Origin of the sequence: Streptomyces sp. NPDC048415 (genome assembly GCF_040651675.1) — a bacterium.
Lineage (GTDB): Bacteria > Actinomycetota > Actinomycetes > Streptomycetales > Streptomycetaceae > Streptomyces.
On the sequence record NZ_JBEZKJ010000023.1, the window covers coordinates 1 to 109,778 of the forward strand.

Annotated in this window: 110 protein-coding genes and 9 pseudogenes; 58 read left to right on the top strand and 61 right to left on the bottom strand. The window is 70.1% G+C overall.

Annotation, left to right across the window (positions count from 1 at the left end; translation table 11 throughout):
* The 3 genes and pseudogenes from AB0D27_RS17420 to AB0D27_RS17430 form a co-directional block, all read right to left on the bottom strand.
* On the bottom strand, positions 1-266 hold a 266-nt coding region (locus AB0D27_RS17420), incomplete at its 3' end, for an alpha-amylase family glycosyl hydrolase (protein WP_362508775.1).
* Positions 263-2,242, bottom strand: coding sequence for an alpha-1,4-glucan--maltose-1-phosphate maltosyltransferase (locus tag AB0D27_RS17425; protein WP_362508778.1), 1,980 nt, complete (start codon positions 2,240-2,242; stop codon positions 263-265). The genes AB0D27_RS17420 and AB0D27_RS17425, both read right to left, overlap by 4 nt.
* An 83-nt stretch (positions 2,243-2,325) precedes the next feature.
* Positions 2,326-2,517, bottom strand: a pseudogene (locus AB0D27_RS17430) (DUF5133 domain-containing protein); the annotation flags it as partial.
* Positions 2,518-2,812: 295 nt separating this feature from the next.
* Between AB0D27_RS17430 and AB0D27_RS17435 the strand changes: the two are divergent.
* From AB0D27_RS17435 to AB0D27_RS17450, 4 genes are all read left to right on the top strand, one after another.
* Positions 2,813-3,328 (top strand): pep a2, encoded by a 516-nt coding sequence (locus AB0D27_RS17435; RefSeq protein WP_362508781.1) that lies wholly within the window; start codon positions 2,813-2,815, stop codon positions 3,326-3,328.
* 43 nt (positions 3,329-3,371) lie between these two features.
* Entirely contained in the window at positions 3,372-5,498 is a 2,127-nt protein-coding gene (glgX, locus tag AB0D27_RS17440) for a glycogen debranching protein GlgX (RefSeq protein WP_362508784.1), read from the top strand.
* A gap of 67 nt (positions 5,499-5,565) precedes the next feature.
* Complete coding sequence (locus AB0D27_RS17445; RefSeq protein ID WP_362508787.1) at positions 5,566-5,868, top strand: helix-turn-helix transcriptional regulator; 303 nt, start codon at positions 5,566-5,568, stop codon at positions 5,866-5,868.
* A 97-nt stretch (positions 5,869-5,965) separates the two neighbouring features.
* Positions 5,966-7,363 carry an FAD-binding oxidoreductase gene (locus AB0D27_RS17450; protein WP_362508790.1) on the top strand — a complete coding sequence of 466 codons (1,398 nt, stop codon included), beginning with the start codon at positions 5,966-5,968 and terminating at the stop codon, positions 7,361-7,363.
* Here AB0D27_RS17450 and AB0D27_RS17455 read toward each other — a convergent pair whose 3' ends face one another.
* The 4 genes from AB0D27_RS17455 to AB0D27_RS17470 all read right to left on the bottom strand — a co-directional run bounded on the left by AB0D27_RS17455 (position 7,364) and on the right by AB0D27_RS17470 (position 9,949).
* The gene (locus AB0D27_RS17455) at positions 7,364-8,173 is read right to left on the bottom strand and encodes an SAM-dependent methyltransferase (RefSeq protein WP_362508793.1); all 810 of its coding nucleotides are present in this window, start codon (positions 8,171-8,173) and stop codon (positions 7,364-7,366) included.
* Between the two features lie 34 nt (positions 8,174-8,207).
* Positions 8,208-8,705: a hypothetical protein gene (locus AB0D27_RS17460; protein WP_362508796.1), complete on the bottom strand. Its 498-nt coding sequence runs from the start codon at positions 8,703-8,705 to the stop codon at positions 8,208-8,210.
* Positions 8,706-8,842: 137 nt separating this feature from the next.
* Entirely contained in the window at positions 8,843-9,079 is a 237-nt protein-coding gene (locus AB0D27_RS17465) for a DUF397 domain-containing protein (protein ID WP_362508799.1), read from the bottom strand.
* A gap of 3 nt (positions 9,080-9,082) precedes the next feature.
* The gene (locus AB0D27_RS17470; protein WP_362508802.1) at positions 9,083-9,949 is read right to left on the bottom strand and encodes a helix-turn-helix transcriptional regulator; all 867 of its coding nucleotides are present in this window, start codon (positions 9,947-9,949) and stop codon (positions 9,083-9,085) included.
* Between the two features lie 253 nt (positions 9,950-10,202).
* Between AB0D27_RS17470 and AB0D27_RS17475 the strand changes: the two genes are divergently transcribed.
* Positions 10,203-11,615, top strand: coding sequence for a hypothetical protein (locus AB0D27_RS17475; RefSeq protein WP_362508805.1), 1,413 nt, complete (start codon positions 10,203-10,205; stop codon positions 11,613-11,615).
* A 22-nt stretch (positions 11,616-11,637) separates the two neighbouring features.
* Here AB0D27_RS17475 and AB0D27_RS17480 read toward each other — a convergent pair whose 3' ends face one another.
* Complete coding sequence (locus AB0D27_RS17480; protein WP_362509068.1) at positions 11,638-12,450, bottom strand: SDR family oxidoreductase; 813 nt, start codon at positions 12,448-12,450, stop codon at positions 11,638-11,640.
* Between the two features lie 370 nt (positions 12,451-12,820).
* Here AB0D27_RS17480 and AB0D27_RS17485 point away from each other — a divergent pair, with 370 nt between their 5' ends.
* The 3 genes from AB0D27_RS17485 (at position 12,821) to AB0D27_RS17495 (ending at position 14,511) form a co-directional block, all read left to right on the top strand.
* Positions 12,821-13,234 (top strand): ATP-binding protein, encoded by a 414-nt coding sequence (locus AB0D27_RS17485; RefSeq protein WP_362508808.1) that lies wholly within the window; start codon positions 12,821-12,823, stop codon positions 13,232-13,234.
* Positions 13,231-13,803, top strand: a complete 573-nt coding sequence (locus tag AB0D27_RS17490; protein ID WP_362508811.1) for a DUF6624 domain-containing protein — start codon at positions 13,231-13,233, stop codon at positions 13,801-13,803. Before AB0D27_RS17485 ends, AB0D27_RS17490 begins: the two co-directional genes overlap by 4 nt.
* Before the next feature lie 189 nt (positions 13,804-13,992).
* Complete coding sequence (locus AB0D27_RS17495; protein ID WP_362508814.1) at positions 13,993-14,511, top strand: hypothetical protein; 519 nt, start codon at positions 13,993-13,995, stop codon at positions 14,509-14,511.
* A gap of 197 nt (positions 14,512-14,708) precedes the next feature.
* Here the strand turns inward: AB0D27_RS17495 and AB0D27_RS17500 are convergent, their stop codons facing one another.
* Together AB0D27_RS17500 and AB0D27_RS17505 are read right to left on the bottom strand one after the other, a co-directional pair.
* Entirely contained in the window at positions 14,709-15,251 is a 543-nt protein-coding gene (locus AB0D27_RS17500) for a hypothetical protein (RefSeq protein WP_362508816.1), read from the bottom strand.
* Positions 15,252-15,347: 96 nt separating this feature from the next.
* Positions 15,348-16,166 carry an SAM-dependent methyltransferase gene (locus tag AB0D27_RS17505; protein ID WP_362508819.1) on the bottom strand — a complete coding sequence of 273 codons (819 nt, stop codon included), beginning with the start codon at positions 16,164-16,166 and terminating at the stop codon, positions 15,348-15,350.
* Between the two features lie 259 nt (positions 16,167-16,425).
* Here AB0D27_RS17505 and AB0D27_RS17510 point away from each other — a divergent pair, with 259 nt between their 5' ends.
* Entirely contained in the window at positions 16,426-17,001 is a 576-nt protein-coding gene (locus AB0D27_RS17510; RefSeq protein ID WP_362508822.1) for a YbhB/YbcL family Raf kinase inhibitor-like protein, read from the top strand.
* A gap of 298 nt (positions 17,002-17,299) precedes the next feature.
* Complete coding sequence (locus AB0D27_RS17515) at positions 17,300-17,950, top strand: DUF4360 domain-containing protein (protein WP_362508824.1); 651 nt, start codon at positions 17,300-17,302, stop codon at positions 17,948-17,950.
* 73 nt (positions 17,951-18,023) lie between these two features.
* Here AB0D27_RS17515 and AB0D27_RS17520 read toward each other — a convergent pair whose 3' ends face one another.
* Positions 18,024-18,230, bottom strand: coding sequence for a hypothetical protein (locus AB0D27_RS17520; RefSeq protein ID WP_362508827.1), 207 nt, complete (start codon positions 18,228-18,230; stop codon positions 18,024-18,026).
* 753 nt (positions 18,231-18,983) lie between these two features.
* On the opposite strand from AB0D27_RS17520, the gene AB0D27_RS17525 reads away from it, so the two are divergent.
* From AB0D27_RS17525 to AB0D27_RS17545, 5 genes are all read left to right on the top strand, one after another.
* The gene (locus AB0D27_RS17525; protein ID WP_362508830.1) at positions 18,984-19,271 is read left to right on the top strand and encodes a hypothetical protein; all 288 of its coding nucleotides are present in this window, start codon (positions 18,984-18,986) and stop codon (positions 19,269-19,271) included.
* An 88-nt stretch (positions 19,272-19,359) separates the two neighbouring features.
* The gene (locus tag AB0D27_RS17530) at positions 19,360-20,241 is read left to right on the top strand and encodes a hypothetical protein (protein ID WP_362508833.1); all 882 of its coding nucleotides are present in this window, start codon (positions 19,360-19,362) and stop codon (positions 20,239-20,241) included.
* A 102-nt stretch (positions 20,242-20,343) separates the two neighbouring features.
* Positions 20,344-20,595 carry a hypothetical protein gene (locus tag AB0D27_RS17535; protein WP_362508836.1) on the top strand — a complete coding sequence of 84 codons (252 nt, stop codon included), beginning with the start codon at positions 20,344-20,346 and terminating at the stop codon, positions 20,593-20,595.
* A gap of 11 nt (positions 20,596-20,606) precedes the next feature.
* Positions 20,607-21,806: an SPFH domain-containing protein gene (locus tag AB0D27_RS17540; RefSeq protein WP_362508839.1), complete on the top strand. Its 1,200-nt coding sequence runs from the start codon at positions 20,607-20,609 to the stop codon at positions 21,804-21,806.
* A gap of 267 nt (positions 21,807-22,073) precedes the next feature.
* On the top strand, positions 22,074-23,543 hold the full coding sequence (locus AB0D27_RS17545; RefSeq protein ID WP_362509070.1) for an FG-GAP repeat protein: 1,470 nt from the start codon (positions 22,074-22,076) through the stop codon (positions 23,541-23,543).
* Positions 23,544-23,625: 82 nt separating this feature from the next.
* Here the strand turns inward: AB0D27_RS17545 and AB0D27_RS17550 are convergent, their stop codons facing one another.
* A complete protein-coding gene (locus tag AB0D27_RS17550; RefSeq protein WP_362508842.1) occupies positions 23,626-24,039 on the bottom strand; it encodes a hypothetical protein in 414 nt (137 codons plus the stop codon).
* Between the two features lie 96 nt (positions 24,040-24,135).
* On the opposite strand from AB0D27_RS17550, the gene AB0D27_RS17555 reads away from it, so the two are divergent.
* Positions 24,136-25,602 carry an FAD-binding protein gene (locus AB0D27_RS17555; RefSeq protein ID WP_362508845.1) on the top strand — a complete coding sequence of 489 codons (1,467 nt, stop codon included), beginning with the start codon at positions 24,136-24,138 and terminating at the stop codon, positions 25,600-25,602.
* Between the two features lie 16 nt (positions 25,603-25,618).
* Here the strand turns inward: AB0D27_RS17555 and AB0D27_RS17560 are convergent, their stop codons facing one another.
* Both AB0D27_RS17560 and AB0D27_RS17565 read right to left on the bottom strand, forming a co-directional pair.
* Positions 25,619-26,566 carry a TauD/TfdA family dioxygenase gene (locus AB0D27_RS17560; protein WP_362508848.1) on the bottom strand — a complete coding sequence of 316 codons (948 nt, stop codon included), beginning with the start codon at positions 26,564-26,566 and terminating at the stop codon, positions 25,619-25,621.
* Positions 26,563-26,817: pseudogene (locus tag AB0D27_RS17565) on the bottom strand (hypothetical protein); the annotation flags it as partial. The gene AB0D27_RS17560 and the pseudogene AB0D27_RS17565, both read right to left, overlap by 4 nt.
* 3 nt (positions 26,818-26,820) lie before the next feature.
* On the opposite strand from AB0D27_RS17565, the pseudogene AB0D27_RS17570 reads away from it, so the two are divergent.
* Positions 26,821-27,122, top strand: a pseudogene (locus tag AB0D27_RS17570) (LuxR C-terminal-related transcriptional regulator); the annotation flags it as partial.
* Positions 27,123-27,317: 195 nt separating this feature from the next.
* Here AB0D27_RS17570 and AB0D27_RS17575 read toward each other — a convergent pair.
* Positions 27,318-27,785 carry a peroxiredoxin gene (locus tag AB0D27_RS17575; protein WP_362508851.1) on the bottom strand — a complete coding sequence of 156 codons (468 nt, stop codon included), beginning with the start codon at positions 27,783-27,785 and terminating at the stop codon, positions 27,318-27,320.
* On the bottom strand, positions 27,782-28,162 hold the full coding sequence (locus AB0D27_RS17580; RefSeq protein ID WP_362508854.1) for a DoxX family protein: 381 nt from the start codon (positions 28,160-28,162) through the stop codon (positions 27,782-27,784). The genes AB0D27_RS17575 and AB0D27_RS17580 overlap by 4 nt, the downstream gene beginning before the upstream one ends.
* 289 nt (positions 28,163-28,451) lie before the next feature.
* Here AB0D27_RS17580 and AB0D27_RS17585 point away from each other — a divergent pair, with 289 nt between their 5' ends.
* Positions 28,452-28,625, top strand: coding sequence for a CsbD family protein (locus tag AB0D27_RS17585; RefSeq protein ID WP_362508857.1), 174 nt, complete (start codon positions 28,452-28,454; stop codon positions 28,623-28,625).
* A gap of 85 nt (positions 28,626-28,710) precedes the next feature.
* A complete protein-coding gene (locus AB0D27_RS17590; RefSeq protein ID WP_362508860.1) occupies positions 28,711-29,154 on the top strand; it encodes an ATP-binding protein in 444 nt (147 codons plus the stop codon).
* A 23-nt stretch (positions 29,155-29,177) separates the two neighbouring features.
* On the opposite strand, the gene AB0D27_RS17595 is transcribed toward AB0D27_RS17590, so the two are convergent.
* The 4 genes from AB0D27_RS17595 to AB0D27_RS17610 form a co-directional block, all read right to left on the bottom strand.
* The gene (locus AB0D27_RS17595; protein ID WP_362509073.1) at positions 29,178-29,501 is read right to left on the bottom strand and encodes a hypothetical protein; all 324 of its coding nucleotides are present in this window, start codon (positions 29,499-29,501) and stop codon (positions 29,178-29,180) included.
* Between the two features lie 251 nt (positions 29,502-29,752).
* Positions 29,753-30,103, bottom strand: coding sequence for a hypothetical protein (locus AB0D27_RS17600; protein WP_362508863.1), 351 nt, complete (start codon positions 30,101-30,103; stop codon positions 29,753-29,755).
* 104 nt (positions 30,104-30,207) lie between these two features.
* Entirely contained in the window at positions 30,208-30,642 is a 435-nt protein-coding gene (locus tag AB0D27_RS17605) for an ATP-binding protein (RefSeq protein WP_362508866.1), read from the bottom strand.
* A gap of 98 nt (positions 30,643-30,740) precedes the next feature.
* Positions 30,741-31,001, bottom strand: coding sequence for a WhiB family transcriptional regulator (locus tag AB0D27_RS17610; RefSeq protein ID WP_362508869.1), 261 nt, complete (start codon positions 30,999-31,001; stop codon positions 30,741-30,743).
* A gap of 267 nt (positions 31,002-31,268) precedes the next feature.
* On the opposite strand from AB0D27_RS17610, the gene AB0D27_RS17615 reads away from it, so the two are divergent.
* The 6 genes and pseudogenes from AB0D27_RS17615 to AB0D27_RS17640 all read left to right on the top strand — a co-directional run.
* Positions 31,269-31,973, top strand: coding sequence for a GAF and ANTAR domain-containing protein (locus AB0D27_RS17615; RefSeq protein WP_362508872.1), 705 nt, complete (start codon positions 31,269-31,271; stop codon positions 31,971-31,973).
* Positions 31,974-32,014: 41 nt separating this feature from the next.
* A complete protein-coding gene (locus AB0D27_RS17620; RefSeq protein WP_362508875.1) occupies positions 32,015-32,557 on the top strand; it encodes an ATP-binding protein in 543 nt (180 codons plus the stop codon).
* 435 nt (positions 32,558-32,992) lie between these two features.
* Positions 32,993-33,448: a MarR family winged helix-turn-helix transcriptional regulator gene (locus tag AB0D27_RS17625; protein WP_362508878.1), complete on the top strand. Its 456-nt coding sequence runs from the start codon at positions 32,993-32,995 to the stop codon at positions 33,446-33,448.
* Positions 33,445-34,416, top strand: coding sequence for an ATP-binding cassette domain-containing protein (locus AB0D27_RS17630; RefSeq protein ID WP_362508881.1), 972 nt, complete (start codon positions 33,445-33,447; stop codon positions 34,414-34,416). The genes AB0D27_RS17625 and AB0D27_RS17630 overlap by 4 nt, the downstream gene beginning before the upstream one ends.
* Positions 34,376-35,236 carry an ABC transporter permease gene (locus AB0D27_RS17635; protein WP_362508884.1) on the top strand — a complete coding sequence of 287 codons (861 nt, stop codon included), beginning with the start codon at positions 34,376-34,378 and terminating at the stop codon, positions 35,234-35,236. Before AB0D27_RS17630 ends, AB0D27_RS17635 begins: the two co-directional genes overlap by 41 nt.
* Before the next feature lie 72 nt (positions 35,237-35,308).
* Positions 35,309-35,652 (top strand): annotated as a pseudogene (locus AB0D27_RS17640) (MFS transporter); the annotation flags it as partial.
* Positions 35,653-35,661: 9 nt separating this feature from the next.
* Here AB0D27_RS17640 and AB0D27_RS17645 read toward each other — a convergent pair.
* Positions 35,662-38,394 carry a SpoIIE family protein phosphatase gene (locus AB0D27_RS17645; RefSeq protein ID WP_362508886.1) on the bottom strand — a complete coding sequence of 911 codons (2,733 nt, stop codon included), beginning with the start codon at positions 38,392-38,394 and terminating at the stop codon, positions 35,662-35,664.
* Positions 38,395-38,593: 199 nt separating this feature from the next.
* Between AB0D27_RS17645 and AB0D27_RS17650 the strand changes: the two genes are divergently transcribed.
* Entirely contained in the window at positions 38,594-38,833 is a 240-nt protein-coding gene (locus tag AB0D27_RS17650; RefSeq protein ID WP_362508889.1) for a DUF6296 family protein, read from the top strand.
* Here AB0D27_RS17650 and AB0D27_RS17655 read toward each other — a convergent pair.
* From AB0D27_RS17655 to dnaK, 8 genes are all read right to left on the bottom strand, one after another.
* The gene (locus AB0D27_RS17655; protein ID WP_362508892.1) at positions 38,805-39,350 is read right to left on the bottom strand and encodes a GNAT family N-acetyltransferase; all 546 of its coding nucleotides are present in this window, start codon (positions 39,348-39,350) and stop codon (positions 38,805-38,807) included. The genes AB0D27_RS17650 and AB0D27_RS17655 overlap by 29 nt on opposite strands.
* Positions 39,351-39,384: 34 nt before the next feature.
* Positions 39,385-41,109: an FAD-dependent oxidoreductase gene (locus AB0D27_RS17660; protein ID WP_362508895.1), complete on the bottom strand. Its 1,725-nt coding sequence runs from the start codon at positions 41,107-41,109 to the stop codon at positions 39,385-39,387.
* Positions 41,110-41,155: 46 nt separating this feature from the next.
* Positions 41,156-41,599 carry a thioredoxin gene (gene trxA / locus AB0D27_RS17665; RefSeq protein WP_362509075.1) on the bottom strand — a complete coding sequence of 148 codons (444 nt, stop codon included), beginning with the start codon at positions 41,597-41,599 and terminating at the stop codon, positions 41,156-41,158.
* A 5-nt stretch (positions 41,600-41,604) separates the two neighbouring features.
* Positions 41,605-44,247, bottom strand: a complete 2,643-nt coding sequence (gene clpB / locus AB0D27_RS17670) for an ATP-dependent chaperone ClpB (RefSeq protein WP_362508898.1) — start codon at positions 44,245-44,247, stop codon at positions 41,605-41,607.
* Positions 44,238-44,558 (bottom strand): chaperone modulator CbpM, encoded by a 321-nt coding sequence (locus tag AB0D27_RS17675; protein ID WP_362509078.1) that lies wholly within the window; start codon positions 44,556-44,558, stop codon positions 44,238-44,240. The genes clpB and AB0D27_RS17675 overlap by 10 nt, the downstream gene beginning before the upstream one ends.
* Before the next feature lie 71 nt (positions 44,559-44,629).
* On the bottom strand, positions 44,630-45,583 hold the full coding sequence (locus AB0D27_RS17680; protein WP_362508901.1) for a DnaJ C-terminal domain-containing protein: 954 nt from the start codon (positions 45,581-45,583) through the stop codon (positions 44,630-44,632).
* Positions 45,584-45,589: 6 nt separating this feature from the next.
* Positions 45,590-46,213 carry a nucleotide exchange factor GrpE gene (gene grpE, locus AB0D27_RS17685; protein ID WP_362508904.1) on the bottom strand — a complete coding sequence of 208 codons (624 nt, stop codon included), beginning with the start codon at positions 46,211-46,213 and terminating at the stop codon, positions 45,590-45,592.
* Between the two features lie 9 nt (positions 46,214-46,222).
* The gene (dnaK, locus tag AB0D27_RS17690; RefSeq protein WP_362508907.1) at positions 46,223-48,118 is read right to left on the bottom strand and encodes a molecular chaperone DnaK; all 1,896 of its coding nucleotides are present in this window, start codon (positions 48,116-48,118) and stop codon (positions 46,223-46,225) included.
* A gap of 389 nt (positions 48,119-48,507) precedes the next feature.
* On the opposite strand from dnaK, the gene AB0D27_RS17695 reads away from it, so the two are divergent.
* The 3 genes and pseudogenes from AB0D27_RS17695 (at position 48,508) to AB0D27_RS17705 (ending at position 50,908) form a co-directional block, all read left to right on the top strand.
* Positions 48,508-50,298, top strand: a complete 1,791-nt coding sequence (locus AB0D27_RS17695; RefSeq protein ID WP_362508910.1) for a helix-turn-helix domain-containing protein — start codon at positions 48,508-48,510, stop codon at positions 50,296-50,298.
* Between the two features lie 10 nt (positions 50,299-50,308).
* A pseudogene (locus AB0D27_RS17700) lies at positions 50,309-50,661 on the top strand (NAD+ synthase); the annotation flags it as partial.
* Between the two features lie 37 nt (positions 50,662-50,698).
* Complete coding sequence (locus AB0D27_RS17705) at positions 50,699-50,908, top strand: hypothetical protein (RefSeq protein ID WP_362508913.1); 210 nt, start codon at positions 50,699-50,701, stop codon at positions 50,906-50,908.
* Between the two features lie 106 nt (positions 50,909-51,014).
* On the opposite strand, the gene AB0D27_RS17710 is transcribed toward AB0D27_RS17705, so the two are convergent.
* A complete protein-coding gene (locus tag AB0D27_RS17710) occupies positions 51,015-51,635 on the bottom strand; it encodes an L-threonylcarbamoyladenylate synthase (RefSeq protein WP_362508916.1) in 621 nt (206 codons plus the stop codon).
* 112 nt (positions 51,636-51,747) lie between these two features.
* On the opposite strand from AB0D27_RS17710, the gene AB0D27_RS17715 reads away from it, so the two are divergent.
* The gene (locus AB0D27_RS17715) at positions 51,748-52,821 is read left to right on the top strand and encodes a dihydrodipicolinate reductase (RefSeq protein WP_362508919.1); all 1,074 of its coding nucleotides are present in this window, start codon (positions 51,748-51,750) and stop codon (positions 52,819-52,821) included.
* A gap of 9 nt (positions 52,822-52,830) precedes the next feature.
* Positions 52,831-53,310, top strand: coding sequence for a carboxymuconolactone decarboxylase family protein (locus AB0D27_RS17720; RefSeq protein ID WP_362509081.1), 480 nt, complete (start codon positions 52,831-52,833; stop codon positions 53,308-53,310).
* 36 nt (positions 53,311-53,346) lie between these two features.
* Here AB0D27_RS17720 and AB0D27_RS17725 read toward each other — a convergent pair whose 3' ends face one another.
* Positions 53,347-54,990, bottom strand: coding sequence for a GMC oxidoreductase (locus tag AB0D27_RS17725; RefSeq protein ID WP_362508922.1), 1,644 nt, complete (start codon positions 54,988-54,990; stop codon positions 53,347-53,349).
* Positions 54,991-55,244: 254 nt separating this feature from the next.
* Here AB0D27_RS17725 and kstD point away from each other — a divergent pair, with 254 nt between their 5' ends.
* A complete protein-coding gene (gene kstD / locus AB0D27_RS17730) occupies positions 55,245-57,044 on the top strand; it encodes a 3-oxosteroid 1-dehydrogenase (RefSeq protein WP_362508925.1) in 1,800 nt (599 codons plus the stop codon).
* Between the two features lie 37 nt (positions 57,045-57,081).
* Here kstD and AB0D27_RS17735 read toward each other — a convergent pair whose 3' ends face one another.
* A complete protein-coding gene (locus AB0D27_RS17735; RefSeq protein ID WP_362508928.1) occupies positions 57,082-57,747 on the bottom strand; it encodes a hypothetical protein in 666 nt (221 codons plus the stop codon).
* A 490-nt stretch (positions 57,748-58,237) separates the two neighbouring features.
* On the opposite strand from AB0D27_RS17735, the gene AB0D27_RS17740 reads away from it, so the two are divergent.
* From AB0D27_RS17740 to AB0D27_RS17765, 6 genes are all read left to right on the top strand, one after another.
* A complete protein-coding gene (locus AB0D27_RS17740) occupies positions 58,238-58,546 on the top strand; it encodes an STAS domain-containing protein (RefSeq protein ID WP_362508931.1) in 309 nt (102 codons plus the stop codon).
* Between the two features lie 137 nt (positions 58,547-58,683).
* The gene (locus tag AB0D27_RS17745) at positions 58,684-59,277 is read left to right on the top strand and encodes a WHG domain-containing protein (protein WP_362508934.1); all 594 of its coding nucleotides are present in this window, start codon (positions 58,684-58,686) and stop codon (positions 59,275-59,277) included.
* An 82-nt stretch (positions 59,278-59,359) separates the two neighbouring features.
* Complete coding sequence (locus AB0D27_RS17750) at positions 59,360-60,544, top strand: GDSL-type esterase/lipase family protein (protein WP_362508937.1); 1,185 nt, start codon at positions 59,360-59,362, stop codon at positions 60,542-60,544.
* Between the two features lie 115 nt (positions 60,545-60,659).
* Positions 60,660-61,091 carry a hypothetical protein gene (locus tag AB0D27_RS17755; RefSeq protein ID WP_362508940.1) on the top strand — a complete coding sequence of 144 codons (432 nt, stop codon included), beginning with the start codon at positions 60,660-60,662 and terminating at the stop codon, positions 61,089-61,091.
* A complete protein-coding gene (locus tag AB0D27_RS17760) occupies positions 61,088-61,681 on the top strand; it encodes a hypothetical protein (RefSeq protein ID WP_362508943.1) in 594 nt (197 codons plus the stop codon). Before AB0D27_RS17755 ends, AB0D27_RS17760 begins: the two co-directional genes overlap by 4 nt.
* A 5-nt stretch (positions 61,682-61,686) precedes the next feature.
* Positions 61,687-61,851: a hypothetical protein gene (locus AB0D27_RS17765; protein WP_362508945.1), complete on the top strand. Its 165-nt coding sequence runs from the start codon at positions 61,687-61,689 to the stop codon at positions 61,849-61,851.
* Positions 61,852-61,887: 36 nt separating this feature from the next.
* On the opposite strand, the gene AB0D27_RS17770 is transcribed toward AB0D27_RS17765, so the two are convergent.
* The 4 genes from AB0D27_RS17770 to AB0D27_RS17785 form a co-directional block, all read right to left on the bottom strand.
* Entirely contained in the window at positions 61,888-62,730 is an 843-nt protein-coding gene (locus AB0D27_RS17770) for an EamA family transporter (protein WP_362508948.1), read from the bottom strand.
* A gap of 572 nt (positions 62,731-63,302) precedes the next feature.
* Positions 63,303-64,820 carry a glycerol kinase GlpK gene (gene glpK / locus AB0D27_RS17775; RefSeq protein WP_362508951.1) on the bottom strand — a complete coding sequence of 506 codons (1,518 nt, stop codon included), beginning with the start codon at positions 64,818-64,820 and terminating at the stop codon, positions 63,303-63,305.
* 24 nt (positions 64,821-64,844) lie between these two features.
* A complete protein-coding gene (locus AB0D27_RS17780) occupies positions 64,845-65,693 on the bottom strand; it encodes an MIP/aquaporin family protein (protein ID WP_362508954.1) in 849 nt (282 codons plus the stop codon).
* A 540-nt stretch (positions 65,694-66,233) separates the two neighbouring features.
* Positions 66,234-66,797 (bottom strand): hemerythrin domain-containing protein, encoded by a 564-nt coding sequence (locus AB0D27_RS17785; RefSeq protein ID WP_362508957.1) that lies wholly within the window; start codon positions 66,795-66,797, stop codon positions 66,234-66,236.
* Between the two features lie 227 nt (positions 66,798-67,024).
* Here AB0D27_RS17785 and AB0D27_RS17790 point away from each other — a divergent pair, with 227 nt between their 5' ends.
* Positions 67,025-67,564: a hypothetical protein gene (locus tag AB0D27_RS17790; protein ID WP_362508960.1), complete on the top strand. Its 540-nt coding sequence runs from the start codon at positions 67,025-67,027 to the stop codon at positions 67,562-67,564.
* Between the two features lie 75 nt (positions 67,565-67,639).
* Here the strand turns inward: AB0D27_RS17790 and AB0D27_RS17795 are convergent, their stop codons facing one another.
* Entirely contained in the window at positions 67,640-69,685 is a 2,046-nt protein-coding gene (locus tag AB0D27_RS17795; protein ID WP_362508963.1) for a SpoIIE family protein phosphatase, read from the bottom strand.
* A 160-nt stretch (positions 69,686-69,845) separates the two neighbouring features.
* A complete protein-coding gene (locus AB0D27_RS17800; RefSeq protein ID WP_362508965.1) occupies positions 69,846-70,280 on the bottom strand; it encodes a hypothetical protein in 435 nt (144 codons plus the stop codon).
* 565 nt (positions 70,281-70,845) lie between these two features.
* Here AB0D27_RS17800 and AB0D27_RS17805 point away from each other — a divergent pair.
* Complete coding sequence (locus AB0D27_RS17805; protein WP_362509084.1) at positions 70,846-71,010, top strand: hypothetical protein; 165 nt, start codon at positions 70,846-70,848, stop codon at positions 71,008-71,010.
* Positions 71,011-71,131: 121 nt separating this feature from the next.
* On the opposite strand, the gene AB0D27_RS17810 is transcribed toward AB0D27_RS17805, so the two are convergent.
* Positions 71,132-72,220: a lipocalin-like domain-containing protein gene (locus AB0D27_RS17810; protein WP_362508967.1), complete on the bottom strand. Its 1,089-nt coding sequence runs from the start codon at positions 72,218-72,220 to the stop codon at positions 71,132-71,134.
* Between the two features lie 130 nt (positions 72,221-72,350).
* Between AB0D27_RS17810 and AB0D27_RS17815 the strand changes: the two genes are divergently transcribed.
* Positions 72,351-73,034 carry a TetR/AcrR family transcriptional regulator gene (locus tag AB0D27_RS17815; RefSeq protein WP_362508968.1) on the top strand — a complete coding sequence of 228 codons (684 nt, stop codon included), beginning with the start codon at positions 72,351-72,353 and terminating at the stop codon, positions 73,032-73,034.
* Positions 73,035-73,066: 32 nt separating this feature from the next.
* Here the strand turns inward: AB0D27_RS17815 and AB0D27_RS17820 are convergent, their stop codons facing one another.
* The 4 genes and pseudogenes from AB0D27_RS17820 to AB0D27_RS17835 all read right to left on the bottom strand — a co-directional run bounded on the left by AB0D27_RS17820 (position 73,067) and on the right by AB0D27_RS17835 (position 75,279).
* Entirely contained in the window at positions 73,067-73,408 is a 342-nt protein-coding gene (locus tag AB0D27_RS17820) for a hypothetical protein (RefSeq protein WP_362509092.1), read from the bottom strand.
* A gap of 143 nt (positions 73,409-73,551) precedes the next feature.
* Positions 73,552-73,698, bottom strand: a pseudogene (locus AB0D27_RS17825) (thiamine pyrophosphate-binding protein); the annotation flags it as partial.
* Positions 73,699-73,804: 106 nt separating this feature from the next.
* Positions 73,805-74,629 (bottom strand): GntR family transcriptional regulator, encoded by an 825-nt coding sequence (locus AB0D27_RS17830; RefSeq protein ID WP_362508971.1) that lies wholly within the window; start codon positions 74,627-74,629, stop codon positions 73,805-73,807.
* 161 nt (positions 74,630-74,790) lie between these two features.
* The gene (locus tag AB0D27_RS17835) at positions 74,791-75,279 is read right to left on the bottom strand and encodes an SDR family NAD(P)-dependent oxidoreductase (RefSeq protein WP_362508974.1); all 489 of its coding nucleotides are present in this window, start codon (positions 75,277-75,279) and stop codon (positions 74,791-74,793) included.
* On the opposite strand from AB0D27_RS17835, the gene AB0D27_RS17840 reads away from it, so the two are divergent.
* Positions 75,221-75,427, top strand: a complete 207-nt coding sequence (locus AB0D27_RS17840) for a hypothetical protein (RefSeq protein ID WP_362509095.1) — start codon at positions 75,221-75,223, stop codon at positions 75,425-75,427. The two genes, AB0D27_RS17835 and AB0D27_RS17840, sit on opposite strands and share 59 nt — an antisense overlap.
* Here the strand turns inward: AB0D27_RS17840 and AB0D27_RS17845 are convergent.
* A pseudogene (locus AB0D27_RS17845) lies at positions 75,344-75,610 on the bottom strand (hypothetical protein); the annotation flags it as partial. The gene AB0D27_RS17840 and the pseudogene AB0D27_RS17845 sit on opposite strands and share 84 nt — an antisense overlap.
* Before the next feature lie 226 nt (positions 75,611-75,836).
* Here AB0D27_RS17845 and AB0D27_RS17850 point away from each other — a divergent pair.
* From AB0D27_RS17850 to AB0D27_RS17870, 5 genes are all read left to right on the top strand, one after another.
* Positions 75,837-76,688: a hypothetical protein gene (locus AB0D27_RS17850; protein ID WP_362508977.1), complete on the top strand. Its 852-nt coding sequence runs from the start codon at positions 75,837-75,839 to the stop codon at positions 76,686-76,688.
* A gap of 359 nt (positions 76,689-77,047) precedes the next feature.
* Positions 77,048-77,527: a hypothetical protein gene (locus AB0D27_RS17855; protein WP_362508979.1), complete on the top strand. Its 480-nt coding sequence runs from the start codon at positions 77,048-77,050 to the stop codon at positions 77,525-77,527.
* Positions 77,528-77,891: 364 nt separating this feature from the next.
* Positions 77,892-78,050, top strand: a complete 159-nt coding sequence (locus AB0D27_RS17860) for a hypothetical protein (protein ID WP_362508982.1) — start codon at positions 77,892-77,894, stop codon at positions 78,048-78,050.
* Entirely contained in the window at positions 78,047-78,478 is a 432-nt protein-coding gene (locus AB0D27_RS17865) for a heme-binding protein (protein ID WP_362508985.1), read from the top strand. Before AB0D27_RS17860 ends, AB0D27_RS17865 begins: the two co-directional genes overlap by 4 nt.
* 239 nt (positions 78,479-78,717) lie before the next feature.
* Positions 78,718-79,044 (top strand): hypothetical protein, encoded by a 327-nt coding sequence (locus AB0D27_RS17870; protein WP_362508988.1) that lies wholly within the window; start codon positions 78,718-78,720, stop codon positions 79,042-79,044.
* Positions 79,045-79,206: 162 nt separating this feature from the next.
* On the opposite strand, the gene AB0D27_RS17875 is transcribed toward AB0D27_RS17870, so the two are convergent.
* From AB0D27_RS17875 to AB0D27_RS17890, 4 genes are all read right to left on the bottom strand, one after another.
* Entirely contained in the window at positions 79,207-79,938 is a 732-nt protein-coding gene (locus AB0D27_RS17875; RefSeq protein ID WP_362508991.1) for a 2OG-Fe(II) oxygenase, read from the bottom strand.
* 73 nt (positions 79,939-80,011) lie between these two features.
* A complete protein-coding gene (locus tag AB0D27_RS17880) occupies positions 80,012-80,518 on the bottom strand; it encodes a methylated-DNA--[protein]-cysteine S-methyltransferase (protein ID WP_362508994.1) in 507 nt (168 codons plus the stop codon).
* Between the two features lie 209 nt (positions 80,519-80,727).
* Positions 80,728-82,197, bottom strand: coding sequence for an AlkA N-terminal domain-containing protein (locus AB0D27_RS17885; RefSeq protein ID WP_362509087.1), 1,470 nt, complete (start codon positions 82,195-82,197; stop codon positions 80,728-80,730).
* A gap of 141 nt (positions 82,198-82,338) precedes the next feature.
* Positions 82,339-83,019, bottom strand: a complete 681-nt coding sequence (locus AB0D27_RS17890; RefSeq protein ID WP_362508997.1) for a peptide deformylase — start codon at positions 83,017-83,019, stop codon at positions 82,339-82,341.
* A gap of 43 nt (positions 83,020-83,062) precedes the next feature.
* On the opposite strand from AB0D27_RS17890, the gene AB0D27_RS17895 reads away from it, so the two are divergent.
* From AB0D27_RS17895 to AB0D27_RS17910, 4 genes are all read left to right on the top strand, one after another.
* The gene (locus AB0D27_RS17895) at positions 83,063-83,614 is read left to right on the top strand and encodes an endonuclease/exonuclease/phosphatase family protein (RefSeq protein WP_362509000.1); all 552 of its coding nucleotides are present in this window, start codon (positions 83,063-83,065) and stop codon (positions 83,612-83,614) included.
* 160 nt (positions 83,615-83,774) lie between these two features.
* Positions 83,775-84,086, top strand: a complete 312-nt coding sequence (locus AB0D27_RS17900; RefSeq protein WP_362509003.1) for a helix-turn-helix transcriptional regulator — start codon at positions 83,775-83,777, stop codon at positions 84,084-84,086.
* 584 nt (positions 84,087-84,670) lie between these two features.
* Positions 84,671-85,414 carry an SDR family oxidoreductase gene (locus AB0D27_RS17905; protein ID WP_362509006.1) on the top strand — a complete coding sequence of 248 codons (744 nt, stop codon included), beginning with the start codon at positions 84,671-84,673 and terminating at the stop codon, positions 85,412-85,414.
* Positions 85,415-85,684: 270 nt separating this feature from the next.
* Positions 85,685-86,131 (top strand): DUF1772 domain-containing protein, encoded by a 447-nt coding sequence (locus tag AB0D27_RS17910; protein ID WP_362509009.1) that lies wholly within the window; start codon positions 85,685-85,687, stop codon positions 86,129-86,131.
* A 692-nt stretch (positions 86,132-86,823) separates the two neighbouring features.
* Here the strand turns inward: AB0D27_RS17910 and AB0D27_RS17915 are convergent.
* The 4 genes from AB0D27_RS17915 to AB0D27_RS17930 all read right to left on the bottom strand — a co-directional run bounded on the left by AB0D27_RS17915 (position 86,824) and on the right by AB0D27_RS17930 (position 88,886).
* Positions 86,824-87,300 (bottom strand): hypothetical protein, encoded by a 477-nt coding sequence (locus AB0D27_RS17915; RefSeq protein ID WP_362509012.1) that lies wholly within the window; start codon positions 87,298-87,300, stop codon positions 86,824-86,826.
* Complete coding sequence (locus AB0D27_RS17920; RefSeq protein ID WP_362509015.1) at positions 87,284-87,775, bottom strand: RNA polymerase sigma factor; 492 nt, start codon at positions 87,773-87,775, stop codon at positions 87,284-87,286. Before AB0D27_RS17920 ends, AB0D27_RS17915 begins: the two co-directional genes overlap by 17 nt.
* A gap of 92 nt (positions 87,776-87,867) precedes the next feature.
* Positions 87,868-88,479 carry a class F sortase gene (locus tag AB0D27_RS17925; protein WP_362509018.1) on the bottom strand — a complete coding sequence of 204 codons (612 nt, stop codon included), beginning with the start codon at positions 88,477-88,479 and terminating at the stop codon, positions 87,868-87,870.
* Entirely contained in the window at positions 88,476-88,886 is a 411-nt protein-coding gene (locus tag AB0D27_RS17930) for a sortase-dependent protein (protein WP_362509021.1), read from the bottom strand. The genes AB0D27_RS17925 and AB0D27_RS17930 overlap by 4 nt, the downstream gene beginning before the upstream one ends.
* 443 nt (positions 88,887-89,329) lie before the next feature.
* Here AB0D27_RS17930 and AB0D27_RS17935 point away from each other — a divergent pair.
* The 3 genes and pseudogenes from AB0D27_RS17935 to AB0D27_RS17945 form a co-directional block, all read left to right on the top strand.
* A pseudogene (locus tag AB0D27_RS17935) lies at positions 89,330-90,043 on the top strand (LysR substrate-binding domain-containing protein); the annotation flags it as partial.
* 616 nt (positions 90,044-90,659) lie between these two features.
* Positions 90,660-91,658 carry a DUF1259 domain-containing protein gene (locus AB0D27_RS17940; RefSeq protein WP_362509024.1) on the top strand — a complete coding sequence of 333 codons (999 nt, stop codon included), beginning with the start codon at positions 90,660-90,662 and terminating at the stop codon, positions 91,656-91,658.
* Positions 91,658-92,863, top strand: a complete 1,206-nt coding sequence (locus AB0D27_RS17945; RefSeq protein ID WP_362509027.1) for a cytochrome P450 — start codon at positions 91,658-91,660, stop codon at positions 92,861-92,863. Before AB0D27_RS17940 ends, AB0D27_RS17945 begins: the two co-directional genes overlap by 1 nt.
* Positions 92,864-93,408: 545 nt before the next feature.
* Here AB0D27_RS17945 and AB0D27_RS17950 read toward each other — a convergent pair.
* A pseudogene (locus tag AB0D27_RS17950) lies at positions 93,409-93,561 on the bottom strand (SDR family oxidoreductase); the annotation flags it as partial.
* Positions 93,562-93,707: 146 nt separating this feature from the next.
* Here AB0D27_RS17950 and AB0D27_RS17955 point away from each other — a divergent pair.
* On the top strand, positions 93,708-94,556 hold the full coding sequence (locus tag AB0D27_RS17955; protein ID WP_362509030.1) for a class I SAM-dependent methyltransferase: 849 nt from the start codon (positions 93,708-93,710) through the stop codon (positions 94,554-94,556).
* Between the two features lie 164 nt (positions 94,557-94,720).
* On the opposite strand, the gene AB0D27_RS17960 is transcribed toward AB0D27_RS17955, so the two are convergent.
* From AB0D27_RS17960 to AB0D27_RS17980, 5 genes are all read right to left on the bottom strand, one after another.
* On the bottom strand, positions 94,721-95,911 hold the full coding sequence (locus tag AB0D27_RS17960; RefSeq protein ID WP_362509033.1) for an MFS transporter: 1,191 nt from the start codon (positions 95,909-95,911) through the stop codon (positions 94,721-94,723).
* A gap of 490 nt (positions 95,912-96,401) precedes the next feature.
* Entirely contained in the window at positions 96,402-96,827 is a 426-nt protein-coding gene (locus AB0D27_RS17965) for a peptidase inhibitor family I36 protein (protein WP_362509036.1), read from the bottom strand.
* Positions 96,828-97,683: 856 nt separating this feature from the next.
* Positions 97,684-98,070, bottom strand: coding sequence for a barstar family protein (locus tag AB0D27_RS17970; protein ID WP_362509038.1), 387 nt, complete (start codon positions 98,068-98,070; stop codon positions 97,684-97,686).
* A 214-nt stretch (positions 98,071-98,284) separates the two neighbouring features.
* Positions 98,285-100,006, bottom strand: coding sequence for a multicopper oxidase family protein (locus tag AB0D27_RS17975; RefSeq protein WP_362509041.1), 1,722 nt, complete (start codon positions 100,004-100,006; stop codon positions 98,285-98,287).
* 672 nt (positions 100,007-100,678) lie between these two features.
* Positions 100,679-101,251: a hypothetical protein gene (locus tag AB0D27_RS17980; RefSeq protein WP_362509044.1), complete on the bottom strand. Its 573-nt coding sequence runs from the start codon at positions 101,249-101,251 to the stop codon at positions 100,679-100,681.
* A gap of 1,285 nt (positions 101,252-102,536) precedes the next feature.
* On the opposite strand from AB0D27_RS17980, the gene AB0D27_RS17985 reads away from it, so the two are divergent.
* Complete coding sequence (locus tag AB0D27_RS17985) at positions 102,537-103,280, top strand: CAP domain-containing protein (protein WP_362509047.1); 744 nt, start codon at positions 102,537-102,539, stop codon at positions 103,278-103,280.
* 558 nt (positions 103,281-103,838) lie between these two features.
* Here AB0D27_RS17985 and AB0D27_RS17990 read toward each other — a convergent pair.
* The gene (locus tag AB0D27_RS17990) at positions 103,839-104,720 is read right to left on the bottom strand and encodes a helix-turn-helix transcriptional regulator (RefSeq protein WP_362509050.1); all 882 of its coding nucleotides are present in this window, start codon (positions 104,718-104,720) and stop codon (positions 103,839-103,841) included.
* Between the two features lie 90 nt (positions 104,721-104,810).
* Between AB0D27_RS17990 and AB0D27_RS17995 the strand changes: the two genes are divergently transcribed.
* On the top strand, positions 104,811-105,509 hold the full coding sequence (locus AB0D27_RS17995; RefSeq protein ID WP_362509053.1) for an SDR family NAD(P)-dependent oxidoreductase: 699 nt from the start codon (positions 104,811-104,813) through the stop codon (positions 105,507-105,509).
* Between the two features lie 623 nt (positions 105,510-106,132).
* Here the strand turns inward: AB0D27_RS17995 and AB0D27_RS18000 are convergent.
* On the bottom strand, positions 106,133-106,348 hold the full coding sequence (locus AB0D27_RS18000) for a hypothetical protein (RefSeq protein ID WP_362509056.1): 216 nt from the start codon (positions 106,346-106,348) through the stop codon (positions 106,133-106,135).
* A 390-nt stretch (positions 106,349-106,738) separates the two neighbouring features.
* On the opposite strand from AB0D27_RS18000, the gene AB0D27_RS18005 reads away from it, so the two are divergent.
* Positions 106,739-107,452: a hypothetical protein gene (locus AB0D27_RS18005; protein WP_362509059.1), complete on the top strand. Its 714-nt coding sequence runs from the start codon at positions 106,739-106,741 to the stop codon at positions 107,450-107,452.
* A 625-nt stretch (positions 107,453-108,077) separates the two neighbouring features.
* On the opposite strand, the gene AB0D27_RS18010 is transcribed toward AB0D27_RS18005, so the two are convergent.
* Complete coding sequence (locus AB0D27_RS18010; protein ID WP_362509062.1) at positions 108,078-108,305, bottom strand: MbtH family NRPS accessory protein; 228 nt, start codon at positions 108,303-108,305, stop codon at positions 108,078-108,080.
* Between the last annotated feature and the right edge of the window lie 1,473 nt (positions 108,306-109,778).

Sequence of the window (109,778 nt, forward strand, 5' to 3'; positions counted from 1 at the left end):
ACGGCGGTGTAGTCGGAGACGTCGTAGCCGCCGTCGCGGAGGGGGGACTTGAAGAACGGGGGCAGCCACAGGCAGTCGACGCCGAGCCACTGCAGATAGTCCAGCCGTGCCGTCAGGCCCTTGAGGTCACCGACGCCGTCGCCGTCGCTGTCCTGGAAGGAGCGCACCAGGACCTCGTAGAAGACGGCGCGTTTGAACCACTCCGGGTCGCGGTCCTTGGCCGGGGTGTCCTCGAAAGTATCCGGGACGGGCTCATTGACCATCATGCGGGCGACCCTCCGATCCGCGGTGCCGGGCGGATGGTGAGCACATGCGCACCGCCCGGACCGAGGCGCACATAATTGGCCCTGCCCCAGCGGTAGGTCTCGCCGGTGAGCTCGTCGCGCACCGACACCGTTTCGTGCCAGCCCAGGCCGAGGCGCGGCATGTCCAACGAGACCGTGGCCTCCTGGGTGTGGTGGGGATCCAGGTTGGCCACCACTACGACCTTGTCGGCGCCCGTACGCTTGCCGTATGCGATGACGGCCTCGTTGTCGGCTTCGTGGAAGTGGAGGTTCCGCAGCTCGTGCAGGGCCTTGTGGCGCCGCCTGATCCCGTTCAGCCGGGTGATCAGCGGTGCGATCGTCCGGCCCTCGCGCTCGGCCGACGCCCAGTCCCGCGGCCGCAGCTGGTACTTCTCGGAGTCGAGGTACTCCTCGCTGCCCGGCTTGAGGGGGGTGTTCTCGCACAGCTCGTATCCGGCGTACATCCCCCACGCCGGCGAGAGCGTGGCAGCGAGCACGGCCCGCACTTCGAAGGCGGGCCGCCCGCCGTGCTGGAGATAGCCGGGCAGGATGTCGGGGGTGTTGACGAAGAAGTTGGGCCGCATGGAGGCGGCCGCCTCACCCGACAGCTCGGTGAGGTACTCCGTCAGCTCCTCCTTGGTGTTGCGCCAGGTGAAATAGGTGTACGACTGCTGGAAGCCGATCGCCGCGAGCCTGTGCATGATCGAGGGCCGGGTGAACGCCTCGGCCAGGAAAATCACGTCGGGGTCGGTCCGGTTGACCTCCGCGATGACCCGCTCCCAGAACACCACCGGCTTGGTGTGCGGATTGTCCACGCGGAAGATCCGTACGCCGTGGTCCATCCAGAAACGCAGCACCCGCAGCGTCTCGGCGATCAGCCCCGGCATGTCCTCGTCGAAGGCGATCGGGTAGATGTCCTGGTACTTCTTCGGCGGATTCTCGGCGTACGCGATCGTGCCGTCCAGCCGGTGCTGGAACCACTCGGGGTGCTTCTCCACCCACGGGTGGTCGGGGGAGCACTGGAGCGCGAAGTCGAGGGCGACCTCCAGGCCTTCGCGCGCGGCACGGCGTACGAACGCGTCGAAGTCGTCGATCGTGCCCAGCTCGGGGTGGACGGCGTCGTGGCCGCCCTCCGGGGAGCCGATCGCCCAGGGCACGCCGACATCCCGACGGCTGGCCGAGAGGCTGTTGTTGGGCCCCTTGCGGAAGGTGGTGCCGATGGGGTGGATCGGCGGGAGATAGACGACGTCGAAGCCCATCTCGGCGATCGCGGGCAGCCGTTCGGCGGCCGTGCGGAAGGTGCCGTGCGGACGCTCGGGCGTGCCCTCCGAGCGCGGGAAGAACTCATACCAGGAGCCGTACAGCGCGCGCTCCCGCTCCACCAGCAGCGGCAACGGCCGGGAGCGGGTGAGCCGTTCACGCAGGGGGTGCCTCGCGAGAGCGGCGGCCGCCTCCGGGCTCAGGGCGGCGGCGAGACGGGCGGCCGGCGGCCGGGACTCGTCGCGCAGGGCGTCCGCGGCGGTCAGCACGGCGTCCCGGCCCACCGCGTCCGGTACTCCGGCGGCGGCACGCTCGTACAGTGCGGCGCCCTCCTCGAGGACCAGCCCGAGGTCGATACCGGCCGGGACCTTGATCTCGGCGGAGCGGCGCCACCCGGTCACCGGGTCGCTCCACGCCTCCACCAGGTAGGTCCAGTGGCCCACTTCTCCCGGCGTGACGTGCGCGCCCCAGCGGTCGCTGCCCGGATCCAGCTCGCGCATCGGAGTCCACGGGCCCGCACGGCCTTTCGGATCCCGCAGGACGACATTGGCCGCGACCGCGTCATGGCCCTCACCGAAGAGCGTGGCGGTGACCTGGAAGGTCTCGCCACAGACCGCCTTCGCGGGGCGTCTGCCGCATTCGACGACCGGGTGGACATCCATGAGGGGGATGCGGCCGGTGTCCGGGTTCACGTCCATGGGTTTCGCCTCCGCCGTCCTTGACCCTGCCTGTCGTTTCGTCCCTGCGCCCCACCCGCGATTCAGATCGTTGCCGGAACGTCCCGCAGATAGTGCTCGGCGGCGTCCGCGGCCTCCCGTGCGCAGCGCTTCCCCATCAGCACGCACAAGGTGTAGCCCGTGTTCTCGAAGTTGCCCCGCACCACATGGTCGGCGGGGGCCGCGAGCAGCAGGCGCTCCCAGGCCCGGTATCGCTCCAGATGCCTGGCGACCTCGGCTTTGGCAGGCAGCAGCATCACGCTGGTCACCTTCCCACTCTCTCGATCGCGCACGGCTCGCCTGGCAGGCGAGTGAGGGACGTGCGCGCAGAGACATCGATCGGTTACAAGGATCGACGCTCTCACCCATGGTGCCCGTACCATCACCGAGCGTCTTGTTGGCTCTTCAACAACACTCTCGGGTTGCACGAACGGAGTAGTGCTCTCACTCTGGGACTGACTCAGAAGCGATCATTGCTCACGCTTCGTGTTCGGGGCTCGGCCCGTTGGGGCGAGGAGAAGCGAGAGCTTCGCCGGTGAGGAGCCAACGACGATGAAAGCTGCAGTGCCCTGCTATTACCACCTCGACGTGGAGGTCAGCCCGGAACGGGTCGAACAGGTCAGGCGCATTCTGGCCGCGCACCTCCGGTACTGGAATCTGGAGATTCTCGTCGAGTCCGTCTGCCAGTGCGCCGAAGCGCTGCTCCGCACGATCGCGGAACACGCCGCGGACAAGAACACGACCATCGAGATGTGGTGGAACGGCCAGCACCTCATCACCGCGGTCTCCGACAACAGCCAGGACATCCGCCCGCACAACGCACCTCAAGGCTGTCTGGCCCAGATCGCCGCCATGAGCGACGGCTGGGGCTGCTGCGCGACGGACGCGGGCGGCAAGATCATCTGGTTCTCGTGGCGGGCCCGCGCAGCCGAACGCGCCCCGCTGGTCCCGACCGCACCGGCGCCCAGCCTGCGGGAGGCGCGCCAGGCGCCTCGCCAGGAACCGCTGCCGGAGCCGGCGCTCGCCGCCTTCCGCGACGACATCGAAGCAGTAGCCGCCGCGGGGTGATCCCGTCAGGACATCGATGCCGTGATCACCGTACGGTGATCACGTGCGCACCTGGAACGGTCGCCCCTATCCACTGGGCGCGACATTCGACGGCGAGGGAACCAACTTCGCCCTGTTCACCGAAGTCGCCGAACGCGTCGATCTCGTCCTGATCGACGCGTCCGGCGCCTCTCGTACGGTCACGCTCACCGAGGTCGACGGCTTCGTGTGGCACTGCTACCTCCCCTGGGTCGGACCCGGACAGCGCTACGGCTACCGGGTGCACGGCCCCTGGGACCCGGTAGCCGGCCACCGGTGCAATCCGGCGAAACTGCTGCTCGACCCCTATGCCCGAGCGGTCGACGGACAGACCGACAACGACGCCTCGCTCTTCGAGCGTGCCCCCGACGGGCCCTCCCCGGCCGACAGCGCCGGGCACACCCCGCTCGGTGTGGTGACCGACCCGGCCTTCGACTGGGGCGACGACCGCCCGCCGATGCGTCCGTACGCCGAAACGGTGATCTACGAGGCCCATGTACGCGGCCTGACCCGCGGGCACCCGGAGGTCCCGACCGCGCTGCGCGGCACCTACGCGGGCCTGGCCCACCCGGCGGTCGTCGAGCATCTGACCTCGCTGGGAGTGACGGCCGTCGAGCTGATGCCGGTGCACCAGTTCGTCCAGGACGGCTTCCTGCGCGATCGCGGCCTGTCCAACTATTGGGGCTACAACACGATCGGCTTCTTCGCGCCGCACAACGCCTACGCGGCACACGGCACGCGAGGGGAGCAGGTCACCGAGTTCAAGTCGATGGTCAAGGCGCTGCACGAGGCAGGCCTCGAAGTGATCCTCGACGTCGTCTACAACCACACCGCCGAGGGCAACGAGAACGGCCCCACGCTCTGCTTCCGGGGCATCGACAACGCCTCGTACTACCGCCTGGTGGAAGGCGACCGGACGCACTACTACGACACCACCGGCACCGGGAACAGCCTGCTGATGCGGCATCCCCACGTGCTGCAGCTGATCATGGACTCGCTGCGGTACTGGGTCACCGAGATGCACGTCGACGGTTTCCGCTTCGACCTCGCGGCCACCCTTGCGAGGCAGTTCCACGAGGTGGACCGGCTGTCGGCGTTCTTCGACCTGATCCAGCAGGATCCGGTGGTCGGCCGCGTCAAACTCATCGCCGAGCCCTGGGACATCGGCGACGGCGGCTACCAGGTCGGCAACTTCCCGCCCCAGTGGTCCGAGTGGAACGGCAAGTACCGTGACGCCGTACGAGACTTCTGGCGCTCCGGCGACCACACACTCGGCGAGTTCGCCTCCCGGCTGACCGGCTCTTCCGACCTCTACCAGCACGACCGGCGCCGACCGCGCGCGAGCATCAACTTCGTCACCGCGCACGACGGGTTCACCCTGCGCGACCTGGTCTCGTACAACGACAAGCACAATGAGGCCAACGGCGAGGACAACCGCGACGGCGAGAGCGCCAACCGGTCCTGGAACTGCGGCGCCGAAGGTCCCACTGACGATGAAGGAGTGCTGGAGCTGCGGGCCCGGCAGCAGCGCAACTTCCTCGCCACCCTGCTGCTGTCCCAGGGCATCCCGATGCTCGCCCACGGCGACGAGGTGGGCCGCACCCAGCGGGGCAACAACAACGCCTACTGCCAGGACAACGAGATCTCCTGGCTCGACTGGAGGCTGAGCGACGAGCAGCGCGAACTCATGGAGTTCACCCGGCGCGCCATCGCGCTGCGCGCCGCCCACCCCGTACTGCGCCGCCGCCGCTTCTTCCTCGGCGACACCGTCACGCACGAACACCAGCCGCTGCCAGACCTGATGTGGCTGCGGCCCGACGCCCGCGAGATGACGGACGAGGACTGGGGGCGCCCCGACGCCCACGCCGTCGCCGTCTTCCTCAACGGCGACGCCATCGCCGAGCCCGACCCGTACGGCGACCCGGTGACCGACGACTCCTTCCTGCTCCTTCTCAACAGCTACTGGAAGCCGGTGGTCTTCCGGCTGCCGGATGCCACCTACGGCGAACGGTGGACGGCACGGATCGACACCGCGGATCCGCAGGGACTTCCCGACGAGTCGGAACGCAAGGCCGGCACCGACGTCCGCGTAGAGGCACGCGGCCTCCTGCTCCTTTCCCGCCCTCACCGGCCCGCTCCTGCTGCGCGGTGAAGCCGCCGTCGACAGCGAGCGCCGCCCCGGTGTTGAACCAGGCCTCGTCGCTGAGCAGGACAGGGACGTGCGGACGTCGCCGGTGATCAGGGCGTTCCGGGAGAATCCCGCGGGTCTCCCTGGGCGCCGGCTGGAGGTCATCCGGGCTGCTGGCGCAGGGGCTGACCATCCCGAGATCGCCCAACAGCTGGTGCTGTCGGTCCGCACGGTCGACCACCACGTCTTCGCCGTCCTGGACAAGCTCGGCGTGCGCGGCAGGCGGCAGGCCGCCACCCGCGCCACGGAACTGGGGTGCTGCCGCCCGGGCGGTGAAAGGGAGGCATCGGAGCCGCCGAGCTGGGTGGCGGACACGGAGGTAGGCTGGTCGTGAACCGGGCTGGAACGGGCACATCGGACCCATCGGCGGGGGCCGGCGAAGGGCCCGCAGCGCCGGTGCCTGGAGCGGTCCCCAGATACGGGGGCTGCACATGTCCATCACACCGGCACAGGCGGCACGCCAGGAACTGCCAGGTTTCAAGGGGCAGTTGATCGGGCCGGAGGACTCCGGTTACGACGAGGCCCGTACTGTGTTCAACGCGATGATCGACCGGCGGCCCGCCCTGGTGGCGCGCTGCACGGGCCCCGAGGACGTCGCCCAGGTCGTCGGCTTCGCCCGCGACCACGCCCTACCGCTCGCGGTGCGCTGCGGTGGCCATCACGGCGCGGGCCTGGGGACCTGCGACGACGGGGTGGTCCTCGACCTCTCCCCGCTCAAGGACATCGAGGTCGACCCGAAGGCCCGAACGGTGCGCGTCGGCGGCGGCTGCGTCTGGGGCGAGGTCGACCGCGCCACCCACCCGCACGGCCTGGCCACACCGAGCGGCATCATCTCCACGACGGGCGTCGGAGGCCTCACGCTCGGCGGCGGTCTCGGGCACCTCACCCGCAAGTGCGGGCTGACCATCGACAATCTGCTGGAGGCCGACCTCGTTCTGGCGAGCGGTGAGCGCGTACGGGCGAGCGCCGACGAGAACACCGACCTGTACTGGGCGATCCGCGGGGGCGGCGGCAATTTCGGCGTCGTCACCTCCTTCCGCTACCGGCTGCACGAGGTGAGCACGGTCGTCGCGGGACCCACCTTCTGGCCCGTCGAACTCGGCGCCGAAGTCCTCACCGCCTACCGCGACTTCCTCCCGCACGCGCCCCGCGAACTGAACGCCTTCTTCCTGTTCGGCTCCGTCCCGCCGGGCCCGCCGTTCCCGGAGGAGATCCATCTGCGGAAGGTCTGCGGCGTCGTATGGTGCCGCGTCGGGGACGACCCGGAGGCGGCGGCCAGGGAGATGGCACCTCTGCTCGACGCCCTGCCCGCGCCGCTGCTGCACGGCGCCGCGCCGATGCCGCACCCCGCCATCCAGTCCGCGTTCGACGGGGTGTACCCGCCCGGCGACCAGTGGTACTGGCGCGCGGACTTCGTCAACGAGATCCCCGGCGAGGCGGTCGACCTGCACGCCAAGTTCGGTGCCGAGATGCCCACGTGGAAGTCGACGATGCACATGTATCCGATCGACGGCGCCGTCCACGACCTCGCCCCGACGGACACCGCGTGGAGCTACCGCGACGCCCGCTGGGCCTCCGTCTTCGCCGGCGTGGACCCCGACCCGGCCAACGCCGACGTCATCAAACGGTGGAGCGTCGACTACTCCGACGCACTGCACCCCTATTCGGCGGGCGGAGCCTACGTCAACATGATGATGGACGAGGGCCAGGAGCGCGTACGGGCCAGCTACCGCGACAACTACGCTCGGCTGGCCCGGATCAAGGCCGAGCGTGACCCAGGCAACCTGTTCCGCCTCAACCAGAACATCGAGCCCGCGGCGCTGGTCTGATCACGGCTTGCGGGCCACGCCCCCGTGGACGTCCGTGGGCTCGGGCGAGGTGCCGGGCTCAGGGCGCCACAGCGGGCAGGACACGATGCCGGGCTCGACCAGTTCGAGGCCCTCGTAGTACGCGCTGATCTGGGCGGGGCTGCGCAGCACGTACGGGATGGCGCCCGTGTCGTCGTAGCCCTGCTGGGCCTCCTTGAGTGCGGCGTCCGTGTCCGTGCTGTCGTAGTGCACGAAATAGCTGTGGGAGGGCAGGGCTGCCTGGAGGCGGCGGACGATCGACTTGGCCTCCTCGTAGTCCTGGATGTGGCCGAGGATGCCCATGAGCATCAGGGCGACGGGCTGCTCGAAGTCCAGGATGCCGGACGCCGCTTCGATGATCTTCTCGGGCTCGTGGAGATCCGCGTCGATGTAGTTCGTGACACCTTCGGGAGTGCTGGTGAGCAGGGCCTGGGCGTGGCGCAGTACCAGGGGGTCATTGTCGACGTAGACGATGCGCGACTCGGGTGCCACGCGCTGGGCCACCTGGTGGGTGTTGTCGTACGAGGGCAGGCCGGTGCCGATGTCGAGGAACTGGCGGATGCCGAGTTCGCCCGTCACGAACGTGACCGTGCGGATCAGGTAGTCGCGGGAGGCGCGGGCCATGGTCTCGATGTTCGGGGCGACTTCGCGGTAGGCGTCGCCCGCGGCCCGGTCGACCTCGTAGTTGTCCTTCCCGCCCATCCAGTAGTTCCAGATGCGAGCCGAATGCGGCACCGTGGTGTCGATCTTGGACAACGCCTCTTGGTCGGGGGTGGGCCGGCCGTCTGTCATGGGATGTCTCCTGCCCTGCGTCACGCGGTCGTCTCTAACTTATCGTCAACGTCTGTGCTTGAAGGCCGAGTTGGCTGAGTCGGGGGGCGGGTCCGCGGATGGGGTGGCCCGGTTCTCCCGTGTCGAGGGTGACGACGGGGACATGCTGGGCCAGGGTGCGCAGCGCCCGCTCGTAGGCGCCGACCGCCTCGGTGTCGTCCGACTCGCCCGTCACATGGAGGAGGGCGCCGTCGCGTTCGGCCACTGCCTCCGCGAAGTCGAGCGCCTGGATCCACGTCACCCGGGAGCGCCCGCGGCGCAACGGCCCGTAGACCAACTCGTGGACGAGACTGCCGTCGACGACCAACCTCCCCGGGGCGGCGAGCAGTTCGCGGTAGGGCTGGGTGGGGTCCACATGGTGAAGGTGGTCGCGCGAGCTGCGGATCAGGAATCCGTGGTGGGCCAGATCGGCGAGCAGGCCGCTTCTGCCGATGCCGTCAGGGCCCTCGACGACCAGCGTCCGGCACTGGGTGAGGGCCTGATGGAGGATCATCCCCGCACGCACTCCCTCCCACGACGACCGACTTCTCCAGTCTGAAGGGGACAACCCGCACGGCGGGAGTGTGCGTGCGGGTTGTCCGGTTGTGCGGTCGTAGTGGCGCGGACTTGAGGGCGCTGCGGTGAGGTCGCTCAGGCGACCAGGAAGTCGGCCTGCCCGGACTTGGCGCCCTGAAGGAACGCGATCATCTCGTCGCGGGTGTAGATCAGCGCGGGACCCTCGGGGTCCCTGGACTGACGGAAGGCGACGCTGCCGTCGGGCAGTCGCTTGACCTCGACACAGCTCCCGCCGTTCGTGCCGCTCCAGGGCTTGTGCCAGCCCTCGGTTCCCAGATCGACGGCGGGCATGCCGCTGTGGACGGATCCCATGGATCACAACTCCTTACGCAGTTCACCCAGGATGGCCCTGGTCCGAGCGACCGGCTCCGCCTGCACGGACATCCGGTCCAGTACTTCGAGATAGCCGACGACGTCGTCGGGACGGTCGACGTAGACCGCGCCGACGAGGCTCTCCGTGTAGACCACGTCGGGGAGTTCGGAGAAGCCGAAGCGGAAGTGGTGGAACGGGCCGAAGGCGCCCGGGTGGGCGCCCACGTCGAAGCGCATGATCTGGATCCGGACCTTCGGCATGTCCAGGACCTCGAGCAACCGGTCGATCTGGGCCCGCATCACCTCGGCCCCGCCCACCGGCCGGCGCAGCACCGTCTCGTCCAGAATGGCCCACACGGCGGGCGCGTCCGGTTTGGCGAGCAGGTCCTGGCGCTTGATCCGCAGGGCGACGCGGCGGGCGATCTCCTCCTTCGACTCGTTGGGGAAGCCGACGCGCATGAGCGCGGTGGCGTAGTCGTGCGTCTGCAACAGGCCCGGAACGTAGTGGGGTTCGTAGAGGCGGATGACGCTGGCTTCGCTCTCCAGGCTCACGTAGGCGCTGAACCACTCGGGCAGTACGTCGCGGTACTTGTACCACCAGCCGGGCTGGTTGGCCTCCCTGGCCAGGGTGAGGAAGTCGTCGATCTCCGCCGCCGGAACCCCGTAGGTGTGCAGCAACTCCCGCACATACGGGATACGCAGCCCCACCTCGGCCTTCTCGATCCGGCGGACCGTCAGCGGAGTGACCTCGATGGCGCGTGCCGCGTCCTCGAACGAGACGCCCGCCCGCTCCCGCAGCTGCCTCAGCCGCTTTCCGAGAACCATCCGCAGGACGGTCGGTGCGCTGCCGCCAGGGCGGTTCTCGCTCACGTCCTACCTCCGGGGAACGGCCGTCACAGCGTGCAGTGTGCCACGAGGTCGATGACAGTGACAGAGCGATGCGAATCGTTCTGAAATTATCAGAACGCAGGTTGCACGCTGAGTGTGTCCGCCACCATAGTGATCGAGTGATGTGTCGCACACTCAGCGGCGATCACGCTCAACTGTGCTCGGACGTACCGGAATTGACCTCTCGGCAGGTGCGTACGGGCGCAGCCGCACGCGAACGTGAGGCGAGACGGGGATGGCCACCGTGACCGACGGACAAGCGAGGAACGCCGGCAAGGCCCCTACCGGGGGCAACAGGGTGCTGGCGGCCGCCGTCAAGGAAGCCGGCTGTTCCTATGCCTCACTCGCCCTGCGGGTCAATGAGCTGGGCCGCCGCCAAGGCGCGGACTCCCACTACGACAAGGCGTCGGTCACCCGCTGGCTGCAGGGCCAGCAACCCCGGGGAACCACACCGGAGTTGATCGCCGCAGTCCTGTCCGAGCGGCTCGGCCGCGCCGTGTCACCCGCGGACCTGGGCTTCCTCTCCGATCAGCAGCGCCCGGTCGTGAGCAGGGCGCTCGTCTATGGGGAAGACGTGGCAGAAACCCTTCACACCCTGGCGGAGCTGGGGTCCACCGACATCTCCCGCCGAAGCCTCCTCGGCTCGGTTCCCTTCGTCGCGGCCGCTCTGACGACCCCTCAACGCGAGTGGCTGCTCTGGCTGTTGGAACAGCAGGACATCGTGCAACCGGCCCTGGCCGAGAGCGGCGGACCGGTCGAGCAGGTGCACGCGATGATCGCCATGTTCGACCAGATGGACAACCACTACGGCGGCGGCGGAGTGCGCACCAGCATCGTGCACTACCTCTCCACCGAAGTAGTTCCCATGCTCCAGCGCCGTGGTACGCCCTCGCGGCTGCGCCGCCCGTTGTACGCCGCCGCCGCGCGCCTCGCCGCGATGGCCGGCTGGAGCTCGTACGACGCGGGGGAGTACGGCCTGGCGCAGCGGTACATGACGCAGGGGCTGCGCCTGTGCGCCGAAGGACGCGACCGGGTGCTGGGCGGCCAGATCCTGGCCGGGCTCTCCCATCTCGCCACCAACCTCGGCCGCCCCGACGAGGGGGTCGCCCTGGCCCGCGCCGGGATCGTCACCGCCAAGGGGGCGGGCAGCCCGCTGGGCCTGATGCGCCTGTACGCCATGTCGGCGCGCGGACACGCCGCGCAGGGCCGCTCGGGCGAGGCCTCCGAGGCGCTGCGGCTGGCCGAGCGGCAACTGGACGTGAGCAAGGGAGCCGCGCAGGAGTCGGTGTGGGTGCGCTATCTCGACCATCAGTATCTGCAGGCCGAGTCCGCCCTGTGCTTCCGTGACCTGGGGCTTGCCGCGCAGGCGGAGCGCACGGCGAGCGAGTCGCTCAGCGCCGACGCCGACCGGCGCAGGCGTCAGGCCATCAGCCGCTCGGTACTGGCGACCGCCCATCTCCAGCAGGACCGCCTCGACGAGGCCGTGGGCACCGCGACCCAGGCGCTGGAGACCCTCAGTACCGTGCACAGCGAACGGTCGATCCAGGCCCTGCGTGACTTCCGCAGGCGGTTGGAGCCGCGCCGCCACGAGCCCGTGGTGATGGAGTTCGAGCGCAGGTCCCGCGCCGTACTGGGGGCGGTGGCATGACCAGTACGGGGCCGCCGCTGTCTCAGTACCCGTCGGGGGAGGGCGCGTTCTGGGCGCGGTCCACCGGCAGATGGGCGCCGGAGACCCCGCTCGACCAGTCGGACAGCAAAAACGCCACGACCCGGGCGACTTCCTGTGGCGCGACCGGCTCACCGCCCGGAAGCTCCGCCGCCACGAATCCGGCGAACGCCTCGGGATCCTCCCTGCGCATCCGGTCCCAGCGCCTGCCGGGGATGAGCATCGAGCCGGGGGAGACGGCGTTCACCCGGATCCCGTCCGGCCCGAGCTCGCGGGCGAGCGACGCGGCCAGCTGGATCTGCGCGGACTTGGCGACCCCGTACTGGGCGTACGGACCCGGCTTCCAACCGGAGATCGACGAGATGACCACGGCAGAGCCGCCGCCCGCCGCCCGCAGATGCGGGACCGCGGCCCGCACCAGCCGAACCGCGTGGCCGACGTTCACCTCCCAGGTCGCCGCCCAGTCCTCGGTGTCCGCCTGTTCGAAGCGGCCCCCGCGAGAACCGCCCGCGCAGGCCACCACCCCGTCCAAGCCGCCGAAACGTTTCGCCGTGTCCGCGACAAACCCCTCCAGTTCCTCGGGCTCGGTGATGTCGAGTGGCTGGGTGAACACCGCCGAGTGCATCGACGCGGCCAGCGCCTCCAGGTCCCGCGCGGTGCGCGCACAGGTCGCCACCCGCGCGCCCTCGGCGGCCAGCAGCCGCACGATCTGCTCGCCGAGCCCCCGCGTACCACCGGTGACCAGTACGCGCTTGCCGCGCACGCCGGGCCACCCCGTGCCACCGCCTGGACGCTCCGCCGCCCGGCCCCCGCTCACGTTGCTCACGCGATCGAACATACATGCCACACCACTACGTCCCCGCAACCGGACAACCCGCATACCCCCTGGTCGTCCCACCGGTCCGGCGTGTTGGCTGCACGGGCAGCCACCGAGACCTGCCCCCACCCGTGCTGCATCCGAAGGAGGACCGATGACGGCATCCAGGGCACATCGCCGCGGGCCGTCGCCCTCACTGGCGGTCGATTCCCCCGCGCCGGCGCGGGGTGTTCCCACCCGGGCGCCAGAGGTGCGCCCGGCGGACGACCGTAAGCCCGAGGGACGGGCCCGGCCCACTGAGGGGGCGACGGGTGCTGTGGCCCTCGCATCTCCGGTGACCCCGGCGGCACCCGTGATCCCGGTGATCTCCATGAGCCGAGCCCACCTCCTGCGGACCACCGTCCCCGCCCACCCCTCGCGGGCGTCGGGCGTGCGCGCCATGGTCGCCGAGCACCTCACGCACCTGGGGCTGTCGCCCGAGCGTCTCGACAACGCGGTCCTCGCGACGGACGAGCTGTTCGCCAACGCCCTCCGGCACGGCAGCCCCCACCCCGGCGGAACGATCACCGTCTCCGTCGAGTGCGCCGAGCGCGAGCTGCGTGTGACGGTCGCCGACCGCTCCTGCGCCCTGCCGAGGCGGCGTACGGCGGACGACGCCGAGGAGTCGGGACGCGGACTGGCCATCGTCGCCGCACTCACCGACGACTGGGGCATCGCACCGCCCGATCCCGGCACGACGGGCAAGCAGGTGTGGTTCACGCTGGTGCTCGAGGGGATGCCGTGAAGGGATTCCCAGCGCACCTGGCGGTCGACGGCGCGGCGCCGCCCCTGGACGCGGGCGCCCGGCCCATGGTTCCGGAACTCGCGTCAGCCCTCGCCGAGGAGCTCATACGCAGGGCGGACGAAGAGCGATGCCTGATGCGACAGGCACACGTGAACGCCACGGTGCAGTGCCGACGCGTCATCGTCGAATGCCGTGAGGCCAATGCCGAAGCCCTCAGGTTGATCGTCCACCGGCACGGCTGGCCGACCGCCGACCAGGTCGGCGCGCGCGCCTCGACGGCCGCCCTGATGATTCTTCTGCACGCCCCGGACCTCGACTTTCAGCTCGATTGCAGCGACCTGATCGCCCAGGCCGCGGCGGACGGGCGCTGCCCGGCCCTGCACCACGCGTATATCGCCGACCACTGCGCCGTCGAACAGGGCAGGCCGCAGTTCTACGGCACCCGCGTCAATCCCGTGACCTTCCGCCCGTACGCCATCCGCCAGCCGCAGACCCTGGACGAACGACGCCGCGACGTAGGCCTGGGCCCGATCGAGGAACAACTTCGGGCGCTGCGTGAGGGCGGATGAGGGGGCCCGGAACGTGATGTGCAGCACGCCCGGAAATGCCGTCGCGGCCGTCAGGTAATGATTCTGGCTGGGCACGGCTTGATCGCCGATCAAGAAAAGGGAAATCGCTGGCCACGGCATGTTCCGCTCATTTGACACTTCGTTGAGAGCACAGATAGGAAACAGCTCTCTGAAGTGGAGAGGTGGACTGTGCGCGAGCCGAACGTGGTCGGGGACTGGCAGGAGTACGAGGAGCATGCCGGCCTGCGTGTCCGCGTCCACGGTGTGGAAAAGGCGGAGCCGCCGCGAGGACGCGACGATGCTGCTGACGAACTCACCTACTTCAGATTTCGGGTGACCGTTGAAAACCGCACCACCGAGCATTTCGGGCTCCATCTCGAAGACGGCCAGATCGATATCCGCATCGGCGCCGACGGTGAGAGCGCCTTCCTCGACTGGCGGAACTCTCAGTTCATCGAGGGCTTCGACGTCTACCCGCTGCGCCGCGCCACAGCGGTCCTCTACGCCGCGGGCCAGGACACCGTCCTGCACCGCGTGGACATCCAGGTCCAGCTGAAGGTCGACGACGAGTGGACCGAGCGCTACCTCTGGGCGGGCGGCATCGACCTCGACGAAGCCGCCGCCGACGCGGGCGCACGCCCCGACACGGCGAGGGACAGCCTCGCCTGCCAGGTGAGCAATTTCCTTCGGAGGGAAGCGGAGTCCTGAACCGCGACCCGTGGCGGTGAGGGCGTCGCGCGCCAGTTTTTCCAGGACCTGTCCGGCCGCTCACGGTGGAGGAAAGCCGCGGCGCGCTGGATGGTGCCGGTGAGGGGGGTGATGGAGCCCCCGCGCGAGCGAAGCCGAGCGCGTGGGGGGAGTGCGTGCCACACTCCGCGTCTCCGCCGTGATCGGCTGGACAGGTCCTAGCGTTCCCCGGCCGGATTTCCCTCGACCCACTGGATGAGCAGCTGCCGTACGTACGGGTTGCCCTCCTGGGCGGCGTGCGCGAGCCGTTCCGCACTCGCGCGGGCCGCCCGCCAGCCCGCCGGAGTGTCCTCGGCATACGCGGCATCGGCGGCGGCCAGCGCGTCGGCCGCCAGGTGGCGCAGCTCCTCGGACAGGTCGTCGTCCGCCGCGGCCCGGTACGCCTCGAGGCGCAGGGCCGCCATGTCCCGGGGGGAGTCGGAAGGCACTGCCAGGGGCTGGGCATAGCCGCTGACGGCGATCACCACGCAGAAGGTCGCCACGTCCCGGCGGCTCTCCCGCTGCCCCTTCGCGATCGCCGGCGAGAGCCACGAAGGGGCTCTCCAGTGCGACACCGACGTGGCCGCGACGAGGGCAACGGCCAGCAGCACGAAAGGGAGCCAGCCACCCAGGAACCAGCTGATCGGCCCGAGCACCAGGAAACAGACCGCGCTGCTCATCCATATGCGACGGCGACCGAGTCTCAGGTGTCGTGGATCCATGCGGCTCAGTGTCGCAGGGGCACGTGGGACGCGAGGAGGGGGCGGGCGATTCGTGGGTCCATGCCGTTGTCGGCCCGTCTCCGGACGGCCGGACCGCTATGGCTTGCGGCCCACTGCGCCGTAGGCGTCGACGTTGGCACCCGATGAGTCACCGGGGTCCGGACGCCACCGCGTGACCTGGACGATGCCGGGCTCCGCCAGCTCGAGCCCCTCGAAGAAGCCGCCGATCTCCTCGACCCCGCGCACGTGATACGGCACGGCTCCGCTGGAGTTGTACGCCTCCGAGGCGGCGATCATGCCCTTGCTGGTTGCGGTGCCGTCACAGATGACGAGGTGACTGCCCGGCGGCAGCCCGTCCATGAGCCGGGACACCAGCGCCCGCGCCTGGTCGTAGTCGGCCACGTGGCCAAGGGTGTTGAGGATCATCAGGGCGACCGGCCGGGAGAAGTCGAGTGTGCCCGCGGCGGCCTTGAGGATGGCGTCCGGGTCGTACAGGTCCGTGTCGAGATACGCGGTCTCGCCCTCGGGCGTACTGGTCAGCAGGGCGCGGGCGTGAGCGAGCACCATGGGGTCGTTGTCGACGTACACGATCCGCGCGTCCGGTGCCAGCCGCTGCGCCACCTCATGGGTGTTGTCGGCGGTCGGCAGGCCTGTGCCGATGTCCAGGAACTGGCGGATGCCCTGGTCCACCGCCAGATACCGCACCGCGCGGCCCAGGAAGTAACGGCTGGTGCGCGCCACATCCACCAGGCCGGGGAAGATCTGCTTGATCTGGTCGCCGATCTCGCGGTCGACCTCGTAGTTGTCCTTGCCGCCGACGAAGTAGTTCCAAAAGCGCGCGGAGTGGGGCTTGCTGGTGTCGATCCGGGCGCGTATCTCGGTGGCGGCGACGAGCTGGGGATCCGGGACTGACACGAGAGCGCCTCCTGCGCGGTGTTGTTCGACGGACGAACATCAATCTAGACGAACCGGCGGGGCGTCTGTCCCGTTCCGCCCCCTCAACTCGGCCCAGACGCACGGCTTTTGGCCACGCCAGCCTGCCATGCGCCACGCTTCGGGCATCGTGCGTAGGGTCGATGCTTCACGTGCAGTGCACGGTTTCGGCCTGGCAGGACGATCGCGCTCGTACGCCGTCGCGCTGTCCCTTCGTCGCCGCGGCGCTAACGTGGCTGACATGCGCCGTACCAGCTGCCGTAAGGCGGGAGCCCTCGTGGCGGCAGCCCTGCTGATAGGCCTCGCCGCGGGCTGTGGGGGTGGCGGCCGTGGTTCTTCCGCGGCCGGCGCACCGACGCCGCACGCGTCGAAGCGGATCACGGTGTCGAGTCCGGCCTTCGTGGACGGTGGGACGATTCCGCGCCGCTACACCTGCGACGGCGAGGACGTCTCGCCGCCACTGGAGGTCTCCGGTGTGCCGGCGGACGCCGCTGAGCTGGCCGTCCTGGTCGAAGACCTGGACGCTCCGCGGGGCGCTTTCGTGCACTGGCTCATGTGGGGCGTCGACCCGCACGAGACGGCGCTCGGTGTCGGTGAGGTGCCGAAGGGGGCCGCACAGGGCCGCAACGGCTTCGGGAAGCGCGGCTATGGCGGACCCTGCCCGCCCAAGGGCAAGCCGCATCGCTACGTCTTCTCGGTGTTCGCCGCCGACAGGGAACTCTCCCTCTCCCAGGGCGCCTCCGTCGATGACCTGAAACGCGCGCTCGCCGGACACGCCACGGGAGTCGGCACCCTGACCGGTCGCTACGGCCGGTGAGCCGCTCGCCCGCCCGCAACCGTCGGCGCGGACGAGGCTGCAAATGGCTGGAGATGACCCTGGCCGCCCCGGACACGGCTACGTACGATGCCGTCACCCCCGTCCTTCACGGCTCCTTCACAAGCGGGGATGAGATGCGCATGCCTATTTGTCATGAGCATGCTCAAATGAGCCACGCTTGATCCAACGCACTGGTCTGCGACGGCTCCCCGCCCGCGCGGGGAACCGCACCCCCCTTTTCACGGCGGCCCACGCCAGGCGCCGCCGCCGGAACACCAACGCAACGGATTGGAGCACCATGGCTGGTGGGCTGCTTCTGGGTGGCGCGATCGCCGCCCTGTTCGCCTCAGCGCTCCCGACGCAGGACCCGTCCTCCGGGATCGTCGACCCGCCCCCGGACAAGATCGTCATCAAGGTGGCCACGGTGAACGGCTCCGGCTGTCCGCAGGGGACCGCCGCCGTAGCGGTCTCCCCGGACAACACTGCCTTCACGGTGACCTACAGCAACTACCTCGCCCAGGTCGGAGGCAACTCCGACCCCACCGCATTCCGCAAGAACTGCCAGCTCAACCTGATCGTCCACGTCCCGCAGGGCTTCACGTACGCCATCGCCAGCGCGGACTACCGCGGCTTCGCCGCACTGCAGCAGGGCGCGAGCAGCACCGAGAAGGCCTCGTACTACTTCCAGGGCTCCCCGAACACGGCCGCCATCACGCACCCCTTCCGCGGCCCGTACAACGACAACTGGCAGGCCACGGACAGTACGGACTGGGCGCAACTGGTCTGGGCACCCTGCGGTGTTCAGCGGAACTTCAACATCAACACCGAACTCCGTGTCAGCGCGGGGACGTCCGCGCCCGGCAGCACCAGCTTCATGACCATGGACTCGACCGACGGTGACATCAGCACCGTCTACCACCTGGCCTGGAAGGAGTGCCCCAGCTCCTGATGCCGCAGGGCGGCTGAGGCACCGCTCCCTCCACAGGTCCTTGACCGGCTCCGCCGCACCGGAGCCGGTCAAGCTAGGGCAGCAGCTTGTCGAGGGCCGCGGGCCCTTCTTCCTTGAGCTTGCGCTCGGCCCAGGCGAGGTTTCGCGGAGTGATGTCGCGGCCCGTGGCGAGCACCAGGTCCTCGGCGGTGACCGGGCCGCCGGAGCCGGTGTGCAGCAGCGCGTCGGGGGTCGTCCGGTCGTTGGACGACGCGGGCGAATCGGGTTGGCTGGTTGACATTGGTCTCTCCCTGTTCCGCCTGATCTGTTCTCACGCTACGGGCATTCCGCACACCCCGCGCGGCGCACCCCGCCCGGACCCGGCCCAGGGCGCCGCTCGGGGCGGGCGACCCCGTTCGGATGTACAGCGATGCCGGCCCACGCTCGCGGGGGTGATGGTGGAGGAACTCGCACCGCCGGGACCGCCGCCGTTGCCGCCGGCCCCGGACCCGACCCGGTCAGTGTCGCCGTGACAGCCCCGAAGACCTGCCCGGCAACATCACCCAGGTCCCCGTCGACCTCTGCAACAACTCCGTCGACCTCCGCGCCGATCGAGCGCCAGGTCGGTGAAGTCGTGCTCCCAGTCGTACGGCTTGCGGAGCCCTGTGGTGAGCAAGCTGACGCCTCCCACCCGCAGCACGACGTCGGTCCCGGCGTCCCTGTCGCCATGCCGGCCAGCGTCATCGTGAGCGGCCTGGCGCGCCGGTCACCGGCGGTGATCGTTGCTGTCGCGCCGGTGCCTCCCGCTCCGCGGTGTGCATGGCTGCTGAGCCGCACCGAGGCGTGCCCGACCCTCGGACCGGACGCCTCGCTCTCCGCGCCGCGTCGGCCGCGCCGAGGAGCGGTGTCCTTGCGGGAGAAACGGACGGCGCGTCAGATCTCCCGCGGGGCGGCGGGTGGCGGGTGGCGGCGAGAACGTCGACGACTCGACTCCGGGTCCGGCGATGGCGACGACGGGACGCGCGAGGGTGCGGCTCCGTGCTGTGACGCTTTCGTGCCTCTGCGTGCCCAGCACTATGCCGAGGTGCCGCTCGGCCTCACGCCGAGCGCGCGTCGCCTCCGGGGCGTCCGCGCGCTGCTGGGCAGCCCGTGCCCAGCGATCGGTGCGGCGTCCGTTGCCCGGACGGAACTCGGCGCGGAAGCACCGCGCGAGGGCAACGACGTCGTCGCCGTGGCGCGGACCGTGACCGACGTGGTGGAGCGGCTGTGCCGGGGCGGCGGCCCGGTCCTGGTGGAGGCGGCACAGCGTGCTCCGCTCGTCACTTCGTGGACGGCGAGGTGACGTACGACGTCCATTCATTGGTCTGTACATGACCATCATGTCGGGTCAGACTGTGCGCCGAACACCCACCCCCCGCTGAGGAGCAGTCATGCGCATGCCCGCACGGCAACGTTGTCACGCGGTCCTGGCCGGCCTCGTCACGCTCGCCACCGCCGCTGTCCTGTCCGTCGCCACCACCGTGCCCGCCGAAGCCGCCGACACCTGGAACGAGGTGGGCTCCGACCGCGCCGACCCGCTGACCGAGAGCCAGGGCCTCACCTCGGTCGAGGTACCGGCCGGCAGCGCCAACCGCTATACGGGCATCGGTACGATCCCCGCCGGCGTGAGCAGCCGCGGCTGGAACCACGTCGGCGACCCGGACGCCTCGTACAACGGCTACTACGTCGAGCCGTACCAGAGCGACTCCGGCAGCTCGAAGATGTTCCGGGTGCAGGCGCCGGGCGGCGCCTGGTCGGAGTACGTCCACGCGCTGAGCGCGGGAGAGGCGCTGAACAACTCCTTCGTCACCATCTCGCCGAGCGGTAGCTGGATGGTGGCCGGCGAATACGGCACGATGAGCCGGCTGCTGGTGTTCCCGACCCCCGGCGTGAACCCGAGCACGTCCCCCTCGGCGAACCTCCCGCAGGCGTCCACCATCAACCTGGATCACGCCGTACGCGACGTACAGGGCTGCGACTTCGTCACCGCGACCCGGCTGCTGTGCTCCTCCGACGACCCGGCGGGCACGCTCTTCGGCATCACCAAGCCGCTGCTGCAGATCGATCTGTCCGCCGAGCCGAACGGGTCGGCGGACGTCTCGGGGCATGTCACGGCCCTGCGTCAGCTCCCGCTGCGCAGCTCCTGCTCCGGCACGTTCGAGGCGGAGGGCATCGACTACGACCGCCGCACCGGCACCCTGCGCGTGATCGTCGTATCGCCGGGCTTCTGCGTCCTGACCGACAGCAAGACATACCGGTTCACCAGGGGCTGAACGCGCTCCTGGCGTGCCTCGAGGGCCGACCTGAAAGTAGGCGCCCGAGACGGGTAGGTCTAAGGTCGGAAGCAGAACCAGAGTGATGAGGGGCGGCCGGCTGTGGTGGAAGACGAAGCCGTGATCGGTTGCACGGGGGAGCTGCTCATCGGAACGCGTGGATCTGCCGGTCCCGGCGAGATCCTGGTGCGCGTCAGAGGCGGATCCGAGACCTTCCTCGCCTGGTCTGCGGAGCCCCTGCCGATGGGGGCCACCGTGCTTGTGATCGAGTCCCGCGGATGTCGTGAGGTCGACGTCATCAAGTGGGCCGATCCGCTGGAGGCGCTGGACGGCGATCCCGCCGGCGCAGGCTGAGGAGGAGAAAGATGTTCGGTTACCGCGTTCCCGCTCCCGATGAGGCGATGCTGATCTCGGGAGGCAGGCGGGGACTGGGGGGCGCGCCGTTCCGCGTGGTGACGGGGCATGGCAAGTTCGTGCTCCCGGTCTTCCGCAAGACCCGTTTCCTCACCCTGTCGATGTGCGAGTCCGAAGTCACCGAGACCTGTGTGACCAAGCAGGGCATCGCGCTGCACGTCCGCGCCGTCATCGCGTTCAAGGTCGGCAACGACACTGAGAGCATTATCAACGCGGGACAGCGGTTCCTCTCCGACCAGGATCAGATGTCGGTCCTGACCGGCCGGATCTTCGCCGGCCACCTGCGCGCCATCATCGGCTCGATGACGGTCGAGGAGATCGTCACCGAGCGGCAGAAGCTCGCCGCGGAAGTCCTGGACACCTCGAAGACCGAGATGGCGAAGATCGGCCTGATCGTGGACTCGCTGCAGATCCAGTCGATCGACGACGGCGACGTCGGCTACATCGACGCCATGTCCGCACCGCACAAGGCGGCCATCCAGCGGCAGGCCCAGATCGCGCAGGCCCAGGCCACCCAGGCCTCGGTCGAGGCGCAACAGGTGGCCGCGCGCAACCAGGCCGAGTACGCCCGCCAGACCGCCGTGGTGAAGGCGGAGTACTCGGCCCAGGTGGACCGCGCGCAGGCGGAGGCCGCCCAGGCCGGACCGCTGGCGCAGGCCCACGCCCAGCAGGAGGTGCTCGCCGCGCAGACCGAACTGGCCCAGCGCGCCGCCAAGTTGCGCCAGCAGCAGCTGGTGGCCGAGGTCGTGAAGCCCGCCGAGGCCGAGGCCGAGCGGATCAAGGTGCTCGCCATCGCCGAGGCGGAACGCATGAAGATCCAGGCGGAGGCCGCGGCCTCGCACGACCGGGTCGCACTCGACCGGATGCTGATCGACCAGCTCCCGCTGATCGTGAAGGAAGCCGCGGGTGGCCTCGCCGGAGCCAACGTCAACGTCCTGAACGGCGCGGACGGCCTCGGTGAGATCGCGGCCGGCCTGGTCGCCCAGGGCCTGACGATCCTGGACTCGGTCCGGCAGAACCTGAACGGCCAGAACTCCGACGGTCGCGCCGACAAGTCCAACGGACCGCTGGAGCTGCAGAGTTACCTGCGTACGCCGGAGAAGGACACTGACGAGAGCGAACCGGAGGGCGGCCCGTCGTCGACGAGGTGACCTGACGTCCGCGTCCCGCAACATCTGTCACTGCTGTGTCACGGCCCCTCGGGGCACCACAACTCCCTTGATGCGTCTCGTGTCGAACTGGGCGTCGGTGTAAGCAAGCAGCGCTTATCACCGCTTTCACCGACAAGCCCGGCTTTCGATCTCACACGGCACATCATCAACGGGGGACAGATCATGACCAGCAGGCAGCGTACGACCGACGCCACGCCTTCGATCACCGGCACCACCCGAGCCCGCCGCAGGAGCGCCTCGGCCGCTATGGCCGCGGCCTCCTTCCTCCTGCTGGCGGGCCTCGGCATCGCCGCCGCGCCCGCCTCCTACGCGGGCGTTCCCGGCGGTACGCACGCGAACGACCGCAACTGCGACTTCGACGGCGACGGTTACGACGACATCCTCATCGGCGCGCCCGACGGCACCGTCGACGGCAAGAAGGGCGCCGGTTACGTCACCGTCCAGTACGGGGCGGCGGGCGGGCTCGGCACCCACAACAGTGTTCCCAAGGCTCGTACCGCCGTGTTCAGCCAGTCCACCGCCGGGGTTCCGGGCACCTCACAGACGTACGACGCCTTCGGCGCGGCCGTCGCGACCGGGGACATCGACGGCGACGGGTACGACGACGCGGTCATCGGGGCGCCCGGCGAGGAGGCGGGTGCCCTGCAGGACGCCGGCCGGGTCACCGTCCTGTACGGCTCAAAAAGCGGACTCGGTGCAGCCCGCAGCGTCTCCTTCGCGTCCGCCGACCCGGCCGCGGGCGCCCGGTTCGGCTCGGCCGTCACCGCGGCGCGGCTGACGGGGGAGACCCTCGGCGACGTCGTCGCCGTACTCGACCAGCGAGGCGCGGAGTTCTCCACGTACAGCGGGGGTGCCCTGCGGCACACCGGCACCCTCGACACGACCAAGCACCCCGCGGGACGCGCCGTCCGGCCCGCCTACCTCACCACGGGCGACTACGACGCCAACGGCTACGCCGACCTGGTCGTCTCCGGCTACAGCCCCGACGACGACTATGCGCAGGGATGGTCGGCGGTCTACTCGGGCGGAGCGCATGGCCTGACCCACCTGCGCGACCTGCGCGGCGGCATCTCCACCGCCTCGGGCGACATCAACAACGACGGATACGACGACCTCGTCACCGGCCAGATCAGCAGCCCCGACGCCGAGGCGGAAGGTCTGACCGGCGGCCTGGTCGGCGTCTACTACGGGGGCGAGGACGGCCCCAAGGGCCTGGAGAGCGAGGACGGCACGCCTCTGTGGTGGACGCAGAACTCCCCGGGAGTGCCCGGCGCCGGCGAGCACGGTGACGCCTGGGGTACGGAGCTCTCCGTCGGCGACGTGGACGGTGACGGCTACGCGGACCTGGCCGTCGGCGCGCCAGGCGAGGATGTAGGGACCGTCGCGGACGCCGGCGCGGTGTGGCTGCTGCGCGGCTCGGCGGACGGCCTGACCGCGATGGGCGCGCAGTCCTTCGACCAGAACACCCCCGACATTCCCGGCACCGCCGAGGCCGGCGACGAGTGGGGCGCACAGATAAGGCTCGCCGACACGAACGCCGACGGCCGCTGCGAACTGATCGCCGCCGCACCGGGCGAGGACAACCAGGACGGCGTGGTCTGGCAACTGCCCGCGAGCACCAAGGGACTCGTGGCGGACGGCTCCTGGCTCTACGGCCCGGGAGCACTGGGCGCCACGGGCAGCGCCGCCCGCTTCGGCGCCGCCATCGACGAGTAAGCCGCGCCGCGTCTGCGGGAAGTCGGCAACCCCATGATGGAGGCCACCGCCCGGAACGGGTGGTGGCCTCCATCATGGGCTGTCAGCGTTTGGCGAGGTCGGTGAGCTTGGTGGCCAGGCTGGACAGGGCGTCCTTGATGGTGCCGCTGTTCTTCGCGGCCGCGTCGGTGGAGGCCTTGATGGCTTCCGCGAGTTCGACGTTGCTTTGGGCGAGGGCCAGGTTGGTGGAGACGTGCAGATCGCTGATCTCGTCGGGGTGTGCCGGTTTCTTGCCGGCCACCTGCTTTTGCTTCGACTGCGCTCTTTCGATCAAGGTCTTCGCGGGCGTTGCCAAGATCCCCCCTCGGTCGACGTGACGTTTTCGGACCAAGATAGATGGCTGGTTGAGGCATGGGTAGAACGCCGCGGCCTCGCTGACCACGGCCGGCTCGCGGTGCTCACACACGCCGGAGCGGAACTTGACGCCGACGGTCCGGCGCTGTGCCGGGTTCGCCATCGGGACGCGTGTCCGGCTGTTCGGGGGCGGCTGAATCACCCTAGAATCAGCGGAAGTTGATCGCTTCATCCGGCCCGTCCGCCCCAGGAGGAGCGCATGCCCCGAACCCCCTCGCGACGGACCGCACTGCGCGGTCTCGCGGCAACCGGCGCCGCCGTGATCGGGTTCGACCCGTTCACACGGAGCTGGGCGGCCACCGCCTCCGACCGGCCGCTGACCGGACTCCCGCCGCTGGACGGGAGCGTGCACACCGACGAGACATCGCTCCATGACGCCGCCGACGACTTCGGGCATATCATCCATCGCCGTCCGGTGGCGGTCCTGCGACCGGGATCCGTCAGGGATGTCGTCGCGATGATCCGGTTCTGCGACGCGCACGGGCTGCGGGTCGCCCCACGCGGACAGGGCCACGCCACTCAGGGTCAGGCGCAGGTCGACGGCGGCCTGGTCATCGAGACCGCGCCGCTCGCGGCCATCGGTTCGATCGGACCACGCAGTACGACGGTCACGGTCGGGGCGGGCGCCAAGTGGAGCGACGTGGCCAAGGCCGCTGTGGCCCACGATCTGACCCCGCCCGTCTTCACCGACTATCTCGAGCTCTCCGTCGGCGGCACCCTGTCGGTCGGCGGGCTCGGCGGCCAGACGCACCGTCATGGCGCCCAGGTCGACAACGTCACGGAACTCCAAGTCGTCACCGGCTCGGGGGAGTTCGTCCGCTGCTCCCCGACACACCACCGAGACCTGTTCCTCGCCGCGCTCGCCGGACTCGGCCAGTGCGCCGTCATCGTCGGCGCCACCCTGCGTCTGGTCCCCGCGCCCGAGACCGTACGCCACTACCTCCTGTCGTACGACGATCTGCGCACGTTTCTCGACGACCAGCGACGGCTCGTACAGGAAGGCCGCTTCGCCTACGTCGAGGGCCAAGTCACCCCTGACGCCGAGGGAGCCTTCCGCAGCTACCTTCTGGAGGCCGTCGCCTACGGCCCTCCCGTCGGTCCCGCCCCCGACGACTCCGCACTGCTGCGCGGGCTTCGTCACAACCCGTCCGCCGTCCAGACCTCCGACCTCGCCTACTACGACTTCCTCGACCGGCTCGCCCCCGGTGTCGCCGCCCTGAAGGAAGCGGGGCTCTGGTCGTACGCCCACCCCTGGCTCAATCTGCTGCTGCCCGGCCGCTCGGCGCTCTCCCTCACCGGAACCCTGCTGGACGACCTCACCGCGGCCGACCTCGGCCCGGGCGTGGTCCTGCTCTACCCACTGCTGCGCGAGCGACTTCACACCCCGCTCCTGCGTACTCCGCGGGACCCGGTGCCCTACCTTCTGGCCGTTCTGCGCACCACCCCGCCCGACGACACGGCGACCATCGACCGCCTCCTCGCGGCCAACCGCAGCGCCTACGACACCGTCCACGCGGCCGGCGGTACCCACTATCCGGTCGGCTCCGTGCCCTTCGGCCCCGCGGACTGGCGCGACCACTTCGGCTCCGCCTGGCGCCAACTGGCCACGGCCAGACAGACCTACGACCCGCACGGAATCCTGGTACCGGGCCAGGGCATCTTCTGACGGCGGGTCACGCGGCTCACCAGCGCCGCGGTTCGCTGCCCACGATCGGCACCGACGGCTTGCCGTCCACACCCTCCGGGACGTCGCCGGCGAGCATCACCCGGTGCATGACCCGGGGGTGCTCGAGGTGGGACGTGTCGCTGGGCGCCAGATGGATCGTGGCCCGGTTGTCCCAGAAGGCCACGCTGCCGGGCTCCCACCGGAACCGCACCGTGTACTCGGGCCGGGTGGCCTGCTCCAGCAGCATCTCCAGCAACGCCCGGCTTTCCGGCCGGGACACCCCCAGGATCTGCTCGACGTAGTAGCCGTTGACGAACAGCACCCGCTCGCCCGTCTCGGGGTGCACCCGTACCAGCGGGTGGTCGGAGGCGATCTGATGGTCCAGCAGATGGCGTACGTAGGCGTCGTCGCCGGGCCGCGCCTGGTACCCGACACCCAGGCGGTGCTCGGCGCGCAGACCGTCGACGAAGTCCCGTACGGGCTTTGAGAGGCCCGCGTAGGCGACGGCGAGGTTGGACCAGGTCGTGTCGCCGCCGTACGGGGGTACGGTCTCGGCGCGCAGGATGGTCGCGGCCGGCGGGTCGACCCGGGCGCCGTGATCGCAGTGCCATCCTCGCGGCAGGGAATGGCGACGACGCCGCAGCCACTCCTCGTGGTCCATGCCGTAGCGCCCGCCCAGCTCCAGCCGGTCGGCCGTCGTCTCGATCTCGGGGAAGTCCCGGGGCGACGCGCTGCCGCGTGATCGGAGGCGGATCGGTTCGCCGAACCGCCGCGCGAAGGCCACATGGGAGGCGTGATCCAGCCGCTGCTCCCGGAAGAACACGACCTTCCAGCGCAGCACCGCCGCCCGGATCCGGGCGACGACCGCGTCCTCCAGCTCCTCGGCCAGATCGACTCCCGTGATCTCGGCGCCGATGTGTCCGGCGACCGGCATCACTTCGAGACGTGTGACCTGCTCCGTCATGTGCGCTCCGTTGATCGTGCTGTCGGCTCGTCCAAGTCCAGCATGACCGTTGAGCCCGGCGCCGGGCAGGGCGCATCGCGGCGGATGACACGGATCTTGGACTGGCCGTGCGGCACTTCCTCCCAGTGGGCCATGAAGCGGGCCGCCAGACCGTGCTTCTCGGCCGGCGTGACGAGGGCCTCGGTGCGGTAGGAGCAGTCCTCCCGCAGCACGTGGTGCTCCTGGCCCTCGGTGCGTTCGAAGGTGAAGTCGACGAGAGGCCGGAGGAGCTGTTCGCGGCGGTCCACGGCGCGGCGTCCGGCCGTACCGCGCTGTCGGCTCCGGTCGCCGACCGCGTAGGTGGCCCAGCTGTGCGGCCCGCGCCCCGCGCTGTCCGAACGCGAGCGCGACACCTCGAGCAGTTGGCGCGTGGCCTGGGCAACCGGGAGATCGCCCGGACCCTGCTCATCAGTGAGGCCACCGTCAAGACCCACCTGGGACGGATCTTGCCAAGGTCGGGGTGGACACCCGCGCGGGCGCGGTGGCGGTGGCCAAAGAACAGCGGCTGTTGCCCTGACCGCTGCGGCCGAAGGCCATGCGTACGGGACACAGGGCGTCCACACGGGGCGCGTACCGCTTGGTGCACCTGCGTCGTCTCACTCCCTGCCACGGCGCGTGGCGGGCACCGAAAATGGGGCGCAGTGAACGGGGCCCGCCCACCATCCGCGAAGGGGCGGGACCCGTTCACGTGGGTGCGCCGTGCCGAGGAGGGTCAGGGTCGGTGGTCGCGCAGTGCGGCGAGGGCGCGGTCGGCGTGCGCGCTCATGCGCAGTTCGCTGCGGACCACCTCGAGGATCGTGCGGTCCTGGGCGATGACGAACGTGGCCCGTTTCGTGGGCGCCAGCGAGAAGCCGCGCTTGACACCGAAGCGTTCACGGACGGTTCCGTCGGTGTCGGACAGCAGGGGGAATCCGAGGGTGTGGCGTCCGGCGAACTCCTGCTGCCGGTCGACCGGATCACCGCTTATCCCCACCGGGCGTGCGCCAGCGGCGGCGAACTCGGCGGCCAGGTCACGGAAGTGACAGGCTTCGGCGGTACAGCCGGGGGTGAGGGCGGCGGGATAGAAGAACAGCACCACCGGCCCGTCGCCGAGCAGCTCGGACAGCTGTCGGCTCGTGCCGGTCTCGTCCGGGAGGGCGAAGTCCTCGACCGTGTCGCCGACATTGACTCGGCTCGTCATGACCGGCCCTCCGCGTTCCGGGCGACGCCGCGCGCCCACAGGACGAGCGGCACCTGCAGGGGCAGGCGGGCGAGCGCCGCCGTCTTGAGAGGTGCGGGACGGTGGCGCCAGTCCACCGCCATCTGGACGTTGGCGGGGAACACACCGACGAAGAAGGCGGCGGTGGCCAGCGCGGCGACGCGCCGGGTGCGGGGCAGCGCCAGTCCGGCTGCCAGCGCCAGTTCGGCGGCACCGCTCGCGTACGTCCAGGCCCGTGGCGTTCCCGGCAGGGCACGCGGGATGGTCTCGTCGTACTGGCGGGGCGCGGCGAAGTGGGTGATGCCCGCCGTGGCCAACAGGCCGGCGAGCAACAGGGGCGAGCGTTCCGACCGTGGCACGGTTCCTCCTCTGGGGGCCTGCCGCGCGATATTACTGGACGGTAAGTGACCGTGGGGACTTCTGGGCCAACCCTGGCGCGGCCGACTGGGTCCGTGCGGACGCGCTCCTGACGTCACCGGCCGGCGAGGGACCGTACGAAGGCGCCGGACGGAACCCTTTCCCAGCAGGAATGCTTCTCTGCCTTGAGAGAGCACCGCCGAATTCTCGGCCGATGAGGTTTGGACTGGCCTTTCACGGTGAGCCGTAATGGTAGATCGCACCGTCGAGGCAGTGAGGACGTGAATCGCGGTGGCCAAGAACCAGAAGGGCCATGCCAAGAAGGAGCAGGTCAAGGGCAAGGCCAAGGAAGCCGTCGGACGCACGGTAGGCAACGAGCGGATGACTGCCGAAGGAAAGGGCGAGCAGGCGAAGGGTGACGCCCGTCAGGCCAAGGAAAAGACCAAGGACGTCTTCAAGCATTGACGACAGTCAATTCCTCAGGGCCCGCTGTGCGATTTCGCGGCGGGCCCTGTCTCATTTCGGGGGAAGCGAGGAAGAGGAGCGAAGGATGCGCGCGGAGCGCGGGACGCCCTCCACCGAGATCCAGATGTGCTCGCCCGGGCCGAGCAGCCCCGTCGAAGTACGCCAGGCGGTCCGGCGCGCCCTCGAAGGACGAGCCCGCGGGCGCGACACCGCAGACGATGACGAGGCCGTCAGCGACGCTCTTCTGGTGGCGTCGGAACTGACCACCAACGCCATGCTCCACGGCGGCGGTGTCACCGACTTCGAGGTGACGCCGACCGATGGGGAGGTACGCCTGTCCGTGAGCGACCGAAGCGACGACCTGCCCGTCGAGACACCGCGGACCGATGACATCGGGCGCATCCGGGTCGGAGGCAACGGATGGATGATCGTCTGCCGCCTCGCCAGCGACATCGTCATCTCGAAGCTGCGCGCCGGAGGAAAGCGGATCACGGCTGTGGTGCCGCTGTCACCTCGCACCACGGGCTGAAGCTGCCGCGCCGCCGATCGGGATCATGCCGTCAGGGCGTGCGGGGCCGTAGCCGCACCTCGCGCGGCGGCCCGTACCGGATACGTGGTCTTCGCCGGGTCCACCAGCGGCTCGCCCAGCACGATCCGGCCCGCGGAGTGCAGCGCGTCGCACTCGTCGGTGGGCAGGGCCATGTAGCAGCCGCCTCGCCCGCCCCGGGGAGCCAGGGGCAGCCAATAGCCGTACCGACGCCGCCCGTTGGCGTGCACGGTGAGACAGACGGGGAAACGCTGCTCGGTGATCAGGCGCAGGACCTCGGCACCGCCGGGACTGAGCGGAGTGCGCGGGCGCGGCAGGGCTCGGAGCATCGTCAACGGCCTCCGTTCAGCGCTCGCGGCACGGCGCCGTGGTGGAGGGTGGGCGTCATGTGCGTGAGGCCTTTCGACGGAGAGGGTCGATCACGTACCACCCGGGGCGGTGACGTGCTCGCTGTCGGCATTGTTGCGCAGAGCACTGACAACGCGGGCCGGGCGGCGCGTCGGCCCGGGCCTGGTCACCGCGTATGTCCGGCCTCGTCACCGGTGAGGGCTCGGCGCCCGGTCCCGGTGGGCCCGGCGGGTCACCGGTGCGGAATCGGCGCCCGGTACCGACGAGCCCGGCCGGCGAGCTGGCCTTGGACATAGGGGTCGCTTTCTGGGTCGTAGGACCCCGCGTGGACGGTCAGGGTCTCGGTGATCCGCTCCCACTCCTCGACCTCCGCCCGCGCGATCACCGCGTCCTGGCCGGTGCGGGGAGCGTCCTCAGCGATCCGCCGGGCGGTTTCCGTCGCGGTCTTCGCCTCGTGATGCCTCATCCCCGTGGCCGAGCGCCGCACCCGCTCCCAGGCGGCCTCCTCCGGTGCGGAGGGCTCCGACATCTCGTCCCTCGTCTCGTCGCCTGTGCCGGTCGCTCGGTCCTGCTCCGGAGTCACCGCTCCACCTCATTCGCCATTCGCCTACGGGCGTGTCCTTCAGCCGTCCCGTGTGCCCCCGGCGACAGAAGCGACACCTGTCCGGAGGGGAGCGAACAGGGAGATCACCAGGGCAGGAAGGCGTGTACGTCCTTGCCGTCGGGGCGCACCACCACGCTGACCTGGTCGGCGAGCGCTTGGATGAGGTGCCAGCCGATGCCGCCCCCGCCCTGGGAAGGGCGGAAGGGGCGGGGCGCGGGTGGGGTGGTATTGCTGTCGCGCAGTGTCACGTGTACACCGTCGAAGGTGGGGCGTATGCGGAGTTGGAAGGGTCCCGGAGCGTACTGGATCGTGTTGGCGGCCAGTTCCGTGACCACCAGCAGAATGTCGTCCCCGTGCTCCGCCGACGCGGGCGGCGACGCCCGCGCCAGTGCGCGGACGTAGTCCTCCGCGGCGACGCGTGCGTCGGTCACGTTGCGCAGTTCACCAGCGAAGGTCCTGGTGAGGCTCTGGAACTCCTCACACGTCCGCTTCCTGCCCCGGCTCGGATCGTTTTCCATCGGGCCCTTCTCGGATCTCGTCGGCGGGGTGTCCCTCCCCTGCTCCGCGAGACGGGCACGTCGCTCCGCGGCGAGGGTAAACCCCCCGCCGTGCCCGCCTACGCCGTACCGCCCCCGGACCGACGGCCGGACGTGCGCCGCGCCAGGGCGCGCCGCTCGGCCTCGCTCGTGCCACCCCAGACGCCGATGCTCTGGCCCGTGTCGAGCGCCCAGCGCAGGCATTCGTCACGGACCGGGCAGCTGTGGCAGATCCGCTTCGCTTCGTGGATCTGCAGCAGGGCGGGTCCCGTGTTGCCGATGGGGAAGAACAGATCGGGGTCGACGGCGCGGCATGCCGCGGAGTCGCGCCAGTAGTCCATGTGTGCCTCCTGCGGTCGCGGTGGTGTCGTTCACAGGGCTTCGATCCCCTGCCGGGTCACCCTTGATCGCACAGGTGAAACAGCCAGGGCGTGGACAGATCCTGCGGCCACTCCACCGCCCCCGGGTGGGGCGACCACCCGAGGCGGCTTGAAACGGCGGTCGAGGAGGAGGCCACGGCTTCTCGCCCGGCGCGGCGGGGGTGGCGGGGTGGCAAGATGGAAGCCCGGGTGACGGCGGTCGCGCTTCGACTGACAAGCAGGTGGGACATGGCGCAGGAGTTGGGCGATGTCTGGGAGAAGTTCGCCGGCGCGTTGGCGGACATGGCACGGGATCTGTTGGCCCAGGACTCCGTCCAGGCCACCTTGGACCGCATCGTGGAGCATGCGACGGTCCTGATCAACGGCTGTGACGAGGCCGGCATTCTCACGGTGCGTCGGGGTGAGGTCCGTGCCCTGGCGGCGACCAGCGACGTGGTGCGGATGGCGGACCGGATCCAGCAGGACCTCTGCGAGGGCCCCTGCTTCGACGCCGTGACCGACCGACGGCAGCTCTACGTCATCGAGGACCTGCGTCAGCCGCACGAGCAGTGGGCCCGCTTCGCCCCGGAGCTGAGGAAGCTGGGCATGGGCAGCATGATGGGTTTTCTGCTCTTCACCGAGGACGACGAGCTCGGCGCGCTCAACCTGTACTCCCACCGCCCGGGGACCTTCGACGAGCAGGCCCAGCGCGCGGCCTGGGTCCTCGCCTCCCATGCCGCCGTCGCCTTCTCCGCGGCCCGCACCCACCAGCAGCTCGGCCATGCCCTGGAGACCCGCCACGAGATCGGTGAGGCCATGGGCATCCTCATGGAGCGTCACGGCCTCACCGAGGACAGCGCCTTCAAGGTCCTCAAGAAGGCCTCCCAGGACCACAACGTCAAACTGCGCGAGATCGCCAGGAAGATCTGCGAGACCGGCGAGAAGCCCACCTGAGCATGGGCGCGCCGATATCTGTGACCCGGGTGTGAAGGCGCGTGGCCGCCTGGCATGGGCTCGGGCGCGGCGGGAAGAAGGGCAGCAGCCTGTTCGGCGCGCCGGTCGGACACCGGGTGCGGTGTTCACGGCGTGGGCGAAGGAAACACGGCAAGGGAAAGGCAGGTGAAGCGATGGCTACCGCCGAACGGCTCCCCAACTCCCGCGCTGTCCCTGGTGCACGGCTGGAGAGCAATCCGCAGGCGGCGGAGCGCGCCCGGCGTATGGTCCGGACATTCCTCGGCGGCTTGCCGCGTCAGGTGCCGCGCGAGGCCGTGGAGGCCATCACCCTCGTGGTGTCGGAACTGGTGACGAATGCGGTCCGTCATGCGCGCGGTCGGTGGTGCCGCATCGATCTGCAGGACATCGGAAACGGGGTGGGCATCTCCGTCTCCGACGACGACCCCTCGCCGCCGCGTCCGCGACGCCTGGGTCCGACCGCGGAGGGCGGCTTCGGCTGGCCCTTGGTGCGGCGTCTGTCCTGCGAACTCACGGTGTCGTCCCGGCCCGACGGCAAAACCGTTCACGCTGTCGTGCGTTTCTGACGCCCCCGGGGACAGCGCGTCATTCGCGAGCCGGCCGCGACACACGGCCGTGCCGGAGACCCGCGTCCAACGACAGGGCGACAGGGGGCGTCGTGAACAGGCCCCGGGGGAGAGCGTGATGACCTGTTGCAGATGAGGGGGACGTGAATCGCGCCGTGGAGCAGGGCGCCCGCCCGAAGGCCGTCGCCGATCGGCCGGCGGACGCCGTCGAGGGGCGCGTCGAACCCTGGACCTCGGCCGGCGAGGCGGTCAGCCCGTGAGTGTCCGCGCATCGACTGAGGGCCCTCACCGACCGTCGGGCGCCGATCCGAAACCGACCTCACCGCACTGGCCGAAAGCCGTAGAGGCGTCGCACCTCTTCTCCATCCCTACTGCTTGCCACGTCTTGACTCACCCTTTCCGTAATACCTCTGACACAGAGCTATTCTCGAAAGTGTGGAGTCGGAGAACTTTCCCGAGGCCCTGGCCGACACATTGGCCGGACTTCAGCGGCTGATCAGACGGCGGCTGCGTGGCGGTACGACCGCCCCGCGGCTGCGGGGCGCCGAGGTCGATCTGCTGAGGCTGGTCGTGGCCCGGCCCGGTATCGGAGTGTCGGAGGCCGCCAAGGACCTCTACGTGGCGGGCAATTCGGTGTCGACACTGGTCAACCAGCTGGTGCGGGACGGCTATCTGGTCCGCGAGACGGATCCGGCCGACCGCCGGGCCGCGCGACTGCTGCCCACCCCGGCCGCCGACGCGCGGCTGAGCGACTGGCGCCGCCGGCGCGCGGCGCTCGTACGCCGCCAAGTGGTCCGTCTCGACGAGGCCGACCGCGCGGCGCTGGAGGCCGCCCTTCCGGCCCTGCGCAAGCTGGCGGCGAACCTGCACGAGGAGGCCGAGGAGACATGACGCGTAACACGACCGACGGGGGGGACCCCGGCCCGCGGGGGAGTACGGCCGCGGAGGGACGCGAGGTCGACGACGCGCAGGTCACCGGGACCGGCGCCGGAACGGGGGCCGCGGGGACGCGAACCGCGCCGAACGGATCCCGCACGGACGCCGTCACCTGCGCCGGGCTCGCCTACGCCTTCGGTGAGACCACCGCGGTGGACGGGCTCGACCTCTCCGTCCGTGACGGGGAGGTGTTCGGCCTGCTCGGGCCCAACGGCGCCGGCAAGACCACGGCGATCCGCTGCATCACCACGCTGCTGCCGGTCCCCGCCGGCATGGTCGGGGTCTTCGGGCACGACGCCACCCGCGAACGCATGGCGGTGCGCCGCCTGTTGGGCTACGTACCGCAGCAGCTCTCCGCCGACTCCGGGCTCACCGGCCGGGAGAACGTCGCCCTGTTCGCCCGTGTCTTCGACGTCTCGCGACGGGAGCGCGCGGCGCGCGTCGATCAGGCGCTCGCGGCCGTCGACCTGACCGATGCGGCCGACCGGCTCGCCAAGACGTACTCCGGAGGCATGGTCCGCCGCCTCGAGCTGGCCCAGGCGCTGGTGAGCGCGCCCCGGCTGCTGATCCTCGACGAGCCGACCATCGGCCTCGACCCGATCGCCCGGACGAGCGTGTGGGAGCACATCAACGCCGTACGGGCCGCCACCGGCATGACCGTCCTCGTGACGACCCACTACATGGACGAGGCCGACCAGTACTGCGACCGGGTCGCGCTGATGCACCGAGGCCGCGTCCGCGCGCTCGGCACCCCCGGCGAACTGAGGGTGGGTCTTGGCGAGCGGCGCGGCGGCGCCAGGAACGGTGAACTGCCCACGCTGGAGGACGTCTTCCGCGACATCGCCGGCAGTGGACTCGACGACCAGTCAGGAGAGTTCAGCGATGTCCGAAGCACCCGCCGCACCGCGTCCCGTGTCGGCTGACACCGTCCATCCGGCCGGCCTCGACCTGCTCCTGACACCGCCCCGGGCCCGTACCGGATGGCAGGTGCTGCCCGCCCGGGTCGGTGCGATGTGCGCCGTCGAGCTGCAAAAGCTCCGCCACGACCGCACCGAGCTGTACACCAGGGCGGTCCAGCCCGCGCTCTGGCTGCTGATCTTCGGGGAGACCTTCACCCGGATCCGGGCCATACCGACCGGCGGCATTCCCTACCTCGACTACCTCGCGCCCGGGATCATCGCCCAGTCCGCGATGTTCATCGCCATCTTCTACGGCATCATGATCATCTGGGAGCGGGACGCCGGCATCCTCACCAAGCTCCTCGTCACCCCCACGCCGCGCTCGGCGCTCATCACCGGCAAGGCCTTCGCCGCCGGAGTGAAGGCGCTGATCCAGGCGGTGGTCGTGGTCGTCATCGCCGCGCTGCTCGGGGTGGCGATGACCTGGAACCCGCTACGGCTGCTGGGCGTCGCGGTGGCCGTCGTGCTCGGTTCGGCGTTCTTCTCCTGCCTGTCGATGACCATCGCGGGCATCGTGCTCACCCGGGACCGTCTGATGGGTATCGGCCAGGCCATCACGATGCCGCTGTTCTTCGGCTCCAACGCCCTCTATCCGGTGGCCGTCATGCCCGGCTGGCTCCAGACCATCAGCAAGATCAATCCCCTGAGCTACCAGGTGGACGCCCTGCGCGGCCTCCTGCTCGGCACCCACGCCCACCTCGCCCTCGACTACGGCGTCCTCGTCCTGGCCGCGGCCCTCGGCATCCTGTCCGCCTCGTCATTGCTGGGCCGCCTGGCGCGCTGAAGCGCGACCTTGAACGATTGGTGACGCCGGGCGCTCCGGCTTTAACGTCGACGTAGTGAACGCCCGCGTTCACAGGTCGGAGGATCGAGCGGGATGTCCGTGCTGGTCACTGTCTTCGTGTACGGCCAGCCGCAACGAGGCGACGAATCAGGTCCGCTCCTTCCTGGCACGGGCGAGCCCCGCCCAGCGGGTCGAGTTCCGCAGGACGGGCACGCTCCCGGCGCCCTGGAGCGACCAGGTACTGACATCCGGCATCTCGGGGCGTTCGTCGTCGCGGCGGTCTTCGCCCTTTTCGCCGCGCTGATCGCCCTGATCGTCATCCAGGTGCGGCCTTCCGAGACCTGGAGCGGCTCCAAGGCGGCGGCGCGCTTCCCCTCGTACCGGAAGAGGACGTTCGGGAGAGCCGCGGGGCGTGACCGTCGGCGTCAGGACAGCGGCTGCTCGGCCCAGATCACCTTGCCGGCGGGGGTGTAGCGGGTGCCCCAGCGTTCGGCGAGCTGCGCGACCAGGAACAGGCCGCGCCCGCCCTCGTCCGTGGTGGCCGCGTAACGCAGATGGGGTGAGGTGCTGCTGGCGTCGAAGACCTCGCAGATCAGGCTGCGGTCGCGCAGCACGCGGACCCTGATGGGTTCACTGCCGTACCGGATCGCGTTGGTGACCAGCTCACTGAGGATCAGCTCCGTGGTGAAGGCCATCTCGTCCAGTTCCCACTCCGCCAGCTGCCGGGTCACCGACGCGCGCACCTCGCCGACGGCCGCCGGGTCGGAGGGCACCTCCCATTCGGCGATCCGGTCGGCACCGAGAGCGTGGGTACGGGCGACGATCAGGGCGATGTCGTCGCTCGGCCGGGCCGGGAGCAGAGCGTCGAGAACGGCCCGGCAGGTCTCCTCCGGGGAACCGTCGGCCTCGGCCAGGGCGGTGCGCAGCAGCTCGAGACCGGTGTCGATGTCGCGTTCCCGGTCCTCGACGAGCCCGTCCGTGTAGAGCACCAGCCGGCTGCCCTCCTCCAGCTCGAGCTCGGCTGTCTCGAACGGGAGCCCGCCAAGCCCGAGCGGCGGACCCGCGGGCACCTCGGGGAACTCGACGCTCCCGTCGGGACGGACCACCGCGGGCGGCGGGTGCCCGGCGCGGGCGACGGCGCAGCGCCGGGTGGCCGGGTCGTAGATGGCGTACAGGCAGGTGGCGCCGGTGACGGCGGCGGTGCTGCCCTCCGGCACCTCGTCCTGGTCGATACGGCCGACCAGCTCGTCCAGGAGCCCGAGCAGCTCGTCGGGCGGCAGGTCCAGGGCGGAGAAGTTGTGGACCGCGGTACGCAGGCGACCCATGGTCGCCGCCGCGAGCAGCCCGTGGCCCACCACATCGCCCACGACTACCGCGACCCGAGCGCCGGGCAGCGGCAGTACGTCGAACCAGTCCCCGCCCACTCCCGCCTGCGCGGGAAGGTAGCGGTAGGCGATGTCCAGGGCGCTCTGCGCGGGCAGGTTGCGCGGCAGCAGACTGCGCTGCAGTGTCACGGCCATGGTGTGCTCGCGGGTGTAGCGGCGCGCGTTGTCGATGGAGACCGCCGCGCGCGCGACCAGCTCCTCGGCGAGGGCGAGATCCTCCAGGTCGAAGGGGTCCTGCTTCTCGGAGCGCCAGAAGTTGACCACGCCCATCACCAGCGGGCCCACCCGCAAGGGGACGGTGATCAGCGAGTGGATTCCGAAGTCCACGACCCGTGCGGTGCGCTGGACATCCTGTGCCAGCCAGCCCGGGGCCCCGCCGAGGTCGGGCTCGACGACGGCCTGTCCGGTGCGCATGCTGTGGGCCTGGGGCGACGTGGGGACGAATCCGATGTGCTCGCCCACGGGATACAGCGGGGCGTCCCCCCGGATTCCGCCGGACGCCGTGCGGCGCAGACCGGTGCCCGCGTCCGGTTCCTGCCCGTTCAGCACGGCGTCGGCCAGGTCCACGGTGACGAAGTCCGCGAACCGGGGCACGGCGACCTCCGCCAGTTCCTGGGCGGTACGGGTCACGTCCAGGCTCGTGCCGATGCCCACCCCTGCGTCGTACAGCAGTTTGAGTCGCTCCCGTGCCACGTCGGCGCGGCCGGAGAGGGCGCGCAGTTCGGTCGAGTCGCGGAGTGTGGCGACGCTGCCGGGCGGGCCGCCCCGCAGGCCTGTCGGCCGCTGGTTGACGGCCAGTAGCTGGTCTCCGACCAGGTGCACCTCGTCGGTGGCGACGCGTCCGGAGGTCAGCAGGTCGGCGGTGTCCGAGTCGAGGCCGAGCTCGAGGACATGCCGGCCCTCGGCGTCGTGGGGCAGATCCAGCAGTCGGTTCGCCTCGTCGTTGGCGAGCAGCAGCCGCCCCTCGCCACTGACGATGATCACGCCCTCCCGGACGGCGTGCAGCACCGCGTCATGGTGCTCGTACATACGGGTCATCTCGTACGGTCCAAGCCCGCGCGTCTGGCGCAGCAGCCGCCGGCTGACAAGGGCCGTACCGGCCGTGGCGAGGGCCAGCGCGACGCCCGCGGCGGTCAGCAGGAGCGGTAGCTGCCGGTCCGCCACGCCGCCCACGTTGGCGGTGGTGATGCCGGCCGAGACCAGGCCCACGACCTTGCCGTCGGGCGCCTTGATGGGGACCGTGGCCTGCACCAGTGGCCCGATGGTTCCGTTGATCTCCTCGACGATCGGGTGTCCGGCCAGCGCGGGCGCGATGGTTCCGACGAACTTCTTGCCGATCCGGTCCGGCTTGGGGTGGGTGTAGCGGATTCCGTCGGTGTTCATCACGACGATGAAGTCGACCTGCGACGCCTTGCGGGCGGCCTCGGCGCGGGGCTGGAGCACGGCCGTGGGGTCCGGGGCGCTGAGCGCCTCGCGGGTGCCCGGAGCGTTGGCGAACGTCTCGGCGACGGCGAGTGAACGGTTGCGGGCCTCCTGAGTGCTGTCGTGGCCTACTTGCAGCACCAGGGCCACGACCGCGGACACCACCAGGAGCAGGACGATCACCACTTGCAGGACGAACACCTGTCCGGCGACGCTGCGCCCGCCCAGCGCGGAACGAGGCCCGGCGGCCGGGCCGCGACGGTGCTTGCCTTCGTGTGACCCACGCTGATGGAGCGGTGTGCTGAGGCGGCGGGTCGACTGAGCCCGGGATCGACCCAATAGTCCGACCATGTGCCTATGTCTACACTGCCTGGCGCCGGGAGGCGAGGGGCGTCACGCATGGTGAGCGTGGTCGGTTCCGCCCGCAGGCCCGATCGGTTCTGTGCGGTGCGGTCGGCGGTGCTGCCGTCGCGGGCATCTGGCCGCATGATGGAGGAAGGCCTATTCGCCACATTCACCCGCATTTGTGGCTCGAGCGCGGGAGGTCGTCATGAAAACCCAGGACCGATACCGGCTGACCTTCACCCATCCCGGATCGCGCGGTACCAGCGTGGTGACGGACGAGGTGGTCGTCGAGAGGACCGACGCCCTCGGACCGGGCGGCAATCCGGTGTACTGCGATCCCACCGGCATCCTCCGTGCCGAGATCAGCCCGGCGGGGGAGATACGCATGCTGGCCAGCGGCGCCTACCAGTCGCCCATCAATCCCTCCGTCGAACCGATTCCCTGAGGACGCGCGCACCCTCCGGCACCGCCTTGTCGGTGTCGGACAGGTCCCGGACGAAGCGAAGACCCGGGCGGCCGCTCAGTTCGATGTCCCCGGCGGGCAGGAACCCCGTACGGGCCAAAACGGCGCGCGAACCGGCGTTGTCGCGTGTCGTTCTGGCCCGCAGGGTGCTCAGGCCGTACTCCGAAAAGGCCAGGGCGCAGACCTCCCGCACGGCGGCGGTGGCGAGTCCCCGCCCCGCGGCGTGCTCGGCGATCCGGTAACCGAGTTCGGCGAAACCGTCCGCCACATCGATCAAGTTGACCCGCCCGAGCACCGCCCCGGCGCTGTCCACCAGCACATGGAAGTGGTGCAGCCCCGCCGTCTGTTCCGCCAGCAGTTCATGGTGGCGTGCGTCGAAGTCCGCGAAGTAGGCGTCGCCGCGGTCGGGAATCGACGCGGCGAAGTAACTCCGGTTCTCCCGCTCGAACGCGAGTAGAGAAGGAGCGTGGTCGAGGCGAAGGCGTTCGAGTCGAGGCATCCCGCAAGGTTAGGCGCCCGTGTGCCGCCCCACGTCACGGGGTACGCGTGCTCCCCGCTGCCTCTCGGACCAAGTTGCCTTCCTCCGCCAGGTGTTCGTGCACGAGCCGTACGGCCATGGCACCCTCGCCCACCGCGGAGGCCACCCGCTTGACCGATCCGCTCCTGACGTCCCCCGCGGCGAAGACTCCCGGCAGCGTGGTCTCCAGCATCAGCGGGCCGCGGCCGAGCGAGCCCCAGCGGTCCTCGTCCGATGCCGCCCGGGCGTCCGGGCCGGTGAGGACGAACCCCCGTGCGTCGAGAGCGACCATCTCCTCGAGCCACTCGGTGTGCGGCCGGGCGCCGATGAAGACGAAGAGGGCGCGTGCCGTCAACTCGCGAGTGTCGCCGGTGACGTTGTCGTGGACGACCAGCGCCCGCAGCACGCCCTCGCCCACCACCCGGTGAACCTCGGTGTGCAGGAGGACCTCGATCCTCGGGTGGCGTTCCACCTGGTCGACCAGGTAGCGCGACATGTCCTTGCCGAGGTCGCCGCCGCGGACGAGCAGATACACCTTGGGGGAGTGGCCGGCGAGGAACGTCGCTCCCTGCCCGGCCGAGTTGCCGCCGCCCACCACCGCCACGGGATCCATCCGGCACAGATTGGCCTCGTGAAGTGTGGCGGCGTAGTACACGCTGGAGCCCTCGAGAGGCGCGATGCCCGGCACGTCGAGCCGGCGGTAGCGCGCTCCCGACGCCAGGACGACAGCGCCTGCCTTCGTTTCCGTGCCGTCCGTGAAGGAGACGGCGTAATGGCCGTCGCGTGCCGCGAGAGCGGTGGCCTGGGCGGGCACGGTGATCCGGGCGCCGAACTTGTGGGCTTGGAGCACCGACCGTTCGACGAGTTCGGCCCCGGAGATCCCGGACGGGAACCCCAGATAGTTCTCGATGCGCGAAGACGTACCGGCCTGGCCTCCGGTGGCCAGGGCGTCCACGGTCACGGTGCTGAGGCCGTCGGACGCTCCGTAGACGGCGGCGGCGAGTCCGGCCGGGCCCGCACCGATCACCAGCAGATCGCACGAGGTGCCGTCGGGCTGGGGCGCGGCCAGGCCGGTCAGCCGGGCGAGCTCCGCGTTGCCGGGGTTGCGCAGGACCTGCCGTCCCTGCCAGATGACCACGGGGGTCTCCTCGGGACGTATGCCGAAGCGGCGCAGCAGCGCCTCCGCCTCCTCGTCCCGCTCCAGGTCGACCCAGCGGTGCGGCAGCCGGTTGCGCGCGGCGAACTCCCGCAACCGTACGGTGTCCGGCGAGTAGCGCGAGCCGAGGATCCTGAAGCCCGCGCCGAGACCGATGAGCAGCGAACGGCGGCCAAGATAGGCGCGCAGCACGAGATCCCCGAGAACAGGATCGCGGGCGACCAGCGCGCGCTGGCGCTCCACGGGGACGGCGAGCACCTCCCCGGGCTCGCGGACGATCGCGCTGTTGAAGGCCGGCTGGCCCTCCAGCAGGCCGAGTTCACCGAGAAACCTCCCCGGACCATGGACGGCCACCGTGCGCTCCAGAGGATCGCCGTAGTCGTGCACGACCTCGACCAGCCCGCTGAGGACCACGAGGAACTCCTCGAACGGTTCGCCCTGCCGGAACAGCACCTCCTCCTGCCGGGTGGCGCGCCGCTCGCCGTGCCGGGCCAGCGCCTCGATCTGTTCCGGCGACAGCCGGGGATGGGCCCCGTGGTGGTCCGGAGTCTCGCGCACCGTCTCCCGGGGCTCGGCGGCACACATCAGACCGTGGCCTCCTCGACGGCGTCGGCCGATGCGACGCGGAAGTTCACCGTCGGGCCGCCAAACTCTCCTCGACCCACTGCCGCAGCGCGGGAGCGGGCGCCGCACCGGTCTTGCGGGAAATCACCTCTCCCTTCTCGAGCAGCAGCAGGGTCGGCACGGCCTGTACCTGGAACCGCTGAGCGAGCCGCGGATTCTGATCGATGTCGACCTTGACCAACTTGACCCGCCCGGCGAGCTGATGGGCCACCTGCTCCAGTGCGGGGCTGACCATCCGGCACGGCCCGCACCAGGTGGCCCACAGGTCGACGAGGACGTACGGCTTGGCCTGCTCGGCGACCTCCGCGAAGTCCTGGTCTCCGGCGTCGGTGATCCAGGGCAGCGGGGCTCGGCAGTTGCCGCAGCGGGGGGTGCCCTCGGCCGCTGCCGGGACCCGGTTCTTGCGGCCGCACTGGTCGCAGGCGATCGTTCTGCTCTGGCTGCCTGCCACCGGACTCACGCGGCCTTTCGTACGTCCGGCCGGGACGATTCACCGTAGGTGACGACCAGTTCGCCGTTCTGCGCGTCGACCTTGATCGCCGAGCCGTCCTGGACGTCACCGCGGATCAGCGCCCGGCCGACCAGCGTCTCGACCTCGTGCGAGATGTAACGGCGCAGGGGCCGCGCTCCGTACACGGGGTCGAAGCCCTGCTGGGCGATGAGTTGGCGGGCGGCTTGGGTGAGTTCGACGGTGATCTGCCGTTCGGCCAGGCGCTTGCGCAGGTCGGTGAACTGCAGCTCCACGATGTGCTCGATCTGGGCGAGGCCCAGCGGCTTGAACAGCACGATGTCGTCGACCCGGTTGAGGAACTCCGGCCGGAAGTGACTCTGCAGCTCGCCCATGACCAGGGCCCGCGCGTCGGGCTTGATCTCGCCGTCGGCGGTCACCCCGTCGAGCAGGTGAGCCGAACCGATGTTGGAGGTCATGATGACCACGGTGTTGCGGAAGTCGACGGTGCGGCCCTGGGCATCCGTGATGCGGCCGTCGTCGAGCACCTGGAGAAGGGTGTTGAACACATCGGCGTGCGCCTTCTCGACCTCGTCGAACAGCACCACGGAGTACGGCTTGCGGCGCACCGCCTCGGTGAGCTGGCCGCCCTCCTCGTAGCCGACGTACCCGGGAGGCGCTCCCATCAGTCTGCTGACGGTGTGCCGTTCCTGGTACTCGCTCATGTCCAGACGGACCATGTTCTCCTCGGAGTCGAAGAGCGCCGCGGCGAGCGTCTTGGCCAGCTCGGTCTTTCCGACGCCGGTGGGGCCGAGGAAGATGAACGAGCCGATGGGCCGACGCGGGTCGCGGATGCCGGAGCGGGCCCGGATGATGGCGTCGGTGACCAGCTTGACCGCCTCGTCCTGTCCGACCACCCGCTCGGTGAGGATCTCGTCGAGCCGCAGCAGCTTCTCGCGCTCGCCCTCCTGGAGGCGGGTGACCGGGATGCCGGTCCAGGCCGCGACGATCTCCGCGATCTCGTCCTCGGTCACGACCTCACGCAGCAGCCGGTTCTCGCCCTGCTTGGAGTCGAGCCTCTCCTCCTCGGACGCCAGCCGGCGTTCGAGTTCGGTGAGTGTGCCGTAGCGCAGTTCGGCGGCACGGTTGAGGTCGTAGGCGCGTTCCGCCTCCTCGGCCTCCTGCCGCACCTGCTCCAGCTCCTGGCGCAGGTCCTGCACCCGGCGGATGGCCTGGCGTTCGGCGTCCCACTGTGCGTGCATGGCGTCGGACTCGGCGCGCAGATCGGACAGTTCGCGGCGCAGCTCCTCAAGTCGCTTGGCGCTGGCGGTGTCCGTCTCCTTGGCGAGCGCGGCCTCCTCGATCTCCAGGCGGGTCACCCGGCGGCTGATCTCGTCGAGTTCGGCCGGCATGGAGTCGATCTCTGTGCGCAGCCGCGCGCACGCCTCGTCGACCAAGTCGATGGCCTTGTCCGGCAGGAACCGGTCGGAGATGTAGCGGTGGCTGAGGGTTGCCGCCGCGACCAGCGCGGTGTCCTGGATCTTCACGCCGTGGAACACCTCGAGGCGTTCGCGCAGCCCGCGCAGGATGGACACGGTGTCCTCGACGCTCGGCTCGTCGACCAGAACCTGCTGGAAGCGGCGTTCGAGCGCGGCATCGGACTCGACGTACTTGCGGTACTCCTCCAGGGTGGTCGCGCCGATCATGTGCAGCTCGCCGCGGGCCAGCATGGGCTTGAGCATGTTCCCGGCGTCCATCGCGCCCTCGGCGCCGCCGCCCGCGCCGACGACCGTGTGCAGTTCGTCGACGAAGAGCAGGATGCGCCCCTCGCCCGCCTTGACCTCGCTCAGCACGGCCTGCAGACGCTCCTCGAACTCACCGCGGTACTTGGCGCCCGCCACCAGCGAACTCATGTCCAGCGAGAAGATCGTCCGGTCGCGCAGCCCGTCGGGCACATCGCCACGCACGATGCGCTGAGCGAGCCCTTCCACGATGGCCGTCTTGCCGACGCCCGGGTCACCGATGAGGACAGGGTTGTTCTTCGTCTTGCGGCTCAGAATCTGGATGACACGGCGGATCTCCGCGTCCCGGCCGATCACCGGGTCCATCTTGCCGCCGCGCGCCTCGGCGACCAGATCACGGCCGTACTTCTCCAGTGCCTCGTACGACGCCTCGGGCGTCGCGGAGGTGACGCGCTGGTTGCCGCGGATCCGGGTCAGTGCCGACAGGAACGCGTCCTTGGTGACGCCGTGCTCCTTGAGCAGGCGTCCGGCCACGGTCGCCGAGCCCTCGTCGGCCAGCGCCAGAAGCAGGTGTTCCACGGACACATACTCGTCCTTGAGCCGCTTGGCCTCCCGCTCGGCCGCGTCCAGCACCCCGGCCAGCCGCTGGGTGACGTACACCTGACCGGGGGTGGCGCCGGGGCCGGTCACCTTGGGCCTGCGGCCCAGTTCGGCGGTGAGCGCGGAGCGCAGGGCATCGGTGTCGGCGCCCGTCTGGTCGACCAGGCGCGCTATCAGGCCCTCCGGCTGGTCGAGGAGGGCGAGCAGCAGATGCTCGCCGTCGACCTCGGTCTGGTGCAGCCGGCCGGCGATCGTCTGCGCTTCCTGCAGCGCTTCCTGGGACTTCTGGGTGAGCCGGTTCATATCCACGATTCATCACTCCTGGAGCCTGCGTTGCTGCGCCTGAGGGCCGCCTCCAACTCGCTGATCCGGTCGAGCAGATCGAGCACCAGACCCAGGGAGGCGTAATTGAGGGGCAGCGTGGCCCGTAGTCGCTGGATGCGGGCGAGGGTGGCGGGAGCGGACGGCTCGAACCACAGCCGCCCCGCGGCGTCGCGGGTGGCGTCGAGGAGACCTAGCGCGACGAACCGCCGAACGAGGTCCGGATGGAGGCCGGAGCGCTGGGCGACGACGCCGAGGCCGAGGCGGCGGACCGGCGCGAGCGTGCCCGCGCGGACCATGACGTTCAGGCCGCGCCGGGCCTGCGGCGCTGTCGTCCGGCGGTTCTTGCCGCCGGGACCGGGGGCAGTCGTCATCGGGACCTCCTCGGGTCGAAGGCGGAAACGGCGGCCAGCTCCTCGAAGAGCTCACGCTCGCGTGCGGTGGGCTCGGGCGGCACCATGATGCGGATCTCGGCGTACAAGTCCCCGTTCTGGCCGCGGGGGTTGGGCATGCCCTCGCCGCGCAGCCGCAGCCGGCGTCCGCTGGACGAGCCAGCGGGGACCGTCACCTTGGCCGTGCCGCCGGGGGTGGGCACAGGTACGGTCGCGCCGAGCGCCGCCTCCCACGGCGTCACCGGGGCGACGACATGGATGTCCCGGCCCTCCAGGCGGAAACGCCCGTCGGGTTTGATCCGTACGCGCAGGTACAGGTCACCGGAGGGTGCGTCGCCGCCGCCCCGGCCGCCCTCGCCGGCGAGCCGGATGCGCTGTCCGTCGACCACGCCGCGCGGGATGTTCACGTCGTAGCTGCGCTGGCCGTCGGGGCCGCCCAGGGTGATGCTGCGCTTGCCGCCCCGGTACGCCTCCTCGACGCCGAGCTGGATCTCGGCCTCCTGGTCGGCGCCGGGGACCGGCCCCCTGCCCCTGCCTCCGCCCCCGCGTCCGAAGATCCCGCCGAACAGGTCCTCGAAGTCGATGCCGGAGCCGTCGAAGTCGACACCCTCGTCGGTACGGAAGCGGACCCGGCCGCCTCCGCCGCCTCCTCCACCCCAGCCGCCCCGGGCGCCCGCACCGGCGGCCACCCGCTCGTCGTAGTCCTCCGGGACCTGCCGGAAGTTCTCACCGAAGCGGTCGTAGCGCTGTCGTGTCTTGGGGTCGGACAGCACGCTGTAGGCGTCGTTGATCTCCTTGAAGCGCTCCTCGGCCCCCGGGTCCCTGTTGATGTCGGGGTGGTGCTTGCGGGCCAGCTTGCGGAAGGCCTGCTGGATCTCCTCGGAGCTCGCGTTCCGCCCCACTCCGAGCACGTCGTAGTAGTCGCGTGCCATGAGGCGTCACTCCTGCCGCTTGCTGACCACGACGAACGCGGGGCGCAGCTGCTTCCCGTCCGAGCCGTAGCCCGGACTGACGACCTGGGCCACGGTGTTCGGCTCTGCGTCGGGGTCGTCGACCACGCCGACGACCTCGTGCCGGGTCGGGTCGAAGGGCACCCCGGTCTCCTCGTAGCGGGGGTATCCCAGCGCGCGCAGTACCTCGACCGCCTGGTCGCGCACGGCCTCGACGCCCTTGAGTACGGGGCTGGGGTCGGCGTCGGCGTGCGCGAGCGCCCGCTCCAGGTTGTCGAGGACCGGCAGCCAGGCCGCCGCGGTGCGGGCGCGCTCGTCACCGCGTACGCGCTCCACCTCCTTCGCGTGGCGCTTGCGCAGGTTGTCCAGGTCGGCGAGTGCGCGGCGCCAGCGGTCGTGGAGTTCGTCGAGGGCGGCGGACTGCTCGTCAGCCGCCGGGGGCCGCGTGGCGGGGGAGGGGGCGCCCGGCTGCGGCGTGGCCGGGTTGTCGACCGGCGGCGGGTTCGCGGCAGGCTGCTGACCGGCCGGTTCCTCGCCCGGCTGCATCGCGGTCGGGTTCTGGACCGTTCGCTCCTGCTCCGGGGGCGTCATCGGCTCCTGTCCGGTGGCCATGGCCGCACCTCAGCTCTTGTCGAATTCCGCGTCGATCACGTCGTCGGCACCTCCGGAGCCGCTCGCAGTGTCCTGGGTCCCGGCCTGCTCCTGGGCGGTCGGGCCCGCGCCCGCCTGATGGGAGGCGAGGGAGGCGAGCACCTGCTGGAGCTCGGAGGTCAGGGGCCTGACCTTCTCCGGCGACGCGTCGTTCTGGACCGCGTCGCGGGCGTCGGCGACCAGCATGTCGGCGCGGGCCCGCTCGTGCGCGGGCGCGGCGTCGCCCAGCTCGTTCAGCCGGCGTTCCACCTGGTAGGCCACGGCGTCGAGTTCGTTGCGGGCGTCGACTGCCTCGCGCAGCGCCTGGTCCTCGCCGCGGTGGCGTTCGGCCTCCTGGATCATCCGCTCCACCTCGCCCGGGTCGAGGTTGGAGCCTTCGCTGATGGTGATGCTCTGTTCCTTGCCGGTGTCCTTGTCACGCGCGGTGACGTTCAGGATCCCGTTGGCGTCGATGTCGAAGATGACCTCGATCTGCGGCTCGCCGCGCGGTGCCGGGCGGATGTCCTTGAGCTGGAACCTGCCGAGCACACGGTTGTCGGCCGCGAGTTCCCGCTCGCCCTGCAGCACGACGACGTCAACGGCCTGCTGGTTGTCCTCGGCCGTGGAGAACGTCTCCGTGCGGCGCACCGGAATGGTGGTGTTCCGCTCGATGATCTTGGTCATCACGCCGCCACGGGTCTCCACACCCAGCGACAGCGGAGTGACATCGAGCAGTAGGACGTCCTTGACCTCGCCCTTGAGCACACCCGCCTGGATCGCGGCGCCCATGGCCACGACCTCGTCGGGGTTGACGCTCATGTTCGGGTCCTTGCCGCCGGTCAGCCGGCGTACCAGCTTCTGCACGGCCGGTATGCGCGTGGAGCCGCCGACGAGGATGACCTCGTCGATGTCGCTCTCGCTGACCTTGGCATCGGTCATCGCCTGCTTGACCGGCTCCATGGTCCGCTCGACCAGATCGGCGGTGATCTGCTCGAACTTGGATCGCATGATCGTCTCGGTCAGATGCTTGGGCCCCGAGGCATCCGCGGTGATGAACGGCAGGTTGACCTGCGTCTGCGTCACCGAGCTCAGCTCGGTCTTGGCCTTCTCGGCGGCTTCGAACAGTCGTTGCAGCGCCTGGGGATCGTTGCGTACGTCGATGCCGTTCTCTTTCTGGAAGGTGTCGGCCAGCAGGTCGACGAGCCTGCGGTCGAAGTCGTCGCCGCCGAGGTGGCTGTCGCCCGCCGTCGAGCGCACTTCGACGACCCCGTCGCCGACGTCCAGGATGCTCACGTCGAAGGTGCCGCCGCCGAGGTCGAAGACGAGCACCGTCTCATGCTGCTTCTTGTCCATGCCGTACGCCAGCGCCGCCGCCGTCGGCTCGTTGATGATCCGCAGTACCTCGAGCCCCGCGATACGGCCGGCGTCCTTGGTCGCCTGGCGCTGGGAGTCGTTGAAGTACGCGGGGACGGTGATGACCGCCTCGGTGACCCGTTCCCCGAGTTGCTTGCCCGCGTCGTCGGCGAGCTTGCGCAGCACCTGGGCGCTGATCTCCTCGGGCGCGTACAGCTTGTCGCGCACCTTGAAGCGCGCGACGCCTCCCTCGCCCTCGACGACGTCGTACGCCACCGCCTTGGCCTCGTCGGATACCTCGTCGTAGTGCCGGCCGATGAACCGCTTGGCCGAGTAAATGGTGCCCTTGGGGTTGAGGATCGCCTGGCGCCTGGCCAGCTGACCCACCAGACGTTCGCCGCCCTCGGCGAAGGCCACGATGGACGGCGTCGTACGCGAGCCCTCGGCGTTCGGTACGACGGTCGGTTCACCGCCCTCCCACGCGGCGATCACGGAGTTGGTGGTGCCCAGATCGATTCCGACTGCCTTGGCCATGAGGAACTCCTTCGGCTGCCACCCGTATCCGGTCGGGGCGGCTGTGCGCAGGGGAGAGGGTGTGTCGTCGCGCGCTTCCGCGAAGTCTTCGGCTCTCCCGCTCTCGGCCTTACGACGAAGGGCCCGATGCGAACGCGGAATCGCGCTTCATGGTTCCTGTCCTAGCCAGCGTGTGACACGGCGAATGGCGACGCCTGCCCCCGGTGGGGCCAAATTCCGCCCCATTGCTCCACCTGTGAGCGCAAAGGGAACAGGTGAGCGATGCGGACGACCTCACCAGGGCGCCCGAGTGTGCTCCACCGGGCCTCCACGTCGTCACGCCGGGAAAAGGCCGCCCCTCTCGTGAAGCCCGGAAAAGCAACAAAAGTTAGAATTGCACCATGCCTGGCATGGCCGACCGCACTCCGGATGCCGCACACCAGAGCGGCGAACCGTGCGGCCCCTCCCACCAGGCGCCGACCACGGCTCCGGTCTCCTGGGGGCTCCAGCAGCTGACGAGCCTGTACAAACTGTTCGTGCTGGCCATGGCCATGTTCGAAGGCCGGTCGGGGCAGGAGATCCTTCAGCTGGCCATGGACGAGGTGCCGCGTCTTGGCCGGTGTCGGCCCGAAGGCTGCTATCTCCTCACGAGCGGCCACTTCGAGCTCGAGGCCGTCCCGAGCGCGGAGGCCCTCGGAGGCCACGCCCGCCGGGACCTGCCGGACCCGGCCGCACAGCTGACCGCGCTCGGCGGGGAGGACGGCGCCATCGGGTTCGGTGCGGGCGGCTGGGGATGGGCGACGGGCCTGCGCTGCGCCGACGGACTCCTCGGCTACCTCGTCGTCAGCGCGCCGCAGCCACCGCCGGACGACGAGCGCTTCCTCGTCTACGCCCTGGCCCGGCCGACCGGCGCCGCTCTCTACAACGCCGACGCGCGCCGCCGCGACCGCGAGTACGCACGTCAGCTGTTCCGGGCGATCGAGGAGCGGGAGGCCGTCAACGCGAGGCTCACCGCACTCGTCGCGGAGCTGGAGGGCCAGCGCACCGTGCACGAGGTCCTCGCCCGGGCCGACGTCGCCGACGAGGGGGAGGCGGGCATCGCCCGTGCCGTGTACGAGCTGACGGGCCTGCCCACCTGCATCGAGGACCGCTTCGGCAACCCGGTCGCCTGGGCGGGGCCCGGAGCCGAGGCCGGCGACAAACCCGATCCGGCGCAGCGTGAGCGGCTCGTCCATGACGCGATGCGCGCGTTGACCCCGCTGCGCCGCCAGGGCCGACTCGTCGGTCTCGCCCGCCACCACGGTGAGGTACTCGGAACCATCGCGCTCATCGACCCCGAGGGCACGGCCGCGGAGGCCGAGGAGTTCACGCTCGGACACGCCTGCACGGCGCTCTCCCTCGAACTGGCCCACCGCCGCAGCCTCGCGGAGGCCGAGCTGCGCATGCGCCGGGACCTCGTGGACGACCTTCTCACCGGCTCCGACGAAGGCGGCGCCTACGCCAGAGCCGAAGCCGTAGGCCACGATCTGCGCGGACCGCATCATGTCGTGGTCGCCCAGTGGCGGGGGACGGTCGCCGATGATCGGTTCCTGGGAGCGGTGGGCCGTGCCGCGCAGGGACTGGGCCTCAGATCGCTGCTCGCCCGGCGTGCGGAGATGGCGGTGCTCGTCATCCGGGGCAAGCCGCGGGACGCGGGGCTGTACGAGGCCGTCGCGGAGGAGCTGGGCTCTGTCGACGGCGCGGTGGGCATCGGCAGCCTGTGCGAGGCCACGGCCGAGATTCCCCACTCCTTCGACAAGGCCGTCCGCGCGCTGACCGTGCGCGGTCAGTCCGAGCCCTCGCACGGCACCATCGCCTACGAGGAGTTGGGCCTTTACCGCATCCTCGACCGGGGCAAGGACTCCCGCGACGTCCAGCTCTTCGTCCGCGAGTGGCTGGGCCCGCTCCTCGACTACGACGACGCGCACGGCAGCGACCTGGTGCCCACCCTCACCCAGTACTTCGACCACGGCGGCAACTACGACGACACGGCCCATGCCCTCGCCGTCCACCGCAGCACGCTGCGTTACCGCTTGCAGCGCATCCGCGAGGTCAGCGGCCGCCGGCTCGACGACGTCGACAGCCGCTTCAACCTCCAAGTGGCCACACGCATCTGGAAAGTGAGCGGCTCCGTACCCGAAGGCGAGGGAAAATCTCCCTAGGACTCCAGTCGCCTCCTTCGTGGAGGCCAGCCGCGCCGCACTGGACGCGCCGGCGGAGCGGCTGGCCGATGAGGGGTGCGGGGAGCTGCCGGTGGTCGTCGGCTACCTCGACCGCAGCGACGCGGCGCCCGCCACGGGCAGCCCGCCGGCGCGCCGCAGAACGCCGCCGCCGTTCTGCACCGGGGCGAGGGCGTGCTGCGGCTCGCGAAGCACCATCTGCAGAACTATGGCGTCTTCGACGAGGTCCGGTCCTTCGTGCCGGGCGACACGCTCCCCGTGCTGCGGGTGCACGGCGTCGATGTCGCGCTCGCGATCTGCGAGGACCTGTGGCAGGACGGCGGCCGGGTGGCGGCCGCCCGGGCCTTCGGGGAGGTCTGCTGCTCTCAGTGGCAGCCGCGAAGTGCCCGGGATCGGGTACATCCCTGTCAACGCCTTCGTCCTGCACTCCACACAGCCCGTCGTCGTCAACACCGGGCTCGGTCACCCCGACCGGAACTTCCTGGAGACACTCGCCTCGGTGCTGGATCCCGCCGATGTGCGGTGGATCTGGCTCACCCACCCGGACCGGGACCAGGTCTGCCCTCGGCCAGGGGAATCACCGCGGCGATGACCGACACGCTCGGCTCGGCGGCCGGTCAGGCGCCGTTCGTCGGGCCGGACCAGGCGGCACTGGAACAGATGCTGGCCGGGTTCGAACCGGCCGGCGGCCGTGACGGCTACTCGAAGCGGGACGGATCCCCGGCTCCGAGGCGTACGATCTCGGGTTCCCTGCCGGAGAAGTCGACGACGGTCGTCGGCTCGGTGCCGCAGTCACCGGAGTCGATGACCGCGTCGACCACGTGATCGAGCTGCTCCTTGATCTCCCAGCCCTGGGTCAGGGGCTTGTCCTCATGGGGCAGGAGCAGGGTGCTCGACAGCAGTGGCTCGCCGAGTTCGGCGAGGATCGCCTGCGCGACGACATGGTCGGGAATCCTGACCCCGACGGTCTTCTTCTTCGGGTGCAGCAGCCTGCGCGGGGCCTCCTTCGTCGCCGGGAGGATGAAGGTGTAGCTGCCCGGTGTCGCCGCCTTGACCGTACGGAAGACCGCGTTGTCGACACGTACGAAGTGGCCCAACTGCGCGAAGTCCTGGCACATCAGGGTGAAGTGGTGGCGCTCGTCCAGCTGGCGGATCGAGCGGATGCGGTCGAGTCCGTCCCGGTTGCCCAGCTGGCATCCGAGTGCGAAACAGGAATCCGTCGGGTAGGCGATGAGCCCACCGGCACGAACGATCTCGACCACCTGGCTGATGATGCGGCGCTGCGGATTGTCCGGGTGCACGTCGAAGTACTTGGCCATGCGCCGAGCTTAGATCCGCGACGGGGCGCCGCGTTCGACCGGCGTCGAGTGCCGGCATCTTCACCGGTCACGGCACTATGAACCTTTCGCTCCTCTCGCTACCCTCCGCCGCATGATTTCCACGGTGGTCTGGGGAACCGGCAACGTGGGCCGCGCGGCCATCCGTGCCGTGGAGGCCCACCCGGCGCTGAAGCTCGCGGCCGTGCTCGTCCACAATCCTGACAAGGCCGGCCGCGACGCGGGCGAACTCGCCGGGCTCGATCACGATCTCGGGGTCGCCGCGAGCGACGACATCGACGCCGTACTGGCCGCGGGCCCCCGCGCCGTGGTGTACGCGGCGACCGGCGACATCCGTCCCGACGAGGCCCTCGCCGACATCGGCAGGGCGATCCGGGCCGGTGCGGTGGTCGTCACCCCCGCGCTGTACCCGCTCTACGACCAGCGCAACGCCCCGCCGGAGTTCCGGGATCCGGTGCTCGCCGCGATCGAGGACGGCGGCGGCTCGCTGTTCGTCTCCGGCGTCGACCCCGGCTGGGGCAACGACGTACTGCCCCTGCTGATCAGCGGACTGGGCACCAGGGTGGACGCCATCCGCTGCCAGGAGATCTTCGACTACTCCACGTACGAGCAGGAGGAATCCGTCCGCTACCTGGTCGGCATGGGGCAGCCGATGGACTATGAGCCGCTGATGCTCGCGCCGTCCATCCCCACCATGGTGTGGGGCGGCCAGATACGGCTGATGGCCAGGGCACTCGGCGTCGAACTCGACGAGATCCGCGAGACCCTGGACCGGCGCCCGCTCACGGCAACGGTGAACACCCGGACGATGGGCGAGTTCGAGGCGGGCACCCAGGGCGCCGTCCGGTTCGAGGTGCAGGGGATCATCGGGGGAGAGCCCCGGATCGTCGTCGAGCACGTCACCCGCATCCACCCGTCCTGCGCCCCGGACTGGCCGGCGCCGCCCGACGGTGACGGCGCCCACCGCGTGATCATCGAGGGCCGCCCGCGCATCCAGGTCACCGTCGAGGCCACCGACGAGGGCGAGAACCGCTCCGCCGGCGGGAACGCCACCGCCGTGGGCCGGCTGGTGGGCGCCATCGACTGGCTGGTGGAGGCGGAACCCGGACTCTACGACGCGCTCGACGTCCCGCTGCGCCCCGCAGTCGGCAGACTCGGAAGGAAGTGACCCATGACCATGCACATCGACATTCCCGAGGGACAGGAACCGATCGGGTACGTGTGGGGCGAGATGGTCCCCGGTATCGGCATGGCCGCCGCGAACTTCTCCCTGTCGGTGTACGAGCACACGACCCTGGGACTGCGCGAGTTCGAGGCCGCGCGGCTGCGCATCGCACAGATCAACGGATGTCTGTTCTGCCTCGACTGGCGCACCGAGCGGGAAGGGCAGAAGGTCGAGGAGGGGTTCGCGGACGCGGTGACCCAGTGGCGTACCACCGACGCCTTCGACGACCGTACTCGGCTGGCCGCGGAGTACGCCGAGCGGTACGCACTGGATCACCACGGTCTTGCCGACGATTTCTGGACTCGGATGACCGCGCATTACAGCCAGCGCGAGATCGTGGAGCTGAGCATGAGCATCGGCTCCTGGCTGGCGTTCGGCCGGCTCAACCATGTGCTGGGCCTGGACACCGTGTGTGTGCTGCCCACCCACTGAACGGGTCCGGGCCGCTCTCGGTCGGTCCGGCCACCGCTACAGATCGGCGGCGATGATCTTCTCGATGTTCCGTTCGGCGAGCGCGGTGATGGTGACGAACGGGTTGACGCTGGTGTTGCCGGGGATCAGCGAGCCGTCGATGACGTACAGGCCCGAATATCCCTGCAGACGGCCGTAGTTGTCGGTTGCCTTGTTGAGTACCGCGCCACCGAGCGGGTGGTAGGTGAGGTGGTCGCCCCAGATCTTGTAGGTGCCGAAGAGGTCGGTCCGATAGATCGTCCCCTCCGTCGAGTTGATCTTGTCGAAGATCGACTTGGCCATGTCGATGGCCGGTTGCTTCCAGGCGGTCTGCCAGTTCAGGTCGACGTTGCCGGTGGCAGCGTTCCAGGAGAACTGGGCGCGGTTGGGGTTCTTGGTGATGGACAGGTAGAACGAGGCGTACGTCTCGATGCCGGTGGGCAGCGGTGCGACCTCGGCGAACGCCCCTCCGGCGGCCCAGTTGTCGATGCCTCCGCAGGGAATGCTGGCCTGGAGGGCGCCGGTCGGGTCCCACAGGTAGTTGGCGCGACCGCACATGACGTTGCCGTTGTCGCCCCAGCCCTTGCCGATTTCGCCGTTGAGGCCGGGCAGCGCGCCGGTGGCCTTCAGCTTGACCAGCAGCTTGCTGGTGCCGACGCTGCCGGCGGCGAAGAACACCCGGTCCGCGGTCACGGTCTTGGTGGCCGTGGTGTCGCCGGTGGTGTTGATCTGGTCGATGAGGACCGTGTAGCCGCCCCCGGACGCGGGGGAGACCGAAGTGACCTTGTGCAGCGGTGAGATGGTGACCCTTCCGGTGGCCGCGGCCCGGGCGAGGTAGGTCTTCTGCAGGGACTTCTTGCCGTAGTTGTTGCCGTAGAGGATCTCGCCCGCCAGTGCCGACTTGGGGACGGTCCCGGCGGCCTCCCGCTTCATGTAGTCCCAGTCGTACACGTCGGGCACGAAGACGAACGGGAAGCCGGACCGCTGGGCCTGCTTACGGCCCACCCGTGCGTACTGATAGCAGTCGGTGCTGTCGAACCACGTCGGATCGACGGTGGCGACCCCGAGGCCGGCGTTGGCGCGCGGGTAGTACGTCCCGTACATCTCGTCGGCGTTGACCGACGGGAGGACGGCGGCGAAGTTCTCTCGCTTCGGGGTGACCGCCATACCTCCGTTGACCAGTGACCCGCCGCCGACGCCGCGGCCCTGGTACACGATGATCCCGCCCATCTCCTCGGCGTCCAGGATCCCGGTGTAGCGGGGCACGTCCTTGTCGATGGGGAAGCCGAGGAAGTTGCTGATGGGCTGCTTGGTCCTGGTGCGCAGCCAGTACGAGCGGTAGTCCGGGCTGGTCGTGTTGGCGAAGATCTTGCCGTCCGAGCCGGCGGTGTCCCAGGCCATGCCCATCTCGATCATCTGGACGTCGACACCGGCCTGGGCGAGGCGCAGGGCGGCGACGGAGCCGCCGTATCCGGTGCCGATCACCAGGACGGGGACGTGGGCTCCGGAGGGGATCGACGCGGCCGCCGTGACGACCGGCGCCTGCGCCGCGGCGGCGTGACCCGCGAGAGTCACGGCTCCAAGAATAGAACTCGTTCCAGCAATGAATCTGCGACGCGATACACCCCTGGAAGCCTTGTTTTGCTGGGTGGTGTCACTCATGTGACGCTCCTCACTCTCGATGAGTGGGAACAGGTTCTACTGTTGCTTGCGTGTTAAGTCACTACATACCTGTTGGTAACTTCTGTCCGATCTTGGGGTGATCGGCCCACCGCGTCCCGCTTGCTCTTGACTTCACAAGACCCCCGCGCCACATTCCCTGACGCCACATCAGAATCCGTGCAACGGACGCCCGTTGGTGGTTCCCGGAACACAGCACGCCGCCCATTCCCTTCGCCCCGCTGGAGCGCCCTGCCATGTCCACGAGCGCGGATCCCGCCAGACGTAGAGCATCCTCCTCGGCGTGTCCGTCACGGCGCCGGGTGCTCGGCACCGCGACGGGTGCCGGGCTCGCCCTCGCGGCCGGTGTCCAGGCTGTCGCCGAAGCGGCCGACCTGCCTCTGCTGGACACGTACGACGTCGTGGTGATCGGCTCCGGAGCGGCGGGGATGACCGCCGCGCTGACCGCAGCGAAGCAGGGGCTGAGCTGCGTGGTCGTGGAGAAGGCGCCGACGTTCGGAGGCTCGGCGGCACGCTCCGGCGCGGGCATCTGGATCCCGAACAATCCGGTGATCCTCGCCGCCGGCGTCCCCGACACCCCGGCAAAGGCCGCCACCTACCTCGCGGCGGTGGTCGGCCCCGACGTGTCCGCCGACCGCCAACAGGCGTTCCTCGGTCACGGACCCGCCATGATCTCCTTCGTCATGGCGAACAGTCCGCTCCGTTTCCGCTGGATGGAGGGGTACAGCGACTACTACCCGGAGCTGCCGGGCGGACTGCCGGGTGGCCGTTCCATGGAGCCGGAGCAGCTCGACGGGAACATCCTGGGAGCCGAACTCGCCCACCTGAACCCGTCGTACATGACGGTCCCGAGCGGCATGGTCGTCTTCAGTGCCGACTACAAGTGGCTCACGCTCTCAGCGGTCAGCGCGAAGGGCGCCGCCGTCGCCACCGAGTGCCTGGCCCGAGGCACCAAGGCCGCGCTGCTCGGCCAAAAGCCCCTGACCATGGGACAGTCACTGGCGGCCGGCCTGCGCGCCGGACTGCTGGCCGCCAAGGTCCCGGTGTGGCTGAACACCCCGCTGTCCGACCTGTACCTGGACAACGGCGCCGTCACCGGCGCGGTGGTCACCCAGAACGGCACACCCGGCCTGGTCAGGGCCCGGCGCGGAGTGATCGTGGGCTCCGGTGGCTTCGAGCACAACGCGGCCATGCGGGCCCAGTACCAGCGGCAGCCCATCGGCACCGAGTGGACCGTGGGCGCCAAGGAGAACACCGGCGACGGCATCCAGGCGGGCCGCCGGGCCGGTGCCGCGCTCGACCTGATGGACGACGCCTGGTGGGGCCCGGCGATCCCGCTGCCCGACCAGCCCTACTTCTGCCTCGCCGAACGCACCCTGCCCGGCGGGCTGTTGGTGAACGCCGCCGGAGCGCGCTTCGTCGACGAAGCCGCCCCCTACAGCGATGTCGTACACATCATGTACGAGCGTGACGCGGGCGCGCCCGACATCCCGGCCTGGCTGATCGTCGACCAGAACTACCGCGACCGCTACCTCTTCAAGGACGTCGCTCCCACCCTCACCTTCCCCGACGCCTGGTACACCTCGGGCGCCGCTCACAAGGCCTGGACCCTCGACGCCCTCGCCGGACAGATCGGCGTACCCGCGGCCGCCCTGCGCACCACCGTCAGCCGCTTCAACAGCCTCGCCCACAACGGCAAGGACACCGACTTCCACCGCGGCGACAGCGTCTACGACCGCTACTACACGGACCCCGCGATCCTCCCCAACTCCTGCCTGGCGCCCCTGTGGCTCGCCCCGTTCCACGCCTTCAAAATCGTCCCCGGCGACCTGGGCACCAAAGGCGGCCTGCGCACGGACGCCCGGGCACGCGTCCTGCGCGCGGACGGCTCCGTTATCCCCGGCCTGTACGCCGCCGGCAACGCCAGCGCCGCCGTCATGGGCCACAGCTACGCGGGCGCGGGCTCGACGATCGGTCCCGCGATGACGTTCGGCCATATCGCGGCGCTGGACATCGCGGCGGGGTCGGCGGGCTGACAGTGCCCGTCTTCCAATCCGGCGTCGTGCCTGCAGATCAGTACAGCTGGGACGCGGAAGGAGTCACGGCCCGTTGCCGGCCGGGGATGGTGTAGGCGAAGTTGAGAACCGTACGGCGCACGCCGGGGCGGCGTAGTGGGGTGACGCGATGGGCGGTGGTGTCGCTGCGCAACAGGTAGCCGTCGCCGGGCCGGTGGTGGGCACGCTGCGCGGCGCCGCTCTCCAGCGTGTGCAGACCGACGGCGTCTGCAACGTACTCAAGCAGTCCCCCGTCGCCGGGGTGGGCTGGTGCTTCGGTGAACAGCACGAGGGCCAGCGGATAGTCGTCGGTGTGAGCGCCGTGGGTGTCACCCTGCCGGTGCAGGACGTTGACGACGTGTCGTTCGAGCGGGTCGCGCACCGGGACGACGTGAGCGCCCGCGATCCGGCCGAGCAGACCGAGCAGTGACTCGTCGTAGTACAGCCGCGGGATCAGGCCGGACTCCCGGGCGATGACATGTCCGCCGAGGGTGGTCATATGGCGAGGCGAGTCGTCCATGCACTCCATGACGAAGTCCCGCCGCACCGCGAGCCCTGCCAGCCGTCGCACCTCCTCGCCGAGGACCGGCAGTACGTCAGGCGGCACCAGCGTGGGCAGGGGAAGATACCCGTCGGCGGCGAAGCGGTCGCGTAGGACAACGGTGTACTCCGGTAAGGACAACACGGACACGCTCTACCCGGCACCGCCAACGACCAAGCGAGGCTTCTCAGCCATGGCGAGTGGGCGCTCACCGATGTGGAGCGGCGCATCCTGGACGATGGGGTGGTGGCGACCAACTCCCTTCATGGAAAGCCCTGCCGCCACACACCGGGGATTCCTTGTACGTGCGAGTTGCCGTGATCAGTGTGAACCCCTCGGCTCTTGACCACCCCGTCGGCATTGGCCGACATGCTGTCGGAGCCGATCCGATCTGGCAGCCACCGAGAGGTTCTTCACCGGTCCCGGATCGCTGGACGATCTACCTCAGGTCGTGATCCCGTCAAGAGCGGGTGGCTGCACGGCGATCCCGCGCCCTGGCTCCAACTCGACGTCCCGTCCGACCCTCGCCGCGCCCGGCCCGGAAGGTGAATACTGGTGTCACAGCCTGATGTCTGGGGGCAGCGGCGTGCAGAACCCACGTGGTGGGGACAAGAACGGTGAGTCAGGGCCCGCTGTGGCTGCCCTGGAGGTTCGTCCATTGCCGGACCGGCCCGGCGTGCGGGCGGCCGGGGAGGTCAGTCTGACTACGCTCACGGCGTGGGAAGAGGCCCTGGACCGACTGGCCGAGCGCCGTGACAACGAGCTGTACGTCGAGCTGTCGGCGGTCACCTTCATCGATGTGGCCGGTGCGTCGGCGCTGGCGATGACGGCCCAGCGTCTGGACGCCGACCAGCGCCTCTATCTGGATCGGCCCCCCTTCGGGCTGCGTCGCATATTGGACGTGTTCTGGCCCGATCTGCCCACTCTCGAGGTGGTGGCGTAACGGGGACGGCCACCTGCCGCGCCGTCTCTGTCCCTGCGTCTCTGTCGGGTGCCGTGCCAGCCGCTCCTTAAAGGTATGGTTGTTTGCCTAAAGGTATTAGGCAATCGGTAATCAACTATGCCGAACGGGAGGAGGGTGTGGTGCGCGCAGGACTGACCGCGGAACGCCTGACCCGCGCGGGGGCGGAACTGGCCGACCAGGTCGGCTTCGACCAGGTGACCGTCTCGGCGCTCGCCCGGCGGTTCGATGTCAAGGTCGCGAGTCTGTACTCGCACCTGAAGAACTCCCAGGACCTCAAGACCAGGATCGCTCTGCTCGCCCTGGAGGAACTCGCGGACCGCGGCGCCGCCGCCCTGGCCGGGCGGGCCGGCAAGGACGCCCTGACCGCCCTCGCGAACGTCTACCGCGACTACGCCCAGGAGCACCCCGGCCGCTACGCCGCGGCACAGCTGAGGCTCGACCCCGAGACGGCGGCCGCCAGCGCCGGCGGCAGACACGCACAGATGACGCGGGCGATTCTGCGCGGCTACGACCTGACGGAGCCGGACCAGACCCACGCGGTCCGGATGCTGGGCAGCGTCTTCCACGGCTACGTCAGCCTGGAGATGGGCGGAGGGTTCAGCCACAGCGACCCCGACTCGCAGGAAACCTGGTCACGGATCCTGGACGCCCTCGACGCCCTGCTGCGGAACTGGCCGTCCTCGGCGAGTTCGACCTCGCCCTCGGCCTGACCAGGCCCCCCGCACCGGGCTGCGAGGCCGACGGTCGCCCGCGGCATCCCTACCCGCCCCCTTCGATCAACAGGCTGAGAGCATGCACACCGAGTCCAACTGGATCACCACGCCCATCACCGCGGACATCATGCGCGGCGCCCTCGACCTCGAACACACCGCGCACGGTGTGCTGCCGCACCGGCTGCCCGCCCGAGCCCGCGCCCAGTGCGCCGACGGGCAACTGGCCATGGCGGAGTCCCAGCCCTCCGGCGTACGGCTGGTCTTCCGCACCAGGGCCACCGCCGTCGAACTGGACACGCTGCCCACCAAGCGGGTCTACGTGGGCGCCCCGCCCCGCCCGGACGGCGTGTACGACCTGCTCGTCGACGGCCGCCTGGCCGGTCGGGCCGGTGTGACCGGCGGCAACACCCTGACCATCGACCTGACCACCGGATCCGCCAAGAGCGAGCCCGGCCCGGTCGGCACCCTCCGGTTCACCGATCTGCCCGACGGCGCCAAGGACGTCGAGATCTGGCTGCCGCACAACGAGACCACCGAACTCGTCGCGCTGCGTACCGACGCCCCCGTCGAGCCGGTACGGGACCGGGGCCGCAAGGTCTGGCTGCACCACGGTAGTTCGATCAGCCACGGCTCCGACGCCGCCGGCCCCACCGCTATCTGGCCCGCCCTCGCCGCCTCCCTCGCCGGCGTGGAGCTGATCAACCTGGGCCTGGGCGGCAGCGCCCTGCTCGACCCCTTCACCGCGCGCGCCCTGCGCGACACCCCCGCCGACCTGATCAGCGTCAAGATCGGCATCAACCTGGTCAACGCCGACCTGATGCGCCTGCGCGCCTTCGCTCCCGCCGTCCACGGCTTCCTCGACACCATCCGCGAAGGCCGGCCCACCACGCCGCTGCTCGTCGTCTCGCCCATCCTGTGCCCCATTCACGAAGACACGCCTGGCCCCAGCGCCCCGGACCTCACCGACCTCGGCACCGGGCACCTGCGGTTCCGGGCCATGGGTAATCCGGCTGAGGTCGCGAGCGGGAAGCTGACCCTTGGCGTCATCCGCGACGAGCTGGCGCGGATCGTGGAGCAACGGGCCGCCGAGGACCCGAACCTGCACTACCTCGACGGCCGTGACCTCTACGGTGAGGGCGACTCCGCCGAGCTGCCGCTGCCCGACCAGCTCCATCCGGACGCCGCCACCCACCGCCGCATCGGCGAACGCTTCGCCGACCTGGTCTTCACCGGCAACGGCGTCTTCACGGCCCGCAGGACGTGAAACCGTGCGTGGGTGATCCGAAGCGCCATGGGTACTCGCTGCGACGCACGCATGGGCCGACGACAACGCCCTGAAAAGGGGCAGTCGGGCAAAGGGCGCGCGAAGGGAGTCACCCATGGCCCTCACCACACGGTTCGGCACGACTGCGGACGGCCGACGGCGTACGGACGTCGCGGCCAAGCCCCCCAACGGTGACGTGCTCAGCCTGGCGCACGGCCTGTTCAACCTCGTCGGGGGGCTGTGGCCCCTCGTGCACGTACGCAGCTTCGAATGGGTCTTCGGACAGAAGTCCGACCAGTGGCTGCAGCGGACCATGGGCGGGCTGCTCGTCTCCGCGGGGCTCAGCCAGCTGACCGCGGCCGCCACACCCGAAGGGCGTTCGTACGCCAGGCGCACCGGCCTCGGAGCGGCCGTCACGCTGCTTGCCACCGACCTGATCTACGTGCCCCTCGGCCGAATCCGCCCGACCTATCTCCTCGACGCGGCCATGGAGGCGGGATGGGTACGTGCCTGGCTGCGCGCCGACCATTCAAGGAGCACCCGATGAACGACCGCTCGCGCCCCGCCGGGAGTGGCCCGCGGCCCATCCGCTCGGATCTGCTGGGTATCTACCTCAACGACCATCTCGCGGGCTCCGAGGTCGGAGTCCAGCGAGCGCGCCACCTGGCGAGGTCGGTGAGCGGTTCGGCGATCGCGAAAGCCATGGAGCCGATCGCCACCGAGATCGCCCAGGACCGGGCGAGCCTTCTGGAGATCATGCGGCAGCTCGACATCCCGGTGCGCCGCTACAAGGTGTACGCCGGGCGCCTCGCCGAGCGGCTGGGAAGGCTGAAGAGCAACGGCCGCCTCGTACGCCGTTCCCCCCTCACCTCACTCGTGGAGCTGGAACTGCTGCGGCTCGGCGTGGAGGGCAAGGCGGCGGGCTGGCACACGCTGCGTCGTCTCTCCGAGAGTGAAACCCGCCTGGACCCAGGGAAGTTGCACGGTCTGCTCGACCGGGCCCGAGGACAGCTGCGGGTCCTGGAGGAGCTGCGACTCCAGCAGGTGGACGCGGCCTTTCAACACCGGCACGAAGCGAGGACGACCGACCAGCAGACGACGCCCCTGGTCAGCGGCCACCCACATCCGAAGGGCTGATGACGATGACCGACCACACTCCGTCCCAGGCCGAGGGCGAGCCGGACACCGGCACGGGCACCCCGGACCCCGACCAGGCTCACGACACCGGGCACGCGGACCCGGTACGCGACACGCCCTCGCAGGCGGAAGGCGACCGCGGCGACGACGAGGAGACGGCCGAGGAGTGAGGCCGACATGCCGTTGTCGGCAGCTGAGCCGGCTGTTCATCCCAAGCTGAGCAGGATGACGGCGGCGGCCGCGCTGACCAGGCCGGCCAGCTGCGCCCGGGTGACTGTCTCCCGCAGCATCGCGAGTCCGAGGACCGTGGGAATGGCCGGGTACAGGGAGGCCAGTACAACGGCGATGGCCAGCATCTGCTGCTGCGCTGCCCGTAGATAGAGGATGAGGGCGAAGGCCGCCCCCGCACCGATCAGTACGGCTTGGACCTGCAGCGGCCACGGCTGCCGGAACCGGCGCGCGTGCCGCCAAGCGCTCGGCACCAGGAGAATGACGGCGGCGAGGCGGCCGGCGGCCACTGGCCACAGGCCGCTGACCGGGTCGCTCTGAGCGAGTCCGATGTACTGGACGGCCACCCCCAGGCTGGCGATCAAGCCGTCCGCCGACGCGTGTCCGCTCGGCCCGCGGCTCCCGCGGTGAAGGCCTCCTCCCGAGACGAGCCACAGAGCGGGCACGGTGACACAGATGCCCAACCAGGCCGACGCTGTGGGCCGATCGCCCAGGAAGCACACCCCGCACAGCACGGACAGCGCCACCCCGGTGACGGCACTGACGGGGATCACGACGCTCATGTGCCCGCGGCTCAGACCACGGTTGAGGAAATGCATGGCCGCCCCGCTCCCGGCTCCGGACAGCAGGCCCCACAGGACATCGGCGGGCCGCACAGCTTCCGCGGGCAGCGCCAGCGCGGCGACAAGCGCGAGGAGCAGGCCACCGATCTGCCCCAGGAACGCGACGACAGCGAAGTGAACTCGGCGGGACAGCAGACCACCGGCGAAGTCGACGAGGCCGTAGCAGGCCGCCGAAGCCAGCGCGAGAACAGCACCCATCGACTCAAGGTGCCCCTCTGGCCGACAGGGAAGCCTGCCGCACCGATAGTGACGGCTGGATCAGGGCCGGTCCGCCGGTCCGCCGCCGACGGCGGATACGTGAGCCGACGAGCAGCAGGCACAGTACGGAGAATTCCGGCGATGAGGCTGGCGAGGATCAGAGGGGGCCGAGTGGCCGGGCGGTGGTGGTGGTGGCGGCCGCCTGCACGGGCTGTGCCTCAGCGGCGTTGGTTGGGGCGGGCGAGCTGGGCACGGCGACCGGGGCGTCGGTGCTGGGCTGGTGGGTCGCGTCGGCGAGGTCGGCTCGCGGGTGGCGGCCGCTTTCACCACGAGCTGGGGCGGTCTCGCCGGGGTGCACGGTGCAGACATGGCCGTACGACCCCGCCGTGGTGATGGTGTGGCTCCGGGTGCCGCCCTAGTTCCTCCTGACGACTGCGCAAGGGCTGTGACGGCAAGGCGTCGGCCGACGCGAGGATTCCCTGCGGCTACGCGTCAGTTGATGCCCCGCTTCATTGCCCGAATGAATGTGCCCCAAGGCCTGTTGTCTTCACGCCGTCAGTGCCGCGGCTGGACTATTCGACCTTGGCCCAGTCGAGCGTGCGCTCCACCGCCTTCTTCCAGCCCGCGTACCCCTCCGCGCGCTGGTCCTCGGACCACTGGGGCTCCCAGCGCTTGGACTCCTGCCAGTGGGTGCGCAGTTCGTCGGTGTCCTGCCAGAAGCCGGTGGCCAGGCCCGCCGCGTAGGCGGCGCCGAGCGCGGTGGTCTCGGCGACGACCGGACGGCTGACCGGTACGCCGAGTACGTCGGCCTGGATCTGCATGCAGAGGTCGTTGGCGGTCACGCCGCCGTCGACCTTGAGCACGTCGAGGTGGACTCCGGAGTCCTGTTCCATCGCCTCGACGACGTCGCGGCTCTGGTAGCAGATGGCCTCCAGGGTCGCCCGGGCCAGGTGACCGTTGTCGTTGTAGCGGGCCAGGCCCACGATCGCGCCGCGGGCGTCGGAGCGCCAGTACGGGGCGAACAGACCCGAGAACGCGGGGACGAAGTACACGCCGCCGTTGTCCTCGACGGTTCGGGCGAGGGTCTCGCTGTCGGCCGCGTCACTGATGATCTTCATCTGGTCGCGCAGCCACTGCACCGCGGACCCGGTGACCGCGATGGAGCCCTCCAGGGCGTAGATCGCCGGGCTGTCGCCGAACTGGTACGCCACGGTGGTCAGCAGACCGTGCTGCGAACGAACCAGCTCGGTACCGGTGTTGAGCACCAGGAAGTTGCCGGTGCCGTAGGTGTTCTTGGCTTCGCCGGGCGCGTAGCAGACCTGTCCGACGGTGGCCGCCTGCTGGTCGCCGAGCACTCCGCTGATGGGGATGGCGGCGCGCAGCGGCCGGGACGTACGCGTGACACCGAACGCCTCCCGGTGGGACGAGGGATTGATCTTCGGCAGCATCTCCCGGGGCACACCGAAGAAGCCCAGCAATTCGTCGTCCCAGTCGAGGGTTTCGAGGTCCATCAGCATGGTGCGGCTGGCGTTGGTCACATCGGTGGCGTGGATGCCACCGTCGGGCCCGCCGGTCAGATTCCACAGGACCCAGGCGTCCGTGTTGCCGAACAGGGCGTGCCCCTGCTCCGCCGCCTCGCGGACGCCGTCGACGTTCTCCAGGATCCACTGGATCTTGCCGCCGGAGAAGTAGGTCGCGGGCGGCAGCCCCGCCTTGCGGCGGATGACGTCGCCCTGGCCCGAGCGTTCCAGCGCGGCGGCGATGGAGTCGGTACGGGTGTCCTGCCAGACGATGGCGTTGTAGTAGGGACGGCCGTTGCGGGGGTCCCAGACGACGGTGGTCTCACGCTGGTTGGTGATGCCGATCGCGGCCAGGTCGTCCGGGGACAGGTTCCCGTGCCGCAGGGCGTTCTGCATCACCGAGTTGGTGCGTTCCCAGATCTCCACCGGGTCGTGCTCGACCCACCCCGAGCGCGGAAGGATCTGGGCGTGCTCCAGCTGGTGCTTCGCCACCTCGTTGCCGGCGTGGTCGAAGATCATGAATCGGGTGCTGGTGGTCCCCTGGTCCACCGCGCCGACGAATTCCGCCATGGGGTTCCGCCTCTTTCGTGGGAGTCAGGACTCGTCGGGGGTCGGGACGCGTCCGGGGGGCTCCGGCTCCGCCGTCGGCAGGAACCGGCCGATGAAGGCCTTGTACAGCCCCGCGCCGAGCAGACCGCCGACCAGCGGACCGACGATCGGCACCCAGAAGTAGAAGTTCCCGTACTGATCTCGCCATGCCCCGCCGTAGCCCGTGAAGAAGCTGGCCAGCCGGGGACCGAAGTCACGTGCCGGGTTGATCGCGTACCCCGCGTTGGTACCCCAGGCCATGCCGATCCCCACGACGACCAGGCCGATGATGAACGGGGCCAGATTGGCGCCGGGAGGTGTGTTGAGCAGGTCCGTGATGGCCAGAATCAGCAGCAGCAGGATGGCCGTGCCGATGACCTGGTCGCGGAACGCGCCCCACTCGTGGACCGGCAGATTCGGGTTGCCGTTGGCGGGGAGCGTGGAGAACACGAACTGCGTCTTGATGGTGTGGCCGGGGTCGGCCTTCGCCAGCGCCTCGGTGTAGTTCCACCGCACGATGAGGGCCGCCACGAAGGCGCCGGCCGTCTGGGCCACCGCGTAAGGCGCCACCTTGCTCCACGGGAAACCCTTGAACGTGGCCAGCGCGACGGTCACGGCGGGGTTGAGATGAGCTCCGCTCAGCCGTGCCGCGACGTAGACGCCCAGGGTGACGCCGAGGCCCCACGCCCAGGAGATGCTGTCGTGATTTCCGAGGCCGCCCGGTGGCGTCGTGAGCGCTCCACCGGCGACCACCTGGGCCACCACGCCGACACCGAAGAGGATGAGAATCATGGTGCCGACGAATTCAGCCGCCACCTCGCCGATCAAACCCGACCTTTTAAGCCGCTCAGCCATGGAAGCCCGCTTCCCGCCGGCCCAGGACCGGCCGTAGACTGCCCGATCCCTCCCGTTATCAGCATAGGACGATCAACGGCTGACCGCACAGACGGGGAGATTTCGCCCTTGGAGGGGGGCGGCTCTGCGCCCTTGCCGAGCGCTACAAGGCCCCAGGAGCGGAGTCCGCGGACACCGCTCAAAGGCGCCGGAACCAGGCGTCGGGGGGCGGCCGGCGCCCGCGTGTGCTACGAATCGCTGTCGTCTGCTCGGTGCTGTGCCGCCCATGGCGGCTCTTTCGGTAGCGGTGCCACCGGAACTCACCCAGCAAGCGGCGGTGCAAGGCGAGTTCACCGGTGCGCCGGTTGCGGTGGAGAGGGGACAGCCGACCTCGCGTCGCCCCAGCGCGGTCCGCTGGGGCGGGTTGCCGCCGTGGGCCTCGTCACCGATCCAGGACGCGGGGGCGCCGGCGCTCCGCGATGCGGGGTGAGCGCACCCCGGATCGCGGAACCGCGAAGACATCACGCAGTCCGATACGCCGGACCGGACCGCCCTCCGGTCTCAGCTGGTCTTCCCGCGACCGGACAACGCGTCGCGCAGCCGGTCGACGAGACCGACGCCGGGGGCCAGGAGCTTGTTGGCGGGCGGTGTGTCGGGAGCGGAGGGGTGGGGGCGGGTCGGCGCCATCTTCTTGGCCTGCCGCACCTTGTCGCCCAGCTCGTTGAGAAGCTGCGGGGAACAGGACTCGCGCAGCCGCGGGAAGAGGTTGCCCTCCTCGTCCTCGACATGCGCTCTGATCTCCATCATGAGCTTGCCGATCAGCCGGTCGAAGTCGGGGTCGTCCGCGTCGCACCCCTCCAGGTCCTTCATGGTGCGCTCCGCCTCGGCGTGGTCCTGCAGCTCACGGTCGGCGAGCGCGTCACCCCCCGGGACGTGCTCGCGGACCGCCGGATAGAGATAGGCCTCTTCCGCGACCGAGTGCCGAACCAATTCCATGGTGACCTGGTCCGCGTACAGCTTTCGCTGACGTTCACCTGAGGGGAGTTCGTCGATATTGGTGAACAGCTCCTCCACTTCCTGATGGTCGATGGTCAATTCGTTGATGACATCTCCGCCGTGTCCCATGTGTTTTCTCCCTTGTGTGTCGTGGCCTTCCAGCCGCCGGAAGGCGAGGTCGGACGCCAGTGAAGCTCTTTGGACGTCCCGTTCCGGAGCATTGCCGCTCCCGAGGGCGTGGCGCCTTCGGCGTGTGGCCGATACCACGAGGTTTTTGTGGGCTGCGTCATTCCCCTCGGCGAGAGCGCGGGATAAATTTCCAGTTCCCCGTATCCCAGAAATCGGACGGCCAAGCAGTGCCCTCAGATCTCTCGCCCCTCATAGCCGCGACGTCCCAGTGGCTGACCCAGGCCTATCCGCCGGGCAGCAGCGCGCTGGATGCCGCGCTCGTCGATGTGCAGGCTCGGCAGGCCGTGACGGTCGCGGCGTGGTTGCGCTACCCGACGCCGATGGACGCCGCGCTGGTCCTGATGGCGGGCCCGGGCGGCTCCGCCCGGCTCGACTGGATCACAGGAGTCGACGCAGCGGGGGACCCCACCGCGACGGACGACCTGGAGCAGCACGCGTGGCGCACGTGGGTGGACGAGGTCGTGGCGAGCTGGGCGGCCTGCCTGCTCACCGACCCGGTTCTGGCGGCGACGGCCGTGACCGCGCTCGCCGAGAGCGACCGCACGGACGGTGTGCCGACCGAGTTCCGGCGCCTGGTCTCACCCGGCGAAGGCGACCTGCGGGCGGCAGCACTGCTGCGTCACCCTGACCTTCTGGCCCCCGTGGCCGAACTCCACCACACCGGGCTCCTCGACCGCCTCAAGCCGGACGACGCCCTGACCGCCTGAGCCGAAGCAGGTCTGGGGAGCGAAACGGTCCGTACGACCCGTGCGCCGGGGTTGCAGCCGGTCTGGTCGACCGCTTCACGTGCGCGTGCGTACGAGCAGCAGTGCCACGTCGTCATCAGGCTCGGGGCGCAGCGCGCTGAGCAGCATGTCGCTGGTCCGTTCCAGGGAGTGCGGCGGGCCTTGGAGCAGCCGTGTCATGGTGTCCAGCCCGGTGTCGATGGGCTGGCTGCGGCTCTCGACCAGTCCGTCGGTGTAGAGGGCGAGCAAGGAACCCGGAGGCAGCTCCTGCCGCAGGGTGGCGAAAGGCACGCCACCGACGCCGAGAGGGACACCGCCGGGGATCTCGAGGAGGTCCGCACGGCCGTCGGGGCGGATCATGACGGGCGGGAGATGACCGGCGCTGGACAGCTCGCAGCTGCCACGGCGGGGGTCGCACACGGCGTAGACGCAGGTGGCGATGGCGTCGCCGAGGGCGCCCGCGATGTCGTCGAGATGCCCCAACAGCTCGGCGGGAGGCGGATCGAGACGGGCCAGGGCACGGGTGGCGGTGCTCAACTGCCCCATGATGGCGGCGGCTTGGACGCCCTTGCCCATCACGTCGCCGACGATCAGACCGGTCCGCCCCCGGCTCAGGGGCAGCACGTCGTACCAGTCCCCGCCGACCTCGCTCAACGCCGGAAGGTAACGGGCGGCGACGTCGAGGCCCTCGTGATGCACCGGCGTGCGCGGCAGCAGACTGCGCTGGAGGGTCAGGGCCGCGGTGCGTTCGCGTCCGTAGAGCCGGGCGTTGTCGACGCAGATCGCCGCCCGCGCCGCGAGTTCCGCGGCGAGAATGCGGTCGTGCTCGTCGAACGAGCGGGTGTTGATGGTGCGGTACAGACTGAGCGTGCCCAGCACTTCGCCCCGGGCCATCAGCGGGACGGCCAGGTAGGAGTGGACGCCCGCCACGCGCAGGGTCTGCGCGGCGTGGGAGTCTCTGGCGAGGCGCCGCATCATCGCGGAGTCCACGCGTTCCACCAGGATCGGCCTGGCTTCGCGGACACACTGGGTGATGATCCGTGTGGGGCCGTACGTCGCCAGCTCACCGACCGGATCCGCGGCATGGATGGCGTCCGTGAGGTATCCGGCCGCGACGGCCAGCGCCCTGAACTCGGCCTGGGCGTCCCCGGTGACCACGGCGGTGGTGCCGTGCGCGACCACGGCCTCCAGGATGTCGACGGCCGCCAGGTCCGCCAGCGTCGGCACGGCCACGTCGGCCAGTTCCCGGGCGGTCTGCTGAAGATCCAGCGTGGTGCCGATCCGCATACCGGCGTCGGCGATCACGGCCAGATGCTCCCGCGCCTGGGAGACCTCTGTGGCCGCCTGCTGCCGTTCGCTGACGTCAATGACGGCCATCGCCAGCCCGAGCACCCGGCCCTGTGCGTCCTCGATGCGGTGGTACGACTCCGAGTAGGCGCGGTCCTCGGTGTCCGCCGGTGTCCGGCCGATGGTCTGCTGGTCCAGCAGGGGTTTGCCGCTGGCCAGGACAAGCCGCATGCGTGACTCGATCGCCTCCACGTCGAGCCCCGGCAGCATCTCCCTGATGCGGCGTCCCAGGACGGCTTCCTCGGGCAGGCCGTTTATCCGTTCCAGGGCTGGATTGACGCCCGCCCACCGCAGATCGTTGTCGAAGACCGCGATACCCACCGGGGTCTGCCGGACCAGGCTGTGGGACAGGGCGAGATCCCGCTCCACGCGACGCACCGTGGTGGCATCCGCGGCAAGGCCGAGCAGATGGACCTGCCCGTGGGCGTCGCGCAGCCGCATGGTGCGGAACTCCACCGGGCGCTCCGTACCGTCGCGATGCTGCAGGGGGAAGACTCCCGCCCACCGGGCTCCCGACCGCACCTGCGCGAACAGCTCGCGCGCCCGCTGCCGGTTGTCGGGTGACACCAGCAGTTCGTCGGCGCCGTGTCCCAGTGCTTCCCCGGCCCGATATCCGAGCAGCTGCACGGCCTCCGGACTCCACAGCACGATGCGCCCGTCACCGTCCAGCACCACGGCCGCCACCTGCAAGAGGTCGAGCAGCCCACCCGGCGCCGCGGTGACCCCGTCGTCCTCACCGGTCGCATACCCGTGCATACCAGCCGCTCCTTCGCGCGGCACCGGCACCGCCAAGATCCGCCCTGCGGGTCCTCCGATTACGTCACACCATGCTCCGGGCAGCAACACGGGTGACGCACTCTGATCAGCCTCCCACCGTGCCACCGCCTCGCGAGGCGTGATCGGGCCCTCGCCGAGGTCAGTCCCAGAGCGGGTAGCTGACCGTTCGCTCGAATCCCTCCGGCCTGCCGTTGGTGTAGACCAGGCTCATCCGGGTGTAGTGCTGCAGGTGCGGGCGCTTCTTCCAGGGCTGGGGCTGGTCGAGCCGTACGACGACCGCGTACGAGTGGAACTTGCCCGCCGCGCAGTACGGCTTGCAGTCGTTCACCACGTTGAAGCCCGTGGCCACCGCCGAGTTCGAGAGCCACTGAGACCAGTGGAGTGAGACCAGACGGCTGTTGCCGTCACCGCAGGCGAGGATGAAGTCGCCGGGGCGTACTTCTGAGTGCCAGAAGCAGTCGACAATCACGGGGCGTGCGGCCTGCTGTTTCACGGCCTGCGCCGCCGGCGGAGCGGCTGAGGCGGTCGCCATCAGTCCCGCAAGCGACGCAGCCGCGCCGAGCGTGATGGCCATTCTCACTGTGTACCTGCCCATACCCGCTCCCCGCGCCTGTCTCGCCGCCCAACGCCCCGCGCCGCACCTCTCCGCTGCTCGCCTGCCGAGGTCCGGTTGCGGGGCCGACCCAAGACGGTATGCCATTCCGCCGCCAACACTCGTCTCTGTACTGACGCTACGACCGTGTCAGGAGATGCACCACTCGTACGGAGTACGTCGCGCCCTTTGGTGAGACAAGTGTTCGCGGTTGTCCAGGTGCCGATTTCCTGGGTGAAGCACGCTCACCTTCGCCCCCGCGACCAGGCCGTGCGGCGTCCTGGCCTCGACACCATGGACACAGACGAGAGGCCGCCGCCGAGAACGCCCTGGGAGGTTTCCTGCGCGCACGGCGTGCCCAACTGCGCGCGAGGACAAGGGACTTCCCTGCTCCGGCCGCCGCAGGGGTCCCGGTCTGCGCCGAGAAGAGCTCGCCATCCTCGCTGGGGGGAGTACCGACTACGCGACACTTGGAGCGACACGCCCGCCTTCGTTCTGGGCCACGCCACGCCTGGACATCCTGGCGCGCAACCGGCTCGCCGGCGCTCTGTACGGGGCCTTCACCCACTTCGACACCGTGCCCCGCATGACGTTCCTGGACCGGGCCGCGCACGACTTCCGCCACGACTGGGACCAAGCCGCCGATTCGCGCGTGGCCACACCACACCGCGGCGGGCGACAGGCATCGACCCGACGATCCGCGACTGAGTGAGCTCTCGGCGAACTGTCCATGGAGAGCGCCGACTTCGGCGTCCTGTGACCTCAAATCGTTCCCGGGCCGACAACCGCCCGGACGCGCGGAAGCAACAGCCCGAGCCGGACCCGGCCTGGATTTACGCGCGCGCCTTGCCGAAGTACATGAGTTCCCACAGCGCGTCGTCGGCGTGGCTCTCCACCAGGTCCGCCCCCTGGTAGTGCTCGATGCGCAGTTCGCCGACGAATCGCAGATAGGCGCCGTCGAACCCGGCGAGCCTGGCCGCGGCCTCCTTGGGACCCTTGAGATCGTCGATCATCTTCGACGCGGTGAGGTCGCGGTGGCGGACGTACGTGACGACGTACCGCTCGTCCCCGTCGGTGTACGTGTAGCGCGTGACGCTGCCGACCGGCTTGCCTGCCTTCGTGTCGGTGTAGCGTCCCAGCTCCTCGAAGGTCACCTTGCTTTTGTCGTCCGCGATGATCTTTCCGTCGCGGGCCAGCATGAACACGGGCAGCGAGGAGTACCCGTACGGCTTCTCCGCCGTGATGTACGAGGCGATCACCGAGAACGGACCGGCCGCGCCACGAGCCCAGTACCAGTGGTGCATGAGCTTCATCATCGGGGCGTTGCCCCAGTTGTGGTCGTGGTAGCCGACGCCGGTGGTCGTGCTGCTCCGGCCGCTGACGCTGTAGGTCGCCTCGACCTTGCCCTGAGGGACCGAGGGCAGCCAGGCGAAGAACTGCTCACCCTGGTCGCCGAAGAGCCAGTGCCCCGTCTCGGGGCGCCATGCGGGGACCTGCCCGGTCAGCGTGACGTCGACCTCGATCTCCTCCGCGCGGGCGCGGATGGTGTAGATGTTCAGGTCACCGGAGAAGACGTTCCCGCCGATCCGGACGTCGCAGGTGTCGGTGGAGGCGGAGAAAGTCTCGGGGTCCAGCTCCACCAGCCTCTCCAGCGTGGTGCCGTCGGGCAGCGTCAGGTCGATCCGGATGGCCGGAGCCAACGGCCTGTCGATGGCGGCGAATTGCTTGGTCAAGAAGACCACGACCAGTTTGGCGCCGTCGTCCAGGTGCGCGTCGAAGTACCACCACTCGTAGGTGCCCGGGCCGCCGTCGGTGCGCAGGCCGTCCTCCCGCGGCTTGATCGCTCCACGCTCGATGCCGAACCGTGTGTAGTCCTCCGCGGTGCCGCCCAGTCGGGCGGTGGCGGTGCTGTTGCGGGCCAAGCGGATCACGCTCCTTGCCTGGGCGGCTGCGCTTTAATGTCCAGTCGCCTATTTTTCTCCCATGGCCAGCATGCGTCGATTGCCCTATTTGGGCAAATGGGGCATGGCGAGAAGGAATGGAGGACTGGGCATGGCTCGTACGGCGGCACCGCGCGGGCGAGGGCGCCCGCGGGCGGGTGAGGAGCTCGACGTTTCCCGGCTGCTGGCCGGTGCTCTGGACGCGTTCGCGGACAAGGGCTACGACGGGATGTCCGTGCGGGAGCTGAGCCGTCGGCTCGGGGTGAGCCACGCCCTGCTCACAGCGCGTTTCGGCTCGAAGGAAGGGCTGTGGTTCGCGGCGATGGAATACGCTCTGGCCTGGTTGGAGAGCTCATGGCGGCAGCTCGCCGAGACCCCCGAGCTGGACGACCTGGAAGCCCTGCGGCAAGGGATCATCCGGCAAGTCTCCTTTTCCGCCGCGCACCCACAGGTCTCGCGCATCATGAGCCACGAAGGGGCCATCGACAGTGCCCGCGTCCGCTTCGTCGTCGACCGCTTCGTCAACCCGCTGCGCGCGCTGGTCGAAGAGCGGCTGGACCGGCTCATCGCGGACGGCCGCATCCGCTCCATGCCGTACGCCACCCTGCACTACCTGGTGGTCCAGGGTGCCGCGGCCCCCTTCGCGTGCCCCGTCGAGGCAGGGCTCCTCGGCGCAGCCCAACCATCGGGACCGGACGACGTCCGACGGCACGCGGAGACGGTCGCGGATCTGCTCATCGCGGGCCTGTCCTCACTTCCGCCACTTCCGCTCGACGCACCCGGCGAAGGGCATTGACGCCGGAGGCGACCGGACGACGCTGCCCGCTCTCACCGCTCACGGAGGGGACGGGGCAGGTGAAGGGCATTGACGCCGGAGGCAACTGGACGAAGCCACCCGCTCCCATCGCTCACGGAGGGGACGGCGCAGGCGAGCGGCTCTGGCGTGTCCGGCGCCGGCAACGACGCACGGGCCGGCAGGTCGGCGACCTCGGCGACGGCCTGCGGGTCGGCGGACGCCGACCGGCGAACCGCGACGTGTGCCGGCACCGGCAGGTCCTCGGCAGGCTCCGCCCAGTCGTCCATGGGGACGAGCACCAGGGCCGGGCCCCGCCCCTCGCGGGCCGCGTGCACGGCCCGGCCGATCGCGCCGGGCATGTCCTGGGCACGCACCGGCGACTCCACCCGCACCGGGTAGTTTTTTGCGATTCCCTCCAACTACCGAGCGAGGAAAGGCGGTTGAGCGAGGTGTCGACGATCCTGCCGACCAGGGCGACCAGGGGTGCGCGGTTGACCCGAGCGGTGGCCATCGCGCCCACCGCGTTGCCGAGCCCGGCGGTGGTGTGCAGCAGCACCATCGCGGGCTGCTCGCGGGCCAGCGCCCAGCCGGTGGCGGCCCCCATCACCGAACCCTCGTGCAGCGCCAGGACGAACCGAAGGTCCTCGGGCAGGTCGGCGAGCAAAGAGACCTCGGTCGAGCCGGGGTTGGCGAAGACGGTGGTCAGGCCGTGAGGCGGAGGACGTCGAAGGCAGCCTCGCGGACGGTACGCGTCCCGGTCGTCGAGCCCGTCACGACGGCGTGCTCCGGCGGTCGGCGACCTGGCCGCCCAGACTCACGTTCGACCGTAGCCAGGCGGTGAGGGCCTCGGTGAGACCGACGTCGGAGGCCCTGGCCGCACCGTCCTCGCGAACCGAGGTGATGCGTTCGACGACCTGGCGGTGGTAGTCGCGGACCACGGAGGCGGCGTGCCGGGGATCGCGGGAGGCGACCGCGGCCACGATCCGCATCCGCTCCCCGTGGAGCGCGCCCGCGACCCGCCCCCAGTGGCCGCCCTCACCGCCGGACAGCTTCACCGCGAGCCCGAGCTGCACCTCCGTGATGAACCGGGACAAGGCGGCGAGCAAGGGATTGTGGGAGATCTCGGAGAGGGTCGCGAAGAAGTGCTGCAGACAGGCGGCGGACCTTTCCACTCCTTCGGCGGCGGGGATGGCCTCGGCCGCCTCCCGGAGCCGGGAGACCTCCTCGGCGGAGGCGTGCTCGGCGGCGAGTTCGGCGGCGTAGGCGTTGAGGGCGCCGAGCAGGCCGAATACCTCCCGGGCGCCGACCTTCTCGACCTGGACGACGGATGCGATGGACACGGCGAGCAGGGTGTCGCCCTGCGCGGTGACGGTCGCTCTGCTGCCGTTGCGGGTGTTGACCAGGCCCATCGCGGTCAACACGCGGACCGCCTCGCGGATGGTGGGGCCGCTGACGTCGTAATACGCGGCCAGTTCCCGTTCGGCCGGCAGCCGTGAACCGTCCGGCAGGGCGCCGCTGAGGATCTGCGCGCGGAGATCCTCGACGATCTGGTCGGCCACCCGGCCGCGGTAGATCTTCGCGGGGGTGTGAGGCACGGACATATCGCTCCCAAGGTGTTCCCGGGCCGCCAGGGCGCACGGGAGGCGGATGGTCCACTCAAGACCCAAGCTAACCTACCTAGTAGGTTAATTCCAGCCTCGGCTGTCGATATGAGCCGCCGGACTCAGCGCTCCGACTTGCTGTGCGGGATCAGCAACTAGCTGACCGCCGCGTGGCCGGGGCGGGGCGCGACGTACCCGACGGCATCGGCGACGTCCGCCGGACTCAGCCGGTCGTAACTGCGCCGGGCCGCCAAGGCCCCGCTGCGACTCCTGAAAGACAGCTCGGTCGCCACCGCCGCGGGCTCCAGCACCGCGACGCGGACCTGGCGCCCGGCCACCTCCTGCCGCAGTGCCTCGCTGTAGGGGTTCACCCCTTGCTTGGTCGCGGTGTAGACGCCCCGCCCTTGCGGACGAGGCGACCCGATAGCGAGCTGATGCCCACCAGGTCCGCCACGCCCCGGAGGTCGTACTCGGCGCGGCGAGCAGGTGCGGCAGGGCGGCCCTGCCCACCAGGTCCGCCACGCCCGGAGGTCGTCTCGGCCGCCGCGAGCAGGTGCGGCAGAGCGGGCGTGCGCGCAGTGCAGCGTGCCCAGCAGGTTCACCTGGACCATCTGCTCCCAGGGCGCGAGCGGCGCGTCCAGCATCGGTCCGGTCCCGGGCCACGCCGACGTTGTGCACCATGATGTCCAGCCGGCCCCAAGTGTCGACGGTGCGCTCCACTGCCGTATGGGCCTGAGCGGCGTCGGTCATGTCGGCGGCTACCGGCAGGGCGCGCCCGCCCGCGACCCGTAGCTCCGCCGCGAGCGCGTCGAGCCGGTCCTCGCGCCGGGCCACCTGGGCGACAGCCGGTCCCCGTGCGGCCAAGGCGGGCGGGCCAGGGCGGCGTCTGTGCCGCTGGATGCGGGGTGGCGGTGACGGTGGCGGTGGCGGTGGCGGTGACCAGTGAGGCCGTCCCGTTCGGATCCATGTGGTCATCTCCCGCTCCTTCAAATTCGGTGAGAGCTCGCCACCTACCTTGACACAAACCTACTAGGTAGGTTTCCTGGAAGGCGAGCGGCGACCGTAAGTCATCGAAGCGGCGCACCGCGGCCCCTGCCGCGCGACGCCGGGCCCGGCGATCGCCGTCAGTCATCCCGCCCGTTCGGCGAGCCCCAGGCGCGCCGACTCCACACGGGCGAGCACCCGACCACGGAGGACAGCGATGAAGATCGCACCGTTCGACGAGAACGCGTTCAAGATGGACCACCCCAGGGGGACGGTCTCGTTCAACTACCTGCTCATGGGCGACCGGAGCAAGCCGCTGGAGAACTACCGCTACATCCTGGGCCGCCAGGAGGCCGACTTCCTCATGCCCCGTCACTGCCACACCTTCGAGCAGATCCGTCTGCCGCTGGTGGGCGACATGAACCTGGGCGAGCAGGGCATCCTGCGCGAGGGCGAGGTCGGCTACTTCCCCGAAGGGCAGACCTACGGCCCGCAGGACGACAAGCTCACGGACCCGAAGCAACTCCAGCTCGTGCTGCAGTTCGGCGGCGCCTCCGCGCTCGGCATGGCCGCCGGCCGCGGCCGTGGCCCCGCCAACGGGGAGGCCCAGGCCGAGCGCCGCGAGCGGCGGGAGCAGAGGTTCCCCAAGCCGCGCTACAACGGCGTGGTCATCAGCAACCCCGACCACTTCAACTGGCTGCCGGTGGCGGGCTGGCCGGGCGTCAAGCGCAAGCCCATCGGCACGTACACGGAGCGGCAGTTCTGGGTCGAGTTCGTCAAGCTCGACGCCGGCGCCGAGTGGATCTCGCAGAGCGAGGACGCCAAGCGGCTGACCGTGGTGCTCGCCGGTACGGGCACCGTCGAGGGGACCGACATCGGCAAGCTTGCCGCGATCGAGGCCGATCCCGGCGAGAAGGCCCGCTACACCGCGACCGAGGAGCTCGTGCTGTTCACCATCGGCCTGCCGCCGATCCAGCTCCCGGTCGAGCCCGACGACGACAAGTTCGTCACCGTCCTCACCGACGGCGGCATCCGATTCGAGAACGCCAAGGACGCCGACAACGGCTGAACCCCGTTGCCGGGCGGCGGCTCGGGACGGCGCGGCCTTCCCGACCTCCCTCGGCTCCGACGCCCAGGCGCGCCGCGGGTCACTCTCTCTTCCGTGTACGGGTGCCCGTCCCGTCGCTCCGTGTACGCGCGCCCGCCGGTAGCCGAACCCGCACCCGCACGCCGGGTCCCGCATCCGTCCCGCTCCGTATGACGGACGGACCCCATGACGGACGGACCCCGCGCACCCGTTCCGCTCCGTTTGACGGACCCCGCGCACCCGCCCCGCTCCGTATGACGGACGGCGCGCATCCGGTCAGTCCGGCCCGGGACGCACGCCACCCCCGCCTCACCGGCCTCACAGAAAGTTCCCCGCATCACATGAAAATCGCCTCGCGGCGGACGCCCTTCGGAGATCGGTTCTGCTTCGCCGAAGTCGTTCCGCACCGTCTCATCGACATTCAGGCCGCCTTCGTACGACGGCTGGAGACCCAAGGCGTCGACCGGTACGACGCCCTCGCCCGCTCCCGGCTCGACATCCCCGGCGATCTGCCCGCCCTTCTTCAGGCCGACCCCCAAGTCACCGCCGTGCGACGGGCGTTCGACTGGGCCGTCGAGCAGGCCGGCACCGGCGTACTGCACGAGGACTGCCCTGGTCCGACGAGCCGGAAGGCTCGGGCCGCCGGTCGGGCGCCCGCACACCGTCTGGTGCTTGCTCGCCGACTACGCCCGCCGACGGCCGTCCCCGGACAGGAACCGCCCCGGCGCCGCCTCCAGGGCTGCCTCAAGGCTCCCAGCGCCCTGGCCGGCCCTGCACGACAGCCGGCTCCTCAACCGCAGTCCGACCCCGTCGGCACCTGATGCTGGGCGCGGCCGGAACGATCGCGGCCATCGCCGCGATGGGCCTGCTGCTGTGCCACGGAGCATCCGAGCTGCGCGGGGCGGCGGCCTTTGCCGGTGCGGCGGGAGCCGTCGGCTCGGCGGGGGCGGGAGGACACCCGTCTCTGGCTGGTCGTGCTCCTCTGCTGTTCTGCGTGGGGCTCACCGTCGGTCAGGTCTTCGTGGGCACCCAGTCCGCATCGTTCGCCACGGTGACCTCGTCCTCCTCCGGCCGGGCCTCGACCCTGTTCAACGTCGGCCGCAGGCTCGGCGGTCCGTCGGCGTCGCCGTCGCCACCACCGTCCTGGTATCGGCCGGCCCGACCAGCTCCGGCACCGCCCCCGGCATGTCCGGCTACCGCGCCGCCTTCCTCGCCCTGGCCGCACTCAACCTGCTGGGCCTGTACGCCGCCACGCGGGTCAGCGACACCGACGCGGCGAGGACCATCCCCCGACCCCCCTCCAACCGAGCCATCCCCGAGAAAGCACAGGAGCCACAGCCATGAGTGGACTGACACTGACCCAGGCGTCCGAAATCGTCGACGCAGCCCTGAGCCACGCCCGCGAGCTGGGCCTGCGCCCCCTGAGCGTCACCGTGCTCGACCCCGGCGGCCATCCGCTGGTCGTCAAGCGGGAGGAGCGTGCGGGCATCCTGCGCCCGCAGATCGCCCACGCCAAGGCGTGGGGCTGCCTCGGCACCGGGCAGGGCGGCGCCGCCGGCGCTCGGCACGCCACCCGCGACCCCGCCTTCTTCGCCGCCCTCGCGGCGATCTCCGAGGGCCGAGTCGCCTCCTCCAAAGGGGGCGCGCTGATCCGGGACGAGGACGGCGAGCTGCTCGGCGCGGTGGGCGTCAGCGGTGACCGGCCGGACAACGACGAGGCCGTCGCCGTCTTCGGCGTGCAGAAGGCCGGCCTCGTCGCCGACGTGGGCTGACCGCGCCCGGCACGAGGGTCGGGGCCGGGGCTCAGGACGACCCGGCCCCTACCGGACACGGGCCAACTCGTCGCCCCACGCCGCGACTTCCCCGCCGCGGCGCAAACCGGCCTCATCGGTGCGGCCGCCCTGGCCGGGGTCGCCTTCATCGTCGCCCTGCCGGGCCTCACCTTCCGCGGCCCACCGTGTGGATCCTGCCGCCTCGCGCCTTCCACGCGGCCGCGAAGGCTTCGGCTGCCGTGCGGGAGGCGGTATCGCGGCTGAGGCCGACGGCGACGGTCTCGATACGGGATCTCGGAAGCGCCAACAGGCTTATGAGGGGTGAGTTCGGCGGATGTGTGCCCGACGGGAGTGGGCAGGTCACCGAACTCGGCCAGCTCGGCGACACCGATCAGGGGGCAGCGCAACCGCTCCCGCTCGGTGAGGATGCTCATGATGAGGTGGTGCTGCTTTCTCGCTGTGCTTTCCAGCGGGTGTACTCGGCGGGCAGACAGACCGCGCAGGGCCGGTATCCGGCGACGATCGCGGTGGCGTCGTCCGGGAAGAACACCCGCTGTTCGACGTAGTGGCCGCGGGCGATGGCCCGCAGTGCGGAGGGGCAGTCCAGCCGTCCGTAGCGCCGCCCGCGCCGGTGGCCGCCGAGCGTGCCCGGCTGGCTGCTCCGGTACGGCTGGCCCCCGGGCCGATAAGCGTGTACGCGCGCCGATCGGAATCAGTCGTGGCGGAGGTCATGCCGCGTCGTGGAAGACGAGGCCGAGCGTGCGTCGTCGTCCGGATCGGACGGTGCTGACGCCGTGTCGCATCGGCCCGGTCGACCAGCCGCGCTTGGAGGCGACGGGCCGGTCGCGCGTAGTGAAGATCAGCCCGTGCCCCTGCGGCAGGGTCGTGGACGATCCCCGTGACTGGGCGCGGGGGCGCTGCTCGGTCATGATGAACTCGCCGCCGGTGAAGTCGACCCCAGGGGCGTCGAGGCCGATCACGACCTGAAGCGGGAAGAGCATCTCGCCGAACACGTCGCGATGCAGGGCGTTCCAGTCGCCGGGCCCGTAACGCAGCAGGATTTGCGCCGACTTGGCCTGCCCCGCCTCGTGGCACATGGTCACCCACTCATCCAGGTCCTCTGGCCAGGGTGCTGGTGTGCCGAGCTTGGCCGCCCAGTCCCGCGCGATGGGCAGCAGGCGCGGGTAGAACGCCTCCCGCAACTCCCGTACGAGCTGGGGCAGTTCGTGGGTGAAGTAGCGATACTGGCCGGCGCCGAAGCGGTGGCGGGCCATGTCGACGGTCGTGCGGAAGCGCTCTGGCTCGTCGTACAGGGCGGCGATCTCGTGGCACTCGTCGGGGGTGAGCAGCTGTCCCGTGAGCGCGTTGCCGTGCTCGTTGAGCTCGTCGGTCAGCGCGCCCCAGTCCTCCTCGGCGACGCGGTCCGCCGCGCGGCCGGCCAGGTGCGTGGTGTCGGTCATGGTGAGGGTCCTTGGAGGGATGAGGTTGTCACCCGGCTCCGCATCACGGGGACGTGCGGAGCCGGGAGAGGTGTCAGGCGGCCTGGTGGACGTTTTCCAAGTCCAGGAGTTGCCGCTTGCGCTCCAGTCCTCCGGCGTATCCGGTGAGAGCTCCGCTGGCGCCGATCACCCGGTGGCAGGGGCGCACGACCAGCAGCGGGTTCGCGCCGATCGCGGTGCCGACCGCGCGGACCGCTGCCCTTGGCGCGCCGATCCGCGTGGCGATCTCGCCGTAGCTGAGCGTGGTCCCGTACGGGATGGCCTCCAGGGCCTTCCACACCCGCTGCTGGAAGTCGCTGCCGCCGCTGACGTACTCGATGTCGAAGCGGGTGAGCCGGCTGTCGAAGTACGAGCGCAGCTGCGAGACGATCTCCGTGAACGCCTCCGCGTCCTCGCTCCAGTTGGCCTGCACCGCGGCGCCGTACTTCTGGCCGGGGACGGACAGCGAGGCGAGTGCGATGCCGCCCTTGGCGGTTGCCGACTCCTCACCCACCAGGAGCAGTTCACCCAGCGGGCTGTCCATCGTCGTGTAGACCGTCATCGGTCTCGTTCCTCTCTCATGGGTCTCAAGCGGTCTCAAGGGGTCGCAATTTTTTCGTGGCCCACCATCCACTCTGCGGCTTATCTGCCGTTCTGTCTGGCGGATTTCGGACGTCACGCTGAGCGTGAGTTCCGGAGTACTTCGTTCGCCTTTTGTGCCGTCTTCAACAATGCGGTGGGTGGAGCCGGACTGCTGCCGGGATTCGGACGTCACGTCGCGGGGCCGCGGCGCCGGTCGGCGGCGGCGTTCCAGAAGTGGTGCATCGCGTACGTCCGCCACGGCCGCCACGCTTCCGCGTCGACCGCCTCCGTGCCCGCGTGCCGCATCCCGGCCTGGATGGCCACGTCACCAGTGAGCAGGACGTCCGGGTCACCGAGGGCGCGCATACGAATGTATCCGGCCGTCCAGGGGCCGATGCCGCGCAGGTCGAGGAGGGCCTTCTCGACCTCGTCGCGGTCGGCGCCGGCATCGAGCCCGACGGTGCCGTCAGCGAGCGCGGCGGCGATGGTACGAAGGGTGTCGCGGCGTGAGTCGGGCATGCCCACCTCGCTCAGCGAGGCCTCGGCCAGGGCGTCGGCGGTGGGGAAGACGTGCGTCAGCGCACCGCTCGGCTGAGCCAGCGGCTCCCCGTAGGCGGCGACCAAGGCACTGCCGAGTTTCCGCCCGGCGGGCACGGAGAGCTGCTGGCCGAGCACCGCACGCAAGGCGAGTTCATGCGGATCCGCGGCGCCCGGTGCGCGCAGTCCCGGCCGCAGAGCTACCAGTGGGGCGAGCGAGGCATCGGCACTGAGGCGCTCGGTGACCGCGTACGGGTCGGCGTCCAGGTCGAACAGCCGGCGGATTCGTTGGGTGGCCGTCGTCAGGTCACGCAGGTCGCTCAGGTGCAGGTGGCACTCCAGCCAGCCCGCGCCGAGCTTCTCGCTGACCTCGGCGATCCCTGTGCCGTGCGGGAGGAGCAGGGTGCGCCGGTAGGTGCGGCGGCCGCGCTCGCCGGTGATTTCCTCGATGCCGGTGATGGCGCGGGCGGCGAGGTATTCGAAGAGTTCCGGGGCCGCGTAGGGGCCGCGGTAGGCGAGTCGCAGTGGCACCCCGGCCGCTCCGTTCGCCGAGCCGACCGACCCGAAGCGGGAGGAGCGGCCCGGCTTGGCGGCCCGAAGCTCGCTGGGGGTGACGGCGTAGATCTCCCGGATGGTGTCGTTGAACTGCCGCACGCTGGCGAACCCGGCCGCGAACGCGATGGCCGCGGCCTGCATGGTCGTGGTCTGCAGCAGTATGCGAGCGGTGTGTGCCCGCTGGGCCCGCGCCAGGGCGATCGGGCCGGCGCCGAGCTCGGCGTTCAGCTGCCGCTGGACCTGTCGAGCGCTGTAGCCCAGCCGCTGCGCGAGTCCCGCGACGCCCTCGCGGTCCACGACGCCGTCGCCGATCAACCGCATCGCACGGCCGACCACATCCGCCCGCGCGTTCCACTCGGCCGAGCCGGGAACCGCGTCCGGGCGGCAGCGGCGGCAGGCCCGGAAGCCGGAGCCCTGTGCTGCGGCCGCGGTGGGGTAGAAGCACACGTTCTGCCGCTTGGGCGTGGTGGCCGGGCAGCTGGGGCGGCAGTAGATCCCGGTGGTGGTGACGGCGAAGAAGAACTCGCCGTCGAAGCGGGCATCGCGGCTGCACACCGCCTCGTACATGCTCTCGTCGGTCGTCACCCTTCCACTGTGCGGCGGATGCGGCCGCCGTGCTGGCGGAAAACGGACATCACGCTCAGGTGCGCACGCCCGGCGCCGCGGCCCGGCTCGCGCGGCGGGCGACGACGTCTTTGGGTACGCGGGTCATCTCCCGCTCGCGTCCAGCCGGGCCCGCTGCGGCAGCAGGTCGAGATACAGCAGCCTGTCGAGGTGATCCAGCTCGTGGCTCAGGCAGCGCGCCGCGTACCCGGTCACCATCTCGCACACGGGGACGCCGTGCTGGTCGAGGCCGCAGCCGATCTCCGGTCGGTGGACGGCCTGGCACACCCCGGGCACCGACGAGCAGCCCTCCTCGGCCTGGGTGACCAACCCGGTGGCGGCCGGGATCGGCGTGCCGGTGCACACCCCTTCCTTCTTGGCCAAGGGGAGGCAGCGGCGCGAGGGCAGCAGCCCGTCGGGCACCAGCGGATCGCCGGTCCGCCGGGCCGGCTCCGCCCAACGCAGGCGCCGCCAGCCCGGGCCGGGATGGTCGGCGCGACCCAGATCGCCTCCGGTGACGGTCCCCACGCCCCGCGAGGTCGACGCCTCCGACGCCCTGGGGTCTGATGCTTCCATCCGCCAGCCGCGCCCGGTGGTACTCGTCGTACGAGACGTCGGCGGGACCCTCGTGGCGCTCGTACCTGGCATGGAACACCAGGCCGCGTCCGGCAGTAGAGGCGGCATGAATCCGGTGATACCGTCACCGGCCGGCTCCAGCAGCCCATCGGTCGCACCGGACGGGGCGAGCGGCCATTGGGCGGTCATCAGGGCGGGTAGCTCGGACATCCCCCATGGTCTCTCCCTCATGGTCTCGCCAATGATCTCGCCCATGAGCTCCCCGTACGAGAAGTGGAGTCGCCCTGTGAACGGCGAACCGGCGACGGCGACGATAGGGCTGACGTCGCTGAATGTGTGCTGCGGTCTCGCATCGTCGCTGCCGCCGCCCAAGGAACGCGCGGTCGAGTTCTGCCGCCGACTCGACGAGTCGGACGTCGATGTCGTCAACGTCCAGGAGGCCTGGACGCCGGGACTGTTCCGCGCCATCCGCGCGCAGTTGCCCTCGTTCCCCTTCGTCGCCCGTGCCACCGGAGTGGCGGGGCAGCCGGCCGGGGGCCTGGCCTCCTTCTCACGGCTGCCGCTTCAGTCGGTGACCTATCAGTCGTTCCGCGGCCCGAGGCCACGGGCGGCCGGCCCGCTGTTCCGCGCCAATCGGGCCTTGTGGAGCCGCCTGCAGGACACCCTGACCTTCGCGTTGGCCGGGCGGCGCACCGTAGTGGGCAATGTCCACCTGACCGCGAACAGGGACGGCGACTGGCCGCCGACAACCGGCACCATCTGTTCCAGCGAACGCAGCTGGAGACGAGCACGCCCCGACTTCTAGACCTTCCGCCTGCCACTCAGCAGGCATGGATTCGGCCACACAAGGGCGAGACCCCGTCCGGGACAGACGGCAGGTCCTGCCGGTCGCCCTGGGTGGCCAACTGGCCATTCGTTCTGCGCATATGTGATGTGTGATGAGTGGTAATTTCGCTGCTGTGGGAATGAGTCTGGATGATCGGGTGAGGTCGGCGGTGGCCGCGCTGTTGCATGCGACGGGTGAGTCGCAGACCGGCCTTGCGGTGGCTCTGGGGGTGAGCCAGGCGCAGGTGAGCCGCCGTCAGTCGGGCAGCGCCGCCTGGAGCCTCGCTGACTGCGAGACGGTGGCCGCGCACTACGGCATCGATGTGCTCGACTTGCTGGCGGGTCCGACCCGGGCGTCCGAGTCGTTGCCCGTCGAGCGCCGCCGGATCCCGGGCCGCCCCTCCGCTGCCGTACGCCAGGCGGCGGTACGGGAGGAGGGGGCGACGCGGTGACGGACTTCGCGGCGATCGACGCACTGCTGGCCCGCACCCTGACGGAGCTGCATGGCGTGCGAGGTCGGCGATCATCAGGTCGGGGTAGGGGAGTCGGAATCGGTCGCAGTATCCGGCGGCGCCCCGGTACAGGTCGGGATCGAACCTCACCTCGCCGGTCATGCGTCCACCATCGCGCACGGCAGCCTGGCCCCAGGAACGTGGCGGGAGGGAGCCGCCCTGACGCGGGAGGCCGACTTCTGTGGTGCGGTCACCGCCCGTTTCGACAACAGAGCTCGCTTGCGAAGGAGTTGAGGGCCGGCGCGGCATCCCGGTGGTCCGCAGTTCGTGCAGATGGTGTTCTGGTTCCGGTGTTGTCGCGGGCGGCGCCGCGCAGGTGGCGTGGGTGTGGATGTTGAGCGCGGTGCGGCTTGCGGCCTCAGCGATGCCCGGGTCTGCCTGCCAGTCGGAGTGAGCGCTCCAGCGTATCGGCCGCAGCTTGACTTCGAGCGTGCTCTCAATCCTAGCGTTGTGGTCATGAGTGCTTCGACGTTGCCGATGGCCGGTGAATGCGGGTGGGCGGTTTGTGGCGCGGTGGTGATCCGGTGAGAGTGTTCGTGACGGGCGGGACGAGCGGGCTGGGGCTCGCCATGGCGTCCGCCCTGGCCACGGCGGGCGCGACGGTGGCGCTGACCGGCCGCTCCGGTGAGCGTGCGAAGGTGGTCGCTGCCGGGCTGCCGAACGCGGTCGGCGTCGAGCTCGATGTGCGGGACGAGTCGTCGGTGGCCAGGGCGGTCGACGAGACGTGGTCGCGGCTGGGCGGAATCGACATGCTGGTGAACAATGCCGGGATCGGCATGCGCACGGTCAACGCCCGCTTCATGACGCATCCGCAGGGCTTCTGGGACGTGCCGGTCGGCGGCTTCCGTGCCGTGATAGAGACCAATCTGACCGGCTACTTCATGGTGGCGCGCGAGGTCACGCCGCGGATGCTGGCCGCCGGTGGCGGTCGCATCGTCAACATCTCGGTGAGCCATTCGACCATGCAGCGAGCCGGGTTCGTCCCCTACGGGCCGTCGCGAGCCGGCAGCGAGGCGTTGTCCCGGATCATGGCGGCCGACCTGCGGGACACGGGCATCACGGTCAACCTGCTGCTGCCTGGGGGCGCGACCGTCACGGGGATGCTGCCCCCCGACGCCGTGCCCGACGGCCAGGTGTTCCTGGAGCCCGCGGTGATGGGCCCGCCCATTGTCTGGCTGGCGTCTGACGACGCGGCCGCCGTGCATGACGAGCGCATCGTCGCCGCCGAATTCGAGGGCTGGCTGCGCGAGAGGAACGCCCGACGATGAGGCAGGGCTGAGGGCGCCCCCCTCGACCGATCGAGTGCTCTCGGGGGTACGTCCAGGTGATTGCCCTTGGCAGGCGTTGAGGGCAACCGGTGTGGCGCCGCCTGCCTGGGCGTGGCTGAGTCGCGGCGCCATTTCGCGGCGCCTGCAGGCGTGATGAGAGTCAGACCGCTTACGGCCCTAGCGATGCCAGACATGCGAGCACTCTCGGGGCTAGCATCGATTCACGATCTAGCGATGCTAGAAAAGGAGCCGGGAGCCCTCGGAGGGGACATGCAGAACGCACTAGCCGTCGTCACGGTCGTGGTCGTCGGCCTGTTGGTGGGCGTGGAGTTCGCGGTGGCGGTCTTCGTCAACCCGATCTTGGACCGGCTTCCGAACGACGGCGGCCTCGCGGCCCGCAGCGACGGAGCCCGCGTCCTCGGCAAGGTGATGCCGTTCTGGTACATCGGCTCGGTCGTGCTCGGTGCGATCTGGGCGGCCATGGCGTGGGGCGACACGGGGGCGGGGCTTGTCGCCACGGCCACCGCCCTGCTCGTCCTGAGCGTGCTGATGTCGATCGCCGTGCTCGTCCCGATCAACTCCCGCGTCGCCCAGTGGAGCCATGACAGCGTTCCAGAGGATTGGAAGCAGCAGATTGGCCGCTGGGACCGGTTCCACTACGTACGCGTCGGTGTCATCGTCGCAGCATTCGTCCTGCTGGTCGTCGGCATAGCCTGACGCCCCAGCGCCTCTGGAGCTCGACTATCAGGCGGCTCCATCCGCCTGCTGGGGTGAGCCCGCACCCAACCAGGGCCGAAGAGCGGGGCCGCGGATTCCGGCGACTCTGTGCGATGCACTGTTCGCCGTCCTGGAGCGGGAGCTGGACGAGGGCCCGGTCGCGCACGGCTGGCCGGACCAGATCTCGCCGGGCACGCATGGCTCACTGTCTACCAGTTGCCCTCCTACGCACCCGACCTCACCCGGTCGAAGGCATCTGGTCCAGGCTGCGGCGACGTGCCAGCAGAGGACTGCCGCCCCGGCGATGGTCGTGAGGGGGTGTGACTGGCTGCCGGTGCCGGCATGTACGGCGCCCGATGGCCTGTTGTTGTTGCTGTTACTGAAGGGCGGGGTGTCCTGCCCGCAGGAGGCTCCGGCGGGGGGCAGGGCAACGGTGGTGAAGTAGCGCTCGGCGTATAGGTTCACGCATGTGCTGGGGGCCCGCGATGGACTCGACAAGCTCTGCCCTCGGCGTACGACTTCCGTGGGGGCTGGGCGAGCACGCACCCGCGCGCGAAGCATGAAATACGGGTGGACCGCCCGTGTTTCATCGCCCGGGCCGTCACCGTCGAGACGCTGGTTCGCCAGCAGGGTCAACGTGACGCGCCCTGCGCTGGGCGCGTTGCCGCAGCCGTGACCATGTGGATCGTGTTCTACGGGCGGGTGGTGCTTGAGGGTGCGGCGGTGGCTCCGCTTTGAACCGCCGTGGGCTGAGCGGCTTGCGAGGTCGGCGTGGCGGTGGATGGGTGGGTGGAGAGGGCTGGGCCGGTCGGGGTGGCGGAGCGGGGAGTGGAGGGGCTTGTGCTGGGTCGGGGGCTGACGGGCTGGGATGATGCCGACGCGGTGGGCGCGGTGGAAGGGCTGCTCGCGGGCGGCGGGGCGAGGGGGACTGTCGGGGAGGTGGGTGCCTTGGGCATCGCCGTGTGGAGTGGCAGTGCGATGAGGGCGGCGACGGCGCAGGCGAGGCCGGCTCCGGCCGCGGTGCGCAGAAGTCGGCGGCGGGCCGCGCCGCGGCGAATGGCCTCGTATCGGCCGGGGGGTGGGCCGAGGTAGTCGGAGGGGGGCCGCAGGATGAGGGCGAGAGGGTCGTCGGGTTCGAAGTCCGGGCCGTCGTCAGAGTGTGTGATCAAGGCTTCTCCTCAGGTGGGCGCGGAGCAGTTCGCGGGCCGCGTGGAGGTCGGCCTTGATGGTTCCTTCCTTGCGCCCGGTCAGTACGGACACCTCCCGGATCGGCATGTCAGCGTAGTAGTGGAGCAGGATGGGGACGCGCAGTCGTTCGGGCAGTGACTGCACGAGCAGACCGACGGAGGGGTCGGCCTGTTCTGCGTGCGGACGCACGGCCACTTCGGCGGTGGCACGGTGTACGGCTTTGCGCTCGCGTTCGAGTTTGCGCCAGTGGTCCCGCACGAGGTTGGCGGCGGTGACGTAGAGGAAGCCCCTGGGCTCGGCCACGGAAGTCCAGCGGGCCCAGAGCCGAGTGAACGCCTCCGAGGCGATCTCGTGGGCCGTCTCGTCGTCGTCGACCAAGCGGCGGCACCAGCCGGCGAGGCGCGGGTAGAGGGCGGCGAACAGCTCGGACGCTGCCTTCTCGCGGGACCGTTTCAACACTCTCCAGGGTCGTGAGGCACTCGGGGGGAAGGATTCCGGACCGGCGGGCTCAGGGTCCACCGGCCCGGGATCCGTGACCGGGTGGCGGGTCAGGGGCCGGCGGAGCTCAGCGCGGCGAAGACGATCACGTTGTCGAGATAGCCGTCACTGGTACGGGGCCCGCCGCACGTGATGAGCCGCAGCTCCGGACGCTGTACGTTCCCGTAGACCGCGTCCGCCGGGAAGTGCGCCTTGGCGACCGTCCGTACGGCGGTGACGGTGAACTCCGCCCTCGTTCCGTTGGCCAGGCGCGTGACGATCACCTCGCCCCGATGCAACCGTGCGAGGTGACGGAAGACCCCGTCGCCGTACGCGCCGACGGTGACATGGCCGAGGATCACCGACGGGCCGGTCTGCCCCGGCGTCGGCGAGTTCCGATACCAGCCCGCCCGGTCGTGTGCCGTGACCGGGGGTACCTGCACGCTGCCGTCCGCCGCCAGCCCCAACTGCATGACCGGGGTGTCGACCCCGAGGGCCGGGATCTGCAGCCTCATCGGGACCGAACGCCCCACGGCACGCGCCGCCTTCGCGGAGCCCCGCGCGGGCGGTGGCGTGCTGCTGGGGCGTGCGGTCGCGGCCTGACCCGCCCGATGGCCGCCGCAGCTCACGAGCAACGAGGCCATCGCCGCGGTGACGAACGCCCGCCGAGAGGGCGAGGTCATGCCCCGGTCGCCCGCCGGCGACGTACGAGATAGACCGCCGCACCGCCCACGCCGGCCACTGCGGCAGCGCCTCCGCCGATCAGCCCGCTGTCGGCTGCGGACTGCTTCGGCGCCGACGTCACACCGGTGTCGGGCGCTCCCTTCGGTACGACGGGGACCTGGCTCGGGGCCGGCGCGCGGGTCGGTGTGGCGCTTTGAGCGGGTGCGGTGGTGCCGGACGGCGCCGCAGTTGGGGCGGCCGTAGTGGACGGTTCCGGAGTCGGGGCGGTGGTGGCCGGCGCCGCTGAGGCGGTGGCGCTCGGGTGCCTGGTAGGGGTCGAGGACGTCCCGTCGGCGAACGCGGGCACCGTGCTCGCTGCCACGGCGGTGCATGCCAGTGCCATGACGCTGAGGACAGTTCGGCGCATGAATCGCTCTCTTTCGTCGGTCCGCCCGCTCGGTGAACAGGGCGGGCTGCGTTACTGATCGAGCGGAGAGACGAGGCAGCACCACGACAGGTTGTAAAGAGCTGGCAAAGCCGCCGGAAGCCGGGGCTTTGCCCGCCGGAGGAACGCACCGGCCCGGTGCCGCTGCACTGTGCCCCAATAGGAGGTGAGCGTGCGGTCGTTGGGTGAGCAGCCCGGCGACCGGGTGGTGCAGGGCACCAGGAGCACCGTGCCGAACAGTCGGCATGTCAGGCTCCAACTGAACCTGCCCGCAAGCGTGTCCGGGGGCCAGCGAGGGGTGCTGGCGAGAGAAGTGGCCCTCCTGCGCCTTGCGGCGCGACAGTGGCCGCGGTGCGCTGAGATGGGTGCTGCGGATGCTTTGGAGTCCTACCGCCGGCCCGCACCCAAGGCCAACAAAGACCGCACTGGGCGTCATCCTCTTCGAGCGGACCACCCACAGCGTGGCCCTGACCCCAGCCCGAACGGTGCTCCTCGCGGAGGCCTGGTTCGCCCTGGACGCCCTCCAGGCCGCATGGCGGCGGGCCCAGCGCGCGGCCGCCCCGGAGCCGCAGCTGGTCCTGGCCGTCAAGGCCGACGGGGACGGGGGACTGCTGGAGGCCATCCTGGCGCGCTTTGCGTCCGATCCGGCTGCCGTACCGGTCGCCGTCCGGCTGTGCGGCTGGCACGAACAGCCGCGGCTCCTGCGCAGGGGTGAAGCCGATGCGGCCCTGGTCCACGAGCCGTTCGACCACACCGGCCTGGACACCGAGACGCTGGCCGTCGAACCGCGCGTCGCGGCCGTCGCCGCTACCCACCCGCTCGCCGCCCGGGACCGGCTGGCCCTCGCCGACCTCGGCCTGCGCCCCGGCGACCTGCACCGGTTCCTCGACGAGATCCGCAGCGAGAGCCGTGACCTCGCCCAACTCCTCACGCGCGTCGGACTGGGCGGCGTCATACCCCTGCTGCCGGCCTCCATCGCCGCCCGCTATCCGCGCCCGGGTGTCGTCTACCTGCCGGTCCCGGACGCACCGCCCGCTGTCCTCGCCATCGCCTGGCCGCAGCAGTCCCGTTCGACGGCCACGGCGGCACTCGTCCGCGCCGCCGCGTCCGCGGCCGACTCCGCGCCGGGCTGTGCGTAGGGGATCGGTGCCTGGTGTCGTAGACGGGAGTGGCACCTGCGGGTGTTGTGGCGAGCGGCAGGGGGAGATGGCGGGGCTGCAGTCGCGGGCGCCGTCGAAGTGCGACGGAGGCGTCGTGACAGAGCGGTTCGGAATGGTGACTAGTGGACCTGCCTGCAGAGGTCATGGCCATCTCCGACCTCTCCTCCCTGCCCTGTGAGCAGCAGTTGCGCTGGCGTGGACAGCGCTGGCAGCCTCCATCGGTCGCAGATCTGGCAGTGACCGACTGGGAACCTTTCGATCCCTCCGTCACGAGTACATCCACACCCGCCTGCCCACCCGCAGCCGCCGTTCAGGACCGGCAGACCGCGTACGGAAGGCATCTTCCGCCACGATCCTGAGCGGAGCCGCGCGGTCCGCATGACCACACCACTCGGCGAGGCGTCACCCGTCGGCCGCCACGGCGTGGTCCGGCAGACGCTGGTTGGGATGGCCTCGATGGCTCGCGCGCCGAGCTGCGGTACGGCTGCCGTCCAAGGGCGGCAGCCAGTTACTAGCCCACCTGGCGGGATGTAACTGTGCCGATCAGCGGTCCACGTGGTCTCTCGTGCTTCCATCGCGCCAGGAGGCATATGACATGGCTGACGAGCGACAGCAGGACACCCGCTCCCGACTCACCGCGTCCCGGCGCCGAGTGCTGGCCGCGGCCGCCCTTGCGCCCGTACTCACCGGTGTGCCCGCCGGGGCCCGCGCCCTGTCCGCCGGACCGGAGGACCGCGCCCTGGTCGAACCGGTGATGACCAAGCTGGCGGACTGGGCGGACGTGGGCGAAGGTCTCGGCCGACCCGGTGACATGAGGCGGTTCATGTACCACACGGGCTTGCCGCGCCGGGACCTCACGGTCTTCTCCCGCGGCATCCGGATCAACCCCGCGCTCGCCCTGGGCACGCACATGTCCTTCGTCCGGTACGCAGACCACAGCACGCTTTTGATGGGCGACGCCGTGGTCACCGAGCGCGAACTGCAGCCGTTCACCGACGTTCTGCAGGAGCACGGGATCATGCAGACCGCCATCCACAAGCACCTGCTCGCCCACGAGCCGGATGTCTGGTGGGTTCATCTGCACGCCCACGGCCACGATCCGGTCGCTGTCGCCCGCGGTCTGCGCGCCGCATTCGACTGCACCGGCACCCCGCCCGCCGAACCCACCACCTCCTCGCCGCCCGTCGACCTGGACACCGCCGCGATCGACGCCGCCATGGGCGTCAAGGGCGCCACCGACGGCGAGATCTACAAGAGCACCTATGTCCGCCGCGAGACCGTGACCGACGGCCCTGTGATCCTGCCTCCGGGACTGGGCGCCACCACCTCCGTCAACTTCCAGCCGCTCGGCGGCGGAAGGGCCGCCCTCAGCGGTGACCTGGTCATGATCGCCAAGGAGGTCCAGCCCGCCCTCGTGGCCCTGCGGCGCGGTGGCGTCGAACTTGTCGAGGTGCACCACCACAACCTCACCGACGAACCACGCCTGTTCTTCGTCCACTACTGGGCCGTCGGCGATGCCGTCAGGCTTGCCACGGCCATTCGCCGGGCCGTGGACACCACCAACGTCGTACCCATGCCCGGAGGAGCCGGCTGATGACCGCGGACAACGAGACAACCATCTGCCCGTTCGACTTCAGCGAAGCCCTGGAGTTCGACCCTGCGCTCGCGGACCTCATGCACCGCGATTCCCCCGCACGCATCCGGCTTCCCTACGGTGATGCGGACGCCTGGCTGATCACCGGCTTCGACTCCGTGAAGCAGGTGACCACCGACCACCGGTTCAGCCGGGCGGGCATCATCGGCCGGGACTACCCCCGGATGACGCCGGAGCCCATCGTCTCGCCCGAATCGATCAACGTGATGGACCCGCCGCACAGCAGCCGTGTCCGCCACCTGGCCTCGCAGGCCTTCACCCAGCAGCAAGTCGACGGCATGCGGCACCGGATCATCCGGCTTGCGGATCTCCTGCTGGACGACATGGAGAAAGAGGGCCCGCCGGCGGATGTGGTCCAGCACCTCTCCAACATGCTCCCCCAGCACACCATCCTGGACCTTCTCGGCATCGAACGGGAGGAATGGCCCCGGATCCAGGAGTCCGTGCACCAACTGCTCGTCGTCGGTGCGGGCAACAAGGAGGCCGCGGGGAGTGCCAAGGTCGATCTGACGGCCTACTTCGCCAAGCTCGTCGAACAGCGCCGGACCTCACCCGGCCCGGACCTCATCAGCGCGATGGCCGCAGCGCGTGAAGGTGAGGAACAGCTTGACGACAAGGAACTGGCGGTCATGGCACTGATGCTGGCGCTCAGCGGCCAAGACACGGCGACCTGCCAGATCAGCAACATCACGTACCTGCTCCTGACACGTCCCGAGCTGAGGGAACACCTCAGGCGCCGGCCGGAGACGCTGACTGACGTACTGCAGGAGATGCTCCGCCACATCTCGTTCCGCAAGGGGGTCGGTATCCCCCGGGTGGCCCTTGAGGACGTGGAGCTGGATGGCGTACGGATCCGGGAGGGCGACTTCGTCCACGTGTCGTATCTGACGGCCAACCGTGACCCGGAGCGCTTCCCGGACTCGCATGCCCTCGACCCGAACCGGCCGTACCAGCCGCACATGACGTTCGGCTGGGGCGGACACCGGTGCATCGCGGTGCCCTTGGCCATGGCGGAGCTCGAAGTGGCGATCGGGCGCCTCTTGGAGCGCTTCCCCGGGCTGCGGCTTGCTGTGCCGCCGGAGGAAGTGCGGTGGGACACGGAGACGATCCGGCGCTTTCCGCTGGAGCTGCCGGTGGCTTGGTAGGAACGCCTGAATCGCGCCAGGCCAGATGAAGTAGTGCATCGGCTCGCTCGGTCAATGCGAGCACTTCAGGAGGGTGTGCACGGCCACGGCGTCCAGGCTGTCCGTGCTGCTCGCAGGCGACAGCAGCACGATTCGTCACGGAGGCGGCTGCGCCGCCCCGTTGACCTGCACAGTCATGAACTCCGCATCGCCACACCACTTCGCGGGATGCCACCGCCTGCAGGCGGGCAATGGCCACAGCTGCCGCCGAACCAGCACTTCACGCCGGACAGTCTCGAACGGACTGTCCGCGGCGGCCACTTGCGCGGCTCGGCAAGTAATCATCGGTGGTGACGGCGGCCGAGCTGCCACGCCTCCGCGCCGCGGCGGGACGCGCTGCGGCCACGGCGGACGACGCAGGCCAGGCTCTGCCGCCGGCAGGATGCTCACGTCCGGGCGGCCGATGCGACGCGTCGGTTCACCACCTGGGGTTCGGACGTGCTTGGGCCGCTGGATGGCCGACGCTTGCCGCCGCCCGGCGCGTGGAGGCAAGCCTCAGGGCGCGATTACGGCGGCGTGCTGCGGCCTCCGTCCGCGTCGAGGACAGCGCCGTGGACGAAGGCGGCTTCGTCGGCTGCGAGGTATGCGGCGGCCTGGGCGATGGAGTCCGGGGAGCCGATGACGCCGGCCGGATTGCCCTTCATCATGCCGGAGTGGGGGCGGGTTCGTCGGGCTTGCGGCCTCAGCCCGACAGGACCTGACTGGGCGCCCTCAGGCACATGGCAGGCCTCCAGTGCCTCAACCATCAAGCCGTGGAATCATCGGGCCGCTGAGTAGGCGCGCAATGCTGTGAAGAGTGGTGGGTGTGGTTGACAACTGGGAGTGGGATGACACGTTGTTCGCGGGCACGGCTGCCTACTACCAGTGTGGGAGGCTGCCTTATGCCGCCGGGCTGGCGGATGTGCTCGCTGAGGTCCTGGAGCTCGATGGGCGAGGGCGCCTCGTCGACGTGGGATGTGGACCGGGCACCCTTGCCCTGAGTCTGGCGCATTTGTTCAGCGAGGTCGTCGGCGTGGACCCGGACAGCGGAATGATCGCTGAAGCGGGGCGCGGGGCCGCCGAGCATGGCGTGACCGGGAAGATGCGGTGGGTGCGGGCCCGGGCCGAGGATCTGCCCGCAGGTCTTGGGACTTTCACCGTCGCGACCTTCGGCCAGTCCTTCCATTGGATGGATCGCGACTTGGTGGCGGCAACCATCAGGGACATGCTCCTTCCCGGCGGGGCGCTGGTGCACATCTCGGACTTGAAGACGGAGACCCGATCCGTCGACGGTCTTCCGTATCCGGCGGTGCCCTTTGCCGGAATGGACGAGCTGGTCAGGCAATATCTGGGACCGGTCAGGCGAGCCGGCCGCGGGGTGCTGCCCCAGGGAACACCCGGCGGTGAGGCCGCGGTGCTCACCCGGGCGGGATTCTCCGGTCCCCAGCGCCATGTCGTGCTGGGCGGGCAGGCACTGGAACGCACGAGTGACGATGTCGTCGCAGGGGTGTTCTCGATGTCGTACTCGGCTCCACGCCTGTTCGGCACGCGCCGCCACGAGTTCGAAGCAGACCTGCGTCACCTGCTGCGGGAGGTCTCCCCATCAGGCCGGTTCTCCGAACGCCAGCCGAGCACCGAGGTCTTCGTCTGGTGGAAGCGCCCCGCCGAATTGTGATCGAGCGGCCGGTGGGATGAGCTGCGACGTTTCCGATCCGCTGGTGAGGCGGCGGTTCTTGATGGTCATGCCGCGGCCACCTCACGCCGAACCCCGCGCGGCAGCCCGTCCGGGTAAGGGCCGAATCCGAAACAGGAGTGCAGGGTCACGGCGTCCCCACGCGCTCATGTCCTCGCCGGTACCGGCCGCCGGAGCAGGTAGACGGCCGCGGTCGAGACCAGGACGGCCATGCACGCGATGAACACCAGCCCCGCGCCCTCCAGGCCGATCGGGCCCACCAGTACCCCTACCCCGATCACGGGCACGGAGATACCCGCGTATGCCACCACGAACAGCGTGGAGATCACCGCCGCGCGCCGGTCCGCGGGGGACGCCTCGGCCACCGCGGACAGCGCCCCGCGAAACGCCAGCCCCTGCCCGCTCCCGCCGACGATCGCGCTCAGCACCACCAGCGACAGCAGGTCCCACCGCAGCGCGCCCGCGAGCAGCGCCAGCCCGGCGAGGAGTCCGGCACAGCCCAGTGGCAGCGATCGCCCCACCCCGACCCGGCCGACGGTCAACTGCCCGGCGGTCGAGGCGAAGAAGGCCAGCGCGACGACCAGCCCGCTCACGGCGTGGTTGTGCACGTTCAGGGACTGTGCGAGGAACGACGGGCTGACCGACGTGAACACCCCGAACAAGGCGAACCCCACGAACGAGGCGATCGCCGCCGGCCCGAACACCGCCCGCACCTGCGTGGGCAGGCTGGGCCGTTGCGGTCGTACGGTGCGCAGCGACCCCCGCTCCCGTACGGTCTCCGGAAGCCACAGCAGAACAGCGGCCGAGCAGGCCACCAGGGTGAGGTGCACGGCGAACGGCAGGTACAGCGGCCAGGGAGCGTACTGGGCGAGCACTCCGGCGAGCAGCGGACCGCAGCCCAGCCCGCCCATGTTGGCGGCCGTCGCCACGAACGTTGCCCGGGAGGCGCCGCCGTACGGTGCCAAGTCCATCACGTACGCCGTGGCAGCCCCGGTGAACAGACCGGCGGACAGTCCCGACAGCAGCCGCCCCGCGTACAGCCAGCCCAGCCCGGTGGCGCACAGGAAGCAGACGGCGCTCGCCGCCGCGAAGCCCAGGCCCCACAGCAGCACCGGACGCCTGCCCACGGCGTCCGAGGCGTTGCCCGCCAGCAGCAGTGCGCCGATGACCCCGAAGGCGTACACGGCGTACACGACGGTGACCGTCAGCTCGGAGAAGCCGAACTTCTCCTGGTAGAGGCCGTAGAGGGGAGTCGGCAGCGTGGTGCCGGCCATGCACACGGCGAACACCGCCCCGCTGAGCAAACACTGGCGCCACCCTCGGCGATCACCGTCCATGCCGCCGACGTTAACCCCGCACGCCGCCCCGGCCCGGCCCGGCGTGCCCGGCGCGCCGCCTTACGCGAGAGTCGATGGAGATCGACCCACCTGCAAAGCCGTTCCCCCATCACCTGATCCGCGTGTCGAGACCTGCACACCGCAAAGGACCGATCCGGATCGCGAGCCACATCATGGCGTCGAGACGGGAATCACGGTCCGCGGTTCTCTTGGCCGCATCGGTGTGTGTATCGGTTGCGGCGGCGAGGTCAGCGTCTGCCGCCTGGCACAGCCGGCGCTGCTCCTGCTCGGGATTTCCCCGACAGAGGCGGGCCAGACAGAGCTGCGCACGTTCCGACCGGAGCTGACCCGCTCGTGGAGAGAGCCGGTTCGCTGCCTCGCGTAGCCCGCAGGGGACAAGCCGTCGCCCTCGTCCGGCCTCGGCGGGTTGACGCCGGGGCCGGACGAGGGCGCTGGCCCGGCACGGTGGCCCGGTCCAGCCTGTGCCGGGTCAGCAGTTGTACGCGTACCAGACAGGCGAGAAGTTGTAGTTGGAGTATCCGTGGATCGTGCCGTTCACCTCTCGTCCGGGAATGCTGCCGATGACGGTGAAGGTGCTGTTCTTGAATGCGGCGACTGTTCCGACCGTCTGGTTGTTCCAGGCCGATCCGTACCCGTTCCACTGGGCCAGTCGGTAGTCGCGGCAGACGTAGAGGTCGAAGCGAGTGCCCTTGAAGTTCGGCTGGGTGTAGAGACAGAGCCGCCCGTAGGAGCAGTCCCCGCCGTCGCCCCTGGCCGGTACACCATCAATGCCTTCGACGGTCGCCTGTGAGTTGTCGTTCCCGCCCGACGGCGCGGCGGATGCTGAGCTTGCGAGACCGCCGGTGACGAGTGCCAGAGACGCCAGGATGAGCGCCGCGGCTTTGCGTAGTGTCATTGTTCCCCCTGTGCGTGATGGATCCGGTGAGCAAGATGGTTCCTTGCGCGGACACACATGGACAAACGTTTCGAGGAGCGTCGAAGGGTGCCGCGTCGGTGAACAGGCCGCCGGGTAACGGGCCGTGAGGCCGCCAGGGTCCTTGTCCGGACCTGTGGATCCACCAGGTCGACGGGGTTCTGATCGCAAGTGTCGCAGCGGACGGCGAGTTGGTCGTTGTGCGCGCTCGCGGATCCGCCGGGCGGGGCGGGTGTCCTGCTTGCGGGACGGTGGTCGTCCCGGGCGCAGAGTCCATACCTACGTCTGCTCGCGAACAGCGCGCTCGGCGACCATCCCGCGATGATCAAGTTACTGGTCCGTCGGTTCCGCTGTCGCGAACGCGCATGCGCGCAGAGGACGTTCGCCGAGCAGGTCTCGGGCTGACCTTCCGGCGCGGCAGGCGAACGAGCGGTCTGCAAACGGTGCTTGAGCGACTGGCGGTCCCTCTGGCGGAGCGCGCCCGTGCCCGTCTGGCGCCACGCTCTCGCGGTCCGGGCGAGCCAGTCGTCGCTACTGCGCCGTTTCGCGAGCTCCCAGCGCATCGCTCTGATCAGTCCGACCCGGGACCCGACCGCGTAGGAGTCGAACGGCAAGCGGCCCCATCTGGTTCCCTTGGACTCCGCCTTCTGGACGGTGCTGCAGCGGTGTCTGGCTCACTGCGAGGGACGGCGAACCAATCACCCGCATGTGATGGTCACCAAAGGAACAAGCTCGTCGGCGCGGCCTTCGGCATGCACCTCGAGGCGACATTGATCTATCTCGCCGACCACATCGACGAGGACCTTCTGTCGGAGCGATGAGGACCAGGCATTCCTGGTTACTGAAGCCGCAGGACGCCGGGGGCACGATCCTCGAAGATCTCGATCAGCCAGTCGAAGACGGTCGGCCCCCGCTCCTGACGCGTTGCAGTCAGGTCCGCGCTGACAGTAGGGCGGCTCGTGGGGTGGCATCGCGCGAGACGAAGTTCCAGCTGGCGAGCTGTCTCTGGGTATCCCAGATGTTCACGAGACGCCTCGTGGTCGCGCCACTTGCCCACGTAATCACTGTCGTCAGGCGCCCCGAATCCTCCGCCGAGGCAATCAGCGAAAGCATCGAGGTTCCTGCCGAAGTAACCCCCAGGACCATTGATCGCCTCACCGATGACTCGCCAGAAGTCCTCCAGCGTCCTGACCTGGGTGCCGTCCAGCACATATATCGCCGTCACAGCCCACGGGATCCGCGCGCGGAGGTGGCCCTGTCGAGACAGATCTTTGGGTGGTTCTCGTTTTCGAGCGTGACGCTCCCCAGTCCCCGGCTGAAAAGCCGTCACGGCGGCCCTCGCCACCACGCCCGCGACCACGTGGTGCGACCGTTCGGCGATGGCCCGCTTATCCACCTGCTCTTCGCGGGGGAGACGGGGCCGGCGGGGCGGTGCCTCGTCAGTTCCGGTAGCCGAGGATGGTCATCATGCCGGATTCGGAGTGGTACTGGTTGTGGCAGTGGAGCATCCACAGGCCCGGGTTGTCGGCGTTGAAGTCGACGACGAGTTTGCGGTGCGGCAGTACGAAGGCGGTGTCTTTGCGGGCTCCGGCCGCGCCTTGGCCCCTGAGAGCGAAGGTGTGGCCGTGCAGATGCACGGGGTGCCACATGTCGGTGGCGTTGATGAGGGTCAGGCGGACCCGCTCACCCTCTCGGATGGGGTGACGCTGTTTGACGGAATAGGGCCGGTGGTCGAAGCCCCAGTTGAACCGCCTCATGCCGCCGGTCAGTTTGATGCGCAGCTCGCGCTCCGGCTCGCGGTGGCACAGGGCTACGGATTCGTCCGGCACGAGCCGTCGGGCCGGCACGATCCGCCCGTCGAGCTCCGGCGGATGCGCTGAAGGCCGGGGGAGGGCCCCGCTGCCGGTGCGCAGGACTGCCAGCGCTCTCGCGTGCTTGCCCTCGGCCAGCGCGGTGAGCGGGAACACCCCGTCCTTGGCGGTGATCAGTACGTCATAGCGTTCGGCCATGCCGAGCAGCAGCGCGTCCGTCTGGGTGTGCTCGACCGCGTAGCCGTCCGTGTGCGTCACTGTCATCTCGTGGCCGCCCAGGGCCACCCGGAAGGCCGTGTCGCCCCCGGCGTTGATGATCCGCAGCCTGATGCGGTCGCCGGGGCGGGCCCGGAAAACCGAAGGCGCGTGGGGGAGGCGGCCGTTGATCAGATAGTGGGGGTAGTCGACGTTACCGCCCGCGCTGTGCAGCATGCGGCTGTGGGAGTCCCGCAGAACGCGGGAGGGGCCGGCCCACTCGTCCGGGTCGGACGCGTGCCCTCCGGCGGACATGTCGTGGTCGGCGCCGTCACGCGCTGCGCCCTCGTCCATGCCCATGCCGGAGTCCATGTCCATCGGCGCGCCCTTGCCGTGGTGCAGCTGCGCGAGCACCCTGTCGGGAGTGGAGCCCGCCACACCGTCCACCCAGTCGTCCAGGACGATGACCCACTCCTTGTCGTAGGACAACGGCTCTTTGGGATCCTCGACGATCAGCGGGGCGTACAGGCCGCGGTCGAGCTGCAGACCCGAGTGGGAATGCAGCCAGTACGTGCCCGGGTGCGCCACGGCGAAGCGGTAGGTGAAGTCCGCGCCCGGTCTGACGGCCTCCTGGGTCAGGCCCGGCACACCGTCCATGTCGCAGCGCATACGGACACCGTGCGAGTGCAGCGATGTCGCCACCGGCAGATGGTTGGCGAGCGTGAGGTCTAGGACGTCACCCGCAGTGATCCGCACCTGCCTGCCGGGCAGCATGCCGTCGTACGCCCATGTTCTGACGGTCTCTCCGCCCAGGTCGAGGGACGTCTCGGTGGCCGTCAGCCTGAACCTGCGCAGCGGCCCGGACCCGCGTTCCTTCTCGGCAGCGACGACCTCGGGATCGGAAGGGTTCACATATCCCCGGGGCCCCTGGGGGATGAAGGCGCCGCCGTGGCCGGCGGCCATCGGCCCCGAATGCGGTCCGGGCCCCGAGTGCGGAGGGGCCGCCGGGTGCGGGGCGGGACCGGCATGGGGGCCGGCCTCCGCGTGAGTGCCCGTGCCCGGGCGTGAGCCGGACCCTGAACAGGCCGCCAGGACTCCGGAGCCGGCGGCCATGATCGAGGCACCCAGCACGGTGCGCCGCGTATGTGTGTGCATGACTGAATAACACACGCTTTATGATGAAATGTGTACGAACTGGGGCGGCGCGTCTCATGAATTGCGTACCCCGCCCCACCGCCTTGGCTTGTACGCGCAGGGGACCGGCGGCGCTGTCGACAGCGCAAACGTCTGCCGACACTGTCCGCGCGTTCGGGTCGCAGGCCCCGCGGGGAGCCGGTGTCCGTGGAGGCGTGAACGGCACCCGAGACCCCCACCGCGCCAACGTGGCGCGCACCTCACCACACCGACATCAACACCAACACCAACACCAACACCAACGGAAACAGGGCGTGAGGTGCCTGGCTCGCTGTCCCGGCACGTTGGTGACGCGACGGTGGTCGGTGTCGCAGTGTCGGCGGAACCCTGGCACCGGGCCGTCTGATCCAACGCGCTGCCGGGCCGGCCAAGCGGTGGGAAGGCGAGCGCCAACGTTACGACGATCTTCGGAACTGCTACATAGGTGTCAACCGCAGTGCCTGCGACTGCCGTTACGCGCTGACCGACCATGCTGGTCCCGGACGGAGTCCTCGACGATGTCCGCGCCGTGACCGCGAAGATCACCTGCCTGTGCGCGTTGCCGCTGCGTCTTGAGGGCGGCGCCGTTCAGCCAGGTGACACCATCGAGCGGGCCAAGCCGCTACTGAAGAACCTGTGGCGCTCACTGCGTTGTTACGCCGTCGGGACGGCCCACTCGACGGGGTCGCGGCCTTCGACTGCGTAGATCACCTGGTCGGGGCGGGTGCCCCGTTCAACGGAGAACGTGATCTTCCCTCGGAGGCATGAGCCGGGCTTCACGGCGGCGCTGTAGGTGGGGTATTCGGGTTTGGGTACGCCGGTTCCGCTGAGCAGAGGGGCTTGGATGCGGGTGGAGTTGGGGAAGCCGAGGGACCAGGGCTTCTGGGAAGACATCACCGTGGTGCTGGTGGGGTCGGCGCAGAGTTTGACGTCGAGGGTGGCCCACGCGGGGTGCGGGAAGTCGGAGACGTCGTCGGGAAGGCCGATGTCCTTGGCCGGCTGGGTGTAGCCCATGACGGTCGTGGTGCCGCTGATGCGGCTGCCGTCGGTGTCGGTGTCGCTCCAGTGGTGTCCGGCGCCGATCTTGAGCGCCTCGGTGCGGGTGGCGGGGGTGGGCTTGGCTGCGACCTGCTTCGGCTTGGCGCCCGCCTCGGTGGTGTGGCCGGGGCCGGAGCAAGCGGTGGCGACGAGCAGCAGAAGGACGCAGATGGCTGTGCGGGCGTGCATGGTTCCCCCGGGACTGACGGGTGCTGAGGGTGCATCATGCGCCACGTGAAGGCTATGTGGGGGTGGTGTGGCTGTTTTGTGACCGATGGGTAGTGTTCGCCGCCTGGTCGCTGCGCTGTCCGTAGCCGAGGAGCCTTCACGCGCTCCTGAGGCATGCGGCTCGCCATCGTCGCAAGCGCCCAGCCGCAGGCCCGCGACCTCGAACGCGTCTGGGAGTGCAATAGGGTCCTCGCCCGCCGACGGCGCGGCCGGGCCGCTTGAAGTTCGTCCTGCGCGCCGAAAGGAACGTGGCGCCGGCGCCTGGGGAGCGACGGGGTGCTGGACGCTGTGCCGGAACTTTTGATCGCGGCATTCGCTGCGTGTTTGGGGGAAGGGCACGGGTGAGCGTTGTGATGTCGTTGCGCATGTCTTGCCGGCATCCCGGCGCCGGGTGGGCACCGCACAGCCTGTACAGGTGTAGACATCGCCGAGGGTGTGACGCCAGGGGCCTCAGGAGGCGGTGCGCGAGGACGGGGGCGATGTCCGCACGAACGAGTGCGGCGGCCGCGAAGCGCTCGACCCGGTCACGGGTCTCGTACCCGGCCTCCGGTACACCCTGCCGGCACGGCAGTCCGGCCCTGGCCTCGGCAACGTGCCCCCCGTGAATGCCCGTTGCTCCGCGTCCGCTCAGGCTTCCGTCTCATTTTGCGCAGCGGCGAGGGTGTGAGCTGGGGCTGCGCAGGCGTACGGCCGGCTGCGGCGGCATGCGGGGAAACACGCCAACTGACCAATTCGTGACGTTTTGTGGGACTGACGGCGCAGGCATCCAGCGCTGTGGGAGGGCCGTGCGGCCGGGTCGCAGGCAGCTTCGCCGCCTCGGCCGGCAAATGGTTGCGGCGGCTCGCAGTGACATCCATCACGCCGACTTCTTGCATCAACGCCGTTGGGTAGTACATGCCGCCCGGGCGATATAGGCAGACTTGCCGCCCGGAAACAGACATACGGCGCACATGTTCCGATGGCACGCGCCCCACTCGGTCCCTTCACGCCGTCCGCCGGGCACCTGGGCCCTCCTGACGGAGCGCCAGGCCTTGCCGCGCTCCGGTGAGCCGGGCCAGCACACCCATGCGCCCGATTCAAGGGCGTTCGAGGACTACGAGGCCAGGTAGTAGCGGCGCTCGTTGCCGCTCGCTCACACAGGTTTTAACAATGGCGGCCTCAGAAGGCGTCACCGCAGCTCAGGCACGGCATCCGTGCCGAGCCGACCCCACCGGAGACGCACCCGCGACGACCGAGCGAGGTCCACATGAGGAAGCACCGCAGGAAGACGCGGCACCGGCAGATAACCGTCGCTGCCGTCGTGCTGAGCGCGCTGGCAATACCGACCGCCGCCATGGCCTGTTGGAGCGATCCGGGCGCCCAGGACGCCGAGTCCTACCCTTCCGGTCACTGGAAGCACTGGAAGAGCGCGTCTTTGCAGGAGCAGTGGAAGGGCCGCGAGTGGACCTCGCAGCCCTCAGCGCCGGCTTCGCAGGCAGCCCCCGCGCCCGCCTCGACGGCACCCACCGCGCCGGCTTCGCAGGCACCCACCGCGCCCGCCTCGACGGCACCCACCGCGCCCAAGACGCCCACCGCCGTCGCCCCGAGCGCCTCCGGCTCCGCGGCCCCGGCATCCGGCGCCGTGGCTCGCATCGTGGCCCTGGTCAACAGCGAGCGCAGCAAGGTCGGCTGCTCCTCATTGACCCTGAACGCGAAGCTTTCGAAGGCCGCCCAGGATCACAGCGCGGACATGGCAAGCCACCAGAACATGTCGCACACGGGCTCCGACGGTTCGGATCCGGGCACACGGATCACGCGTGCCGGCTACATCTGGAGTTCCTACGGCGAGAACGTCGCGTACGGATACTCCACCCCCGAGCAGGTCATGGCAGGCTGGATGTCCAGCCCCGGCCACAAGCGCAATATCCTGGACTGCGGTTTCAAGGAGATCGGCGTCGGCCTGGCGCAACCGGGCAGCTACTGGACGCAGGACTTCGGCACGGCCCGCTGATCGGCCGCGGCGGCCCCGTACCCATCGCGACGTTCCTGGCCTTGCCGCGACCGCAACCCACCTGGAAAGGGGGCGGCGGCCCCGACAGCTCGGGCACCCGAGAGCCCTGCCGCCCCTTCGCCGCCACGGTCGAGGCGGCGCGGGCACGGCGTGCCGGATGGATTGGCGTCGGCTGCCTACGTACCGACACTCTTCGTCAGTTCCCTCATTTCCGGTCACCCTTGTAGGCCGGTGACATCGGGTGGGGTGATCGGTGTCCGGTCCGAATCCCCCTCCCAGGCCGGGGAACCTTGCGGCCTGGGGCGACGACTGGCTCGACGAGAACGTCGAAGGAGCGGCTCCGCGGCATGCCGAGGAACAACGGCGCGTGTTCTGGCCGGGCCCGAGGCCGGCGGTGCAGGGCGGGGCACGGCGTTCGCCGCCTCCTGCCGCACGCTCAGGCGCTCTTGGCCTCGACGGCGGGGCCGGATGAGAAGGCCATGCCTTGATAGCCGTCATCGGCGATGACCCGTGCACCGCGACAGGCCTGGTCGACGGTGATGCGGGTGTGGGCCGCGGTCAGAAGGTTGGCGCGGGTGCGCTGTCTGTGTCGGCAGCCATAGCGAGCCTCAACTTGGCCTCGTCCGCACTGCCGGGCAATGCAGTCAAGATCACGATCTTGAGGTCGGAATCGCCGTCGGTCAGGACATCGCAGTCCACTTCTACGAGCCCGACCTTGGGATGCTCGATCGTCTTGCGGTCCTCGCGGTGTGCGGCCACCGTGCCGCTTGCCCACAGCCGGGCAAATGTTGGATTGCCTGCGGTGAGCACCTGGATCAGCTCGGCAAGGCGCGCGTCATGGGGAAAGCGACCGGTGGCGCGGCGTAGGTCGGACACGATAGCGAGGTCTGAGCCGTCGCTGTTCTCAACGAACACCGGCCACGATGCGATGCGCACGTCGTCGGAACCGATCGGGAATCTCTCACGGGCGAAGTTGCGCAGTTCCGGTGGCGAGGTCGACGGGTCGCCGAGAAGCGCCGCCCACCCAGGGTTCCACCAGATCATCTGCCAGTCCGCGGCGAACACGGCGACCGCGACGTCTCCGAGCCGGTTCAGTACGCGGTGAACGCCCGGCGGGATGCGATCCGGGATCGGGTCGTCGTTCGGGGAGACCAGCCCAGCCATGCGATAGAGATGGTCACGCTCGGGGGTGGTCAGTCGCAGGGCGCGGGTGAGGGAGGCGACCACCTGTGCCGAAGGTGCCGTGGCCCGCCCCTGTTCCAGGCGCACCACGTAATCGACCGATACACCGGCGCGTTCGGCGAGTTCCTCGCGGCGCAGCCCGCTCGCGCGGCGTGTCCGGCCTGACGGCAGCCCCACGGTCGACGGGGACAGCCGCTCTCGCCAGGCGCGGATCGTCGCGCCGAGTCCAACCGCCTCTTTCGTCGCCATGTCGTCCATCCTGCCCCACTCCTCCTCGATCGTGGTACTGCCGTTCCTACGGTCAGAGCGTCCCTGGCAGGGCGCCGGTGCGGTGTGGACGATCGATGCATGACCACCACGTTCATCACCGGAGCCAACAAGGGACTCGGCTACGAGACCGCCCGCCGCCTCATCGAACTCGGTCACACTGTGATCATGGGAGCCCGCGATCCGGGAAGGGGCGCTGCGGCCGCCGCCACCCTGGGCGCGCGATTCGTCCGTATCGATGTCACCGACGACGCCTCCGTTGCCGCCGCGGCGACCGACGTCGCCGCACACGAAGGCGTGATCGATGTTCTGATCAATAACGCCGGCGTTCATGGTCCGCACGGCGATCCCGGCGACCTGACCGGCGCAGACGCTCTCAGCGTCTTCGATGTCAACCTCTTCGGCGTGGTCCGGACGACCACCGCCTTCCTCCCGCTGCTACGCCGGTCGCCCGACCCGGTCATCATCAACGTCAGCAGCGGAATGGGGTCGCTCGCCATCACCCACGACCCGTCGCGGACCGAGTCCTCCGTCGTCGCACCTCTGTACACCGCCTCAAAGGCGGCCCTCACCATGTTGACCACCCAGTACGCCAAGGGGCTGAAGGACATTCGCGTCAATGCCGCTGATCCCGGCTACACGGCAACCGATCTCAACGGCCACAGCGGCCCCCAGTCCGTCACCGAAGGCACCGACGCGATCGTCCGCCTCGCAACCGAAGAGCCCGGCGCCGGCTCGGGACGCTTCATCGACCGCACTGGCCCGATCGACTTGTCCTGAATCCGACATCACAACGACACGTCCGACCAGCCGAGCACACTAGCGGCCGGCCTCTGGCAGAGGGCTCGAAGTTTCCGCAGCCGCAGCCGGCTCGCGAAGTAACGAGCGTGCGCCTCGTAGTTCTCGCCCAGCGGATGCATCCCTCACCTCTCTTCTTACCAACCCGCCTTTACTAGTGAGTGGTTGAGGCTGGGAATGGTGTGCGGACGTAGAGAAGCTCCTGGTAGAGGAGCGCGCCAGGTCATCGAGGATTCCGGCGGCCGACTGCTACGGGCCTCGCCGGCGCTCCTCTCATCGGACGCGGCGCCGACCGGCGCCGTCCTGGAGCACCTCGGTGCCTGGGCGGCGTCCGGTGTCCCGGTGGCGTTCCCCTACGCCGTGGTCCTCGGGCACCTGCCTGGTGCGAGATGCACTACGAGATGCGCCGGCCGGGGCGGCCTACCTGCCGCTCGACCCCGACCACCTCATCCCATGCTCGCTCGTATTCCTCGGCACCGAGTGGGAATTTCACCTGCCGACCCCGAACCGACCGCAATCCATTTCCGGACGAGATCCTGCGCCGTTCGGACGGAACTCCCAAGTCACCAATATCCGGTCACGCTTGCCCGGTCACGCCCATTCGGTCACGCCCACGCGGTCACGGAACCACGTGACGCGGGCCGCCGGGCGAGCAGATCGCCGAGGGCCGGGCGCAGGGCGCTGCCGCGGTCGTACTCGTACACGAAGAGGCGGTTGCTCTCGTCGGGGTTCAGCAGGCGCTGACCGACGCCCCGGCCGCCCCGCACGATATGCCGCCGATGCCCGAACTGGTTCCCGGTGCACCAGCGCGGTGAGTTCACCGCCTGCCCGACCTCCCTGGGCCGCCCGACCTGACGGACCGGCAGGACAGGTCGGACCGGCAGGCTGGCCACGATGCGGCCCGAAGCCTTCCGCGTCTTCCGGGAGTTCACCGAGGGCGCGAGTGCCGCGCTCGCGGCACAGCAAGGGCTGCTCGACGAGGAGGCTGCGGGCGCCGCGCCGGCCGACTGAGCCCCTTCTGCCGGCGCCCCGTCGCTTACCACGGACGCGGCGACGGGCCGCCACCCGTCGGGTACCGTGAATTCGGGACTGCCGCAACACACGCCCCGTGCAACAGAGTTGCCCGCACACCGCAGGCATGGGACCGGTCCGACGACGCCGCTCATCCCCGCGGCCATGTGGTGGAAGAGCAGGAGACCTGTCCTTCCCGGATGTTCCGTGCACGAAGGACGGGCCGTCCGCGCGCGAACGACGCCGAATGCGGGCACCGGTCCGTCCTCGACGCCGCGCCGTCCCGCATACGGGCCGGGGAAGCGCAGTCGGCGGCCCCCACGTACCACGGCACGCGGGACCGCGGGCGCAACGGGCAGCGGGAGTGGGACGTGGACTTCGAATCAGCCTCGGTCGCGGGCGAAGCCGATCTGGACCTGTTCGTCAGGGACTTGGCCCTGTGTCTGTCGGTTCACCGGGACAGGAGCCCTGCGCTGGTCTGGCCGGACGGCATCGACGCCGTGACGGCGGCGGTACGCGGCGTGCCGGCCCGGAGCACGGAACCCGGCCCGGACGGGATGGAGGGGCCGGACGGTCCGGAAGTGGTCGTGTCCGAGACACTCGAACTGACCACCGCGCTGGGCGACTTGCTGGGCTGCGAGGTCGTCAGTTCGTTCATCGTGCTGCCCAAAGGCGCGCAGCGCGCCGACAACGCTGCGAAGACGGATCTGGTGCTCGTGCCTGTGCGCGGAAGCTGCGGCGGCCGGGTCGAGCCGTTCTCCCCCGCGCACGGCAGCACCGTGCTGGACCACGCCCTGGAGCTGCGGCTGCGGGTGGGGGAGGCACCCTACGTGCCCCGAGGATTCCTCTACACACTCAACAATGTGCACACGCCGTGCACGCTCCAGGTGCTCGCACAGCCGCCCGCGTGGTGACGCCGCGGCCGGAGGGAGGTGTCCGGAGAAGGGACGGCCGGGCCGCGGCCGGGTCCGCATGCCGCGTGCCGTCAGGTGGCGGGACCGCGCCGTCGCGACGGGCCGCCGCGGCGGCCCCGCCGACAGCCATGACGTACCACGCCGCGCGGGTGCTGCCGTGCAACAGCGCAGGCCACGCACCGAGTGGGCCGACCAGGGCGCCGAGCATCTGCGCGGCCGTCAGCTGGCCGTAGTCCCGCGCCACTTGCTCCGGTGAGCATGCTGCAGGCGCCGGGCCGGTCCGCGGCCAGGGGCCCGCGGACCGGTCGGCGATCAGCGCTGCGCCCGCCATGAGCAGGACGTCGGCTACGGCCAGAGTCCACCAAAGGTGAGGGTGGCGAAGGCCAGACATCCGGCGCTCCGCAGGACCGTGCCCTGCAGCGTCATTCAGGCGGTGCGGCACCGCTGGCTCCAGCGGCCTGCGGCGAGCTGCGCCAGGGCTCCGCCCGCCGCGGCCGCGGTCATCGCCGGCTGATCCGGTCCTTGGGCGACATCTCGGTCGAGGAGGATGAGCGTTTCCGCCGAGAAGGGGCCGAGCCGGCTCGCCTGGGCGAGGAAGGCCGTTGCCAGAATCGGACCGGTGCGCTCACCGCGCGGTGCCGGTGTCGGCAGCCATCGCCTCGGCCAGGCTCCTGGGGCGCAGGTCCGTCCAGTGTTCGCCGACGTACTCCAGGCAGTCCTGACGCGATCCCTCGGTTCGGGCGACCGTCCAGCCGACCGGTACCTCCGCGAACGCGGGCCACAGCGAGTGCTGGTTCTCGTCGTTGACGAGGACGAGGAAGGTGCCGTCCTGGTTGTCGAAGGAGCTGTTCATGGCGAGGTGTCTCCTTGGGTGTCATAGGTGGGACAGAGGTGTTCAGGGAAGGGAGGCCGCTGCAGCGGGCCGGGGTATTGACCAGCGCGGCAGGGCGGTGGAATGCCGGTCGGCCGAGGTGGCGTGCGAGGGCGCGTGGCGTACGCCGACCGAAGACCGCGCGTACCGGAAGCCGCGCGTCGAGACCGAGCGAGCGGACGCGGCCGGCGCGCCGCAACGCCCACAGGCAGTCGCCACCGAGCCCGAAGAAGTCGTCGTCGGGGCCACCGTGTTCGACGTCCAGACCGACCGCGTTCTCCATTCCCGCAAGCCCCGGGGGACGCAGCGACAAGGTCGCGTCGAAGACTACGTCGCGCCGCCCGGTCGTCTCGGCCAGGACCAGCGCCCAGGCGACCGGTGCTGAGCGTGACATCGACCGAGTCGGAAATGGCGGCGCTGACGCAGCCGGGCCCGGCACACCGGCCGGCGCCGGGGACCAGAAGGATGGGCCCGTCGAGTCCGTCGAGCGCCTCCCGCCACGCCTTCTCCGCGCTGCCCCGCTCCTGGGCCGCCTGCCAGGCCGGATCGTCCCGGACGGTCGCCACGGACAGCGGCCCTGGCAGCCGGTCGCCGCCGCTCTCCCCGAAGGCCCGCACCCCCCCGCCGGGGGCGCGGGCCTGGCATCCAGGCGACCAAGACCGCCGTGCCGCGTACAGCGCGAACGGGTCGCGCGGCAGAACCGGCATGGACCAGCCGTCGAGCACGATGGGGTGGATCGTCAGGAGCAGGGCCGGTCGGCGGCGAGGCTCATCACTGACGTTGTCGACGGGGGAATTCTGATTCAGCGAAGTTTGCCGGGAAGCTGACATGACTCCACCTCGGTCGGTGCTACGGGCGGTCGAGAGAGCTTGGAAAACCGTGAAGGTGTCGCGTCGCGTGAGACGTTCCGCAGGGCGCGGGCGCGTTCTAGATGATTTCCGCTGCGCGTTATCCGCTCAAGTCACGGAATGGCGTTACAAGGGGCGCGGCACCGGCCCCGGAATACGTCAGGTGGCAGACGGACTTCGCTGGCGCCCTTCGTTTTCTGACAGCCCGAGAGCGGGCCTGGTGCGTTGAGGCTCAAGCGCGCCGATGGCTGGAGGCCGGCGCGCGGAACCGGCGATGTGGTCCTCACGTTCTCGCCAACAGCACCCTTGACCGGCCTGAGCGAGCAGCGAGTTCGGCGCGACGGGCAGGAGCCGGTCGGGCCGCCTCCCGCGGTGGCCGCCGCGGCACCCGACCAGGGCCATGGCGAGCCGCGAGCCCGCGGAGCGCTGTAGAGGGACTGCGGCCACGATCAGTTGTCGACGCCGCAGCCCCCGCCGCGGCTCCGGCCGACAGGCCCATGCCGGAAGAGCCCCGGACATCGGATGCTCGGCGCCGGGTCGCATGAGCTCCGGTCGCTGGGATGCCTGGCGGGGCGACGGCCGGGTAGACGGAGTGTGTACGAGTGGG

What these genes read in the sequence shown, in the direction of transcription:
- AB0D27_RS17425 (WP_362508778.1), bottom strand. Translation starts at nt 2,242, where the DNA reads ATGGACGTGAACCCGGACACCGGCCGCATCCCCCTCATGGATGTCCAC.
- AB0D27_RS17435 (WP_362508781.1), top strand. Translation starts at nt 2,813, where the DNA reads ATGAAAGCTGCAGTGCCCTGCTATTACCACCTCGACGTGGAGGTCAGC.
- AB0D27_RS17450 (WP_362508790.1), top strand. Translation starts at nt 5,966, where the DNA reads ATGTCCATCACACCGGCACAGGCGGCACGCCAGGAACTGCCAGGTTTC.
- AB0D27_RS17455 (WP_362508793.1), bottom strand. Translation starts at nt 8,173, where the DNA reads ATGACAGACGGCCGGCCCACCCCCGACCAAGAGGCGTTGTCCAAGATC.
- AB0D27_RS17460 (WP_362508796.1), bottom strand. Translation starts at nt 8,705, where the DNA reads ATGATCCTCCATCAGGCCCTCACCCAGTGCCGGACGCTGGTCGTCGAG.
- AB0D27_RS17465 (WP_362508799.1), bottom strand. Translation starts at nt 9,079, where the DNA reads ATGGGATCCGTCCACAGCGGCATGCCCGCCGTCGATCTGGGAACCGAG.
- AB0D27_RS17475 (WP_362508805.1), top strand. Translation starts at nt 10,203, where the DNA reads ATGGCCACCGTGACCGACGGACAAGCGAGGAACGCCGGCAAGGCCCCT.
- AB0D27_RS17485 (WP_362508808.1), top strand. Translation starts at nt 12,821, where the DNA reads ATGAGCCGAGCCCACCTCCTGCGGACCACCGTCCCCGCCCACCCCTCG.
- AB0D27_RS17500 (WP_362508816.1), bottom strand. Translation starts at nt 15,251, where the DNA reads ATGGATCCACGACACCTGAGACTCGGTCGCCGTCGCATATGGATGAGC.
- AB0D27_RS17510 (WP_362508822.1), top strand. Translation starts at nt 16,426, where the DNA reads ATGCGCCGTACCAGCTGCCGTAAGGCGGGAGCCCTCGTGGCGGCAGCC.
- AB0D27_RS17515 (WP_362508824.1), top strand. Translation starts at nt 17,300, where the DNA reads ATGGCTGGTGGGCTGCTTCTGGGTGGCGCGATCGCCGCCCTGTTCGCC.
- AB0D27_RS17520 (WP_362508827.1), bottom strand. Translation starts at nt 18,230, where the DNA reads ATGTCAACCAGCCAACCCGATTCGCCCGCGTCGTCCAACGACCGGACG.
- AB0D27_RS17530 (WP_362508833.1), top strand. Translation starts at nt 19,360, where the DNA reads ATGCGCATGCCCGCACGGCAACGTTGTCACGCGGTCCTGGCCGGCCTC.
- AB0D27_RS17540 (WP_362508839.1), top strand. Translation starts at nt 20,607, where the DNA reads ATGTTCGGTTACCGCGTTCCCGCTCCCGATGAGGCGATGCTGATCTCG.
- AB0D27_RS17545 (WP_362509070.1), top strand. Translation starts at nt 22,074, where the DNA reads ATGGCCGCGGCCTCCTTCCTCCTGCTGGCGGGCCTCGGCATCGCCGCC.
- AB0D27_RS17550 (WP_362508842.1), bottom strand. Translation starts at nt 24,039, where the DNA reads ATGGCGAACCCGGCACAGCGCCGGACCGTCGGCGTCAAGTTCCGCTCC.
- AB0D27_RS17555 (WP_362508845.1), top strand. Translation starts at nt 24,136, where the DNA reads ATGCCCCGAACCCCCTCGCGACGGACCGCACTGCGCGGTCTCGCGGCA.
- AB0D27_RS17560 (WP_362508848.1), bottom strand. Translation starts at nt 26,566, where the DNA reads ATGACGGAGCAGGTCACACGTCTCGAAGTGATGCCGGTCGCCGGACAC.
- AB0D27_RS17575 (WP_362508851.1), bottom strand. Translation starts at nt 27,785, where the DNA reads ATGACGAGCCGAGTCAATGTCGGCGACACGGTCGAGGACTTCGCCCTC.
- AB0D27_RS17590 (WP_362508860.1), top strand. Translation starts at nt 28,711, where the DNA reads ATGCGCGCGGAGCGCGGGACGCCCTCCACCGAGATCCAGATGTGCTCG.
- AB0D27_RS17595 (WP_362509073.1), bottom strand. Translation starts at nt 29,501, where the DNA reads ATGCTCCGAGCCCTGCCGCGCCCGCGCACTCCGCTCAGTCCCGGCGGT.
- AB0D27_RS17605 (WP_362508866.1), bottom strand. Translation starts at nt 30,642, where the DNA reads ATGGAAAACGATCCGAGCCGGGGCAGGAAGCGGACGTGTGAGGAGTTC.
- AB0D27_RS17610 (WP_362508869.1), bottom strand. Translation starts at nt 31,001, where the DNA reads ATGGACTACTGGCGCGACTCCGCGGCATGCCGCGCCGTCGACCCCGAT.
- AB0D27_RS17615 (WP_362508872.1), top strand. Translation starts at nt 31,269, where the DNA reads ATGGCGCAGGAGTTGGGCGATGTCTGGGAGAAGTTCGCCGGCGCGTTG.
- AB0D27_RS17630 (WP_362508881.1), top strand. Translation starts at nt 33,445, where the DNA reads ATGACGCGTAACACGACCGACGGGGGGGACCCCGGCCCGCGGGGGAGT.
- AB0D27_RS17635 (WP_362508884.1), top strand. Translation starts at nt 34,376, where the DNA reads ATGTCCGAAGCACCCGCCGCACCGCGTCCCGTGTCGGCTGACACCGTC.
- AB0D27_RS17645 (WP_362508886.1), bottom strand. Translation starts at nt 38,394, where the DNA reads ATGGTCGGACTATTGGGTCGATCCCGGGCTCAGTCGACCCGCCGCCTC.
- AB0D27_RS17650 (WP_362508889.1), top strand. Translation starts at nt 38,594, where the DNA reads ATGAAAACCCAGGACCGATACCGGCTGACCTTCACCCATCCCGGATCG.
- AB0D27_RS17655 (WP_362508892.1), bottom strand. Translation starts at nt 39,350, where the DNA reads ATGCCTCGACTCGAACGCCTTCGCCTCGACCACGCTCCTTCTCTACTC.
- AB0D27_RS17660 (WP_362508895.1), bottom strand. Translation starts at nt 41,109, where the DNA reads ATGTGTGCCGCCGAGCCCCGGGAGACGGTGCGCGAGACTCCGGACCAC.
- AB0D27_RS17675 (WP_362509078.1), bottom strand. Translation starts at nt 44,558, where the DNA reads ATGGTCCGCGCGGGCACGCTCGCGCCGGTCCGCCGCCTCGGCCTCGGC.
- AB0D27_RS17680 (WP_362508901.1), bottom strand. Translation starts at nt 45,583, where the DNA reads ATGGCACGCGACTACTACGACGTGCTCGGAGTGGGGCGGAACGCGAGC.
- grpE (WP_362508904.1), bottom strand. Translation starts at nt 46,213, where the DNA reads ATGGCCACCGGACAGGAGCCGATGACGCCCCCGGAGCAGGAGCGAACG.
- dnaK (WP_362508907.1), bottom strand. Translation starts at nt 48,118, where the DNA reads ATGGCCAAGGCAGTCGGAATCGATCTGGGCACCACCAACTCCGTGATC.
- AB0D27_RS17695 (WP_362508910.1), top strand. Translation starts at nt 48,508, where the DNA reads ATGGCCGACCGCACTCCGGATGCCGCACACCAGAGCGGCGAACCGTGC.
- AB0D27_RS17710 (WP_362508916.1), bottom strand. Translation starts at nt 51,635, where the DNA reads ATGGCCAAGTACTTCGACGTGCACCCGGACAATCCGCAGCGCCGCATC.
- AB0D27_RS17715 (WP_362508919.1), top strand. Translation starts at nt 51,748, where the DNA reads ATGATTTCCACGGTGGTCTGGGGAACCGGCAACGTGGGCCGCGCGGCC.
- AB0D27_RS17720 (WP_362509081.1), top strand. Translation starts at nt 52,831, where the DNA reads ATGCACATCGACATTCCCGAGGGACAGGAACCGATCGGGTACGTGTGG.
- AB0D27_RS17725 (WP_362508922.1), bottom strand. Translation starts at nt 54,990, where the DNA reads ATGAGTGACACCACCCAGCAAAACAAGGCTTCCAGGGGTGTATCGCGT.
- kstD (WP_362508925.1), top strand. Translation starts at nt 55,245, where the DNA reads ATGTCCACGAGCGCGGATCCCGCCAGACGTAGAGCATCCTCCTCGGCG.
- AB0D27_RS17750 (WP_362508937.1), top strand. Translation starts at nt 59,360, where the DNA reads ATGCACACCGAGTCCAACTGGATCACCACGCCCATCACCGCGGACATC.
- AB0D27_RS17755 (WP_362508940.1), top strand. Translation starts at nt 60,660, where the DNA reads ATGGCCCTCACCACACGGTTCGGCACGACTGCGGACGGCCGACGGCGT.
- AB0D27_RS17760 (WP_362508943.1), top strand. Translation starts at nt 61,088, where the DNA reads ATGAACGACCGCTCGCGCCCCGCCGGGAGTGGCCCGCGGCCCATCCGC.
- AB0D27_RS17765 (WP_362508945.1), top strand. Translation starts at nt 61,687, where the DNA reads ATGACCGACCACACTCCGTCCCAGGCCGAGGGCGAGCCGGACACCGGC.
- AB0D27_RS17770 (WP_362508948.1), bottom strand. Translation starts at nt 62,730, where the DNA reads ATGGGTGCTGTTCTCGCGCTGGCTTCGGCGGCCTGCTACGGCCTCGTC.
- glpK (WP_362508951.1), bottom strand. Translation starts at nt 64,820, where the DNA reads ATGGCGGAATTCGTCGGCGCGGTGGACCAGGGGACCACCAGCACCCGA.
- AB0D27_RS17780 (WP_362508954.1), bottom strand. Translation starts at nt 65,693, where the DNA reads ATGGCTGAGCGGCTTAAAAGGTCGGGTTTGATCGGCGAGGTGGCGGCT.
- AB0D27_RS17785 (WP_362508957.1), bottom strand. Translation starts at nt 66,797, where the DNA reads ATGGGACACGGCGGAGATGTCATCAACGAATTGACCATCGACCATCAG.
- AB0D27_RS17795 (WP_362508963.1), bottom strand. Translation starts at nt 69,685, where the DNA reads ATGCACGGGTATGCGACCGGTGAGGACGACGGGGTCACCGCGGCGCCG.
- AB0D27_RS17800 (WP_362508965.1), bottom strand. Translation starts at nt 70,280, where the DNA reads ATGGCCATCACGCTCGGCGCGGCTGCGTCGCTTGCGGGACTGATGGCG.
- AB0D27_RS17815 (WP_362508968.1), top strand. Translation starts at nt 72,351, where the DNA reads ATGGCTCGTACGGCGGCACCGCGCGGGCGAGGGCGCCCGCGGGCGGGT.
- AB0D27_RS17835 (WP_362508974.1), bottom strand. Translation starts at nt 75,279, where the DNA reads ATGCTGGACGCGCCGCTCGCGCCCTGGGAGCAGATGGTCCAGGTGAAC.
- AB0D27_RS17850 (WP_362508977.1), top strand. Translation starts at nt 75,837, where the DNA reads ATGAAGATCGCACCGTTCGACGAGAACGCGTTCAAGATGGACCACCCC.
- AB0D27_RS17855 (WP_362508979.1), top strand. Translation starts at nt 77,048, where the DNA reads ATGAAAATCGCCTCGCGGCGGACGCCCTTCGGAGATCGGTTCTGCTTC.
- AB0D27_RS17860 (WP_362508982.1), top strand. Translation starts at nt 77,892, where the DNA reads ATGTCCGGCTACCGCGCCGCCTTCCTCGCCCTGGCCGCACTCAACCTG.
- AB0D27_RS17865 (WP_362508985.1), top strand. Translation starts at nt 78,047, where the DNA reads ATGAGTGGACTGACACTGACCCAGGCGTCCGAAATCGTCGACGCAGCC.
- AB0D27_RS17875 (WP_362508991.1), bottom strand. Translation starts at nt 79,938, where the DNA reads ATGACCGACACCACGCACCTGGCCGGCCGCGCGGCGGACCGCGTCGCC.
- AB0D27_RS17880 (WP_362508994.1), bottom strand. Translation starts at nt 80,518, where the DNA reads ATGACGGTCTACACGACGATGGACAGCCCGCTGGGTGAACTGCTCCTG.
- AB0D27_RS17885 (WP_362509087.1), bottom strand. Translation starts at nt 82,197, where the DNA reads ATGTACGAGGCGGTGTGCAGCCGCGATGCCCGCTTCGACGGCGAGTTC.
- AB0D27_RS17890 (WP_362508997.1), bottom strand. Translation starts at nt 83,019, where the DNA reads ATGTCCGAGCTACCCGCCCTGATGACCGCCCAATGGCCGCTCGCCCCG.
- AB0D27_RS17895 (WP_362509000.1), top strand. Translation starts at nt 83,063, where the DNA reads ATGAGCTCCCCGTACGAGAAGTGGAGTCGCCCTGTGAACGGCGAACCG.
- AB0D27_RS17900 (WP_362509003.1), top strand. Translation starts at nt 83,775, where the DNA reads ATGAGTCTGGATGATCGGGTGAGGTCGGCGGTGGCCGCGCTGTTGCAT.
- AB0D27_RS17910 (WP_362509009.1), top strand. Translation starts at nt 85,685, where the DNA reads ATGCAGAACGCACTAGCCGTCGTCACGGTCGTGGTCGTCGGCCTGTTG.
- AB0D27_RS17925 (WP_362509018.1), bottom strand. Translation starts at nt 88,479, where the DNA reads ATGACCTCGCCCTCTCGGCGGGCGTTCGTCACCGCGGCGATGGCCTCG.
- AB0D27_RS17930 (WP_362509021.1), bottom strand. Translation starts at nt 88,886, where the DNA reads ATGCGCCGAACTGTCCTCAGCGTCATGGCACTGGCATGCACCGCCGTG.
- AB0D27_RS17940 (WP_362509024.1), top strand. Translation starts at nt 90,660, where the DNA reads ATGGCTGACGAGCGACAGCAGGACACCCGCTCCCGACTCACCGCGTCC.
- AB0D27_RS17945 (WP_362509027.1), top strand. Translation starts at nt 91,658, where the DNA reads ATGACCGCGGACAACGAGACAACCATCTGCCCGTTCGACTTCAGCGAA.
- AB0D27_RS17960 (WP_362509033.1), bottom strand. Translation starts at nt 95,911, where the DNA reads ATGGACGGTGATCGCCGAGGGTGGCGCCAGTGTTTGCTCAGCGGGGCG.
- AB0D27_RS17965 (WP_362509036.1), bottom strand. Translation starts at nt 96,827, where the DNA reads ATGACACTACGCAAAGCCGCGGCGCTCATCCTGGCGTCTCTGGCACTC.
- AB0D27_RS17975 (WP_362509041.1), bottom strand. Translation starts at nt 100,006, where the DNA reads ATGCACACACATACGCGGCGCACCGTGCTGGGTGCCTCGATCATGGCC.
- AB0D27_RS17980 (WP_362509044.1), bottom strand. Translation starts at nt 101,251, where the DNA reads ATGCACGCCCGCACAGCCATCTGCGTCCTTCTGCTGCTCGTCGCCACC.
- AB0D27_RS17985 (WP_362509047.1), top strand. Translation starts at nt 102,537, where the DNA reads ATGAGGAAGCACCGCAGGAAGACGCGGCACCGGCAGATAACCGTCGCT.
- AB0D27_RS17990 (WP_362509050.1), bottom strand. Translation starts at nt 104,720, where the DNA reads ATGGACGACATGGCGACGAAAGAGGCGGTTGGACTCGGCGCGACGATC.
- AB0D27_RS17995 (WP_362509053.1), top strand. Translation starts at nt 104,811, where the DNA reads ATGACCACCACGTTCATCACCGGAGCCAACAAGGGACTCGGCTACGAG.
- AB0D27_RS18005 (WP_362509059.1), top strand. Translation starts at nt 106,739, where the DNA reads ATGTTCCGTGCACGAAGGACGGGCCGTCCGCGCGCGAACGACGCCGAA.
- AB0D27_RS18010 (WP_362509062.1), bottom strand. Translation starts at nt 108,305, where the DNA reads ATGAACAGCTCCTTCGACAACCAGGACGGCACCTTCCTCGTCCTCGTC.